The 110,638-nt window shown below is 71.0% G+C and carries 105 protein-coding genes (2 of these 105 cut by a window edge); 54 read left to right on the top strand and 51 right to left on the bottom strand.

Going from position 1 to position 110,638, the window contains the following annotated elements; genetic code table 11:
* From mrdA to ACT53Q_RS04845, 5 genes are all read right to left on the bottom strand, one after another.
* On the bottom strand, positions 1 to 1,109 hold the 5' portion of the coding sequence (gene mrdA, locus ACT53Q_RS04865) for a penicillin-binding protein 2 (RefSeq protein WP_476185534.1). Its footprint begins 922 nt before the window's first position; the window shows 1,109 of its 2,031 coding nt (coding positions 1-1,109); it begins with the start codon at positions 1,107 to 1,109; the stop codon falls past the left edge of the window.
* Between the two features lie 7 nt (positions 1,110 to 1,116).
* Positions 1,117 to 1,596: a rod shape-determining protein MreD gene (mreD, locus tag ACT53Q_RS04860; RefSeq protein WP_476185533.1), complete on the bottom strand. Its 480-nt coding sequence runs from the start codon at positions 1,594 to 1,596 to the stop codon at positions 1,117 to 1,119.
* Positions 1,593 to 2,696, bottom strand: a complete 1,104-nt coding sequence (gene mreC / locus ACT53Q_RS04855; protein ID WP_476185532.1) for a rod shape-determining protein MreC — start codon at positions 2,694 to 2,696, stop codon at positions 1,593 to 1,595. The genes mreD and mreC overlap by 4 nt, the downstream gene beginning before the upstream one ends.
* 48 nt (positions 2,697 to 2,744) lie before the next feature.
* Entirely contained in the window at positions 2,745 to 3,236 is a 492-nt protein-coding gene (locus ACT53Q_RS04850; protein ID WP_476185531.1) for a DUF5360 family protein, read from the bottom strand.
* A 96-nt stretch (positions 3,237 to 3,332) separates the two neighbouring features.
* Positions 3,333 to 4,379, bottom strand: a complete 1,047-nt coding sequence (locus tag ACT53Q_RS04845) for a rod shape-determining protein (RefSeq protein ID WP_476185530.1) — start codon at positions 4,377 to 4,379, stop codon at positions 3,333 to 3,335.
* Positions 4,380 to 4,729: 350 nt separating this feature from the next.
* Here ACT53Q_RS04845 and ACT53Q_RS04840 point away from each other — a divergent pair, with 350 nt between their 5' ends.
* The 11 genes from ACT53Q_RS04840 (at position 4,730) to ACT53Q_RS04790 (ending at position 14,547) form a co-directional block, all read left to right on the top strand.
* Complete coding sequence (locus ACT53Q_RS04840; RefSeq protein WP_476185529.1) at positions 4,730 to 5,662, top strand: carbohydrate kinase family protein; 933 nt, start codon at positions 4,730 to 4,732, stop codon at positions 5,660 to 5,662.
* Between the two features lie 187 nt (positions 5,663 to 5,849).
* Complete coding sequence (locus tag ACT53Q_RS04835) at positions 5,850 to 6,239, top strand: MAPEG family protein (protein WP_476185528.1); 390 nt, start codon at positions 5,850 to 5,852, stop codon at positions 6,237 to 6,239.
* A gap of 488 nt (positions 6,240 to 6,727) precedes the next feature.
* Complete coding sequence (locus ACT53Q_RS04830) at positions 6,728 to 7,135, top strand: helix-turn-helix transcriptional regulator (RefSeq protein WP_476185527.1); 408 nt, start codon at positions 6,728 to 6,730, stop codon at positions 7,133 to 7,135.
* A gap of 118 nt (positions 7,136 to 7,253) precedes the next feature.
* Positions 7,254 to 9,590, top strand: a complete 2,337-nt coding sequence (locus ACT53Q_RS04825) for a protein-disulfide reductase DsbD family protein (RefSeq protein ID WP_476185526.1) — start codon at positions 7,254 to 7,256, stop codon at positions 9,588 to 9,590.
* Positions 9,587 to 9,856, top strand: coding sequence for a hypothetical protein (locus ACT53Q_RS04820; protein WP_476185525.1), 270 nt, complete (start codon positions 9,587 to 9,589; stop codon positions 9,854 to 9,856). The genes ACT53Q_RS04825 and ACT53Q_RS04820 overlap by 4 nt, the downstream gene beginning before the upstream one ends.
* A 25-nt stretch (positions 9,857 to 9,881) precedes the next feature.
* Positions 9,882 to 10,481 (top strand): TlpA family protein disulfide reductase, encoded by a 600-nt coding sequence (locus tag ACT53Q_RS04815; RefSeq protein WP_476185524.1) that lies wholly within the window; start codon positions 9,882 to 9,884, stop codon positions 10,479 to 10,481.
* Between the two features lie 292 nt (positions 10,482 to 10,773).
* Positions 10,774 to 11,226: a roadblock/LC7 domain-containing protein gene (locus tag ACT53Q_RS04810; RefSeq protein ID WP_476185523.1), complete on the top strand. Its 453-nt coding sequence runs from the start codon at positions 10,774 to 10,776 to the stop codon at positions 11,224 to 11,226.
* A gap of 340 nt (positions 11,227 to 11,566) precedes the next feature.
* Entirely contained in the window at positions 11,567 to 12,016 is a 450-nt protein-coding gene (gene aroQ, locus ACT53Q_RS04805) for a type II 3-dehydroquinate dehydratase (protein WP_476185522.1), read from the top strand.
* Positions 12,017 to 12,106: 90 nt separating this feature from the next.
* A complete protein-coding gene (gene accB / locus ACT53Q_RS04800) occupies positions 12,107 to 12,589 on the top strand; it encodes an acetyl-CoA carboxylase biotin carboxyl carrier protein (RefSeq protein ID WP_476185521.1) in 483 nt (160 codons plus the stop codon).
* Between the two features lie 10 nt (positions 12,590 to 12,599).
* Positions 12,600 to 13,967: an acetyl-CoA carboxylase biotin carboxylase subunit gene (gene accC, locus ACT53Q_RS04795; protein ID WP_476185520.1), complete on the top strand. Its 1,368-nt coding sequence runs from the start codon at positions 12,600 to 12,602 to the stop codon at positions 13,965 to 13,967.
* A gap of 112 nt (positions 13,968 to 14,079) precedes the next feature.
* Positions 14,080 to 14,547: a DUF3592 domain-containing protein gene (locus ACT53Q_RS04790; RefSeq protein WP_476185519.1), complete on the top strand. Its 468-nt coding sequence runs from the start codon at positions 14,080 to 14,082 to the stop codon at positions 14,545 to 14,547.
* Positions 14,548 to 14,550: 3 nt separating this feature from the next.
* On the opposite strand, the gene ACT53Q_RS04785 is transcribed toward ACT53Q_RS04790, so the two are convergent.
* Positions 14,551 to 14,994: a hypothetical protein gene (locus ACT53Q_RS04785; protein WP_476185518.1), complete on the bottom strand. Its 444-nt coding sequence runs from the start codon at positions 14,992 to 14,994 to the stop codon at positions 14,551 to 14,553.
* A 264-nt stretch (positions 14,995 to 15,258) separates the two neighbouring features.
* Here ACT53Q_RS04785 and ACT53Q_RS04780 point away from each other — a divergent pair, with 264 nt between their 5' ends.
* Positions 15,259 to 17,499, top strand: coding sequence for an AAA family ATPase (locus tag ACT53Q_RS04780; RefSeq protein ID WP_476185517.1), 2,241 nt, complete (start codon positions 15,259 to 15,261; stop codon positions 17,497 to 17,499).
* Between the two features lie 39 nt (positions 17,500 to 17,538).
* Here the strand turns inward: ACT53Q_RS04780 and ACT53Q_RS04775 are convergent, their stop codons facing one another.
* The gene (locus tag ACT53Q_RS04775) at positions 17,539 to 20,193 is read right to left on the bottom strand and encodes an IPT/TIG domain-containing protein (protein ID WP_476185516.1); all 2,655 of its coding nucleotides are present in this window, start codon (positions 20,191 to 20,193) and stop codon (positions 17,539 to 17,541) included.
* Positions 20,194 to 20,433: 240 nt separating this feature from the next.
* On the opposite strand from ACT53Q_RS04775, the gene ACT53Q_RS04770 reads away from it, so the two are divergent.
* Together ACT53Q_RS04770 and ACT53Q_RS04765 are read left to right on the top strand one after the other, a co-directional pair.
* The gene (locus ACT53Q_RS04770; protein WP_476185515.1) at positions 20,434 to 20,994 is read left to right on the top strand and encodes an outer membrane beta-barrel protein; all 561 of its coding nucleotides are present in this window, start codon (positions 20,434 to 20,436) and stop codon (positions 20,992 to 20,994) included.
* A gap of 430 nt (positions 20,995 to 21,424) precedes the next feature.
* Positions 21,425 to 22,018: an outer membrane beta-barrel protein gene (locus tag ACT53Q_RS04765; RefSeq protein ID WP_476185514.1), complete on the top strand. Its 594-nt coding sequence runs from the start codon at positions 21,425 to 21,427 to the stop codon at positions 22,016 to 22,018.
* Positions 22,019 to 22,134: 116 nt separating this feature from the next.
* Here the strand turns inward: ACT53Q_RS04765 and ACT53Q_RS04760 are convergent, their stop codons facing one another.
* The 5 genes from ACT53Q_RS04760 to ACT53Q_RS04740 all read right to left on the bottom strand — a co-directional run bounded on the left by ACT53Q_RS04760 (position 22,135) and on the right by ACT53Q_RS04740 (position 25,405).
* Entirely contained in the window at positions 22,135 to 23,175 is a 1,041-nt protein-coding gene (locus tag ACT53Q_RS04760) for an NAD(P)H-dependent glycerol-3-phosphate dehydrogenase (protein ID WP_476185513.1), read from the bottom strand.
* Positions 23,176 to 23,233: 58 nt separating this feature from the next.
* Complete coding sequence (gene secB, locus ACT53Q_RS04755) at positions 23,234 to 23,737, bottom strand: protein-export chaperone SecB (protein WP_476185512.1); 504 nt, start codon at positions 23,735 to 23,737, stop codon at positions 23,234 to 23,236.
* A 172-nt stretch (positions 23,738 to 23,909) separates the two neighbouring features.
* On the bottom strand, positions 23,910 to 24,347 hold the full coding sequence (locus ACT53Q_RS04750) for a rhodanese-like domain-containing protein (RefSeq protein WP_476185511.1): 438 nt from the start codon (positions 24,345 to 24,347) through the stop codon (positions 23,910 to 23,912).
* A gap of 97 nt (positions 24,348 to 24,444) precedes the next feature.
* On the bottom strand, positions 24,445 to 24,897 hold the full coding sequence (locus ACT53Q_RS04745) for a hypothetical protein (protein WP_476185510.1): 453 nt from the start codon (positions 24,895 to 24,897) through the stop codon (positions 24,445 to 24,447).
* A 37-nt stretch (positions 24,898 to 24,934) separates the two neighbouring features.
* Complete coding sequence (locus ACT53Q_RS04740; RefSeq protein WP_476185509.1) at positions 24,935 to 25,405, bottom strand: YiiD C-terminal domain-containing protein; 471 nt, start codon at positions 25,403 to 25,405, stop codon at positions 24,935 to 24,937.
* An 85-nt stretch (positions 25,406 to 25,490) separates the two neighbouring features.
* Between ACT53Q_RS04740 and ACT53Q_RS04735 the strand changes: the two genes are divergently transcribed.
* The 9 genes from ACT53Q_RS04735 to ACT53Q_RS04695 all read left to right on the top strand — a co-directional run bounded on the left by ACT53Q_RS04735 (position 25,491) and on the right by ACT53Q_RS04695 (position 32,736).
* Positions 25,491 to 26,321: a uroporphyrinogen-III synthase gene (locus tag ACT53Q_RS04735; RefSeq protein WP_476185508.1), complete on the top strand. Its 831-nt coding sequence runs from the start codon at positions 25,491 to 25,493 to the stop codon at positions 26,319 to 26,321.
* A complete protein-coding gene (locus ACT53Q_RS04730) occupies positions 26,318 to 27,340 on the top strand; it encodes a uroporphyrinogen-III C-methyltransferase (RefSeq protein ID WP_476185507.1) in 1,023 nt (340 codons plus the stop codon). The genes ACT53Q_RS04735 and ACT53Q_RS04730 overlap by 4 nt, the downstream gene beginning before the upstream one ends.
* Positions 27,340 to 27,756: a YbbD-related protein gene (locus tag ACT53Q_RS04725; RefSeq protein ID WP_476185506.1), complete on the top strand. Its 417-nt coding sequence runs from the start codon at positions 27,340 to 27,342 to the stop codon at positions 27,754 to 27,756. The genes ACT53Q_RS04730 and ACT53Q_RS04725 overlap by 1 nt, the downstream gene beginning before the upstream one ends.
* Positions 27,753 to 28,427 carry a heme biosynthesis HemY N-terminal domain-containing protein gene (locus ACT53Q_RS04720; protein ID WP_476185505.1) on the top strand — a complete coding sequence of 225 codons (675 nt, stop codon included), beginning with the start codon at positions 27,753 to 27,755 and terminating at the stop codon, positions 28,425 to 28,427. Before ACT53Q_RS04725 ends, ACT53Q_RS04720 begins: the two co-directional genes overlap by 4 nt.
* A gap of 25 nt (positions 28,428 to 28,452) precedes the next feature.
* Positions 28,453 to 29,571 (top strand): ABC transporter permease, encoded by a 1,119-nt coding sequence (locus tag ACT53Q_RS04715; RefSeq protein WP_476185504.1) that lies wholly within the window; start codon positions 28,453 to 28,455, stop codon positions 29,569 to 29,571.
* Between the two features lie 229 nt (positions 29,572 to 29,800).
* A complete protein-coding gene (locus ACT53Q_RS04710; RefSeq protein ID WP_476185503.1) occupies positions 29,801 to 30,331 on the top strand; it encodes a hypothetical protein in 531 nt (176 codons plus the stop codon).
* Complete coding sequence (locus tag ACT53Q_RS04705) at positions 30,328 to 31,155, top strand: ABC transporter ATP-binding protein (RefSeq protein WP_476185502.1); 828 nt, start codon at positions 30,328 to 30,330, stop codon at positions 31,153 to 31,155. Before ACT53Q_RS04710 ends, ACT53Q_RS04705 begins: the two co-directional genes overlap by 4 nt.
* 1 nt (position 31,156) lies before the next feature.
* A complete protein-coding gene (locus ACT53Q_RS04700) occupies positions 31,157 to 32,080 on the top strand; it encodes an MlaD family protein (RefSeq protein WP_476185501.1) in 924 nt (307 codons plus the stop codon).
* Positions 32,077 to 32,736: an ABC-type transport auxiliary lipoprotein family protein gene (locus ACT53Q_RS04695; protein ID WP_476185500.1), complete on the top strand. Its 660-nt coding sequence runs from the start codon at positions 32,077 to 32,079 to the stop codon at positions 32,734 to 32,736. The genes ACT53Q_RS04700 and ACT53Q_RS04695 overlap by 4 nt, the downstream gene beginning before the upstream one ends.
* A 52-nt stretch (positions 32,737 to 32,788) precedes the next feature.
* On the opposite strand, the gene ACT53Q_RS04690 is transcribed toward ACT53Q_RS04695, so the two are convergent.
* Complete coding sequence (locus ACT53Q_RS04690; RefSeq protein ID WP_476185499.1) at positions 32,789 to 33,901, bottom strand: DUF4349 domain-containing protein; 1,113 nt, start codon at positions 33,899 to 33,901, stop codon at positions 32,789 to 32,791.
* A gap of 163 nt (positions 33,902 to 34,064) precedes the next feature.
* The gene (locus ACT53Q_RS04685; protein ID WP_476185498.1) at positions 34,065 to 35,345 is read right to left on the bottom strand and encodes an acetyl-CoA C-acetyltransferase; all 1,281 of its coding nucleotides are present in this window, start codon (positions 35,343 to 35,345) and stop codon (positions 34,065 to 34,067) included.
* Between the two features lie 161 nt (positions 35,346 to 35,506).
* Here ACT53Q_RS04685 and ACT53Q_RS04680 point away from each other — a divergent pair, with 161 nt between their 5' ends.
* Together ACT53Q_RS04680 and ACT53Q_RS04675 are read left to right on the top strand one after the other, a co-directional pair.
* Positions 35,507 to 36,412, top strand: a complete 906-nt coding sequence (locus ACT53Q_RS04680; RefSeq protein ID WP_476185497.1) for a hypothetical protein — start codon at positions 35,507 to 35,509, stop codon at positions 36,410 to 36,412.
* Complete coding sequence (locus ACT53Q_RS04675; protein WP_476185496.1) at positions 36,409 to 36,804, top strand: hypothetical protein; 396 nt, start codon at positions 36,409 to 36,411, stop codon at positions 36,802 to 36,804. The genes ACT53Q_RS04680 and ACT53Q_RS04675 overlap by 4 nt, the downstream gene beginning before the upstream one ends.
* Here ACT53Q_RS04675 and ACT53Q_RS04670 read toward each other — a convergent pair.
* From ACT53Q_RS04670 to ACT53Q_RS04660, 3 genes are all read right to left on the bottom strand, one after another.
* Positions 36,801 to 37,361, bottom strand: a complete 561-nt coding sequence (locus tag ACT53Q_RS04670) for a superoxide dismutase family protein (protein WP_476185495.1) — start codon at positions 37,359 to 37,361, stop codon at positions 36,801 to 36,803. The genes ACT53Q_RS04675 and ACT53Q_RS04670 overlap by 4 nt on opposite strands.
* Before the next feature lie 113 nt (positions 37,362 to 37,474).
* Positions 37,475 to 38,914, bottom strand: coding sequence for a nitrogen regulation protein NR(I) (ntrC, locus tag ACT53Q_RS04665; protein ID WP_476185779.1), 1,440 nt, complete (start codon positions 38,912 to 38,914; stop codon positions 37,475 to 37,477).
* Positions 38,898 to 39,998 (bottom strand): two-component system sensor histidine kinase NtrB, encoded by a 1,101-nt coding sequence (locus tag ACT53Q_RS04660; protein WP_476185494.1) that lies wholly within the window; start codon positions 39,996 to 39,998, stop codon positions 38,898 to 38,900. Before ACT53Q_RS04660 ends, ntrC begins: the two co-directional genes overlap by 17 nt.
* 641 nt (positions 39,999 to 40,639) lie before the next feature.
* On the opposite strand from ACT53Q_RS04660, the gene ACT53Q_RS04655 reads away from it, so the two are divergent.
* The 6 genes from ACT53Q_RS04655 to ACT53Q_RS04630 all read left to right on the top strand — a co-directional run bounded on the left by ACT53Q_RS04655 (position 40,640) and on the right by ACT53Q_RS04630 (position 48,276).
* Entirely contained in the window at positions 40,640 to 45,235 is a 4,596-nt protein-coding gene (locus tag ACT53Q_RS04655; RefSeq protein WP_476185493.1) for a non-ribosomal peptide synthetase family protein, read from the top strand.
* Positions 45,236 to 45,293: 58 nt separating this feature from the next.
* The gene (locus tag ACT53Q_RS04650; protein ID WP_476185492.1) at positions 45,294 to 46,283 is read left to right on the top strand and encodes a potassium channel beta subunit family protein; all 990 of its coding nucleotides are present in this window, start codon (positions 45,294 to 45,296) and stop codon (positions 46,281 to 46,283) included.
* Positions 46,283 to 46,717: a hypothetical protein gene (locus tag ACT53Q_RS04645; RefSeq protein WP_476185491.1), complete on the top strand. Its 435-nt coding sequence runs from the start codon at positions 46,283 to 46,285 to the stop codon at positions 46,715 to 46,717. Before ACT53Q_RS04650 ends, ACT53Q_RS04645 begins: the two co-directional genes overlap by 1 nt.
* A complete protein-coding gene (locus tag ACT53Q_RS04640; protein ID WP_476185490.1) occupies positions 46,714 to 46,884 on the top strand; it encodes a hypothetical protein in 171 nt (56 codons plus the stop codon). Before ACT53Q_RS04645 ends, ACT53Q_RS04640 begins: the two co-directional genes overlap by 4 nt.
* 33 nt (positions 46,885 to 46,917) lie before the next feature.
* A complete protein-coding gene (locus ACT53Q_RS04635) occupies positions 46,918 to 47,181 on the top strand; it encodes a hypothetical protein (protein ID WP_476185489.1) in 264 nt (87 codons plus the stop codon).
* A gap of 129 nt (positions 47,182 to 47,310) precedes the next feature.
* On the top strand, positions 47,311 to 48,276 hold the full coding sequence (locus tag ACT53Q_RS04630; protein WP_476185488.1) for a bifunctional helix-turn-helix transcriptional regulator/GNAT family N-acetyltransferase: 966 nt from the start codon (positions 47,311 to 47,313) through the stop codon (positions 48,274 to 48,276).
* Positions 48,277 to 48,353: 77 nt separating this feature from the next.
* Here the strand turns inward: ACT53Q_RS04630 and ACT53Q_RS04625 are convergent, their stop codons facing one another.
* From ACT53Q_RS04625 to ACT53Q_RS04610, 4 genes are all read right to left on the bottom strand, one after another.
* Positions 48,354 to 49,109 carry a hypothetical protein gene (locus ACT53Q_RS04625; protein WP_476185487.1) on the bottom strand — a complete coding sequence of 252 codons (756 nt, stop codon included), beginning with the start codon at positions 49,107 to 49,109 and terminating at the stop codon, positions 48,354 to 48,356.
* A gap of 518 nt (positions 49,110 to 49,627) precedes the next feature.
* Positions 49,628 to 50,014: a DUF6691 family protein gene (locus tag ACT53Q_RS04620; RefSeq protein ID WP_476185486.1), complete on the bottom strand. Its 387-nt coding sequence runs from the start codon at positions 50,012 to 50,014 to the stop codon at positions 49,628 to 49,630.
* 62 nt (positions 50,015 to 50,076) lie between these two features.
* Positions 50,077 to 50,505: a YeeE/YedE family protein gene (locus ACT53Q_RS04615; protein WP_476185485.1), complete on the bottom strand. Its 429-nt coding sequence runs from the start codon at positions 50,503 to 50,505 to the stop codon at positions 50,077 to 50,079.
* A gap of 4 nt (positions 50,506 to 50,509) precedes the next feature.
* Positions 50,510 to 51,748: an OmpP1/FadL family transporter gene (locus tag ACT53Q_RS04610; protein ID WP_476185484.1), complete on the bottom strand. Its 1,239-nt coding sequence runs from the start codon at positions 51,746 to 51,748 to the stop codon at positions 50,510 to 50,512.
* Positions 51,749 to 51,962: 214 nt separating this feature from the next.
* On the opposite strand from ACT53Q_RS04610, the gene ACT53Q_RS04605 reads away from it, so the two are divergent.
* Positions 51,963 to 52,274, top strand: a complete 312-nt coding sequence (locus ACT53Q_RS04605; RefSeq protein ID WP_476185483.1) for a hypothetical protein — start codon at positions 51,963 to 51,965, stop codon at positions 52,272 to 52,274.
* A gap of 10 nt (positions 52,275 to 52,284) precedes the next feature.
* On the opposite strand, the gene apyS is transcribed toward ACT53Q_RS04605, so the two are convergent.
* The 7 genes from apyS to ACT53Q_RS04570 all read right to left on the bottom strand — a co-directional run bounded on the left by apyS (position 52,285) and on the right by ACT53Q_RS04570 (position 58,936).
* Positions 52,285 to 53,280 carry a RiPP biosynthesis methyltransferase ApyS gene (apyS, locus tag ACT53Q_RS04600; protein ID WP_476185482.1) on the bottom strand — a complete coding sequence of 332 codons (996 nt, stop codon included), beginning with the start codon at positions 53,278 to 53,280 and terminating at the stop codon, positions 52,285 to 52,287.
* Between the two features lie 17 nt (positions 53,281 to 53,297).
* Entirely contained in the window at positions 53,298 to 55,268 is a 1,971-nt protein-coding gene (gene apyD, locus ACT53Q_RS04595) for a RiPP biosynthesis radical SAM protein ApyD (RefSeq protein WP_476185481.1), read from the bottom strand.
* Complete coding sequence (gene apyI / locus ACT53Q_RS04590; RefSeq protein WP_476185480.1) at positions 55,259 to 56,071, bottom strand: RiPP maturation protein ApyI; 813 nt, start codon at positions 56,069 to 56,071, stop codon at positions 55,259 to 55,261. The genes apyD and apyI overlap by 10 nt, the downstream gene beginning before the upstream one ends.
* Positions 56,068 to 56,979: a multinuclear non-heme iron-dependent oxidative enzyme ApyH gene (apyH, locus tag ACT53Q_RS04585; protein ID WP_476185479.1), complete on the bottom strand. Its 912-nt coding sequence runs from the start codon at positions 56,977 to 56,979 to the stop codon at positions 56,068 to 56,070. Before apyH ends, apyI begins: the two co-directional genes overlap by 4 nt.
* A gap of 98 nt (positions 56,980 to 57,077) precedes the next feature.
* A complete protein-coding gene (gene apyA, locus ACT53Q_RS04580; RefSeq protein ID WP_476185478.1) occupies positions 57,078 to 57,347 on the bottom strand; it encodes an aminopyruvatide family RiPP in 270 nt (89 codons plus the stop codon).
* 18 nt (positions 57,348 to 57,365) lie between these two features.
* Complete coding sequence (locus ACT53Q_RS04575) at positions 57,366 to 57,500, bottom strand: hypothetical protein (protein ID WP_476185477.1); 135 nt, start codon at positions 57,498 to 57,500, stop codon at positions 57,366 to 57,368.
* A 53-nt stretch (positions 57,501 to 57,553) separates the two neighbouring features.
* A complete protein-coding gene (locus ACT53Q_RS04570) occupies positions 57,554 to 58,936 on the bottom strand; it encodes a cytochrome P450 (protein ID WP_476185476.1) in 1,383 nt (460 codons plus the stop codon).
* 152 nt (positions 58,937 to 59,088) lie between these two features.
* Between ACT53Q_RS04570 and ACT53Q_RS04565 the strand changes: the two genes are divergently transcribed.
* Together ACT53Q_RS04565 and ACT53Q_RS04560 are read left to right on the top strand one after the other, a co-directional pair.
* Positions 59,089 to 60,819, top strand: a complete 1,731-nt coding sequence (locus ACT53Q_RS04565) for an alpha-amylase family glycosyl hydrolase (protein WP_476185475.1) — start codon at positions 59,089 to 59,091, stop codon at positions 60,817 to 60,819.
* A 56-nt stretch (positions 60,820 to 60,875) separates the two neighbouring features.
* Complete coding sequence (locus ACT53Q_RS04560) at positions 60,876 to 61,979, top strand: DUF1176 domain-containing protein (RefSeq protein ID WP_476185474.1); 1,104 nt, start codon at positions 60,876 to 60,878, stop codon at positions 61,977 to 61,979.
* Between the two features lie 19 nt (positions 61,980 to 61,998).
* On the opposite strand, the gene lnt is transcribed toward ACT53Q_RS04560, so the two are convergent.
* From lnt to ACT53Q_RS04545, 3 genes are read right to left on the bottom strand one after another with little or no spacing between them, the layout of a single operon-like run.
* The gene (gene lnt / locus ACT53Q_RS04555) at positions 61,999 to 64,479 is read right to left on the bottom strand and encodes an apolipoprotein N-acyltransferase (protein ID WP_476185473.1); all 2,481 of its coding nucleotides are present in this window, start codon (positions 64,477 to 64,479) and stop codon (positions 61,999 to 62,001) included.
* Positions 64,480 to 64,482: 3 nt separating this feature from the next.
* Complete coding sequence (locus ACT53Q_RS04550; protein WP_476185472.1) at positions 64,483 to 65,163, bottom strand: hypothetical protein; 681 nt, start codon at positions 65,161 to 65,163, stop codon at positions 64,483 to 64,485.
* A 34-nt stretch (positions 65,164 to 65,197) separates the two neighbouring features.
* Positions 65,198 to 66,277: a hypothetical protein gene (locus ACT53Q_RS04545; protein ID WP_476185471.1), complete on the bottom strand. Its 1,080-nt coding sequence runs from the start codon at positions 66,275 to 66,277 to the stop codon at positions 65,198 to 65,200.
* 351 nt (positions 66,278 to 66,628) lie between these two features.
* Here ACT53Q_RS04545 and ACT53Q_RS04540 point away from each other — a divergent pair, with 351 nt between their 5' ends.
* The 10 genes from ACT53Q_RS04540 to ACT53Q_RS04495 all read left to right on the top strand — a co-directional run bounded on the left by ACT53Q_RS04540 (position 66,629) and on the right by ACT53Q_RS04495 (position 78,817).
* Positions 66,629 to 68,803: a S46 family peptidase gene (locus ACT53Q_RS04540; protein ID WP_476185470.1), complete on the top strand. Its 2,175-nt coding sequence runs from the start codon at positions 66,629 to 66,631 to the stop codon at positions 68,801 to 68,803.
* An 87-nt stretch (positions 68,804 to 68,890) separates the two neighbouring features.
* Positions 68,891 to 69,484, top strand: coding sequence for an ECF-type sigma factor (locus tag ACT53Q_RS04535; RefSeq protein WP_476185469.1), 594 nt, complete (start codon positions 68,891 to 68,893; stop codon positions 69,482 to 69,484).
* The gene (locus ACT53Q_RS04530) at positions 69,477 to 72,095 is read left to right on the top strand and encodes a serine/threonine-protein kinase (protein WP_476185468.1); all 2,619 of its coding nucleotides are present in this window, start codon (positions 69,477 to 69,479) and stop codon (positions 72,093 to 72,095) included. Before ACT53Q_RS04535 ends, ACT53Q_RS04530 begins: the two co-directional genes overlap by 8 nt.
* Before the next feature lie 133 nt (positions 72,096 to 72,228).
* Positions 72,229 to 73,203: a hypothetical protein gene (locus ACT53Q_RS04525; protein WP_476185467.1), complete on the top strand. Its 975-nt coding sequence runs from the start codon at positions 72,229 to 72,231 to the stop codon at positions 73,201 to 73,203.
* 154 nt (positions 73,204 to 73,357) lie between these two features.
* Positions 73,358 to 74,137 (top strand): hypothetical protein, encoded by a 780-nt coding sequence (locus ACT53Q_RS04520; RefSeq protein ID WP_476185466.1) that lies wholly within the window; start codon positions 73,358 to 73,360, stop codon positions 74,135 to 74,137.
* 114 nt (positions 74,138 to 74,251) lie between these two features.
* Positions 74,252 to 74,935, top strand: coding sequence for a response regulator transcription factor (locus ACT53Q_RS04515; RefSeq protein ID WP_476185465.1), 684 nt, complete (start codon positions 74,252 to 74,254; stop codon positions 74,933 to 74,935).
* Positions 74,932 to 76,353, top strand: a complete 1,422-nt coding sequence (locus ACT53Q_RS04510; RefSeq protein WP_476185464.1) for a HAMP domain-containing sensor histidine kinase — start codon at positions 74,932 to 74,934, stop codon at positions 76,351 to 76,353. Before ACT53Q_RS04515 ends, ACT53Q_RS04510 begins: the two co-directional genes overlap by 4 nt.
* A 122-nt stretch (positions 76,354 to 76,475) precedes the next feature.
* Entirely contained in the window at positions 76,476 to 76,706 is a 231-nt protein-coding gene (locus ACT53Q_RS04505) for a hypothetical protein (protein ID WP_476185463.1), read from the top strand.
* A 318-nt stretch (positions 76,707 to 77,024) separates the two neighbouring features.
* Positions 77,025 to 77,222 carry a hypothetical protein gene (locus tag ACT53Q_RS04500; RefSeq protein ID WP_476185462.1) on the top strand — a complete coding sequence of 66 codons (198 nt, stop codon included), beginning with the start codon at positions 77,025 to 77,027 and terminating at the stop codon, positions 77,220 to 77,222.
* Between the two features lie 353 nt (positions 77,223 to 77,575).
* Complete coding sequence (locus ACT53Q_RS04495) at positions 77,576 to 78,817, top strand: hypothetical protein (protein WP_476185461.1); 1,242 nt, start codon at positions 77,576 to 77,578, stop codon at positions 78,815 to 78,817.
* A 74-nt stretch (positions 78,818 to 78,891) separates the two neighbouring features.
* Here ACT53Q_RS04495 and ACT53Q_RS04490 read toward each other — a convergent pair whose 3' ends face one another.
* The 4 genes from ACT53Q_RS04490 to glnA all read right to left on the bottom strand — a co-directional run bounded on the left by ACT53Q_RS04490 (position 78,892) and on the right by glnA (position 83,201).
* Positions 78,892 to 80,544 (bottom strand): ammonium transporter, encoded by a 1,653-nt coding sequence (locus ACT53Q_RS04490; protein ID WP_476185460.1) that lies wholly within the window; start codon positions 80,542 to 80,544, stop codon positions 78,892 to 78,894.
* Positions 80,534 to 80,872 (bottom strand): P-II family nitrogen regulator, encoded by a 339-nt coding sequence (locus tag ACT53Q_RS04485; protein ID WP_476185459.1) that lies wholly within the window; start codon positions 80,870 to 80,872, stop codon positions 80,534 to 80,536. Before ACT53Q_RS04485 ends, ACT53Q_RS04490 begins: the two co-directional genes overlap by 11 nt.
* Before the next feature lie 291 nt (positions 80,873 to 81,163).
* Positions 81,164 to 81,634, bottom strand: coding sequence for a GNAT family N-acetyltransferase (locus ACT53Q_RS04480; protein WP_476185458.1), 471 nt, complete (start codon positions 81,632 to 81,634; stop codon positions 81,164 to 81,166).
* Positions 81,635 to 81,791: 157 nt separating this feature from the next.
* Positions 81,792 to 83,201, bottom strand: a complete 1,410-nt coding sequence (gene glnA, locus ACT53Q_RS04475; RefSeq protein ID WP_476185457.1) for a type I glutamate--ammonia ligase — start codon at positions 83,199 to 83,201, stop codon at positions 81,792 to 81,794.
* A gap of 165 nt (positions 83,202 to 83,366) precedes the next feature.
* Between glnA and ACT53Q_RS04470 the strand changes: the two genes are divergently transcribed.
* The 6 genes from ACT53Q_RS04470 to ACT53Q_RS04445 all read left to right on the top strand — a co-directional run bounded on the left by ACT53Q_RS04470 (position 83,367) and on the right by ACT53Q_RS04445 (position 90,790).
* Entirely contained in the window at positions 83,367 to 85,631 is a 2,265-nt protein-coding gene (locus ACT53Q_RS04470; protein ID WP_476185456.1) for a patatin-like phospholipase family protein, read from the top strand.
* A 347-nt stretch (positions 85,632 to 85,978) separates the two neighbouring features.
* Positions 85,979 to 87,220: a S1 family peptidase gene (locus ACT53Q_RS04465; protein ID WP_476185455.1), complete on the top strand. Its 1,242-nt coding sequence runs from the start codon at positions 85,979 to 85,981 to the stop codon at positions 87,218 to 87,220.
* Positions 87,221 to 87,378: 158 nt separating this feature from the next.
* On the top strand, positions 87,379 to 88,185 hold the full coding sequence (locus ACT53Q_RS04460; protein ID WP_476185454.1) for an undecaprenyl-diphosphate phosphatase: 807 nt from the start codon (positions 87,379 to 87,381) through the stop codon (positions 88,183 to 88,185).
* Positions 88,182 to 89,381, top strand: coding sequence for a benzoate/H(+) symporter BenE family transporter (locus tag ACT53Q_RS04455; protein ID WP_476185453.1), 1,200 nt, complete (start codon positions 88,182 to 88,184; stop codon positions 89,379 to 89,381). The genes ACT53Q_RS04460 and ACT53Q_RS04455 overlap by 4 nt, the downstream gene beginning before the upstream one ends.
* Before the next feature lie 100 nt (positions 89,382 to 89,481).
* A complete protein-coding gene (locus ACT53Q_RS04450) occupies positions 89,482 to 90,291 on the top strand; it encodes an META domain-containing protein (protein ID WP_476185452.1) in 810 nt (269 codons plus the stop codon).
* A 43-nt stretch (positions 90,292 to 90,334) separates the two neighbouring features.
* On the top strand, positions 90,335 to 90,790 hold the full coding sequence (locus ACT53Q_RS04445) for an META domain-containing protein (protein ID WP_476185451.1): 456 nt from the start codon (positions 90,335 to 90,337) through the stop codon (positions 90,788 to 90,790).
* Between the two features lie 75 nt (positions 90,791 to 90,865).
* Here ACT53Q_RS04445 and ACT53Q_RS04440 read toward each other — a convergent pair whose 3' ends face one another.
* The 12 genes from ACT53Q_RS04440 to ACT53Q_RS04385 all read right to left on the bottom strand — a co-directional run bounded on the left by ACT53Q_RS04440 (position 90,866) and on the right by ACT53Q_RS04385 (position 102,722).
* Positions 90,866 to 91,480, bottom strand: coding sequence for a YbhB/YbcL family Raf kinase inhibitor-like protein (locus ACT53Q_RS04440; protein ID WP_476185450.1), 615 nt, complete (start codon positions 91,478 to 91,480; stop codon positions 90,866 to 90,868).
* 61 nt (positions 91,481 to 91,541) lie between these two features.
* A complete protein-coding gene (locus ACT53Q_RS04435) occupies positions 91,542 to 93,620 on the bottom strand; it encodes a tetratricopeptide repeat protein (protein ID WP_476185449.1) in 2,079 nt (692 codons plus the stop codon).
* A 108-nt stretch (positions 93,621 to 93,728) separates the two neighbouring features.
* Positions 93,729 to 94,730 (bottom strand): YheT family hydrolase, encoded by a 1,002-nt coding sequence (locus tag ACT53Q_RS04430; RefSeq protein WP_476185778.1) that lies wholly within the window; start codon positions 94,728 to 94,730, stop codon positions 93,729 to 93,731.
* Between the two features lie 167 nt (positions 94,731 to 94,897).
* Positions 94,898 to 95,791, bottom strand: coding sequence for a BRCT domain-containing protein (locus ACT53Q_RS04425; RefSeq protein ID WP_476185448.1), 894 nt, complete (start codon positions 95,789 to 95,791; stop codon positions 94,898 to 94,900).
* A 135-nt stretch (positions 95,792 to 95,926) separates the two neighbouring features.
* Complete coding sequence (locus ACT53Q_RS04420; protein WP_476185447.1) at positions 95,927 to 96,718, bottom strand: lysophospholipid acyltransferase family protein; 792 nt, start codon at positions 96,716 to 96,718, stop codon at positions 95,927 to 95,929.
* Positions 96,719 to 96,741: 23 nt separating this feature from the next.
* Positions 96,742 to 97,209: a hotdog fold thioesterase gene (locus tag ACT53Q_RS04415; RefSeq protein WP_476185446.1), complete on the bottom strand. Its 468-nt coding sequence runs from the start codon at positions 97,207 to 97,209 to the stop codon at positions 96,742 to 96,744.
* A gap of 94 nt (positions 97,210 to 97,303) precedes the next feature.
* Complete coding sequence (locus ACT53Q_RS04410; protein ID WP_476185445.1) at positions 97,304 to 97,480, bottom strand: hypothetical protein; 177 nt, start codon at positions 97,478 to 97,480, stop codon at positions 97,304 to 97,306.
* Positions 97,481 to 97,548: 68 nt separating this feature from the next.
* Entirely contained in the window at positions 97,549 to 97,734 is a 186-nt protein-coding gene (locus ACT53Q_RS04405) for a hypothetical protein (protein WP_476172853.1), read from the bottom strand.
* A 232-nt stretch (positions 97,735 to 97,966) separates the two neighbouring features.
* The gene (locus ACT53Q_RS04400) at positions 97,967 to 100,036 is read right to left on the bottom strand and encodes a phospholipase D family protein (RefSeq protein ID WP_476185444.1); all 2,070 of its coding nucleotides are present in this window, start codon (positions 100,034 to 100,036) and stop codon (positions 97,967 to 97,969) included.
* Complete coding sequence (locus ACT53Q_RS04395; protein ID WP_476185443.1) at positions 100,033 to 100,608, bottom strand: YceI family protein; 576 nt, start codon at positions 100,606 to 100,608, stop codon at positions 100,033 to 100,035. The genes ACT53Q_RS04400 and ACT53Q_RS04395 overlap by 4 nt, the downstream gene beginning before the upstream one ends.
* Positions 100,599 to 101,075 (bottom strand): SixA phosphatase family protein, encoded by a 477-nt coding sequence (locus tag ACT53Q_RS04390; protein ID WP_476185442.1) that lies wholly within the window; start codon positions 101,073 to 101,075, stop codon positions 100,599 to 100,601. Before ACT53Q_RS04390 ends, ACT53Q_RS04395 begins: the two co-directional genes overlap by 10 nt.
* A gap of 81 nt (positions 101,076 to 101,156) precedes the next feature.
* The gene (locus tag ACT53Q_RS04385) at positions 101,157 to 102,722 is read right to left on the bottom strand and encodes a hypothetical protein (RefSeq protein WP_476185441.1); all 1,566 of its coding nucleotides are present in this window, start codon (positions 102,720 to 102,722) and stop codon (positions 101,157 to 101,159) included.
* A 134-nt stretch (positions 102,723 to 102,856) separates the two neighbouring features.
* Between ACT53Q_RS04385 and ACT53Q_RS04380 the strand changes: the two genes are divergently transcribed.
* The gene (locus ACT53Q_RS04380; RefSeq protein WP_476185440.1) at positions 102,857 to 103,693 is read left to right on the top strand and encodes a penicillin-binding transpeptidase domain-containing protein; all 837 of its coding nucleotides are present in this window, start codon (positions 102,857 to 102,859) and stop codon (positions 103,691 to 103,693) included.
* 188 nt (positions 103,694 to 103,881) lie between these two features.
* Here ACT53Q_RS04380 and ACT53Q_RS04375 read toward each other — a convergent pair whose 3' ends face one another.
* Together ACT53Q_RS04375 and ACT53Q_RS04370 are read right to left on the bottom strand one after the other, a co-directional pair.
* Positions 103,882 to 104,214, bottom strand: coding sequence for a hypothetical protein (locus tag ACT53Q_RS04375; protein ID WP_476185439.1), 333 nt, complete (start codon positions 104,212 to 104,214; stop codon positions 103,882 to 103,884).
* An 11-nt stretch (positions 104,215 to 104,225) separates the two neighbouring features.
* Positions 104,226 to 104,855 carry a nucleotide-binding protein gene (locus ACT53Q_RS04370; protein WP_476185438.1) on the bottom strand — a complete coding sequence of 210 codons (630 nt, stop codon included), beginning with the start codon at positions 104,853 to 104,855 and terminating at the stop codon, positions 104,226 to 104,228.
* Between the two features lie 178 nt (positions 104,856 to 105,033).
* On the opposite strand from ACT53Q_RS04370, the gene ACT53Q_RS04365 reads away from it, so the two are divergent.
* Both ACT53Q_RS04365 and ACT53Q_RS04360 read left to right on the top strand, forming a co-directional pair.
* Positions 105,034 to 106,518: an AAA family ATPase gene (locus ACT53Q_RS04365; RefSeq protein WP_476185437.1), complete on the top strand. Its 1,485-nt coding sequence runs from the start codon at positions 105,034 to 105,036 to the stop codon at positions 106,516 to 106,518.
* 12 nt (positions 106,519 to 106,530) lie between these two features.
* The gene (locus ACT53Q_RS04360; protein ID WP_476185436.1) at positions 106,531 to 107,208 is read left to right on the top strand and encodes a DUF2314 domain-containing protein; all 678 of its coding nucleotides are present in this window, start codon (positions 106,531 to 106,533) and stop codon (positions 107,206 to 107,208) included.
* A 316-nt stretch (positions 107,209 to 107,524) separates the two neighbouring features.
* Here ACT53Q_RS04360 and ACT53Q_RS04355 read toward each other — a convergent pair whose 3' ends face one another.
* Entirely contained in the window at positions 107,525 to 108,628 is a 1,104-nt protein-coding gene (locus ACT53Q_RS04355; protein ID WP_476185435.1) for a hypothetical protein, read from the bottom strand.
* A 156-nt stretch (positions 108,629 to 108,784) separates the two neighbouring features.
* Between ACT53Q_RS04355 and ACT53Q_RS04350 the strand changes: the two genes are divergently transcribed.
* On the top strand, positions 108,785 to 110,143 hold the full coding sequence (locus ACT53Q_RS04350; protein ID WP_476185434.1) for a DUF389 domain-containing protein: 1,359 nt from the start codon (positions 108,785 to 108,787) through the stop codon (positions 110,141 to 110,143).
* A 19-nt stretch (positions 110,144 to 110,162) separates the two neighbouring features.
* On the opposite strand, the gene ACT53Q_RS04345 is transcribed toward ACT53Q_RS04350, so the two are convergent.
* Positions 110,163 to 110,638, bottom strand: partial view of a 2OG-Fe(II) oxygenase gene (locus ACT53Q_RS04345; RefSeq protein ID WP_476185433.1) — the 3' portion only. 223 nt of this gene lie beyond the right edge of the window; the window shows 476 of its 699 coding nt (coding positions 224-699); the start codon falls outside the window, past its right edge — the gene reads right to left on this strand; the stop codon is at positions 110,163 to 110,165.

Below are 110,638 nucleotides of genomic sequence, written 5' to 3'. Positions count from 1 at the left end.
CCCTCGCCGCGCGCGGCGTCGCGGTAGCCGCGCTTCTGGCCGGGGATGTGGAACTCGCCGGACGCGAAGATGCGGTCCTCCGGCGTGCGCTTGCCGCTGTCCAGCGCGGACAGCGCGAACAGCGGCTTGAGCGTCGAACCCGGCGCGACGCCGCCCAGCACGTTGCGGTTGAACAGCGGCTTCGCCGGATCGTCCATCAGCAGGCGGTAGTCGGCATGCGAGATGCCGTTGACGAACAGGTTGGGGTCGTAGCTCGGCACGCTGACCATCGCCAGCACTTCGCCGGTGCGCGGATCCACCGCCACCGCCGAGCCGGTGAGATCGCCGAAGGCCACCGTCGCCGCGTGCTGCAGGTCGGCGTCGATGCTCAGGCGCAGGTCGATGCCCGGCCGCGCCGGGATGCGGCCGACGCGGTCGATGATGCGGCCGTCGACGTTCGTCTCGATCTGCTCGTAGCCGATGCCGCCGCGCAGCTGCGCATCGTAGTAGCGCTCCAGCCCCGCCTTGCCGGTGTGGGTGAAGGCCGCGGTGTCGTCGCCCAGCTTCTCGAGGTCGTTCTTGTCGACCCGGCCGACGTAGCCGAGGACGTGCGCGAACAGCGCGCCGTAGGGATAACGCCGGGTGAGGTACGGCACCAGCTCCACGCCCGGATACTTCCAGCGGTCGACGGCGAAGCGCGCGGCTTCCTCGTCGGTGATCTTCAGCCGCAGCGTCACCGGCAGGAAGCTGCGGGTGACGTGGCGGGTGTCGTTGAAGCGCTGGATGTCGTCCGGCGTGAGCACGATGATCTTCGCCAGCGACGCGACGGTGGCGTCGACGTCGCCGGCCTCGGCCGGCACCACGTCGAGGCGGTACGCCGGCACGTTGTCGGCCAGCACGCGGCCCTTGCGGTCGTAGATCAGGCCGCGGGCCGGCACCTCGGGGCGCTGCTTGATGCGGTTGGCCTGCGATTTCTTCGCGTAGTCGTTGTGCTGCAGCACCTGCAGCCGGAAATACCACGCCGACAGGCCGCCGATCGCCAGCACCACGCACACGAAGCCGAGCGCGGCGCGCGCGCGGAACCGCGCGGCGTCCTGTGCGGAATTGCGGATGTAGCCGCGCGGCGCCATCGCCGCCTCAGCGCCTGCGGCCCATGCGCAGGCCGTCGAGCAGCACGAACAGCGGCGGCCACACCACCGCGCCGAGCACCGGCGCGAGCCAGTGCATCCAGTGTTCCTGGCGCTGGCCGAGCACGAAGTGCGTGGCGGCGACCACGACCTGGTCGTTCAGCAGCAGGCCGCCGATCGCCAGCGCCTGCTGCGCGGTCGGGAAGAACCGCAGCTGCGGGCGGAACCGCTGCAGGATGAAGGTGATCACCGACAGCCGCAGCGCCTGCTCGCCGAGCACACTGCCGAAGGCGATGTCGGCGATCAGGCCGATGACGAACGCCCGGCCCAGGCCGACGCGATCGGGGTCTTCCAGCAGCCAGTACGCGAGCACCAGCGCCAGCCAGTACGGGCGCAGCGGCTGGAGCGACGCGGGCAGCGGCAGCAGCCCGAGCAGCAGCGCCGCGAACACGCTTACCGGCAACAGCCAGGGGCGACGGACGCGGCTCATCGCACGGGCTCCGGAGCGGGCGAAACCGGCGCGGCGGCGGGCGGCCCGGCCGCCGGGACGGACGGCGTCGCCTGCGCGTTGCGCGGCGCCGGGGACGTCGTCGCGGACGGTTTCGTGGCCCCTGCGCCCGCCGGCAGCTTCGCGGCCTGCACGGTCGCGCCGGTGGCCGGCTTCGCCGTGCCCGCGGCGGCGGTACCGGCGGGCAGCGCGGACGTGGGCGACGCAGGCGTGGTCGATGCAGGTGCCGCCGACACGGGCACCGTCGGTGCCGGCGCGCGACGCAGCAGCAGCACGTCGCGGCCGCGATCGAGCTGCGCGGCGGGGCGCAGGTCGCCGACGAGGAAGATGCGGCTCTCGTCGCGGCGCAGACGCACCAGCGTGCCGACCGGGAAGCCCGGCGGGAAGCGGCCACCCAGCCCGGAGGTGACGACCTGGTCGCCGACCTTCACGTCGCTGGAGGTCGGGATGTTCGCCAGTTCGATGCGGTCGCCGCGGCCGTAGGCGACGAGGCGGATGCCGTTGCGCGCGATCGTCACCGGCACCGCGTGGTCGGGATCGGTCAGCAGCAGCACGGTCGCGGTGCTCGGCCGCACCTCGATGACCTGCCCGAGCAGGCCGCCGGCGTCGATCACCGGCTGGCCCATGCGCACGCCCTGGTCGCGGCCGACGTCCAGCACCAGCCGCTGGCGGGTGGGATCGAGCGCGATGTCGAGGATCGGCGCCAGCTGCACGTCCAGGCCGCCGCGTTCGACCGTGCCCAGCAGGCCGCGCAGGCGCGCGTTCTCGTCGGCCGCGGCCTGCAGCCGCGCGATGCGCGCGCCGCTGATCAGCAGCGCGTTGCGCAGGGTCTCGTTCTCGCGCATCAGCCGCGTGCGCGTCGCCGCGTCATCGCGCACGGTGTCGCCGAGCTTGGCCGGCAGCCCCGCCAATCGCCACAGCGGCTGCGCCACCGTCTCCAGCTGCGAGCGGATCGAGGCCAGCCAGCCGCCGCGGTGGTCGGCGACCATCAGCGCGACCGCCAGCGCCAGCGCGACGAGCAGGCGCAGGGTCCCGGCGATGTCCTCGGAGCGCGATGCGGAAGGGCCGGCGTAGGGAGGCACGTCAGGAGGCGGTACGGCAGGATGGGTTCGGGGACGACGGCGGGCGGATCAGGTCCGCTCGCAGAAACAGGCGTACAGCGACGACAGCGGGCCGGGCCGCGACCGGCCCGTTGCGCCGGCCTGCGGATGCGCATCGCCGGCGGCGTCCTGCCCGCGCAGCAGCGCCGGCAGGTAGCACAGCGGCCACAGCAGCAGGTAGAGGTTCGGCAGCCACCACGTCGCGTCGAAATCGCGGCGCAGCGTCCAGAACGCGATCGCCATCAATCCGGCGCAGGCGGTCAGCACCAGCGACACCAGCGCGAACCGCGGCCACGCCCGCGCTCCGCGGCCCGCCAATGCCACCGCGGCCAGGCCGAAGACGCTCGCCAGCAGGTCCAGCGGCGCGAACGACACGTTCCAGGCGACCATCAGCGGGTCGTGGTAGTCCTTGAACAGCAGCGACGACGGCAACCACGCGCAGGCGGTCGCCAGCCAGTAGGCCAGGAAGCCCAGGTCGGTCAGCAGGAGATGGAGACGCAACCCGCGGGACAACGTCGTCATGCGCGCAAGACCGTGCGTGGAGACCGTGAACGGAAAGGACCGGCGCAGCGCAGCGATCGCGCCTCCCCGCGCCGGCGCGGGGGGCGACGGGCCGGATCACTCCGGCGAGAAGTATTCGTTGCCGTGCATGTCGACCAGCTCCAGCGCGCGGCCGCCGCCGCGGGCGACGCAGGTCAGCGGATCGTCGGCGACCTGCACGTGCAGGCCGGTCTCGTCGCTGATCAGCCGGTCGAGGTCGCGCAGCAGCGCGCCACCGCCGGTCAGCACGATGCCCCGTTCGGCGACGTCGGCGCACAGCTCCGGCGGGGTCTGCTCCAGCGCCAGCTTCACCGCGCTGGTGATGCCGCCCAGCGGCTCGCGCAGGGCGTCCAGCACTTCGTTGGAGTTGAGCTTGATCACGCGCGGCACGCCTTCGGCGAGGTTGCGGCCGGAGACTTCCATCTCCAGCACCGTCGCCTGCGGGTAGGCGCAGCCGATCTCCAGCTTGATGCGCTCGGCGGTGGCTTCGCCGATCAGCGTGCCGTGCGCGCGGCGCACGTAGTTGATGATCGCCTCGTCGAAGCGGTCGCCACCGATGCGCACCGACTGCGCGTAGACGATGCCGTTGAGCGCGATCACCGCGATCTCGGTGGTGCCGCCGCCGATGTCGATGACCATCGAGCCGCGGGCCTCGGTCACCGGCAGGCCGGCGCCGATCGCGGCGGCCATCGGTTCCTCGATCAGGAAGACTTCGCGCGCGCCGGCCTCCTGGGCCGATTCCTTGATCGCGCGCTTTTCGACGTTGGTCGAGCCGCAGGGCACGCAGATCAGCACCCGCGGGCTGGGCTTCAGGAAGCGCGACCTGTGCACCTTCTTGATGAAGTGCTTGAGCATTTCCTCGGTGTAGGTGAAGTCGGCGATCACGCCGTCCTTCATCGGACGCACCGTGGTGATGTGTCCCGGCGTACGGCCGAGCATCTGCTTGGCCTCGGCGCCGACCGCGGCGACCGAACGGTTGCCGCCGCCGACACGGTCGTGGCGCACCGCGACCACGGACGGCTCGTTGAGCACGATGCCTTGGCCGCGGACGAAGATGAGGGTGTTGGCCGTGCCCAGGTCGATGGACAGGTCATTGGAAAACATGCCGCGGAACTTTTTGAACATCGGGATGGCGTGCCGGGGTGGGAGCGGACGGAGGCGGCGAAGGAGGTGCCGGGGGACGATCTGGCCGCGGAACGCCCGAGCGGCGCGCCCGCGAAAAATTCAGGCGCGTCCGGGCGATTCTGGGACGCAATAGCGTAGCAAAAATCGCGCTTCGCCGCGGACTTCCGGCACATTCCGGAAGCCCCGGCACAAGTCCGGGACGGCGCCGCGGCCAGCTCGCGACAGGCCTGCGGGCAGGCCGCCGCGGGTCGGCGGAGCCCCCCGGCCGCTGGCCTCGCGGGCGGGCCAGCCTTACCCTATGCGGCCGGCCAAGCCGGCCACCCCACCCACTTACGGATGAAGACGACGCGATGGCAGCCCTGATCTGCGGATCCCTGGCCTACGACACCATCATGGTGTTCCCCGACCAGTTCAAGAACCACATCCTCCCGGACAAGGTCCACATCCTGAACGTCTCGTTCCTGGTGCCGCGGATGCGTCGCGAGTTCGGCGGCTGCGCCGGCAACATCGCCTACAACCTGAAGCTGCTGGGCGGCGACCCGATCCCGATGGCCACCGTCGGCGCCGATTTCGGCCCGTACCGCGAGTGGTTCACGGAAATGGGCATCAACCTGGACCGCATCAAGGAAATCCCGGAGCTGTTCACGCCCCAGGCCTTCATCACGACCGACCACGACAACAACCAGATCACCGCCTTCCACCCCGGCGCGATGATGCGGTCGTACGAGAACCACGTGAAGGACGTGGCGGGCGTCACCTTCGGCATCGTCAGCCCCGACGGCCGCGAGGGCATGCTGCAGAACTCGAAGGAGTTCGCCGAGTGCGGCATTCCCTTCATCTTCGACCCGGGCCAGGCGATGCCGCTGTTCAACGGCGAGGAACTGCGCGCGTTCATCGAGCAGGCCGACTACGTCACCGTGAACGACTACGAGTCGAACCTGCTGCAGGAGCGCACCGGCTGGGACGAGAAGACCATCGCCGGCAAGGTGAAGGCCTACATCGCCACCCAGGGCCCGCGCGGCGCCCGGATCTTCGCCGACGGCGCGGTCCACGACATCCCGCCGGCCCACGAGCGCCGGGTCACCGACCCGACCGGCTGCGGCGACGCGTTCCGCGCCGGCCTGATCTTCGGCATCGAGAAGGGCTACGACTGGCCGACCATCGGCCGGATCGGCAACCTGATGGGCGCGCTGAAGGTCGAACACCCCGGCACCCAGAACCAGCGCTTCGACTACGCCGAGTTCGACGAGCAGTTCCGCCAGCAGTTCGGCTACTCGCTCTGAGCCGGCAGTCCGTCGCCACCCCGCGTGGCGACGGGCCTCGCGCCCCGGGCGCCGTGCCCCGAGCCGGATGCCGGCGGGCCACGGGTCCGAGTCGCGGGTTGCGGTAACGCAACGTTCCGGCGCCGACGTGCCTCCTTGAGCGGGCGCCCATGCGCGCCCGTCCCGCCATCCCTCACGGAGCTCCCGCATGTCCATCGCCTACTGGTGCATTCTCGTCGCAGCCGTGCTGCCCTACCTCTGGGCCGGGGTCAGCCGCTTCGGCCTCCGCGGCTACGACAACCGCGATCCCCGCGGCTGGAGCGCCGCGCAGACCCTTCCGCGCGCCAAACGCGGCTATGCGGCGCACCTGAACGCCTTCGAGGCCTTCGCGCCGTTCGCCGCGGGCGTGCTGGCGGCACAGGCCGCGGGCGTCGATCCGGGCCGGATCGCGACGCTGTCGATCGTCTTCATCGTCTGCCGCATCCTGCACGGCGTGTTCTACCTGGCCGACCTGCACGCGTTCCGCTCGCTGAGCTGGGCGGGCGGCCTGGGCTGCGTGCTGGCGCTGCTGGCGCAGGCGGCGCTGAAGGCGGCCTGAGATCCCGCGCATTCCCGGAAAGGCCCGTCGGCCTCGCGGCCGGCGGGCCTTTCGCGTTTCCGGTGCCGGCGTTTCCGCGGGATTCTCCTGCGGCCGCACGTTTCGCGGGCACAAAAAAAGAGCGCGCACATGTAGTGCGCGCTCCCGGAGAAGACCATCCTGACGTCACCCGTGCAGGTGCGTTCCCCCCCTTGCAACCTCCGTATTGCAGCCAGCGTCCCTACCGGCTGGAGTGAGAATACCGATGCAAATTGCACAGGGAAGACCGGGGGGTCGTGCAGAACGGCCAATTCCGGTGAGCGCACTTCAGTAGATGCGGCTATCTCACTGATTTTAATGCTATCTATGGTGGCATGCCACCAAAAGCAGACAGTGTAATGACAGTATCAGTAACCCCGTGAACGAAACTGGCAATTCGCATATCTTCGACAAAAGTGTTTCGATAGAACCAAACACGGCACGTTCAGTGAACTGAATCACAAAAAAACATGCATTCACAGGATCGAATCCGCCTCGCACGGCGGCACGCCGGATTGTCCCAGGCCCGCCTCGCCGAAGCGATCGGCGTCCAGCGCAGTGCGGTCAGCCACTGGGAGTCGCCCCAGGGCAAGAATCCCAGCGTCGACCACCTCCGCGCGGTGGCGATGGTGGCCAAGGTGGCGTTCGAATGGCTGGCGACCGGGCGCGGCAAGATGCAGTTGTCCGAGGAGGCCGTGCTGGACTCGGTCTCCGCCGCCGACGCGCTGCTGGTCGAGGATCCGCTGGAGCTGCGGCTGGTGCAGGCGTTCCGCGAAGCCTCGCCGCGCACCCGCGTGGCGCTGGTGGAGATCGTCGAGGAACTGTCGGCCAAGCGCCTCGGCCGCACCCGGCCCAAGCGCCCGGGCGGCGGCGAATAGACCATACTTCCGCAGCCTCGCCGCCCGCGCTGCCGACGCCGGAACCGAACGCATCCGCGCAGGTCCGATGCCCGACCACGGATGCCCGCCGTGACTGCCTGACGCCCGGATCGACCCGATGACCGCCCCGTTCCTCCGACGCCTGTGCGTCACCCTGCTCCTGCCGCTGTTGCCGCTGCTGGTCGCCGCACCGGCCCGGGCGATCGACGAATCCGACCTGCTGCCGGTCGACCAGGCCTACGTGCTCTCGACCGAGGCCGCCGGCCCGGACAGCGTGCGGGTGCACTGGAAGATCGCCGACGGCTACTACCTCTACCGGCACCGCACCAGCGTGGCCGCGATCTCGCCCGGCGCCACCGCCGGCGCGCTGCGGCTGCCGAAGGGCGAGCCGCACGAGGACGAATTCTTCGGCAAGACCGAAACCTACCGCGGCGATCTGGTCGCGACCCTGCCCGACATCGCCGGCGTCACGGGATCGGTGACGATCAAGGTGAAGTACCAGGGCTGCGCCGATGCCGGCCTGTGCTATCCGCCGCAGACCCGGATGCTGACGGTCGTGCTGCCCGGCGGCGCCACGGCGGCCGACGACGGCGGCCCGTCCGACTTCAATCCGCTGGCCCGCGGTGCCGGGCCGGGGGGCAGCCTGCTCGGCGGCGGCAAGGCCGCGCCGCTGCCCGAGGAACAAGCGTTCGGTTTCGACGCCATCGTCGGCGACGGCAACACCCTGCTGCTGCGCTTCTCGCCCGCGCCGGGCTATTACCTGTATCGCGACAAGACCCGCGTGCGGCTGCAGGCCGACGGCATCGCCGCCGGCAAGCTGCGCTGGCCACCGGGCCAGACACACCGCGACGAACACTTCGGCGACGTCATCGTCTATTTCCAGCCGGTCGACGTGCCGCTGCCGGTGGTGCGCACGACGCCGGACGCGCGCCAGGTGACGGTGACGGCTTCGTTCCAGGGCTGCCAGAACGACGGCATCTGCTATCCGCCGATGACGCGCTCGGTGCGCGTCGCGCTCCCGCGCGGCCAGGTGCAGACCGCGGCCGAGGCCGCAACGACGATGACGACGACGGCGACCGCGCCGGCCGGCACGACGCCGGACGACACCGCGACCACGCCGCCGCAGACGGCAGCACCGGGCGACACCGGCGCGATGCCCGCCGCCGGCGTCGCGCCGCAGGACGTCACGCCCGCCACCGGCACCGATCCCGGCCCGACCCTGTTCGGCATGCAGCCGAACCTCGCGCTGGCGCTGCTCGCCGCGCTGCTGGGCGGACTGATCCTCAACCTGATGCCCTGCGTGTTGCCGGTGCTGTCGATCAAGGTGCTGGGCCTGGTCGAAAGCGGCGAGAGCGCGCAGCGGCGGCGCGCGCATGCGCTGTGGTACACGGCCGGCGTGCTGGTCAGCTTCGGCGCGCTGGGCGCGCTGGCGATGGCGCTGCGGCAGGCGGGCATGGCGCTGGGCTGGGGCTTCCAGTTGCAGCAGCCGCTGGTGGTCGCGGTGCTGGGCCTGCTGATGTTCGTCTTCGGCCTGAGCCTGTCGGGCGTGTGGCAGGTCGGCGGGCGCTGGATCGGCGCCGGCCACGGCCTCGCCAGCCGCAGCGGCGCGGCCGGCGACTTCTTCACCGGCGTGCTGGCGGTGGTGGTCGCGGCGCCGTGCACCGCGCCGCTGATGGGCCCGGCGCTGGGCTGGGCGTTCGCCGCCAGCACCGGCCTCGCCCTGCTGGTGTTCCTCGCGCTGGGACTGGGACTGGCGCTGCCGTTCCTGCTGGTCGGCTTCGTGCCGGCGCTGGCGCGCTGGCTGCCGCGGCCGGGCGCGTGGATGGACACGTTCAAGCGCGTGCTCGCGTTCCCGCTGTACCTCACCGCGCTGTGGCTGGTGTGGGTGCTGGCGAAACAGCGCGGCGCCGACGCCGTGGGCTGGTGGGGCCTCGCCGCGCTCGCGCTGGCGTTCGCGGCGTGGGCGTGGACGCATGCGGCGATGCACGGCACGCGCACGGGACGGATCGCCGCGGTGCTGGCGATCGCCGGCGCGCTGTGGCCGCTGCAGGCGATCCGCACGCTGCCCGCGCCGGTGCGCGCGGGTGCGACGACGACGCAGGAAGACGGTCGCGTCGCGTATTCCGCGCAGCGCCTCGCCGACCTGCGCCAGGCCGGCCGCGTGGTGTTCGTGAACATGACCGCCGACTGGTGCGTCACCTGCAAGGCCAACGAGAAGGCCGTGTTCTCGCGCGACGGCTTCCGCGACGCGCTGGCGAAGTCCGACGCGGTCTACATGGTCGGCGACTGGACCGACGTCGATCCCGAGATCACCGCGTTCCTGCAGCGCTACAAGGCCGTGGGCGTGCCGCTGTACGTGGTGTTCCCGCGCGGCGGCGGCGAAGGCACCGTGCTGCCGACGGTGCTGACGCCCGGCATGGCGGAGGACGCGCTGGCGAAGGCGGCGGGGCGATGATCGATCCGCGGCGCGATCCGCTCGCCTGGTCGATGCTGATGTACGAACTGGAAGATGCGCACGAGCATCTCGGCAATCTCATCCGCGACATGAAAGCGGACGAAGTGGCGTTCCGCATCGATCTCGGCCACGTCTACGCGCACCTCAACCGCGCCTGGAACCTGCGCGACAAGACGGACGCATGGCACGACTCATCGAATCCGGACTGGAATACGGAATACGAAGCCGCGCGCGCCTTCCCGACCGACCTCGAACCGATCGCATGACACCCCCGGCATCGCACGCCACCGCATGAAGACCCGCACCGTCCTGCTCGTCGCCTTCCTTGCCGCAATGCTCGGCGGCATCGCCGGCGTGGCGGTGTACGGCCCCGGCGCGCTGCTGCACACGCGCCTCGGGCAGGCGATGGCGCTGTGGCTGGCCGACAGCAAGGCGCCGCCGGTGCCCGCCGGCGTGACCGTGGCCCGCGAGGGCGACGTGGTGCCGCCGCTGCAATTGCCGGATCTCGACGGCCGCGCGACGGCGCTGCCGGGCGCGTGGCCGGGCCGGCCGCTGCTGGTCAACGTCTGGGCCACGTGGTGCGCGCCCTGCCTGCACGAAATGCCGGAACTGCAGCGGTTTGCGCGGACGCAGGGCGCGGGCGGGACGCAGGTGGTCGGCATCGCGCTGGACGATCCGGCGCAGGTCCGCGATTTCCTGACCCGGCTGCCCGTGACCTATCCGATCCTGATCGACACCCCCGGCCGCGCCGACGCCGGCGTGGTGCTGGGCAACCCGAAGGGCGTGCTGCCGTACTCGGTGCTGATCGGCGCCGACGGCCGCGTGCTGCACCGCCGGATCGGCCCGTTCGAGCCGGGCGAACTGGACGGTTTCGCCGCCGACGCGCGCTGACGCGGCACGGCAGGACGCCGTCATCGGGCAATTGCGACCTGCTGCGGCAGTCCTTTGCCGCCCCGCGGCAGGTCTCTCCAGTCGACGTCACTCGGATCGAATCCATCGATCACGCCGCAAATCATTGATTTTCCGTTGACTTCGCGGAATCGGCCCATGCCCGGGCCGCGAGCGCCTGCCGGACGGACACTTGGCACGAAGAATGCTTCCCTGAACACGGGAACGCGACACGTTCGCCGTTCCCGCCGACGAAGCGCTCCGCGCCCGCCCACTTTCACCCGATCCCGCCACCATGTCCGCGAACACCGTCCCGTTCCCGTCGCAGAGTCGCCTGTTCGGCAAGTACTTCGAGTACCGCCGCTACAACGACGTCGTGCGCACGATGCACGGCATGCTCGCCGGCATCCCCGATGGCCACGCCTGCGTGCTCTCGAATCTCGAGGGCCATCACCTCGCCCACGCCGCCGCGCCGATGCTCGACGCGCCGCGCCTGGCGGCGGTGGCCAGCGCGCTGTCGAACATGGCCGAGACGCTGACCCGCGATCTGGGCCAGCACGGCTTCACCGACATGACGGTGCAGACCGACGGCGGCATCGCGGTGATCCAGCGGGTGCCGCGCCCCGGCCAGCAGATGGTGATGCTCACCGCCGCCGGCCACGAAACCAACCCTGGTCTGGTGGCGAGCCTCGCCCGCCACTGCGCGACCACCATCTCGACGCTGTGTTCGGCGTCGATGGATCGCTGACCGGAGGCCTTCCCTCTCCCGCGGCACGGACGCCAGAGCTTCCGGACCGCAGTCGCCGCCGCAATGGCGCGACGTCCGAACAACCCGTGCAGGGCGAACGGCCCCAGGCGGAAACGCCGGGGCCGTAACTTTTTGTGCCCCCATCGTCGGCGAACATGCCGGCTTCCCCCGATTCTTCCCGCATGCCTCCCTGCGCGTTGCGGGCGGCCGTGCCGTGTCCGGAAGGCTCCGGAAGGCGGCTGCGCTTCAAGCACGCGCTTGAAAAGTCGTGAACATCGCCGATCTGGACACTTCTCCGGGTTTCGCGCAGACTGCCTTTCCATCCGGATGGATCGAATCGATGTCCCGCATCCTCGTTCTCAACGGCCCCAATCTGAATCTGCTCGGCACCCGTGAGCCGGAGATCTACGGGCGGACGACGCTGGCGGACATCGAGGCCGGGCTGGTGCAGCAGGCGGCCGCGCAAGGACATGCGCTGGAAAGCTTCCAGTCGAACGCCGAACACGCGCTGGTCGACCGCATCCAGGCCGCGCGCGGCACCATCGATTTCATCCTGATCAACCCCGCCGCCTTCACCCACACGTCGGTGGCGATCCGCGATGCCCTCGCCGCGGTCGGAATTCCGTTCATCGAGGTGCATCTGTCCAATCCCCACGCCCGCGAACCGTTCCGGCACACCAGCTACGTCACCGATCTCGCGGTCGGCGTCGTGGCCGGCTTCGGCCCGCTCGGCTACGGCCTGGCGCTGACGGCCGCGATGCAGCGGCTTGCGACGCCCGCTTCGCCCTGACCGCTTTCACCCAACGCTTCGACCCGACTGCCTCAACCCGCATTTCCCACGAACGACGCCCGCAGCCGCGGGCAAGCACGAGAACCCACAATGGACCTGCGCAAAATCAAGAAACTCATCGATCTGCTCGAGGAATCGAACCTCGCGGAGATCGAGATCAAGGAAGGTGAGGAATCCGTTCGTCTGGCGCGCATCCCGAAGGGTGGCGTGGCGATGAGCCTGCCGCCGCCGCCACTGCACCTCGAACACGCGCCCCGTCCCGCCGCGGCGATGCCGATGGCCTCGCCGGTGGACGCCGCGACCGGCGGCAGCCCGCGTCCGCAGTCGGACCTGCCCGACGGCCACGTCGTGCGCTCGCCGATGGTCGGCACGTTCTACGCGTCGCCGTCGCCGGACAAGCCGCCGTTCGTGAAGGTCGGCCAGGCGGTGAAGCAGGGCGAGACGCTCGGCATCGTCGAGGCGATGAAGATGTTCAACCCGATCGAGGCCGAGGTCTCCGGCACCGTGCTCGCGATCCAGTGCGAGACCGGCCAGCCGGTGGAGTTCGATCAGCCGCTCTTCGTCATCGGCTGAGGACCTTCCCATGCTGGACAAGGTCGTCATCGCCAATCGCGGCGAGATCGCGCTGCGGATCCTGCGCGCCTGCCACGCGCTGGGCATCAAGACGGTCGCGGTGCATTCCACCGTCGATCGCAACCTCAAACACGTGGCCATGGCCGACGAGTCGGTGTGCATCGGTCCCGCCGCCTCGAAGGACAGCTACCTCAACATGCCGGCGATCATCGCCGCGGCCGAAGTCACCGACGCCCAGGCGATCCACCCGGGCTACGGCTTCCTCAGCGAGAACGCGGACTTCGCCGAACGCGTGGAGAAGTCGGGCTTCATCTTCATCGGCCCGCGCGCCGAGACCATCCGCATGATGGGCGACAAGGTGGAGGCGATCCGCGCGATGAAGTCCGCGGGCGTGCCCTGCGTGCCCGGCAGCGGCGGCCCGCTGGGCGACGACGCGAAGGAAAACGCGCGCATCGCACGCGAGATCGGCTACCCGGTGATCATCAAGGCCGCCGGCGGCGGCGGTGGTCGCGGCATGCGCGTGGTCCACACCGAAGCCGCGCTGCATTCGGCCATCCAGACCACGCAGAGCGAAGCCAAGGCCGCGTTCGGCAACGAACAGGTCTACATGGAGAAGTTCCTGGAGAATCCGCGCCACGTGGAGATCCAGGTGCTCGCCGACGGCCAGGGCGGCGCGATCCACCTCGGCGAACGCGACTGCTCGATGCAGCGCCGCCACCAGAAGGTGGTCGAGGAAGCGCCGGCGCCGGGCATCACGCCGGAGCAGCGCGCCGAGATCGGCAAGGTCTGCACCGAGGCCTGCGTCCGCATCGGCTACCGCGGCGCGGGCACGTTCGAGTTCCTGTACGAGGACGGCCGCTTCTACTTCATCGAGATGAACACCCGCATCCAGGTGGAACATCCGGTGACGGAGCTGATCACCGGCATCGACCTGGTGAAGGAACAACTGCTGATCGCCTCCGGCGAGAAGCTGTCGATCCGGCAGGAAGACATCGTGCTGCGCGGCCACGCCATCGAGTGCCGCATCAACGCCGAGGACCCGGATTCCTTCCTGCCCTCGCCCGGCCTGATCAAGCATTTCCATGCCGCCGGCGGCCCCGGCGTGCGCGTGGATTCGCACATCTACGAAGGCTATCGCGTGCCGGCGAACTACGACTCGATGATCGGCAAGCTGATCGTGCACGGCCCGGACCGCGCCACCGCGATCGCGCGGATGCGGGTGGCGCTGAGCGAGATGGTGGTCGACGGCATCAAGACCAACATCCCGCTGCAGCAGCGGATCATGTCCGACGTCGGCTTCCAGGCCGGCGGCCAGAACATCCACTACCTCGAGAAGCGGCTGGCCGAGCGCAAGGAAAAGACGCTGTCGATCCTGTAGACCGGACGATGGCGGATCGCGATCCGGTCGCGGGCGACGCCGTCGCTCGCGATCGGCGTCGCGGCGATGATGGTGACCCCGCGAACCGGCAGACCCGCCGAAGGAGCATGCGATGAACCTCCCCATGCTGACGCGGGCCATCGGCGGCGCCGTGCTGGCGCTCGCGCTGGTGCTGGGCATCCGGGCCGCGATCTTCGTATCGAAGGCGACGCATGCCGACGGCACGGTCGAGCAGGTCACGGCCCGCAACGACCGCTGCTCACGGTCGAGTGGCGGCAAGCACCACACCACCACGCGCTACGACTGCACGCGGTTCTCGGCGACGGTGCGGTTCGCGTACGGCGGCAGCGACCACCGCGTGATCCTCGACGCCGGCAAGCGCAAGGGCCACGACGCCTCGCCTGCGAACGCCAACCTGCACGCGGGCGAGCAGGTGCCGATGACCTTCGATCCCGGCCACCCCGACGACGCCTTCCGCGGCGGCAACTCCTCGATGCACGTGTGGGGCCTGCCGCTGCTGGCGCTGCTGTTCGGCGGCGTGATGCTGTTCGTGTCGTTCGTGCGCACGAAGGCGCGCTGAGCCTCAGCCGCCGCGGACCTCGCCGGTGATCGCGTCGACGATCACGTCCGCCACGCCCGGCGCGCCGATGAACACGAACTCCGCGCCACCGCCCGCGCGGCCGCGCAGGGTCACGGCCACGTAGGGATCGATCCAGGCCGCCTCTTCCTTGCGGTTGTCGGCCTCGGACAGTTCCATCATCACCGGCCAGTCCAGGCCCGGCCCTTCCAGGCGCACGGTGTCCAGCCGCCGCAGCGGGCCGAAGTCGCCATAGCCGGTCTCCTCGGCCAGCAGCACGGTGCCGTCAGCCTCGCGGAACAGCACGCGCAGGCGGTCGAGCGCCATCGGCGTGGTGGTGGGGCCGGTGGACGCGGTGGCTTCGGCGCGGTGCGGCACCGCCTGCGGATGGCGGGCGCGGACCGCATCGATCGCGATCCCCACGCGGGTGTTGAAACTGGGCATGGCCATGGCGACGGCTTCCTCCGCCGGTGCTTGGGCACGCGGCGTCCGGCCGCGTCGGTGTCGCGGCGCAGGAGGCAACGGTCGATGCCGGCGGACGACGTCCACCGGTCCGGCGACCACGTCCCCCCTGGCCGTGGCGGCCCGGCGATGCCGGGCGTTTGCTCACCTTGTCAGACGCGATCGGGGGCGGCGGCCGGCCACCCGTTCGTCCGGGCACCGCGGATCGCGGGCTATGATGCCGACCGGATACCGGCGGGGGACGGAACGCGCGTGAATGTCGAGCACAACGCCAGGGGAACGGCGGACGCCGCGGACCCCGATCTGCGCGCACTCGAACAATCGCTGCAGCGGTTCTCGCGCCGCATCGACGGCGTCCTGCGCGGGCACTTCGCGACCCACGGCCTCCACCGGCTGCTGCGGCGCATCCGCGACCCCCGCGAATACGGCCGCCGCGTCGCGCTGTCGGCACCGTCGATGTGGCTGGTCGTGGCCGGCGTGCTGCTGGTCGCGGTCACCGTCGCACCGATGCTGGAACCACGGCTGGCGCGCCGGCTGCCGCACATTGCGCCGTGGCTGGCGGCCGCCTGGCTGGCGCTGCTGGTGGTGATCGAACAATGGGTGCAGCCGCGCCTGCTGCTGTTGCGCTACCGCTTCCGGTTGATGCGGCTGGAACGCAGGGACGGCGCCGGCGTCTTCAGCGACATCTACATCGTCTCCCGCATCGACGACAGCGCGACCGGATTCGGCATGCAGGAATGGAAGCCGCTGTCGGGCATGGCGCCGGGCGACCTGGTGGTGTCGGTCAGCGACGCCCACGACCGCGGCGTGGCGCTGATCCCGCTGCGCACCGAGGGCCGCCTGCCCGCCGTGGTCTGGGAACGCGACCTGAGCCAGCCCAACGCCTTCGCGCCGCTCACCGCACGGCTGCGCAACCTCGCGCACCAGTTCGACCAGGCCTGCGACCAGAGCGTGCGCCACGCCGGCCGGCTCGAACGCAACCGCACCCTGCGCTCGGGCAACGTGCTGCCGCAGACGCCGGTCGACGCGCAGCGGGTCTGGGCGGGCGTGGCGCTGGCGCCGGCGGTGAAGCAGCGGCTGATCGCGCTGGCCGGGCATTTCGCCGCCGGCAGCGCCTCGGCCACGCGCGGCCTGCTGCTGTACGGGCCGCCGGGCACCGGCAAGACCACCATCGCCCGCGCGTTCGCCGAGAGCATGCAGTGCGCGTTCTTCCCGCTGTCGCTGACCGACCTGAAGTCCGGTTACATCGGCCAGAGCGGCGAGAACGTGAAGGCGCTGTGGCAGAAGGCGCGCGGCGAGGCGCGGGCGGTGATCTTCGTCGACGAATGCGAGGGCGTGTTCGGGCGCCGCGGCGGCGTCGGCACCGACAGCTTCGTCGAGGAGATCGTCACCGCCTTCCTCGCGCAGTGGGACGGCTTCCAGAAGCAGAGCAACGTGTGGGTGGTCGGCGCGACCAACCGCCGCGACCTGATCGATCCCGCGCTGCTGTCGCGCTTCGAGGACCAGATCGAGATCGGCCTGCCCGACGACGCGATGCGCCTGCAGCTGCTGGCCGACGCCTTCGCCCGGCTGGGCATCCCGCCACCGCTGCCGCCGCGCACGACGGCGCTGACCGCAGGCATGTCGGGCCGCGACCTCGATGCGCTGGCCAAGCGCGTCGCGCGCGAGCACGGCACCCGCCAGCCGCTGGCGGACGAAACGCTGGAGGCGATGACCACCGCGATGCGCCGGCAGGGCTCCACCGCCACCGACGCCGGCGCGCGCTGGGACACGCTGGTGCTGTCCGAGCCCGTACTGTGCGAGCTGAAGACCACCGCCGGCCTGCTGCAGCACGCCGAGACCTTCCGCAAGCGCGGCATCGGCGTGCCGCGCGGCCTGCTGCTGTACGGCCCGCCCGGCACCGGCAAGACCCAGATCGCGCGCACGCTCGCCAACGAGACCGGGCTGCGCTTCATCGCCGCGTCCACCGCGGACATCAAGCAGGGCTTCCTCGGCCAGAGCGGCCAGAAGGTGCGGGAACTGTTCGAGCGCGCGCGCGAATCCGCGCCGTCGCTGCTGTTCATCGACGAGATCGACATCGTCGCCGCCGCGCGCGGCGGCCAGAACGACGCGATGCTCACCGAGATCGTCGGCCAGTTGCTGCAGGAAATGGACGGCGTGTTCGCGCAGCCGCAGGCGGTGTTCGTGCTGGCCGCGACCAACCGCCTCGACCAGATCGACGCCGCGGTGCTGTCGCGCCTGCCCAAGCAGATCGAGATCCCGCTCCCCGACCGCGACGGCGTGCGCCGCCTGCTCGAAGTGATGCTGCGCGGCAAGCCGCTGGCGTTCGCGGCGGAAGACGGCGCGCGCACGCTGGCTGCGCGCGCCGACGGCCGCAGCGGCCGCGACCTGCGCAGTTGGGTGGAATCGGCCGAACATCGCGCCGTCGCCCGCGCGATCGAGGCCGGCGATCCCGACGCCGTGTCGATCCGGCTCGACGACTTCGACGCCTGAGCCGCGGTTGCGGCGCAGGCGTCGGCCGGATCGCCGCCGTCAGCCCGACGGCGGCGTGATCGTCACCGTGTACGCACCCGCCGACAACGTGATCTTCACGTAGGTCGTGTCGCCCGGCGTGAAGAACATGTCCGGGTCGCTCGGTCCCTGCAGGCGATCGGTGAAGGCCATGTTGTAGCCGTTGGTCAGCGCCTGGAAATCGCTGGCGTAGGTGTTGTACGCGTCCGGGCTGCTGCGCAGCGAGGCGCCGAACCACTGCGCCAGCGCCTGCGTCGTCGGTTGCAGCGACAGCAGGTAGAACAGCTGCCCGGTGGTCAGCGCGCCGATCGCGGTCTGCGCGAGCGGGCCATCCGGCGGATCGAACACGCTGCCGGCGAGATTCGGCTGCCCGCCGGCCTGGGTGATCGTGGCCGCCTGCGTCGCCACCGTCGTCGTGCAGCCGGCCCAGCCGAAGTTGAAGCCCGCCAGCAGATCGCCGACGACGCGCCCGCCGAGATCGTTCTCGATCTGCGCCTGCGGATACGGGGTCGGCCCCGCGGGCGCGTCCTGCCAGTCGACCACGTACGGCGGATTGGCGCCGTAGATGCCGGTCTGCGCTTCCAGGTCGCTGCGCTGCAGGTAGACCGAGAACGTACCGACCACCGCGCCCGAGCCGGTGATCACGATGCCCGGCACGCCCGCCAGCGTGGGGATGCGCGGATTGACGCCGCCGGGGTTGAGGTCGGCGACCACGGTCGCCGCGAGCGTGTAGTCCTGCTTGTCCGTCCACACGGCCGCGATCGTCGAGGACTGGCTACCGGCGAAACCGAACAACGTGCCCTTGGGCAAGGCGACGCCCGTGTCGACGGTGGTGTAGCTCGCCACCGGCAGCGACGTACCCGCCTTCTGCAGCGCATCCAGCAGCGCACTCCAGTCGTGGTACGGCACGGCGTTGGTGATCATGCCGGCGTCGTACATCGACGGCGACAGGATGCGCGCGGTGCCACCGATCGCCAGCGTGCCGCCATCCGGGGTGGGCACCGACGTGGTCGCGGTCACGACCGCACCCGCCGGCACCTGTGTGCCCGCCGTCGTGCCCGAGGTCAGCGCATCGAACAGCGCGGTGCCTGCCGGCGAGGACAGCGGATTGTTCGCCGGCGGATTCACGAGCGCGCCGGTGCTGCGATCGAGCACCGCGATGTCCACCGGGATGGCGACGAAGTCGACGTACGAGGCATCGATGTTGGTCTGGCCGGCCACGGTCGACGTGAAGATCGACGGCTCGACGTAGGCGTACACCGTGCCGAAATCGGGATCGGACGGATTCTGCGCGGCCGGGATGGTCGTGGACTGCAACGGCACGCCGAGGCTGAAGTAGATGCGCCCGCCGGCATAGTCGTTGAGCCGGAACGCGGGCATCGGCGTGGCCAGGCTGGGCACGTCGGCCAGCGCCGTGGTCATCTGCGCCAGGCTGTAGGAACGGTCGGCGGTGTCCGTTCCGATGTCCAGCGGCTGGTTGTCGCCGTAGGTCTGCGTCAACGTGCTGTCGCCGATCGGCGCGCCGAGGAATTTCACGAAGACCTGGTCGTCGGGCACGCCGGTCTGGTTGTCGATGACGAACAACGCGTTCACCGGCGCCGGCGTGTAGTAGCTGAACTGGTCGACGGTCGTCTTCGCGGTCAGCCCGGTCGGCAGGCTGACCTGCACGTCGACCGTCTCGACCTTCGGCCCCGCGGGCGACACGGTCGTGATCGTGCTGCCGTCGGCGCTCACCGTGAACGACGCCGCGGGAATGCCGCCGAACTGCACCTGCAGCGCGCCGGCCAGGCCGGCGCCGAAGATCGTCAGCGGCGTACCGCCGGTCAGCGGACCGCTGGTGACCGACAGGCCCGTGATCACCGGTTCGAGGTAGATGAACTTGTCGGCCTGCACCACCGGCGTCAGCCCGGAGGGCAGGCTCACGCGTACGTCCACCGCGGCGGCCTTTGCGCCGCCGGGCGACGTGGTCGTGATCGACGTGCCGTCGGCGCTCACCGTGAACGGCTTGGCCGGCACGCCGCCGAACTGCACCTGCTCCGCACCGGTGAAGCCGTTGCCGGTGATCGTCACCGGCGTGCCGCCGGCCAGCGGCCCCTGCACCGGCGACACGCCCGTCACGGCCGGTGCGGTGTACTGGTAGGTGAACAGGTCGGCCGGCACTTTCGCCGTGAGCCCGGACGCCAGGCTCACCTGCACGTCCACCGGGCCCGCGGCGCCGCCGCCGGGCGACGTGGTCGTGATCGAATTGCCGTCGGCGCTCACCGTGAACGGCTTGGCGAGCACGCCACCGAACATCACCTCGGTGGCGCCGGCGAAGCCGTTGCCGGTGATCGTCACCGGCGTGCCGCCCGCCAACGGGCCCTCCGAGGGCGACACGCCGGTCACGGCCGGCGCGATGTAGTCGAACATGCCGACCTTCACGGGGACCGTGGACGTGGTGACCGTCACCTCAGCGGGCCCGGCGGCCGCGCCCGCGGGCGTCACCGCGGTCAACGTCGTCCCGCCCGCCTCCACCTTGACATCCGTCGCCGGCACGCCGGCGAAGAAAAGCTGCGGCACGCCCGAAAAGCTGCCGTTGGTGATCGTCACCGGCGTGCCGCCGGCCTGCGGCCCGCTGTCGGGCGTCATCGTCATCGACGCCGGCGTCGTGCCGGCGGTGGTGTCCTGTTGCGACATCGTGTCTTCCCCCTGTTCCGTGGTGATGTATCCGTGCCGCCCGCATCGTGCGGATGGTCGCTCGCGATCATGCAGAGCGCGGCCACGGCGAACAACATGAACGCTTCGCAAAAGTTCCCGAACCAATCGGTTCAGTATTAAGGAATCGTTACACGGCGATATCGAGAATGCGTTTCACCGGAGCGGCTCCCCTCTCTCTCCACCGCTCCGGGTCCAATAACAACCATGAGGTTTTCCTCCATGAAGCGCACCCTCCTCGCCCTGACCCTCCTTGCCGCCGCTCCGTTTGCCGCCTCTGCGGCCGAAGGCCTGTCCTACAACTACGTGCAGGGCGGTTACGTCGCCACCAACAACAACGACGGCGTGCCGGACGCCGACGGCTGGGGCCTCAACGGCTCGGTTGCGGTGGGCCAGAGCTTCAATGTCTTCGGCGGCTACAACACCCAGGAAATCGACAACACCAACTTCAACGTCGACGAGTGGAAGCTGGGTGTCGGCTACCACTACGGCCTGACCGACAAGGCCGACCTCGTCACCAACGTCGCCTACCAGAAGCTCAACCCCGACCTCGGCAGCAACCTCAACGGCTACAGCGCCGAAGTGGGCGTCCGCGGCGCGATCGCGCCGAAGTTCGAGGGCTACGCGATGGCCGGCTACGAGGACTACAAGAAGGTCGACGGCAACTTCTACGGCCGCCTCGGCGCCAACGTGAAGTTCAACGACACCTGGGGCCTGAACGGCGACGTGAAGTTCGCCGATGGCGATGCCCAGTGGTTCATCGGCCCGCGCGTCAGCTGGTAAGCCGCGGCCGCACGGCTCCCCGTGCAGGGCAGGCGTAGCCCCGTTCCCGATACGCCTTTCCGTCGATCGACTCCCCCGATCACGGCCTGGAAGCCCGGCGCAAGCCGGGCTTTCTCGTGTCCGGCCGCAGGATTCCCGCAGCGCGCCGAGTCGTCATCGAAAGCATGGCGCCGGCCACGCCGGACGACCGCCGGGTCGACGCCTGCCGTTGCAGCTTCCGCTCCAGCACGTCGGCGCGAAGCGGATGAACTGCCGGCCCGCACGCCGCCCGGCTCCGGCCGGGGGGCGCGTTTCCGGGCGCCGGAACCGGGCCCGGCTGCGCATTCGCGCCCGGCTTGGGTACACTGGCAGGCCGCGCCAGGCTGGGGCCTGGGCATACACCGCAACCGCCGGGATCCGTCCGGCGACACCATCGGCAATGGGGAGATTCATGAAGAAGCATCTTGCGGCCGCGCTCGTGCTGGCCAGCCTGCCGTTCGCGGCGTCCGCCCGTGACAGCCTGGGCGGCTACAACTACATCCAGGGCGATGTCGAACGCATCGTGGTCGACACCCCCAACCTGGGGACCGACAGCTTCGATTTCGACGGCGCCGGCGTGCGCGGTTCGATCGAGCTGACCGACGATCTCTACGTCTACGGCGGCTACGCCTGGGCCCGCAACAGCGACCTGCCCAGCAACATCAACGCCCGCCAGTCGCACCTCGGCCTGGGCTACCGCCATACGATGTTCGACAACGCGGACTTCACCGCCGAAGTCGGCTTCCAGCACGTCGAGCTGGATTCCTCGGTCTACCGCGACAACTTCGACGGCGCCAAGGCGTCGGTCGGCCTGCGCGGTGCCTTCGGCAACAACATCGAAGGCTGGATCAAGGCCAACTACGTCAACGGCAGCGACTACGACAGCGAGTTCAGTGGCACGGTCGGCGGCCAGTTCGTCATCAACGAGACCTGGGGCATCGTGGCCGAAGGCGAATTCGGCGACCTGACCTCGCAGTACACGGTCGGCGTCCGCGCCAGCTTCTGATCCCGCCTCGATTCCGCGCCACGCCCGCGCGCGGCGCGTCCACGAAAAAGCCCGGCCATGCCGGGCTTTTTCGTTGGCGGCTATGGCCGGGGTTCGATGCCCGGGTGCAGCGCGACTCAATCGTCGCCGAACAGGCCGTGCGGGTATTCCGGCTTGCGCTCGCGGGCCATCAGGCGCTTGAGGCCGTCGGCCGGGGTGATCTCGCCCTTCAGCACGTCGCGGACGGTGCTGGAGATCGGCAGCTCGATGCCGTGGCGGTCGGCCTGGCGCATCACTTCCTCGGCGGTCTGGATCGACTCCACGACCTGGCCGATCTCGCGCACGGCGTCGGCGATCGACTGGCCGCGGCCCAGCGCCAGGCCCAGCCGGCGGTTGCGCGACAGGTCGCCGGTGCAGGTCAGCACGAGGTCGCCCAGGCCGGCGAGGCCCATCAGGGTCTCGGCCTTGCCGCCGATGGCGAGGTTCAGGCGCAGCATCTCGTTGAGGCCGCGGGTGATCAGGCCGGCGCGGGCATTCAGCCCCAGCGCCATGCCGTCGGCGACGCCCGTGGCGACCGCCAGCACGTTCTTCATCGCCCCACCCAGCTCGGCGCCCAGCATGTCCTCGCCGGTGTAAGCGCGGAACGACGGGCCGTGCAGGGTGCCGGCGACCTGGCGGGCGAACGCGTCGTCCTCGGAATGGACGGTCAGCGCGGTCGGCAGGCCCTGCGCGACTTCCTTGGCGAAGGACGGGCCGGTGACGACCGCCAACGGCACGCCGTCGGGCAGCTGGTCGGCGGCGACCTCGTGCAGGAAACGGCCGGAGCCGGGCTCGAAGCCCTTGGTCGCCCACGCCACGCCCGCATGCGCGGGGCGCAGCAGCGCCAGCGCGTGCAGGGTCTCGGCGAAGGCATGGGACGGCACGACCACCAGCACCAGATCGCAGCCGTCGAGGGCGACGGCCAGGTCGGTGGTGGCGCGCAGGGTGTCGGGCAGCGGGATCCCCGGCAGGTAGCGGGGATTCTCGTGCCGGGCGTCGATGGCGGCGACCGTGGCGGCGTCACGCCCCCACAGCACCGTGCGGTGGCCGTGGCGGGCGATCAGCGCCGCCAGGGCCGTGCCCCAGGAGCCGGCGCCGAGGACGGCGACGGCCGGGAGCGCATCGGGGCGGGCGATCATGCCGGCACCCGGATCGCGGAGATCGGCGGAGACCAATCGGGGAGATCGATCGTGCGGATCAGGCGTTGCCGATGGTCTCGGCACCGGCCAGGCCACCCTGCTGGGCGGCGCGCTGGCGCAGGCCTTCGGCGTACAGGCCTTCGAAGTTGATCGGCTGCAGCAGGAACGGCGGGAAGCCGCCGGCGGTGATCAGGTCGCTGATGCTCTGGCGGGCGTAGGGATACAGCACGGTCGGGCAATGGATGCCCAGCATGGCGTCGAGGTTCTGGTCGTCGAAGCCCGAGAGACCGAACAGGCCGGCCTGGCGCACTTCGGCCAGGTACACGGTCTTGTCGATCAGCTTGCAGGTCAGGGTCACGCCCAGTTCGACCTCGAACAGGTTGTCGGCCAGGCGCTGGACGCGCTGGTTGAGGTTCATCTCGAGCGCCGGCTGGCCCTGCTCGTTGAACACCTGCGGGGCGCCCGGGGCCTCGAACGAGACGTCCTTGACGTAGATCTTCTCGACGCTGAAGGTCGGGCCGTTGGCTTCGGCGGCGGCGCCGTTGGCGACGGGTTCGGACATGACGGGAGCTCCTGAAGGGAAAGCGGAAAAGAGGTCGATTATGGCACGCGGGCCCCGGGCGGGGCCTTGGCGCGGCCGCCGGGCCGGCGACAGGCTGGGGGGATGTGGGCGCGCGTGGCCCGGATTGCAATGGCCGGCCGCGACCGGCACCGGCGGCAGTCTGCCCGGGGGCTCAGCCCTTGCCCTTGACCAGCGGCAAATCCGCCTGGCGCCAGGCGGTGATGCCGCCGTCGAGGATGTGCACGCGCTCGAAGCCCGCCTTCTTCAGCCGCTTGGCGGCGCCGTTGACGGTGATGCCGTTCTGGCAGACCAGCACGATGGGCAGCGCGCGCGCCGGCGCCAGCTGCTTGTTCTCGGGGTCGAACTGGCTCATCTGCACGTTCCGGGAGCCGGCGATGTGGCCTTCCTGGAAGTCGTTCGGCACGCGCAGGTCGACGACCAGCGCGTTCTCCTGGTTGATCAGCGCGGTCACCTGGGACGGCGCCAGCGCCTTGTAGCCGCGGAACAGGCGCAGCACTTCGTTGGCGACGATGGCGACGGTCAGGGCGACGAAGGCGACGCTGTAGACCGGGTTGCGGGCGGCGAAAGCCCACAGTTCTTGGGAATTCACGGGCAAGGCTTCCGGAGGCGCGGACGGCCGCGCGGGTGGCGGCATTGTCGCCCGCGGCGGGCCGGCTGGCAAAACCGCAGGCCGGGACCCGGCGGCCTCAGAACCCCTTCCAGAAATCCGGCAGCCCGGCCACCCACCAGTTCTTGGTCACCGGGTCGAAGCGCCAGATCTCGGTGTAGCGCAGGGTGCGCGTGCTGAGGGTGTTGCGGTTGACCACCTCGATCTGGATCTCGCGCAACTGGCTGTCGTCCGGGCCGGACATGGTGGCGAGGTCGCGGTAGGCGGTCACCTGGATCTGCTCGTAGCGCGAGAAGTCGACGTCGGTCATCGGCTTCTCCTTGCGCGCCTTGGGATCGACCATGTTCCAGGCGCCCTCGAAATCGCCCCAGCGGATCGCGGCGGAATAGGCGTACTGGTTGCGGTCGAGCAGGTCGCGCTTCTTGCCGGCGAAGGCGGCGCCGGCCAGCGACAGCAGCAGCACGACCAGCAGGGCGCGGACGGACAGCGCACGCAAGAACGGGGACGGCGAAGCGGTGGCGGGACGAGGCATCGGCATCCGGACGGTGGCGGCGGGGGCTGCGGGCATCCTACGCCTTGCGCACGGCGACGTAGCGCGACCGGGCCTCCGCGGCCACGCCGCCTTCAGGAAGCGCGACCTGCGCCACCACCACGAACCGGGCCTTGCCGGTCGTGCGCAGCGCGTGCAGGAACGCGTCCCACGTCTCGCCCTCGGCCGGCGTCGCCACCGCCTCCAGGTCCGCGTACAGCGGCGCGCGGTAGCGGACCTCGCTGGTGCCGACGTAGACCTCGGCGTCGAGCCCGGCCGCGGCCAGCACCCGCACGATCAGGCCCCAGCCCGCGAGCGTCATCAGCGAAGTCAGGCTGCCGCCGAACGCGCAGCCCTTGTCGTTGATGTTCGCGGCCAGCGGCGCGTGCAGGCGCAGGCGGTCGTCGCCCTCGTCGGCGCCGACACGCAGCGCCAGCGCCGCGACCGGCGGCATCGCCAGCAGTTGGGTTTCCAGCGCACGCAGCGCGGCGGCGCGGTCGGAGTCGGTCATGGCGATCGCGTGGACGGGAGGAAGGGAGCGGCTGCGCGATGTCGCGCGGCTTGCGGGCGCCGGAGGCTGCGGCCAAGCTGGTCGCATGCCGCCCCGTCGCCGCCCGCGAGGATACGCCACGCCGCCGTCGCCCGACCCGATCGTGGTGTCGCTGCGCCCGGTGGGCGATCACGCGGCGATGCGCCGCGCCGCCGCCGTCCACGGCCTGCGCGTGGTCGCACTCTCGCCGTGGCGCATCGCGGTGCGCGACGACGCCGACACCCGCCGTGCGCTGCGCGCGGCGCTGGCGGCGGACGTGGTGATCGCCACCAGTCCCGCTGCCGTGCGCGCCGCCGCCGTCCTCGCGCCGCTGCGCACGCGCCGCGGCCAGGCCTGGTGCGCGGTCGGGAGCGCCACCGCCACCGCGCTGCACCGCGCCGGCGTGGACGCGCCGCTGTCGCCCGAACGCATGGACAGCGAAGGCCTGCTCGCCCTGCCCGCGCTGGCCGAGGTGCGCGATCACGACATCGGCCTGCTCACCGCCCCGGGCGGACGCGATCGCATCGCGCCGGTGCTCGCGTCGCGCGGCGCCCGCGTGCTGCGCGCCGACGTGTACGCCCGCGAGGACGTCGCCCCGGCGCCCGCCGCGCTGGCCCGCCTGCGCGCGAGCACCGGTCCGCTGTGGTTGCCGGTGAGCAGCGGCGAGGCGTTGCTGAACGCGCTCGCCGCCGTGCCCGACGACCTCGCCACGCGCTTGCGCGGTGCGCGCGTGCTCGCCGCGAGCGCACGCCTGGCCGTGATCGCGCACGACGCCGGCTGCACCGACGTGCGGATCGCCGCGGGGCCGCGACCGGCGCAGTTGCTGGCCGCGATCGACATGCAATCCGGCTACCATGCCGCCAGCGCCGCCGAGGATGCGGCCGGCCCTCCTCCATGACCGACAGCGTTCCCCCGCCTCCCGCTTCCGGCCCCGCCGCCGACCCCGTCGTCGCCGCACCGCCCGCGCCCGCCGCGCCGTCGCCGTCCGGCCGCGGCTGGGGCTGGGTGATCGCGCTGGCGCTGGTCGGCACCGGCGCGTGGCTGTGGTACGCCGACCATCGGCGCAGCGAGGACGCCCGCGTGGCGGAGATCGAGGCCGCGCAGCAGCTGCGCGCACTGGAATCGCGCGTCGACGGCGTGCGCCGCGACGTGCGCGGCCATGCCCAGCGGCTGCAGCAGGCCGACGCCACCAACCGCGTGCTGCGCGACGAACTGCTGGGCGTCGGCCAACGCGCGGCGCTGCTCGAACAGCAGGTCGCGCAGCTCGCCGACGCCAACCGCCACGGCGCCGAGGCCCTGCGCCTGGACGAAACCGAATTGCTGCTGACCCTCGGCGAACAGCGGCTGCGGCTGTCGGGCGACCTCGACGGCGCGCGCCGCGCCTACGCGCTCGCCGCCGAGGTGCTCGATCGCGTCGACGGCAGCAACGCACTGAACGCGAAGCAGGCGCTGGCGCAGGAACGCGCCGCGCTCGACGCGCTCAAGGCCGATCCCGCGCGCAGCGCGCTGGCGCAGCTCGATGCCTTCGCGCAGGCGCTACCGCGCGACGACGACACCGGCAGCCTGCCGCCGGCGGACGCGCATGCGCCGTGGTGGGAGCGCGTGCTCGCGAAACTCGTGCAGGTGCGCCACGGCGACGGCGACGTCGCGCTGTCCGCGCAGGAACGCAGCGGCGCACGCACCGCGCTGGAACTCGAACTCGCGCTGGCGCGCACCGCGATCGAACGTCGCGACGACGCCGGCTATCGCGCTGCGCTCGCCCGCGCCGACGCCTGGCTGCCGCGGCTGTGGCCGGCCTCGCCCGCGCTCGACGCCCGCCACGCACGACTGAAGCAATTGCAGGCGCTGCCGCTGTCGCCCGACTTGCCCACGCTCGGCAGCACCCGCCAGGTGCTGCGGACGCAGCGGGGCGGGTGATGCGGACCGTCGTCGCTGCCGTCGTGATGGTCACCGGCGCGCTCGCAGTGTGCGGATGCGACCTCAACACCGTCGAAACGCATGCAGATACGCTCGCCGATTACGACGACCGCGGCTGGCTGCCGACCAAGCTGTTGCCGCCCTCCACGCGCGACATCGACCTCGAAAACAATCTCGATCTGAATTACTCCGTCGGCAGCTTCCGTTTCCCGCCTGCGGAGGCCGGACGATTCGTGCAAGGTGTCCACAGCGGCGTGCAGTCGCGCTCGCCCTTCGAGTACTGGAGCAAGATCGTCGACGAGGCCCGCGAGGACGGGCTCAGCCTCTGGCAATACGCCGAAGAAGACAGCGAATGGGCGTTCTTCTGCGATCTCTCGGAAGCGCGCTGCGACTATTGGATGTGGTCGATCCGATGAACCTCTTCCGCACCCTCCTGTTCTGGCTGCTGCTGGCGCTCGCCGGCGCGGTGCTCGCGCAATTCCTGCTGCGCGATCCGGGCTTCGTGCAGGTGCGCTACCTCGACACCACGATCGAGGCGACGCTGGTCGGCGCGGCGCTGATCGCGCTGGCCGCGGCATTCGCGGCGTGGCTGCTGTGGAAGGTGCTGGGCTGGCCGCTGCGGCTGTGGCGCCAGCGTCGAGAACGCGCCGCGCGCGCGCGCCTGGCCGAAGGCCTGGACGCGCTGCATCACGGTCGCTGGGCGCAGGCCGAGGCACTGCTGCTGCAGGCCGCGCAGGATCCGGTGTTCGCGACGTCGGCGCGGATCGCCGCGGCGCGGGCCGCCGCCGCGCGCGGCGACGCCGCGGCGGCGCATGCGCACCTCGACGCGCTCGCCGCGGACCAGCCGATGGCGCGGGCGATCGCGCTGGCCGAGATCGCACTCGCCGATGGTCGCGCCGACGATGCGCTCGCCGCGCTCGAAGTCGTGTCCGACCAGCCGCCGGCCCCGCGGGCGCAGGCGCTGCGCGTCGACGCGCTCGCCGCGCAGCGCAAGGCCGTCGCCGACACGCCGGACGCACCACTCGTGCCCGCGCCGCCAGCTGCGTCACCGGTCGCGCCACCGGTCACACCGAACCCGGCGGCCTGAACATGGGCCTCGCACCGAGCCGCCGATGACGCCGCCCGTCGCCGCCACGCCGCGCATCGAACGCGACCCGCAGGACGGCGCCATCGCGCGCCTGTCCGGCGACTGGACGCTGCATCACGCGCTGGCCGTGGGCGATGCGCTGCGCGACGTGCCCGAGGACGTGCGCATCATCGACGCCGACGGCGTGACCCGGCTGGATTCGCTGGGCGTGCTGCAACTGCTGCGCTTCGCCTCGCGGCGCGGGCTCGACGACGACGCGCTGCGCTTCCGCGACGACCATCGCGCGCTGGTGCAGGCGATCGAGGACGTGCGAGACGGCCGCCCGAAGGCGACGAAGACCTACGGCGTCGCCGCTGCGCTGGAACGCCTCGGCCGCGCCGTGCAGCACAACGCCCGGGAAATCGTCGCGCTGGTCAGTTTCCTCGGCGAGACGCTGGTCAAGCTCGGCCGCATCCTCGTGCAGCCGCGCCGCCTGCGCGTGACTGCCACCGTCTTCCATATGGAACAGGTGGGCCTGGATGCGGTGCCGCTGGTGGCGCTGCTGTCGTTCCTCGTCGGCGCGGTCATCGCGTTCCTCGGCGCGAACATCCTCGCCGACTTCGGCGCGTCGATCTACGTCGTGGAACTGGTGAGCATCGCCTTCCTGCGCGAGTTCGCGGTGCTGCTGACCTCGATCATCCTCGCCGGCCGCACCGCCAGCGCGTTCACCGCGCAGATCGGCGCGATGGTCAGCCGCGAGGAAGTCGACGCGATCCGCACGCTGGGCCTGGACCCGGTCGACCTGCTGGTGATCCCGCGCGTGCTGGCACTGATGACGATGCTGCCGCTGCTGACGTTCATCGCGATGCTCGCCGGCCTGCTCGGCGGCATGTTCGTGAGTTCGACCAGCCTCGACATCCCGCCGCAGGCGTTCTACAACCGCCTGCACGAGACGATGCAGCTGCGGCATTTCCTGGTCGGGCTGTCGAAGGCGCCGATCTTCGCGCTGGTCATCGGGCTGATCGGCTGCCTCGAAGGGCTGCAGGTCAGCGGCAGCGCGCAGTCGGTGGGCGAGCGCACCACGTCCAGCGTGGTGCAGACCATTTCGCTGGTGATCGTGCTGGATGCGCTCGCGGCGATCTGGTTCATGCACATGGGGTGGTGAGATGAACCGCTTGCCCTCCACCGATGTGTTTGGCGCTTCCGGTACGGCCCGGAATCTTTTTCGCGCTTGGGCGCGAGCCACTTTCTTTGGCGCAAAGAAAGTGGCCAAAGAAAACATTTCAGGTCCAATTCAAATCTGCCATCCGAAGCGCGCCCGGAATTTTTCGATGAGACATCCATGTCTCATCGAAAAACGACGCGCGTCCTGCGCGTCGCCCTCCGGGTCTCCCATGAAAGAACAGTACGCCGACCATGAATTCATTTCGGGACGAATCGCACCCAAGGGAAGCATGACGCCTCCGCGGGATGGCGGTCATTCGCAACTCAACCTGCCGATCTTGATCCCTCGATCCACCAAAAGCCGGCCGCAGGAAACATCGTTCGACAGGCCAACCTCCGTTCTTTCCGCCGATCGTCCCGACGATGATTCCAACGCCACGCCCGGTGCCGGAATCGGAAACCCGGGGGGCGGCGCACAGGACGTGCGCCGTTTTTCGATGAGGCAGGACGCCTCATCGAAAAATTCCGGTTGCGGCACCGACGGCAGGTTCGAATTGGACCTGAGTGTTTTCTTTGGTCACTTTCTTTTCGAAAAGAAAGTGACCCGCGCGCCAGCGCGGAAAAGATTCCGGGCTTTCATCACCTCGCATGGAACGCAGACGGCGGGAGCATCACGACGCACCCGCGCACATCGAACGGACATCGTGCCGCAGCGCGAATGCGCGCATCCACTCCTCACGGCGAAAAAGGCATCGCCATGACAACGTCCGCCGACACCCCCGTCATCCAGGTACGCGGCCTGCGCAACCAGTTCGGTGCGCAAATCGTGCACGAGAACCTCGACCTCGACGTGCGCCGCGGCGAGATCCTCGGCGTGGTCGGCGGCTCCGGCAGCGGCAAGTCGGTGCTGATGCGGTCGATCCTCGGCCTGCGCGAACCCGATGCCGGCACGGTCGAGGTGCTCGGCGTGGACGGTCGGTCGCGCGCCGAGGCCGATCGCCTGCACATCGAGCGCAACACCGGCGTGCTGTTCCAGGATGGCGCGCTGTTCTCGTCGCTGACCGTCGGCGAGAACGTGCAGGTGCCGCTGAAGGAACATCATCCCGAGCTGCCGGAATCGCTGCTGTACGAACTGGCGCTGCTGAAGGTGAAGCTGTCCGGCCTGCCGCCGGATGCGCTGGACAAACTGCCGTCGCAGCTGTCGGGCGGCATGCGCAAGCGCGCGGGGCTGGCGCGGGCGCTCGCGCTCGATCCGCCGCTGCTGTTCCTCGACGAACCCACCGCCGGCCTCGACCCCATCGGCGCCGCGGCGTTCGACCGGCTCACGCGCACGCTGCAGCAGGCGCTGGGGCTGACCGTGTTCCTGATCACCCACGATCTGGATACCCTGTACGCCATCTGCGACCGCGTCGCGGTGCTGGCCGAGAAGCGCGTGATCGCGGTCGGGCCGCTGCACGAGATCGAACGGCTCGATCATCCGTGGGTGCAGGAGTATTTCAACGGCCCGCGCGGACGCGCGGCACGCGACGCCCGCGAGCGCGACCCCGCGACGCAGGGCCGTGATCCGATGACCGAGAGAGCCTGACATGGAAACCCGCGCCAACTACGTGCTGATCGGCGCCTTCACGCTGGCGACGGCCGCGTTCCTGCTGCTGTTCGGGCTGTGGGCCGCGAAGTATTCGTCGGACAAGGACTGGCGTTACTACGACGTCATCTTCGACGAGGCCGTCACCGGCCTGACCGAAGGCGGCAGCGTGCAGTACAACGGCATCAGCGTGGGCACCGTGGCCGACCTCAGCCTCGCGCCGGACGACCCGCGCAAGGTCGTCGCCCACGTGAAGCTGCGCGCGAACACGCCGGTGAAGATCGACACCCGCGCCAAGCTGTCGTTCACCGGCCTGACCGGCACCGCGTTCATCCAGCTCACCGGCGGCACGCCGGCCGCGCCGGCGCTGGTCGCGCACGGCGACGAGGTGCCGGTGATCCGCACCGAAGCCTCGGCACTGCAGAACATCGCCGAGACCGCGAACCGCCTCGTCGCGCGCCTCGACGAAGTGCTCAGTGACGAGAACATCGCCAACATCCACAAGACGCTGGCGCACATCGAGAAGACCTCGCGCGCGCTGGGCGACAGCAGCGGCGACATCGGTGCGCTGATCGCCAACGCGCGCACCTCCAGCGAGAAGCTCTCGGCGACACTGGACACCACCAACAACGCCATCAACGACGTCGACCGCGAACTGGTGCAGAAGCTGCCCGGGCTGATCGCCAAGCTCGACAGCACGCTCTCGCGGCTCGACGCCACCGCCGGCAACGCCAACGCGATCATCGCGGAGAACCGCGGCGCGATCCGCGGCTTCACCCGCGATGGCCTGGGCGAAGTCGGACCGACGCTGGACGAGCTGCGCGCCCTGGTGCGCGACCTGCGCCGGATCAGCGCGCGGCTCGACGAGAACCCCGCCGGTTACGTGCTGGGCCGCCAGAACCCGAAGGAGTTCGAGCCGAAATGATCCCCGCCACGACACCGGCGCGCACCGCGCATCGCCGCGCGCTGCGCATCCTCGCCCTCGCCGTGCTGCTCGCGCCGCTGGCCGGCTGCGGCCTCCTGCCCAAGCAGGCGCCGCTGGCGCTGTATCGCCCCGAGGCGACGATCGCCGCCGATGCGGCGTGGCCGCAGGTCGCGTGGCAGCTGCGCATCGCGCGCCCGTACGCGGACGACGCGCACGACAGCGCGCGCATCCTCGTGCGCCCGCAGCCGGGCGAACTGCAGGTCTACAAGGGCGCGGCGTGGACGCAGCCGGCGCCGGACCTCGTGCTGGACACGCTGGTGCGCGCGTTCGACGACAGCGGCCGTGTCGCCGGCGTCGGCCGTCGCGGCGAAGGCGTCGGCGCGGACTACGAACTGCTGCTCGACCTGCGCCGTTTCGAAGCCGATTACGACGGCGGCGCCACGCCGAACGCGCGCATCGTGCTCGGCGCGCGGCTGGTGCGCAACGACGACGATCGCGTGGTCGCCAGCCATGTCTTCGAGGCCGACGTGCCTGCCGGCGGCACCGCGGTGCCCGAGGTGCAGCGCGCGTTCTCGCAGGGCCTGGGCACGGTGACGACCGACCTCATCGGCTGGACGCTGGCCGAAGGCCGGCGCGACGCGGCGGCGAAGCACTGAAACGACGACGCCCCGCGGAAACCCGCGGGGCGTCGTGTCTGCGTTCCGGGATTCATTCCAGCGGCGGCGGACGCTTGGCAGGACGCGCGGCGCGCCAGCAGCGGATACCGTAGACCACCAGCCCGATCGCCAGCCACAGCGGCCACGCGGCGGTCAGCGCGACGACGAGGTCGAGGATGCCGTACCAGCCGGTGCGCAGCGAATCGAACATGCGCGAGAAGAAGCCCTGCGCGTGCTGGCGGAACACCGCGTCGGTGTCGACCAGCTCGGTCTGGCGCAGCTTCGGCGCCTGGTACAGCGACAGCGTGATGGTGCTGAAGTCGACGCGGTCCTCGTACTGCCGCTGCTGGATCAGCGCCTCGTCGCGCTGCATGCGCGCGTCGCTGCGGGCCGAGATCACGTCGGCCTTGCGGTCGAGGCGATCGCCACCGCGGATGGCGTCGCCGAGTTCGCGCTGGGCGTCTTCCTCGCGCTGCCGCGCCAGTTGCTGGCGCAGCAGGTCGAACTGGGCGTCGGCGGCCTGAAAGCTGCGGCGGTCGAGGAATTCCATTTGCGACGCGATCGCGCGCAGGAACGCCTGGGTGTGGTCGCTGGGCACGCGCACGGTGAGGTTGCCGCGCACCTGGTATTCGGCGAGTTCGAGCAGCTTGCCGTTGCCGGCGGGACGACGCTCGATGCGCGTGGTGTCGGCGGTGATGCCGTTGTCGACGACGAAGCCGCCCTGCTGCGCGGCCACGTCCTCGATCGCCAGCGCCGAGCCGTACACGTCCTTGACCCGGAACTGCGCCTGCGCGGTGCGGATGAACTTGCGCTCGCCGTCCTTGTAGGTGCTGGCACTGGAACTGACCTGCGCGGCGTCGACGCGGGTGGTCGTTTCGACCGGATCCTCGGCTTCGCGGCGCGCCACCTGTTCGGAGACGCTGTCCTTCGCGGCCGCATCGGCCGCACCTTCGAACGAGGCGGATGCGGCGTCCGCGGCGGCCATTTCGGCAGGCGGCGCCGCGGGCGCGGCGGCGGGCATGGCACCGCCGGCCATGGCCTTGTCGGCGCTCGGCGCCGAAGACAGTGACTCGGCGGCACTTTCGCGCTTGCTGCACGCGGCGAGTGAGAACGAAAGGGCTGCGACCAGGCCGCAGACCAGCAGATTCGAGACAGTGCGACGCATGATCAATCCCCGTTGACGATCCGTTGAGGGCGAGCCGGCGGCGCGATGCCGTCGGAGCGTGCCGTCGGAAAACGTATCGGATCGCGGAACGGGGTTGGCGAAAACCGGCCACGGCCGGCCGTCACCGCTGTCACCGGTGACGGCACGCGGCCCAACGCTTCCGTCAGCGTTCGAGGATCGCCACCACGCCCATGCCGCCGGCGGTGCAGATCGAGATCAGGCAACGGCCGCCGCCGCGCTGCTGCAGTTCCTTCGCGGCGGTGGCGACGATGCGCGCGCCGGTGGCAGCGAAGGGATGGCCGGCGGCCAGCGACGAGCCCAGCGGATTGATCTTCGCCGGATCGATGCTGCCCAGCGGCGCGTCCAGGCCGAGGCGGTCGCGGCAGTACTCCGGGCTTTCCCACGCGCGCAGCGTGCACAGCACCTGCGCGGCGAAGGCTTCGTGGATCTCGTAGACGTCGAAGTCCTGCAACGTGAGGTTGTTGCGCTTGAGCATCTCGGCCACGGCCACGGTCGGCGCCATCAGCAGGCCTTCGCCGTGGACGAAGTCGACCGCGGCGACGTGCGCGTCGCGGATGCGGCACAGCACTTCATGCCCGTTCTGCGCGGCCCAGTCCTCGGACGCGATCAGGCAGGCCGACGCGCCGTCGGTGAGCGGCGTGGAGTTGCCGGCGGTGAGCGTGCCGCGGCCGGAGGTGCGGTCGAACGCCGGCTTCAGCGAGGCCAGCTTCTCCAGCGTGGTGTCGCCGCGCAGGATGTTGTCGCGGTTGACGCCGCGGAACGGGACGACGAGGTCGTCGAAGAAGCCGCGCTCGTAGGCGGCGGCCAGCTTCTTGTGCGACGACAGCGCCCATTCGTCCTGCGCCTCGCGGGAGATGTTCCACTCCTTCGCCATGTCCTCGCAGTGCTGGCCCATGGACTTGCCGGTGCGCGGCTCGCCGACGCCCGGGAATTCCGGCTTCAGTTCGCCGAACGAGAAGCCGCGGGTGAGGCGCGCGATGCGGTCCATCGTGGTCTTCGCCGCGGCGGCCGACAGCAGCCGACGGCGCAGCTTCGGGTTCACGGCGATCGGCACGTCGGAGGTGGTGTCCGAACCGCCGCCGATGCCGACCTCGATCTGCCCGGCGGCGATCTTGTTGGCGACGGTGATGATGGTGTCGAGCGAGGTGCCGCAGGCGCGCTGCATCGTGATGCCCGGCGTCAGCGGCGACAGCCCGGAGGACAGCGCGGCTTCGCGGCCGAGGTTCCAGTCGCTGCTGTGCTTGAGCACCGCGCCCATCGCGACTTCGCCGAGCTGCTGGCCCTGCAGGCCGAACTTCTCGACCACCGCGCCGAGCGTGCGCACGCTCATTCCGAGGTTGCCGACGTCGGCGTAGGCCGTGTTCTGGCGGCAGAAGGGAATGCGGGCGCCGCCGAGGACGGCGACGGGACGACCATGCAGCATCGGGCACCTCGAGGGGACGGGCCGCGGCGGCGCGCGGCGGAGCTTCGATTGGACCCGCAAACGCTGGAGCTTCGTCTCTAAAACGCCGCGAAGGCCGACGCGGGCGGGCGAACGGCGGATAATGCGCCGAGTGTAACCCCCGCCCCGTGACCGACGCGACCATGACCGCTCCGCAGCCCGCCTCCGCCTCCTCGCCGCGCATGATCGTCCGCGGTGCCCTCGCCCTGGAACTGGTCCCGGGCACGCAGCCGGGACGCGCCGCGCTGCGCCAGGCCGAAGCCGGCGCGCTGGCCGAACTGGTGAGCCGCGACCTGGCCGGCTTCAGCCCCGGCGCGGCGTCGCTGGACCTGGTCCTCGCCGGCGCGCACCACGATCCCGCGGAAATGCTGCGCCCGGGCTGGCCGCTGCACCGGCGGCTGGAAGAGCTGCACGCCCGCGCCCCGGGCGCCGACGGCGGCCCGCGCGTCATCGCCTTCGGCGCCGATGCCGACGGCGTGGTGCCGCTGCCGCTGCGCGCGGAGCTGGAACTGCACGGCGGCCCGCTGCGCGTGGTGCCGTTCCTGCTGGTCGGTCCCGCGGCCGCGGTCACGGCCGTCGCTGCCGATTTCGAGCAGGCGCTGCTGGAGCGCGGCATGGCCGGCGCCGAGACCGCACTGGTCGCGCAGGACGCGTTCGAGGCGCGGATCGAGCACGCCCGCTTTCTCACCGCCTACGACCTCGCCGCGATGATGGCGCTGCAGTACCGCCACGTCGGCCTGGGCGCGCTGTGGTCGCTGGTCGAGACCGCGCTGCTGGCGCCCGCCGAGACCGCGTGGCTGGACGCGCCGCCGGAACCGCTGCTGCGCTACGTCGATGGCCACGTGCGCGTCGCCGACTTCGACCGCGAGGGCTGGCGCCGTCGCTACGCCGACGACGAACGCGACGAAGCCCGCCTCGACCGCCGCTACGACGTCTTCCGCGCACGCCAGCGCCAGCTCGCCGCGATCCTGAAGGTGCACGGCCTCGACGTGTTCACCGTGCCCTGCACGGGCGCGCAGGACGCGCGCGGCTTGCTGGGCGCGGCATGAACGCCCGTCGCGGGCACGCACGCGCGCCCGCGATCCTGCACGTCGGCACCTGCCGACGCTGCGGCAGCGAACTCGCGTTCGACGTGTGGGCGCTGGTGCCCCGCTCCAACCTGCGCTGCGGCACGTGCGGCCTTCCGGCCTCTCCGCCGCTGCTCACCTACCTGGCATTCCCCGCCGGGCTGGTGCTCGCGATCGCGCCGATCCGTGGTCTGTTCACTGCCGCAGAGGATCTGTTCGGCAGGCCGATGCCCGCGCTGGCCTACGCGGGCTGTTTCGTGATCGGCCTCGCGCTGTCCATGCTGATCCCGGGCCTCGTCATTGCGAGCGTCTGGTGGCTACGCGCCGCCCTCCTTCGGCGCAGCACGATCGCGCGCGGTCGCCCGCGTCGCTAGAGCGCGACGTCGATCACCCCGCAGCCGACGCGGCTGCCGGCGTTGCCCGCGGGCTGCGAGCCGTAATCGTCGGGGTTGGCGTGGACGACGATCGCGCGGCCGAGGATGTCGTTCGCCGCGCCGCTGCCGAGCGTGACGCCGAGCAGGCGGATGTCGACGTGGGCCACGCCTTCCTGGTTGGCGTGCAGGTTGTCCATGTCGCCGAGGTGGTGCGGGCCGTCGCCGGCGCGGCCGTGCGGCATGCCGCCGGGGTTGAAGTGGCCGCCGGCGCTGGACGCATCCGCGGCCGAGCAGTCGCCGCGTTCGTGGACGTGGATCGCGTGCGTGCCGCCATGGCCGAGGCCGCCGAGCTCGCCCTCGATGCGCACGCCGCCGTCGATCGCGGTGATCGCCAGATGGCCGCTGACGAGGCTGGCCGAGGCCGGGCCGATGTTGGCCTGCGCACGCTGGAAGCGGTGCTGCGGCACGGGCGGCGCCGGCTTCGGCGGCGGCGTGCTGGCGCAGGACGCGAGCGTGCCGGCGAGCGCGGCGACGGCGAGAAAGCGGACCGTGGTCATGGCGGATCTCCATGCAGGGGGAAGCGAAAGTATGGACCGCGACGATACGGCGCGGTTCCGCGATGCGCGTCCTGCACGAAGCATGCAGGGCGCACGATGCATGCGCCGCGCGCTCAGCCGCGCGGCGGGCGGCGTCCGGGGCCGAGCTTGCGGGTCAGCGTGTTGCGGCCGAGCCCGAGTTTGATCGCGGCATCCGTGCGATGGCCACCGGTATGCGCCAGCGCGGCGTCGAACAGCGCGCGGTCGAAGCGTTCGAGCGCTTCGGCATGCAGGTCGGTGCTGCCGGCGTCGAGCCGCGCGCGCGCCCAGGCCGTGAGGGCGGCGTCCCAGTCGCCGGCGGTCGTCGCGTCATGCGCGGGCGCCGCGACGACGCTCAGCGACGCCGCGTCCAGATCGGCGACGCCGATGACGTCGCCCGGCGCCAGCGCGGCCAGCCGCCAGCACAGGTTTTCCAGTTCGCGCACATTGCCCGGCCACGCATGCGCCTGCATCCGCTGCAGCGCTTCGGGCGCGAGCCGCTTCGCCGGCGCATCGAATTTCTCCGCCGCCGCGCGCAGGAAGCGTTCGGCCAGTTTCGGGATGTCGTCGCGACGCTCGCGCAGCGGCGGCAGTTGCAGGCGCACCACGTCGAGCCGGTGCAGCAGGTCGGCGCGGAAGCGGCCTTCGGCGACCAGCGCGTCGAGGTCCTGGTGGGTCGCGGCGATCACGCGCACGTCGACGCGGATGAGTTCGCGCCCGCCGACGCGGAAGAATTCGTTGCCGGCGAGCACGCGCAGCAGCCGCGTCTGCAGCGGCAGCGGCATGTCGCCGATCTCGTCGAGGAACAGCGTGCCGCCGTCGGCCTGCTCGAAGCGCCCGGTGTGGCGCTTCGCCGCGCCGGTGAACGCGCCGGCCTCGTGGCCGAACAGCTCGCTTTCCAGCAGTTCCGACGGGATCGCCGCGGTGTTGAGCGCGACGAATGGCCGCCGCGCGCGCGGCGATTCGTGGTGCAGCGCGCGCGCCACCAGCTCCTTGCCGGTGCCGGTCTCGCCGATGATCAGCACGCCCAGCGGCGCCTGCGCGAGCCGGCCGATCGCGCGGAACAGCGCCTGCATCGCCGGGGTGTCGCCGATCAGCGCGTCGGTGGCGTCGGCGGCGTCCTCGCGCACCGGCGGCGCGGGTGCGCCGCGCGTCGGCGCCAGCGCCTGCGCGGCGAGCGCGACCGCGGCGTCGAGGTCGAACGGCTTCGACAGGAATTCGTGTGCGCCGCCGCGGAACGCACCGGCGGTGCTGGCGACGTCGGTATACGCGCTCATCACGATCACCGGCAACGCGGGGAAGCGCGCCTTCACCGCCTCCAGCAGCGCCAGGCCGTCCTCGCCGGGCATGCGCACGTCGGTGAACAGCAGGTCGGGCGCCTCGCGCGAATCCAGCGCCGCGCGCACGGCCGCGGCGTCCTCGAACGCGGTCACCCCGTAGCCGGCCTCGCGCAGCGCGGTCGCCAGCACGAAGCGCACCGAACGATCGTCGTCGACCACCCACACCTGCGGCGGGGACTCAGGCGTGGTCGGCATGCGGATCGTCCAGGCGGTCATCGGGGGTGCGGTCCTTCGTCGTGTCTTCGGGGTCCGGGGCCGGCGCGGGGGCCGGATAAGGCAGCAGCAGGGCGAACACGGTGTGGCCGGGGCGCGAGCGGTAGCTCAGCGAGCCGCGATGCTCGCGCGCGACCTGCTGCGCCAGCGCAAGGCCGAGGCCGGTGCCTTCGGCGCGACCGCTGACCAACGGCAGGAACAACTGCTCCGCCAGCGCCTCGGGCACACCGCGGCCGTCGTCGGCGATCTCCAGCCGCAGCACGCGGGCATGGATCTCCTCGCCGATGCGCACGCTGCGCTCCACGCGGGTGCGCAGGCTGACGTTCGCGGCGCCGGCCTGCAGCGCATTGCGCACGAGGTTCCACACCGCCTGCGTCAACCGGTCGGCGTCGCCCGGCACCTCGGGCAGCGACGGGTCGTAGTCGCGGATCAGCTTCACCGCCCAGCCGGCGTCGCTCTCGGCCAGGCGCAGCACGCGTTCGAGCACGCCGTGGATGTTCAGCGGCTCGTGCGGGCGCGCCGGCGCGGGCGAGAGCAGCCGGTCGATGAGATCGGTCAGCCGCGCGACCTCGGATTCGATCAGCCCGGTCAGCTCGCGCGCTTCGTCGTCGGTCGCGCGCCGCGCCAGCAGCTGCGCCGCGCCCTTCAGCCCGGCCAGCGGATTGCGCAGTTCATGCGCGAGGCCCTTCAACGCCGCGGACAGCGCCGACGGCAACACCGTGGCGGGATCGTCGCCGGGGAATTCGTCGACCGGATGCGCTTCCAGCCACCAGCCGCCGTCCTCGCGCCGGGTCAGCAGGGTGTCGGCGTACTGCACGGTCTCTCTGCCGGGGAAGGCGAACGGCAGGCGCCGCAGCCGCAGTCGGTCGTCCGGCGGCGCGGCCAGCACGCGCGCCAGCGTGCGCCCCTCGACCTCGAACGCCGCCAGCGGCAGCCCCGGCAGGCGCCGCGGCCCGACGCCCAGCCAGCGCGCCAGCGCGAGGTTCCCGCCCTCCACCCGGCCGCTCGCATCGCACCACGCCACGGGCGTGGACAGGGCGTCGAAGGCAGCGGTGTCGGGGGGCATCGCACCAATTTAGTGCAAATCGAAGCGCCGCGGAGGGGCGCCGCGCGCGACCGCCGGAGGCCGGACCGCGCGCCGGCACGGATCGCGTGGCGCGGACACGCTCACCGTGCGGGCCATCCTGTCGGCGGATCCATTCGGGCGCGAAGGCCGGCGAGAGGCTGCAATCGATGGCAGCCTTGATCACCGCATGCCCGCCTGCATTGCGCGCTGCCAGACCGCCTGTGCACGGGCACAGGCCGACGTTCTCGCGAACGACACCGCGCACCGGGCCGTGTGTCGCAGGCACGCGTCGTCGTCGAGCGAAGCAAGGGGGAAAACGGTTGCGCATCGCACATGCCGTGCATGCAGAACATGCACGACACCGTCTCGACGCACGCGACGGATGCGCAGCGAACGCACCGGACATCGAAGATACGGATTCGCGCACCGCGCGCGGCCAACGGGCTGCGCCGGGGTTCGCTTGGCGCGTCGAGGGGATGCGATGTTTATACTTGAACGCACCGGGAGCCTCGTCGGCATGCACGACACCGGCTCCCGTTTCCCGCACGCAGTCGAACGTCGCTCCCGCATGCGGGGGACCTTGCCGGTCGCGCCGGTCTGCGGGTGGTTTGCCGGTCGATCGAAGAAGGACCCAGAAGGACATGTCCACTCCTACCCGTGAACAGCTGCTCCGCGCCGCGCTCGCCAAGCGCCTGCAGGAGCAGGCCAGACAGCGTTCGGCGACGTTGGACGACAGCCCGATCCCCGTCGCCGATCGCGGCCAGGCGCTGCCGCTGTCCTTCGCCCAGCAGCGGCTGTGGTTCCTGTCGCGGATGGAAGGCTTCAGCGAGGCCTACCACATGGCGCTGGCGTTGCGCCTGCACGGCGCACTGGAGGTCCGCGCCCTCCGCCGCGCGCTGGACCGCATCGTGTTCCGCCATGAGGCGCTGCGCACGACGTTCCATCGCGACGGCGACGAGCCGGTCCAGCGCATCGCGCCGCCCGACAGCGGCTTTTCGCTGGAGGAACACGACCTCCGCCGCCAGTCCCGCGCGGACGAGGCGCTGGCGCACCGCATCGGCGAGGAAGCCCACCAGCCCTTCGACATGGAACGCGGCCCGCTGTTCCGCGGCCAGCTCGTGCGCATGGCCGACGACGAGCACGTGCTGCTGCTGACGATGCACCACGTCATCTCGGACGCGTGGTCGCTCGGGCTGCTGTCGACCGAACTGGCCGCGCTGTATCGCAGTTATCTCGAAGGCGGCGACGATCCGCTGCCGCCGCTGCCCGTCCAGTACGCCGACTACGCGCTGTGGCAGCGGCAGTGGCTGCAGGGCGAGGTGCTCGAGAAGCAGACCGGTTACTGGCGCCGCACGCTGGCCGGCGCGCCGACGCTGCTCGAACTGCCGACCGACCGGCCGCGCCCGGCGCAGCAGGCGTTCGCCGGCGACCGCGTGCCGATCGCACTGGATGCAGCGCTCACGGACGCGCTGAAGGCGCTGAGCAGGCGCCACGGCATGACCTTGTTCATGACCGTGCTGGCGGCGTGGGCGACCGTGCTGTCGCGATTGTCGGCGCAGGCGGAGGTGGTGGTCGGCACGCCGGTCGCGAACCGCCGGCGCCCGGAGGTCGCGAACCTCGTCGGCTTCTTCGTCAACACCCTGGCGCTGCGCGTGGACGTCTCCGGCAGCGTGTCCGAGCTGCTCGATCGCGTGAAGAGCGCGACGCTGGATGCGCAGGACCACCAGGAACTGCCGTTCGAACAGGTGGTGGAGATCGTCAAGCCGCCACGCAGCCTGGGCCACTCGCCGATCTTCCAGGCGATGCTGGCGTGGCAGGACATGAACGAAGGCGCGCTCGAGTTCGGCGGCGTGACCATGTCGCCGCTGGACACGCTCTACGACACGGCCAAGTTCGACCTGACGCTCAATCTCGGCGAGAACGGCGACCGGATCGTCGGCGGCCTGGATTACGCCACCGCGCTGTTCGACCGGGCCACGATGGAACGGCACGCCGGCTATCTGCAGCGCGTGCTCGCGGCGATGGCGGCCGACGAGCAACAGCCGGTGGACCGCATCGAACTGCCCGACGACGAGGAACGTCGCGCGCTGCTGGCGCTGGGCGACGGCGGACCAGGCATCGCCTGCGCAGGCACCGGCCTGTACGACCTCGTCGCCACGCAGGCGGCCCGCAGCCCCGACGCGGTCGCGGTGATCGGGCCCGATGCGGAACTCACCTACCGCGGATTGACGCAACGCGCGAACGGCCTCGCCGAACAACTGCGCGGGCTCGGGGCGGGTCCGGAATCCCGCATCGCGATCCTCGTCGACCGCTCGGCCGAGTCGATCATCGGCGTGCTCGCGATCCTCGCGGCGGGCGCGGCCTACGTGCCGCTGGACCCGGCCTATCCCGACGACCGGCTGGGCTACATGCTCGACGATGCCGCGGTGCTGGCGCTGATCGCGCCGTCGGCGCTGGCCGACCGGGCCGCCGCCTGCGCGTCGCTGCGGCCCGAGCTGGCCGGCCGGATCCTCGACATCGGACAGGCGCCGACCCGGGACGCGCCGCCGGCCGTCGCGGTGCAGCCCGACCATGCCGCGTACGTCATCTACACCTCCGGTTCGACGGGCGTGCCCAAGGGCGTGGTCCTCGAACATCGCGGCGTGATGAACCTGGTGCAGGGCTTCATCGCGCGCCACGACTTCGCGGGCCAGCGCGTGCTGATGATCCCGCCGCTGATCTTCGATGCGTCGGTGGGCGACGTGTTCCCGGTCCTCGCCACCGGCGCCGCGCTGGTGCTGCATCCGGATCCGTCCGCACTCGGGCCGGAGACCCTGTCGCGCTTCTGCCGCCAGCACCGGATCACGGCGATCGATGCGCCGGCGGCGCTGTGGCGGCAATGGACCGACGGCTTCATCGCCCTGCAGGCCGAGAGCGGCGAACCGGTGCTTCCCGACCTGACGCTGATGATGTTCGGCGGCGAGGGCGTGTCGCTGGACCAGGTCCGGCGCTTCGCGAAGCTGACCGGCGATCGCGTCGCCCTGAGCAATCACTACGGCCCGACCGAGGCCTCGGTGTGCGCCACGATGCTGACGACCCGCGACGGCTCGGAGCTTGCCTGCGCAACGCGCGACGGCGCCGAACTGCCGATCGGCCAGGCGCTGCCGGGCGTGCGCGTCTACGTGCTCGACCGCCACCTGCAGCTCGCGCCCACGGGCATCGAAGGGGAGTTGTGCATCGGCGGCGTGCAGGTCGCGCGCGAATACCTCAATCGGCCGGACCTGACCGCCGATCGTTTCGTCCGCGATCCTTTCGCACCCGATGACGCGTCCGACGCGGATGCGCGCCTGTATCGCACCGGCGACCTGGCGCGCTGGAACGCCGATGGCACGCTGCAGTTCATCGGCCGGCGCGACCACCAGGTGAAGATCCGCGGATTCCGCATCGAGTTGAGCGAAATAGAAGTGTGCCTGGCGCAATACCCGGGCGTCCGCGACGTGGCAGTGCTGGCGCGCGAGGACGTGCCGGGCGACAAGCGCCTGGTGGCGTACCTGGTCGCGGGCGAGGCGATCGAGGCCGAAGCGCTGCGGGCGCACCTCGGCGGGCGGCTGCCGGAGTACATGGTGCCCGCGGCGTACGTGCGGCTGGACGCGCTGCCGCTCACGACGAACGGCAAGCTGGACCGCAAGGCCCTGCCCGCGCCGGACGCGAGTGCGTACGTCGCCCGGCACTACGAAGCGCCGGTCGGCGAAGCCGAGACGTTGCTGGCGACGATCTGGGCCGGCGTGCTCAAGCTCGATCGCGTCGGCAGGCACGACAACTTCTTCGACCTGGGCGGTCATTCGCTGAGCGCCATCGGTCTGGTCGCCACGCTGCAGAAGCACTTCGACGCGCAGATCAGCGACATCTTCCGCTGGCCCACCGTCTTCGAGCAGGCGCAGCATTTCAAGCCCTCCCGCGACGCGCTGAAGCAGCGCATCGACCGCGTCAAGCAATCGCTGGCGGCCGCCGCGGCGCGCGAGCGCCGGGCCGGCGAAGATCCGGCGCTGCAGGCCGCCATCGATGCCTACCGGACGCGCACGGACCAGGAGATGGCGCGGCTGGGCGTGCAGCGCACGCTGCCTTACGGATGCGTGCTGCTGACCGGCGCCACCGGATACCTCGGCGCCTACCTGCTGCACGCGCTGGTCACGACCCGCGAATGCCGCATCGTGGCGCCGGTGCGCGGCGCCGACCAGCACGACGCCGAACGCCGCCTGCGCGAGGTGCTGGATCACTACTTCGGCCCGGCGTTCCATGCCCTGTGCGCAGGGCGCGTGGAGGTGGTGGTCGCGGACCTCGCGCAACCGGGCCTGGGCATGGCGCCGGAGATTTACCGCCAGCTCGCCGCGGAAGTGGACACGATCCTCCACAGCGCGGCCAACGTCAGCCATTACGGTCCCTACGAGGACTTCCACCGCGCGAACGTCGTCTCCACCGAACAGCTGCTCGCGCTGGCGGTCGAAGGCGCGCCCAAGCGCTTCCACTTCGTTTCCACCGTCTCGATCTCGGACGGCGTGCCCGACGCGCCATGGGCGGTCTTCACCGAGGACGACATCGACATCGGCCAGCAGCCCGGCAACGTCTACATCCGTTCCAAGCTGGAGGCAGAACGCACCGTGGCCGCGTTCCGTGCGAGCGGCGGGGTCGCCAGCATCCTGCGCGTCGGCAACATCACCTACCACTCCGAGACCGGGGTGCTGCAGAAGAACATCGTCGAGAACGCGTTCTACCAGCGCACCAAGGCGTGCATCGCGCTGGGCATGGTCCCGGAGTACCTGGATGCCGCGGAGCTGACGTTCGTCGACCAACTGGCGCGGGCGATCGTCCTGCTGTGCGAGCAGGACGCGCTGGGGAACGAGACCTTCCACCTGCACAATCCGCACCATGTGCGGCTGTCCGCCTTCCTCGCCGAATCGACCGAAGGCCTGCGCATCCGCGGCGTGCCGTCCGACGCCTTCCTCGACAGCCTGCTGGCGCTGCGCGACACGCACGAGCACGCGGATGCCGTGATGAACCTGCTGCTGCACACCGGCCTGCTGGACGAAGAGGCCGCGAACGACAGGCCACCGCTGTTCGTGCTCTCCGAGCGGACCGAACAGTTGTTGTCAGGGCTCGGCTTCGACTGGCCGCAACCGGATCCCGCGGCGATCCGCCGGCTGGTGCGGCTGGCGACCGACGGCGCCGATCCGGGCGCGCATTCCCCCTCGCGATCCTGACCCGCACGCGACGTCCCCTCCACCGCCCAACGGGCCACCACCTCTCTGGAATCCCACGATGGAATATCGACGCCTCGGCAAATCCGGCCTCAAGCTCAGCGAGCTCTCGTTCGGCTCCTGGGTGACCTTCGGCAACCAGGTCCAAGGGAGCGACGCGATCGAGCTCATGGCCATGGCCTACGACGCGGGCATCAACTTCTTCGACAACGCCGAGATCTACGAATCCGGCCGCTCCGAAGTGGTGATGGGCGAAGCCCTGCGCAAACTCGGCTGGAGCCGCGACACCTACCTGGTGTCCTCGAAGGTGTTCCGCGGCGGCGAGAAGCCGACGCAGAACGGGCTGTCGCGCAAGCACGTGTTCGACGCCTGCCATGCCGCGCTCAGGCGCCTGCAGGTGGACTACCTCGACCTGTACTACTGCCATCGCCCCGACGTCGACACCCCGATCGAGGAAACCGTGCGCGCGATGCACGACCTCGTCGCGCAGGGCAAGGTGATGTACTGGGGCACGTCGGAATGGAGCGCGCAGCAGTTGACCGAAGCGTGGGCCGTGGCGAAGGACCTGAAGATCACCCCGCCGCAGATGGAACAGCCGCAGTACAACCTCTTCGAGCGGCAGAAGGTCGAGGCCGACTACGCGCCGCTGTACGACCTCATGGGTCTGGGCACGACCGTCTGGTCGCCGTTGAAGGGCGGCGTGCTGACCGGCAAGTACAACGCCGGCATCCCGGCGGACAGCCGCATGACCCTGCCCGGGTACGAATGGCTCAAGGCCCAGTGGGACAGCGAGGAAGGCAAGCGGCAGATCGACAAGGTGCGGGCGCTGTCGGCGCTCGCCGACGAGGTCGGGATGCCGGTCCACCACCTGGCGATCCTCTGGTGCCTGTCGAACCCGCGCGTGTCGAGCGTCATCCTCGGCGCCTCCCGGCCCGCGCAGCTGGCCGACAACCTCAAGGCGCTCGAGTCGAAGGACAAACTGACACCCGAGGTGATCGCCCGGATCGAGGCGATCATGGACAACACCCCGGCGCCCCCGCCGCGGTACTGATGTCGGCGCCCGCGGGCGGCCTGCCGTTCCGCGTGACACCATCCGCGGAACGCCAGCCTTCCTGCCCCGCCATGATTGCGATCCTGCTGACTGCCGCCCTCGCAACGCCCGTTGCCGCCGCCGACACCGCCGGCACCGGTCTGTCGTGCGATCTCGGTCCTGCCGCGGAACGGATCGGCGGCAACGACTGGCTCGTCTACGGCTGCGGGGACGGCGCTTCGGTGGTGGTGGTCGCCGGGCCGCCGAATCCGGCCTCGCCGTTCTACTTCTTCGTCACGCCGAAGAACGGCGGCATCGACGTGTACGGCGAAGGCACCGGACCCCGCACCGAAACCGATCCCGCCTACGCACAGCTCCGGGCGATGACTGCGGACGATGTGGGGCGTCTTCATCGGAAAGCCGTTGCCGCGGGCGCGCCACAGGCTGCGCCATGACCGCGACAGGCAACGGGTCGTTCGTCCGCATCGTCCTGCTCGCGGTCTTCCTGTGCCCGCATCCGGGCCGCGCCACCAGCATCAGCTTCCTCGGAATGGAATACATGCCGGGCCGTCCGTTGCCGGCGGATACGCTGGACGCCGCCATCGCGATGGACGCGACCTGACTGAAGCACGCCCTTGATCAGGATCTGGAGCTGATGCGGCGCTTGCGGTCGGTGAAATTCCAGGTGGTCGGCCATACCGATGGGCGCGAATGCGAGGCCGAAGCCTGCGAGGCGCTGGCGCGTCGGCGCGCGGCGTTGTTCCAGGTGGCCCTCGTGCAAGGCGGCGCGCACACGACCCGATTCTGTGCGCCGAAAGCCGTGATCACGCCCTGGCCTTCGCGCTACGCCCCCACAGAAAGCGATCGCACCGTCGCGAGAACCGCCTATCTCGACCCGATCTTCGGCGAATGCCCCTGAGGGGCGCGGTCGGCCTGCACCCGGTTCCCGCTCACGCCCGGCGGACGGGCCACGGCAACCCCGGTCCGACCACTGGACAACGCATTATGTAATTCGTTACATAATTGCCGTCCCACCAGGAATCGCCCGATGGAATACATCTCCCGGCTCGGGCTCGTGGCCCTCGGCAGCCGCTTCCGCGCGGTCAGCGACCGCCTCTACGCCACGGCGGACGAGGTCTACCGGCTCAGCGGCCTGCAACTGCAGGGCCGCTGGCTGCCGCTGCTGCGGGTGCTGCACGACCGCGGACCGCTGACCGTCGGCGAGATCGCCGACGCCGTGGGCCAGACGCACTCGGCGGTGAGCCAGCTGGCCGACCGGCTGGTCGCGCAGGATTGGCTGGCGGTGGTCGTCGATCCGGCCGACAAGCGCCGCCGCCGGCTGCGCCTGACCGAAGCGGCCGCGGCGCAGATCCGCGCGGCGAAGCCGTACTGGCGCGCGATCGAGGACCTGTTCGCGCAGCACTGCCGCGAACACGGCATCGACCTGCTGCCGACGCTGTCGACCTTCGAGCGCGTGCTGGCGCCGGACCTCGCCGACGCGATCGTCGCCCGCGCCGCGGCGCACGGGCGCGCGGCGCTGCGCATCGTGCCGTTCGCGCCCGCGCTGCGCGAGCACTTCTACCGGCTCAACGAAGCCTGGCTGCGCAAGTATTTCTACGTCGAGGAGATCGACCACCACGTGCTGTCGCATCCCGAGAGCGAGATCCTGCAGCCGGGCGGCGAGATCTTCTTCGCCGCGCTGGGCGAGGACATCGTCGGCACCTGCGCGCTGATGCCGGCCGGCGACGGCGTGTACGAACTCACCAAGATGGCAGTCGACGAATCGCGGCAGGGGCTGGGCATCGGCCGCGCGCTGATGGAGGCCGCCATCGCCGCGTTCCGCCGTCGCGGTGGGTGCAGGCTGTTCCTGGAAACCAACCGCAAGCTCGTGCCGGCGATCCGGCTGTACGAAACGATGGGCTTCGAGCACCAGCCCGCACGCAAGGCGGATTCGCATTACGTGCGTGCCGACGTCTACATGATCTGGCGCGATCCGTCCGAACCGGCGCATTGATCGCGCGGCGCTCGCCTCCATGGCGATCGCTCCGGCCCGGATGCCGCAGGGCCGGAGCGACGCACGGGCACCGCGACTCAGTAGTAGCGATACGTCCCGGTCTGTTCGTCGAGCGTCATCGTGTGGTACGGCGCCTTCGTCGGGATGCCATTGGGGTAGAACCACGCGATCTGGTTGCGGCCGAGCCCGGCGATGTCCTGGAAATACACCGATCCCCAGCCGGCGTAGGTATACAGCTGGTTCGTCGCCGTCTTCGTGCGGTTGTGGTAGACGTTGCTCGGCGAATAGCCGCCCAGGTTGTTCTCGATCGCGAAGATCTCCTCGCCGGCGAAGCTGTCGAGCTGAGCGAAGAACACGCTGACGTTGCCCTGCTGCAGCCGGTAGGTGTTGTAGTAATCGTTGCCGGCAGCGCTGTCGTGCACGATCTCGTACTGCACGTACTGCCCGCCGTTGCTTTCGATCAGCACCAGCTCCGCGCCGCCGACGGCATCGACACCGTGGTATGACGCCACCGTCCACGGGTTGGTGCCGGAACTGCTGGAGATGAACTTGCTGCGGCTGGTCTTCGTCTTGTCGTGGTAGAACGTCACGCTGCCGCGGTACAGCACCGCGACCTCGTCGCCGGCGACGCCATCGGTGTCGATCGGCGTCATCGTGATCCAGCCGGCGGAAACACCGACCACGGAGTCGGCGACGCCGACGCGGTTGTGCTTGATCGTGAACGACGAACTGGAATAGATGAGCGTGTCCTGGATGCCGTCGGCGTTGAAGTCGTAGGCGAAGGCGGGCGCGGACATCAGTGCCGCGAACAGGAACAGGAAATATTTCTTCATGGCGGTTCCTTGTGTCATGAGTGAGGCGGTCGTGGGAAGAGCTTGTCGCTGCGCAGCGCGAGGCGAGTATCCCGAGCGCCGCGCGACGTGCAAGGGCATGAAACGCATGTCACCGCAGGCCGACGGAAACGCCGCGACGCCGTCCACCGACGTCCGTCGACGATCGCGTCGTCCTTCGCATGCAGTCGCATGACGCCTTGCACCGACGCCCGCATCAGTGCCGACAAGGAGTTACAACACCGCCGGCGACGCAGCGCGCAGCGACCGCAGCACGACGGCGCCCGCGCCGCGGAGACGCGGGCCGATCGGCCCCGGCCGACCGGGAACGGCAAAACATGAAGTTACATGTAACCGTTTTCTTTCGATGATTTTCGCGTTTTGTGACGCCCGTCGTTCCGGAACGGCGCGTCGATGCGGTCCGCACGCCGCATCGGTGCGACGCAACATGGCGGACTGCGCGAAATGCGGCTGCGCATGGCGGGGGCGCGCGCTTCGCGAGCGCCGGCACGCACGGGATCTCAGCCGTCGCCGCTGCCCGCAGCCGCCGCATCGCCTGCGCGCCGCCGCAACACGAGACACGCCACGATGCCCGCGAGCATGCCGCCGAGGAACAGCGGCAGTTCCGGATTCCCGGGTACCGCGAGCAACGCGACGGCCGGGCCCGGGCAATAGCCGGCGATGCCCCAGCCGATGCCGAACAGGATCGAGCCGATCACCAGCGGCGCGTCGATGCGCCGCGCATCGCCGACGTGGAAGCGCGCGTCGAACACCGGGCGCGGGCGCTTCAGCACGAACCGGAACGCGATCGCCGCGGTGACGACCGCGCCGCCGAGCACGCACAGCAGCGCGGGGTCCCAGTCGCCGGCGACATCGAGGAAGGCCAGCACCTTCTGCGGTGAGGTCATACCGGCAAGCGCGAGGCCGACACCGAAGACAAGGCCGGAGAACAAGGCGGCGAACCCGCGCATCACGCGATGCCCCACACGTGGCGCACGACCCAGGTGGTGCCGATCGCGACCGACAGGAACAGCCCGACCGCGACGAACGAACGTCGCGAGAAGCGCGCCATGCCGCAGACGCCGTGGCCGCTGGTGCAGCCGCGCGCCAGCGACGTGCCGACGCCCACCAGCACGCCGGCCGCGACCAGCAGCAGCGGCGGAAAGCCCGCGCGCGCCGCCGGCGCCGAGCCGCTCGCGAGTTCGTACAGCCCCGCGCCCGCGATCAGCCCCAGCAGGAACAGCAGCCGCTGTGTGAAGAGCGCCTTCGGCCCGGCGAACAGGCCGCCGAGGATGCCGCTGACGCCGGCGATGCGGCCGTTGAAGTACAGCAGGCCCGCCGCCGCGACGCCGATGAGCACGCCGCCAGCGAGTGACGGCAACAGGTCGACCAGCGTCATGGCATCAGAACTTCCGTCCGTAGGCGAAGCCGAGAATGTATTCCTCCAGATGGAGATTTGCCTCGCCGCCACCGAACCCGGGCGGGATCGAGCCGCGCCCTTCGACCGTTTCCTTCAGCGCCTGCGTGTACGCGACGCTGAGCTCGCCGCCGTCGGCCAGCGTCCAGGTCGCACCCGCGGACACATGGTCCTGCACCACGCCGGGCGCGAGGATGTTGAACAGCGTCTGGTCGGACGGGATCGGCTGCCCGGAATGGTTGTAGCCCGCGCGCAGCCGCAGGCGGTCGCTCCAGGCGTAGTCGGCGCCGATCTTGAAGGCGGTGATGTCACGCCAGCCGAAGCCCGGGCCGTTCGACGCGCCGAGGCCGTTGGGCAGGTTCGCCAGCGGCAGCCCGATCGAGCGGACGCTGCCGTAGCGGATCCGCTCGGCATCAGCCGCGATCGTCAGCGCCGGCGTGGCCTTGTACGCCAGGCCGACGCCGTAGTTCTCGGGAATGTCGAAACCGCCGTGGCCGGCGAACAGGCCTTCGTAGCGCTCGAACCGGCCGGTGCGGATGCGCGACGACCACGTCGCGCCCAGCGAGAGCTTTGGCGTCACCTGCCCGGTCCAGCCCAGGCGCAGCCCCCAGCCGGTGGCGCTGTCCTTGCCGCGGTTGGTGACGTGGCCCGGACTCGTGGTGAAGGCCGGATCGAAGTTCTGCAGGCCGTTTGCCTCGAAGCGCTGGTAGGCGAAGTTCACCGCCGCGCCGATCGCGTGCCGGTCGTTCACCTGCCACGCGATCGATGGCGAGACGAACAGCTGTTCGAGGTCGACGCCGGCCTTGCCGCTGCCGAACAGCGGGATGCCGCCGTCGTACACGGTGTTCATGCCGCCGTTGCCGTACACGGCGATGCCGACGCCCAGCCGGTCGGACAGCGCGTGGGTGTAGCCGAATTCGGGGAGGAAGAAGTTCGTCTTGCCGTTGCCGTCGTAGTGACCGGCGACGGGGCTGGGCGCGGTGATCTCGGCGCCACGCTTCGGCGCGAACCAGGTCAGGCCCGCGTCCACGCGATCGTCCACGAGCACCGTCCCGGCGGGGTTGGTGGCAGCGGCCAGCGCGTCCTGCGGGAAGGCGATGCCGGCGCCGCCAAGGCCCTGCGCCTTGACTCCGTAGGCGTGCTGGAAATAGCCGTCGGTGGCCAGCGCCACCCCCGGCGAGACGGCGAGCGCCAGCAGCGCAACACGCGGGAAACGAAGGCGCATGATCAATTCCTATCTGATTGGTGTGATTCCATGGACTCTAGGAACGACACCCCGTCGCCGTGAACTGAGCAATCGTCATGTGCTTATTCGTTTCGACGCGGAACGTCGCAGGCCCGGCAGGGCGGTGCCGTGACGGCGGGGACAGGCCTGGCCGTATCGTCGCGCCGCGGAAGCAGCGACCTTGCTAGCGGTTTCCCGCGACACAAGACACGCCATGCAGCCGCTACCGAACACCCCGCCACGCATTCAGGCAAAGGCCGTCGCCCCATCACGCGGATCGATCCCGAGACGTGCGGGCCAGGGTCTCGGCCTCCTGCTCGCCAGCGGCGGCGGCGCACTCACGATCCTCATCCTGCTTGCGCTGGGCGACGCATTGCGACCGCCTGACGACGTGGAACACGCCTTTCGCTGCGGCATGCCCATCGCGGCCACCCTCTTCGGCCTGATGATCACGATCCCGGCCACGATCATGGGCGGCGCGCTCATGGCCTGGTGCCGGCCGACGCGAACGCAACGCGGCCGGTGATCGCGATGCGCTACAGCCCCACCAGATGCAGGAAGCGCGTGGTCGACGTGTCCTCGATGCAGTGCACGAGGCGCGCGCCGGCGGCGCGGTAGACCGCCTGCCAGGCGCGACGGTCCGGCGGCGGGATGCCCTGCCCCGAGATCGCCTGCACGTAGTCGTGCAGCAGCGTTTCGCGCATCGCCGGCGTGGTGTGGCCGGCGTGGCCGAGGCGGCCGTAGTAGTCCGACACCAGCAGCATGCGCCCGGGGAAATCGCGGCGCAGGCGACGCAGCCACGCCGGCGCGGCATCGCGTTTGGCGAACAGTTCGTTCGCGAGATCGCCGGCGACGATCGTGTCCACGCGCGCACGCGCGTCCGCGGGCAGCAGGCGCGCGGACATGCGCCCGTCGCCCGCGAGGATGCGCACCCGTCGCGCGACACCCGCCGCGCGCAGACGCGCGCGTGCGAGGCGGCACATGCCCGGGTTGGCGTCGATGCCCCAGCCGCGCAGCTGCGGATTCGCGACTGCCAGCGCGGCGAGCAGCGCGCCGGGGCCGCAGCCAAGATCGAGCACGCCCCGGCTGCCGAGCTGCGCGAGCAGCGACGCCGGCATCGCCTCGGCGCCGCCCGGTGCATGCAGGAACGCGTTGGCGTGGCGCCGGCGATCCACGCGCGCGCCGGCCCGTGCCGGATGGCGCAGCAGTTCCGGCAACGCGACGGCATTCGCACCGAACGCGCCGGCGTAGAGATCGAGGACGAATTGCGCTTCCGGCGCAGCGCCTTCGCTCGCGACGAAGCGCTTGCCCTGCTTGCGCACGAGCGTGGTGCGCGCGGCCGCGAATTCCAGCGTCGCGGCGAGCAGTGCGGGATCGAGTTTGCACGCCTGCGCCACGTCGTCGACCGTGCGCGGCCGCGACAGGGCGGCGAGCACGCCGAGGTCGTGCAGCGTCGACAGCGCGTGGCCGAGCTGCAGCCCTTCGGCGAGATCCAGCGCGCCCCAGCGCGGCGCGGCGATGGCGTCGGACACGGACGCGGTCTTGCGGCTCAATGCATCGCCCCCGCGGTCGTCTCCGGCGCGGGCACGAGGATGCCGGCACCGACCAGTTCGCGGAAGAAGCGTTCGTCGACGCCGTCATCGCCGGTGGCCTCGCGCAGCATCGCGGCGACCGCGTCGCAGCGATGCGGTTCGGCGAACACGCCGAGGATGGCCTCCAGCCCCTCGTCGATGCGCCAGGCCTCGGGCGCCTTGCGGCCGAGATGCAGCAGGTAGCTGGTGCGCTCCGCGTCGTCATCGGGCAGCAGGGCGTCGTCGCGCCCGGCGTCGCGGATGCGCGCCAGCCAGCGGTCGCAGTCGTGCAGGCCGGAGAGGATGCGCACGCGATCGCTGAGCACGTACGGCCGCGGCGCATCGTAGGCCGGCACGGGCGCTTCGACCGGTGCGGGCCGCGTGTCGTGCAGGGCGAGGCCGTAGCGGAACAGCGAGGTCAGGTGATGATCCGTGCCGTATTCGGCGGCGACGAAACCGGCGAGCAGGTCCGCGTCCGGCATCCAGCCCGGCGGAGGCACCGGCTGCACGCGATCCGCATGCGTGCGGAACGCCGCGACGAACGCCGACAGTCGCCCGCCGTGGCGCCGCAACGCGTACGCGGCGACGTCCGGCCCCACGCGGCGCAGCAGGTCGACCGTCGCCACCGCGAACAGATGATCCTCGCGCGGCAACGCGCCGGGATAGTGGAAATACGTCTGGAAGATCTCCGGCGTCGACACCACGAGTTCGCGGTCGTCGGGGCCGATCAGTTCGCTGTTGTACGGGCTGGCGTAACCGTCGTAGCGCACGTCGTCGCCACGCTCGGCGTACATCGGCGTGCCCGGTTCCGGCTGCAGGATGTGCAGCTGCGTGAGGCAGTTCACGGAGAAGTGGCGGCCGATCATGTCCAGCGTGTCGTCCTGGTCGGCGCGTTCCTCTTCCGGATAGCCGGTGATGAACGACGCCGTGGTCTCGATGCCCAGCGATGCGCACACGCCGAGGATCGGTTCGACGAGATCGAGGTCCAGCCGCTTCTGGCTGATCTTCTGCATCCGCTTCGAGCCGGTCTCGATGCCGAAATACAGGCCGATGCAGCCGGCATCGGCCATGCTTTCCAGCAGCGTCGGATTCACGCAGTCCACGCGCGCCGACACCCGCCAGCGGAAGCCGCGCCCGCGCACCGCCTCGCAGAACGCCTGCACCTTGTGCCGGTTGACGGTGAACATGTCGTGGTCGAGCTTGAACTCGTCGAAACCATAACGCTCGCGCAGGCGCTCCAGTTCGAACACCAGCCGCTCCGGCGATTTCAGCCGAAAGCTGCGCTGGAAGAAACCGGCGGTCGAGCAGAACGTACAGGCGAACGGACAGCCGCGCCCGGCCTCGATGCGCAGCAGGTCGAGGCCGAGTTCGGCGATCGGGTAGTGGTCGTAGTCGAGCAGCGGCAGGCTGTCGAGGTCGTGGACCTTGGGCTTGCCCTCGGTCATGCGGAAGCCGCCGTCGCGATGGTCGCGCCAGCTCAGGCCCGGGATCTTCGCGAACGCGCGGTCCGGCAGCGCGCGCAGCACCGACGGGAACACCTCGTCCGCCTCGTGGCGCACGACGAGGTCGAACTGCGGGAAACGTTCGAGGATCGGCCGGTCCAGCATCGTCGCGTGCGGCCCGCCGAGCAGCAGCGGCAGGTCGGGCTCGGCGCGGCGCAGGCGCGCGGCGACGTTGATCGCGAACAGGAAACTGCAGCCGAGCGTGGTGAAGCCCACCGCCTCCGGCGACTGCGCGAGGATCTGCGCGGCGGCGATGTCGTACAGGTGTTCGTCGTAGCGCAGCGTGCCGTTGCGCAGCAGGCGCTTGGGGTCGTAGATCGACGTCTTCACGCCGTCGCGCGCGGCGGACGCCGCCAGCGCGAGCAGGCCGAGGTGCGGATGCACGTCGAGCAGCGCGAGGTCGCCCTCCTCCGGCATCACCAGGTTGTCGACGAGGGTCAGGCGCATCGCGCCTCGGGCATCGCCGGCAAATGGACGAGACCGAACTCCGCGAGCGTCGACAGCGCGCCGCGCACCACGGCCGTCGCGCCGCGTCCGCCGCCGAGGCTGCGCACCAGCGCAGGCACGCTGCGGCGGCCGTCGAGGCGCGCCAGCAGATGGAAGCCGAGCGCGTCGAGGTCGAGCACGGTCACGTCGTCGGCATCGGGCGCACGCCAGAAGCACAGCGCATGCGATTCGTCGGGCACGGCACCAAGGTCGGGCGCGCTGGCGTGCAGCGCGCCGGCGAGCACGCGCGGATCGCAGCCGAATTCGTGCAGCCGCATGCTGCCGAGCAGTCGCGGGACATCGGGCAGATCGACGACACCCACGCTTTCATCGGCAGCGACATGCCAGGGCCCGAGCCGCGCGATCGCGTCCTCGTAGCGCAGCGCATCCCACAGCCGCGCATGCACCGGATCGGCGGGATCGAGCCAGCCGGCGAGGAAGTCGAGCAGGTCGCGGGCGCGATCGGGCATCGTCGTCGCCCACGGCAGCTGTCGCGTCGAACGGAATTCCGCATACGCCGCGAACATCGCGATCTCCATCGCGGTCGCGCTCATCAGCCGGAACGACAGCGGGTAGTGCGCGCGCAGCGGGTTGTGGCGCACCTTCACGCCCAGCCCGGAGAACTTGGCGAGCACGTCGAGATCGATCTCGGCAGGATCGACGCCCAGCGCACGCAGGCGCTCGGGCTGCGCGCGCCAGCGCACCAGCAGCCGCGGCTGTTCGATGCCCGCGGCCATCACCGCCTGCACGCGCGCCAGGCTCATGCGGCCTCCAGCAGCGCGCGGGTGCGCATCAGCTGCTGCTGCAGGATCGCCTGCGGGAACGCGCCCGACCAGTTGTATTCCAGCGTGAGCGCCTGTGGCCGCACCACGTCGAGCACGCGGCGCAGCAGGTCGAACACTTCCGGCGGCGCGGGCACGGCGTGGTCGTCCCACGCCACGCCCGACTGCGTGCTCATGCCGGAGATGTGCACCTCGACCACGCGCTCCAGCGGCAGCCGCTTCAGTTCGCGCTGCGGATCCGCGCCGGTGTTGACGCAGGTGATCAGGAAATGGGTGAGGTCCAGCAGCAGGCCGGCGTCGCAGTGCGCGAGCACGTCGGCGATGTAGGCCGACATCGGCATGGTGCTGCCGGGCACCTCGTAATACTGCGGCGCGTTCTCCAGCAGCAGCGGCGTCGCGCCGAGCCGCGTACGCGCTGCAGCGTAGTTGTCGATGACCCGCGCCACCGAGGCCTCGCTCAGCTGCGGGCAGACGGTGTAGGTCAGCGAGGACGGCGCGATCGCCTCGCCGTCGTCGTCCAGCCCTTCGGCCGAGACATACGCGAGGTGTTCGCCGATCCATGGCGTGCGCAGCCGCGCGGCGGCGGCGGCGATGGCGTCGAAGGTCTGCACCGACGGCGGCACCGTGCCCGCGACCGACACGCTGGCGCAGTGCAGGATCAGCGGGATGCGCTGCTGCACGTCGCCGGCTTCGGGCGTGTGCCGCAGCTGTTCGAAGGGGATTTCGAGATAGTCGAGTGCGTCGGGCAGCGCGTCCAGGCACGCCAGCGCCGGCGGGCCGTAGGCCAGGCCGATCTGGGTCCGCGACGGGTCCGGCCGGAAATGCTTCACGCGCTGCGCCTCGAAGGGAATGCGTTCGTCACCTGCGCCCGCGAACGCGGCGACAGGCATCGCGACGCTGCACGTCGTGCCGTGCAGGCAGGCGAAGCGTCACCGGAGAACGGTTCCGGCCCGCAGGCCGGAACCGCGCGGACGTTCGACGTCGGAGATCAGTCGTACAGCCAGGGGCCGCTGAGCTTGCCGCCGCTCAGGTCGACCTTGCTCAGCGTCACCGTCAGCGTGCCCTTGTCGATGCAGCGCTTGATGGCCGCGATCTTCTTCGCGTCCAGCGGCATCGACAGGTGCATCTTCGGGATCGCGCCGCTGAGCGCGATGCTCGCCGACTTGGCGGCGCCGCTCTTCTTCGCGACTTTCTTGACCGCCTTCTTGGCCGGGGCCTTCGCGGCTTTCTTCGCCGCCGGTTTGCGCGTTGTTGCCATTTCCCTGCTCCTCCCTGCTCACATGATGACCGCGTTGCGCGGCCGGACGATGCGGTAGCTTTGCGGAATGCCTGGCATGCGGTGCGGTCCCGAGGCGATGCACCAGCGAACGTCCGCGACTCCCGCGGTGCGATCGATGGCGCGAATCGTCATCGCATCTTCGGAACCGACGACTCGGCGACCATGTCACACGCTTCTCGAAATTGTCAACACCCGTCGTCCTGCAACGTCACGATCTCGCGCACGCCGCCGCGCAGCATGCCGCCATGCAGCACGGCCGCATCGCCGCGTGCGTCCAGCCGCATGCGCGGATCGCACGTCGGCAGCAGCATCACGTGCACGCGCCAGTCGATCGCGACGTCTTCGCGCAGCAGCGCATCGCCACGCGTCGACAGCGCCGCGAGCAGCGCGCGCAGCAGCCGCAGCGCCAGCGCGCGACCGACGCACACATGCCCGCCGGCGCCGAACGGGAAATAGACGTACGGCGACGGCCGCAACGCCGACCAGCGTGCGGGCAGGAAACGTTCCGGCTGCGGGAACGTCGACGGCTCGCGATGCGACAGGAACGGGCACAGCAGCACTTCGGTATGCGCCGGCAACCGGTGCGCGCCCAGCCGCACCGCGGTGCGCGTCGTCCGCACCATCAGCGCGTTCGGCGTGAGCACCCGCAGCGACTCGGCGAGCACCGCGTCCGCCAGCGTCTCCTGCGACAACGCCGCCGCGGGATCGGAGCGGCCATCGTCGGCGCGCAGGCGCGTGCGCAGCGTCGGCAACTGGCTGAGCGCGAGCAGCGTCCACGCCATCGCCACCGCGACGGGCTCGTTGGTGGAGACGGCGAGCACGTTGGCGTGGCCGACGAACGCGTCGTCGTCGATGGCGTCGTCCAGCGCCAGCGCCGCGAGCGCGCCGAACATCGCCGTGTCGCGCGGCGCGGCGCGCACGGCGGCACGATAGCGACGCAGGCCACCGTCGAGCGCCAGGCCGCTGTGCACCAGCGATGCACGTGCGTCGTCGTCGAGCGCCGCCCACGGCGCCGCGGCCTCGCGCCGCAGGCGGAAGTAGTCCATGACCGCCGCGGGATCGAACCCGTCGATCGCAGCATCGCCGAACAGCAGCGACGTGGACGCGGCCAGCGTCACCCGGCGCATCGTCTCCAGCAGCGGCCAGTCGTCGGCGTCGTGCGTCGCGAAGCCCGCGTCGACCGCCTGCCGCGCGGCGGCGGCTATGGCGGTCGCATCGGCGCGGGCCAGCGCGCGCGCGAGCTGCGCCTTCGCCTGCGCGTGCGCCTCGCCGCGCATGCCGTGCAGGCTGGCGTTGAGATGCACCAGCGGCGCCGGCAGGCCCAGTCGCACCGCCGCCGACACCGGCAGCACGAAGCGTTCGATGTCGCCCAGCACCGCGCGCTGGTGCGCTTCGCCGAAGACCGCGATCACCTGCGCACAGTCGTCGTCGCGCGAGAGCAGCGGGCCGGCCATGTCGAGCGCGAACAGGTCGCCGTGGCGGGCGCGGGCGTCGGCGAGCCAGGCCATCGGGTCGGCGCCGATCGCGGCGACGTCGCCGGCGCGCGGCAGCGGGCGCGCGGCGCTCATGCGGCGCCCGCCGTCCGTGTCGACATGCCGTTCCGGTTCCTGCGCATCGTGCGTCTCCACGGCTTCCCGTCCTCGGGTGGCGACAGCATCGCACGGCGGGCGCGCGCGGCGGCGGTATGATCGGCCGCTCCCCCCGCCCAGGATCGCCGCCCGTGAACGCACCGCGCCCGACGTCCCTCGCCGCCTCGCTCGGCACCGGCCTGTGCGCGCTCGCGCTGCTGCTCGGCAGCGCCGCGCCGGCCCGCGCGCTGACCACGCCGCTGCGCTTCGAGACCGTGCAGACCGAGGCCGACGTGCCGCATCGCTGGTGGCAGGACGCGGTGATCTACGAGGTCTGGCCTCGCTCGTTCAAGGACAGCGACGGCGACGGCAGCGGCGACTTCCGCGGGCTGACGTCGAAGCTCGACGATCTGCGCCGCCTCGGCGTCGACACGATCTGGCTGACGCCGGTGTTCGAGGCGCCGTCGTACCACGGCTACGACTTCCAGGATTTCTACGCGATCGAACGCGACTACGGCGCGATGGCCGACTTCGACCACTTCGTCGCGCAGGCACACAGGCGCGGCATGAAGGTGGTGCTGGACCTGGTGCTGAACCACGTCTCCGACCAGCATCCGTGGTTCCTGAAATCCGCGAGGCGCGAGCCGGGCTACGAGGACTATTTCCTGTGGCGCGACACGCGCCCCGACGGCTGGGGCCAGCCGTGGTCGACCACGCCGGATCCGTCGCGGGTGTGGCACTGGAACGACACGCGCAAGGCGTACTACTACGGCGCGTTCGGTGATTCGCAGCCCGACCTCAACCTGCGCAACCCCGCGGTGTCGTCCGAACTCGACCGCGTCGCCGCGTTCTGGCTGAAGAAGCACGTCGACGGCTTCCGCCTGGACGCGGTGCGCTACGCGATCGAGGACGGCCCGCTGGCCGGGCAGGCCGACACGCCGGCGACGATCGCGTTCTGGACCGCGTTCGCGCAGAAGGTGAAGGCGATCAATCCGGACGCGCTGCTGATCGCCGAGGCGTGGGCGCCGCTGGACACCGTCGCCCGCTACCGCGACGGCGGCAAGGGACTGGACGCGGCCTTCGATTTCGACTTCGGCGACCGCGTGATCGCGCTGCTCAACCCGTCCAGCGAACGCAAGGCCGACTTCGGCACGCTGGGCACCGCCACGGGCGGGCATCGCGACACGCTGTGGGCCGACCTGAAGGCGCGCGCCGCCGCCGCGCCACTGTCGTACTTCGCGCCGTTCCTGTCGAACCACGACCAGAACCGCCTGCTGCAGCGGCTGGGCGGCGACGAGGCGAAGGCGAAGATCGCCGCCAGCCTGCTGCTGACCTCGCCCGGCACCGCGTGCCTGTATTACGGCGAGGAGATCGGGCTGACCCAGCCGAAGACCGGCGAGGATCGCTACCGCCGCGCGCCGATGCAGTGGGACGACGGCCCGGTCGCCGGCTTCAACGCCAGCGGCAAGGTGTGGACCGACCTCGCCCCGCCGCGCGGCTATCGCGGCGAGCAGGGCGCGTGGTGGGTCGACTTCTGGCGCACGCAGCGCGGCCACGGCCATTCGGTCGCCGCGCAGCGTCGCGATCCCGATTCGCTGTATCGCCACTACCAGCGCCTGCTCGCGCTGCGCAACGCCAGCCCCGCGCTGCGCCGGCCGACGGAGCTGCGCTATTTCCCGGTCGACGCCGCCGACGTCTGGCTGCTGCACATGGCGTCCGCGGAAGGCGAGAACTGGGTGGTCGTGAACCTCGATCCCGCGAAGCCGGTGGAGTTCGCCGTGCCCACCGAACTGATCGGCACGCATCGCGACCGCCTCGCCGGCGCCACCCGCACGCTGGGCGAGCGCTTCACGCTGCGTCCCGGCGAAACGCTGGTGTTCTGAGCGACGCCCTGCGCCTTCCGATTTCCCTGCCCACGCGCCTGTCCACGAGCCTCTCCATGCCGATCCGTCGCCTCGCCCCGCTGTCCATCGCCCCGCTTTCCGTCACTCTGCTCGCGCTGCTGTCCGCGAGCGCCGCCGCGGCCGCCGCCGACAAGGCCGCAGCCGCCGAAGGCATGTCCTTCCAGCACAACGACTGGGAAGTGGCCTGCGACAACACCCGCACCTGCCGCGCCGCAGGCTACCAGTCGGACGACGGCGAGGACGCCTGGCCGGTCAGCGTGCTGCTGACCCGCGCCGCCGGCGCGGGCACGCCGGTGACCGGCCAGGTGCAGCTGAGCGAAGGCTGGGAGGACGACCTGTTCAAGGGCTTTCCCGCGCGCTTCCCGCTGGCGCTGCGCATCGACGGCCGCGATCTCGGCAGCGTGACGCTGGCGAAGGACGGGCTCACCGCCGACCTGACCGCGGCGCAGGTGAAGGCATTGCTGGCCTCGCTGCTGCGCGACAGCCGCATCGAATTCCATGCACGCGACAAGACGTGGACGCTGTCCGGCGCCGGCGCTTCCGCGGTGCTGCTGAAGATGGACGAGGCGCAGGGCCGCGTCGGCACCGTCGGCGCGCTGTATCGCCGCGGCAAGCAGGACGAATCCCGCGTGCTGCCGGCGCTGCCGATGCCGGTGATCGTCTCGCCGCCGCTGGCACCGGCGCAGCCCGCCGACGCCACGTTCGTCGCGAAGCACGGCAATGCCCTCCGCGCGGCGCTGCGCAAGGGCACCGATCCGGACGACTGCGAGGGGCTGACCCAGGCCGACGAAGACCACGCGCTGGAGGTGACGCGGCTGACGAAGACGAAGCTGCTGGTCTCGACGCTGTGCTGGCAGGCGGCCTACAACCAGGGCATCGGCTTCTGGGTGGTGGACGACAAACCGCCCTACGCGGCGGAACTGGTCACCACCGAAGGCACCGACGGCGACGACCACGGCATCCATTCCGGGCAGAAGGGCCGCGGCATCGGCGACTGCTGGAGCAACGACAGCTGGACCTGGGACGGCCGCAGCTACATCCACAGCGAGAGCGGCGGCTCGGGCCAGTGCAAGGGCTTCGCCGGCGGTGCGTGGGACATGCCGACGCGGGTGACAAAGGTGGTCGAAGCGCCGCGCTGAGCGCGGCGAACGCGCGGGTTCAGCCCTGCAGCACGCGCAACAGCAGCAGCGCCGGTGCGCCGAGGTAGTACAGCAGGCGGCCGGCGATCTCGAGCGTGCGGCGCACACCGAGCGCACGTTCGGGCTTCACGAACAGCGCGATCCACGTGCCGACTTCGATCGGCACGCGCAGTGCGGCGGCGTACAGCGTCATGCCCACGGCCCACGACGCCCACCAGATCAGCAGCGCCAGCAGCCATGCCTTCAGGCCGAAGGTGTAGTACTCGCCGAGGAAACCGCCGTACGCGATGATCTGGTGCAGGCGGAACGCCGGCAGCGCCGGCAGCAGCGGGAACAGGCCGAATTTCACCAGCGGGTGATCGAACCAGCGTCGACGCACGGCCGCCGCGCGCACGTGTGCATACGCGGCCGCGCGCGCCTCGTCCGCCTGCGCCAGCGCGGCGGGCGCACCCGCGCGCACCAGCGCCTGCGCGAGCGCCGGCACGTCGACGCCCGCGAGGCCCTGCGCGAAGCGCGCACCCGAGGCCAACCGCAGCCACGCACCCGGCAACGGCAGCGGCAGGCGCCACGGTTCCAGCGCGGCGAGGCCGGCGACGGGAATCTCGACGCGGCGCGCACGCTGGTCGAGCACCAGCACGTCGCCTTCGATGCGGAGCGTGGCAGCGCCGGCGCGCGCGATCGCCCACGCGGCGAGCGCCGGCGCCAGCACCAGCGCCGTGAACATGCGCAGCTGCGCCAGCGTGCCGGTGTCGCTGCCGTCGCCGACCAGCCACGCCAGCCCCATCCACAGCAGGCCGCCGCCGGCGACCATGCGCAACGCGGCGGCAGCGATCCGCATCGGCGGCGACAGCACCGACACGGCCATCGCGAACTGCGCGGAAGACGGCGTCACCCCATCATCGTTCGCCGCACGCGGCCGGCGCGCACGCCACGCGTGCAGCGCGGACCACGCGGCGAACAGCAGCCACAGCAGCGCGGCGGTGTGTCCGACCCAGTCGCCCCAGCGCACCATCAGCGTGGTCGGCGGCGGCATCGGGGCGACGTCGCCGACCAGCAGCGCCTGCACGCCCATCGCGGTGCGCTGGCGGACCTCGCCGGTCGCATCGATCACGGCGCTGACGCCGTTGTTGGTGACGCGCAGCTGCGGCAGGCGGGTCTCGATGCTGCGGAACGCCGCCACCGCCAGGTGCAGGCGCGCACCATCGGGATGCGCGGTGAACCACGAGTCGTTGGACAGCCCGAGCAGCACCTGCGCGCCCTTGCGCGCGCCGTCGACGGCCAGCCCGGGATCGACGTCGTCGAGGCAGATCAGCGGCGCGACCGGCACTTCGCGGCCGTCGCGCAGGCGCAGCGGGAACACCCGCGCGCCGTCGCCGGGCCGCCACGTGCCGGCCCACGGCAGCAGGCGCCGCAGCGTCGGACCGTCGAGCCACGGCGGCACGTATTCGGTGAATAGGAACAGCCGCGTCTTGCGGTAGAAGCCCTGCACGCCGCCGCGCGCGTCGACGAAGGCCGCGGCGTTGTATTCGCCGTCGGCGTCGAGATCGTAGGTGCCGAACACCAGCGGCACGCCGGCGGCGACGGCGAAGCTGCGGATCTCGTCGTCCAGTGCCTCGCCGTCGGCGCTCTTGGGATGCGCGAACGTGGTCGGGAACACCGTCTCCGACCACAGCAGCGCGTCAACGTGGTGGTCGATCACGGCTTCGCGCGACATCACGTAGTGCGTGTCGAGCACTGTGCGCACCACGGCGTACGCGCCCATCTCGCGACGCAGACGCTCGTAGTCGACGATGTTCGACTGCACCATGCCCACGCGCAGCCGCGGCGCGTCGGCACCGGCCTGCGGCAGCGACGCCAGCCGCAGCGCGCCGTAGCCGGCCAGCGCCAACGGCAACGCAAGGGCGAATGCCAGCGGCCGCGCCGATGCGCGCACGCCGTCGCGGCGCCGCGCCCATGCCAGCGCGAAGGCTTCGTTGGCGAGGATCAGCACGAAGGTCAATCCCGCCGCGCCGCCGAGATCCGCGGCCTGGCGCAGCGTCGCCGACGGCAGCAGGCCGTGGCCGAGCGTGTCGCCCAGCAGCTTCGGCACCAGCCATTCGGTCGCGACCCACGCGCAGGCGCCGGCCAGCGCGCGCAACACCACGCCGTGACGGCGGCCGGCGAAGTGGCGCGCGAGTGCGAAAGCGAGGAACTGCGGCTGCAGCAGCGGCGACACCGCGAGCACCACCGCGACGCCGCCCGCGGCGGGCAAGCCGAGATAGCCGGCGATGGCGCTGCCGAACCACCACAGCACGGCGGCGACGAAGGCGACCGCCATCAGCAGGCCGCCGCGAACGGCGGCGAAAGCGGTGGGCGCGGCGTCGAGCGCGTGCAGCCACGGCACCAGCACCACGAAACCCAGCGGCCACGCGAGACCGCCCTTCGCGTAGAGGGCGAACAGCAGCGCGCTGGCGAAGACGCCGGCCGGCATGCGCCAGCCGGGACGGAGCGACGCGATCACGCGCTACGGACCCCGGCCTTCGCGCGCGGGCGGGATCTCGATGCGCCGCACCGGCAGCCCCCGCGGGGCGTACTCGGGCGGCACCACGCGATTCGCCGGGATCGGGATCGGCTTGCCGTTGGCGTCGAGGAATTCGAAATCGGGGGAGAACATCAGGATCGGTTCGATCCGCTGGCCGTCGTCGGTCGCCTGGTAATGGCGGACGTAGCCTTCGGGCAGCGGGAAATCCTCGGGCACGGCCAGGCCGACCAGCGGCGGACTCGTCCCCGGCGGATTGAACGCGCCGAGCCCGGTGTGGACGCCGGCCGCATGCAGGCGGTCGATCACTTCGCCCATCGTCGGCACTTCGCCGGGCGGGACGTAGTCGGCGAGATCGCCGACCGGATCGCTGCCGGTGGCCGCGCGGCGCGGAGTCAGCGCCTGCGTGGTGGACGGCGCGGACGCCGCGGCGCCGGGATCGGACGTGCCGGGATCGTCGGCGGAGGCGGATGCAGGCGGCGGTGCGTCGCCCGGGTCGCGTCCGTCGGCGCCGGAAGCGTGATGCATGCTCAGCAGATAGCCGCCGCAGCCGGCGACCAGCACCGACGCGAGGGCGAGGTACAACAGGCCCCGGCGTGCGCCGGGGCCTGCGTGGCGGACGATGCGCACCCCGTCGCCGGCCGGGCCGGTCGAAGGGGCTTGCACATGGCGCGGATCGTCCATCGTGGCATTACCGCGATCAGGGCGCCGGCGGGCTGAACGTCGACAGGCCCCAGCCCATGCGCTCGTGGCCGTACTGGTTCCAGATCGGGTTCTTGCCGCCGGTGAACGACGTGTAGCGCGCCGCGCCCGTGCCCGACGAACCGCCGAACAGGCCGCCGGTGACCGTGCCGCCCTGGTAGGTCGGGTGGGTGTCGTCCGACTGGATGTAGTCGTAGCTGCTGGACGAGGACACGAAGTGCGTGTTCGCGTCGCGCAGGGTCGGCTTCAGCGTGGAGGTGATGCGGGTGACGTAGCTGGCTTCGCTTTCGCCGGGGATGTACTTCAGCGCGTCGGAATCGATCTGGCCGTCGCCGTTGCTGTCGTAGTCCGCGCCCATGTACTGGGCGAAGTTGTCGTTGCACTTGAAGCCCTTCTGGCGGGCGTATTCGCACGTCCAGTAGTTCATGCTCGCGATCGCCGGCAGGAACTTGTCGCGCAGGTTGACCTTGGCGCCGGTGGTCGGGTCGTTGCAGCCGCTCTGCACGTTGTCGGCGTTGTAGCCGGGGTAGTACAGGTTGGAGACGACCTTCAGCTTCACGCCCGAATAGGCGTTGGCGTTGATGTAGTCCATCGCCGCGGCGACGTAGGTCTTGCAGTTGGCGATCGCGGTGTTGAGGCCGCTGTAGTTGCAGGTGCCGGTCTGGCTCTTGAACGCGCTGCGCGCCTGCAGGCCGTCGTTGCCGCACATTTCGAACGTGACCACGCGGGTCGAGGCGTCCTGCATGTACGAGCGCTCGGAGACGATCTTGTTGTTGTAGACGTCGGAGGCGACGGCACCGGACTTGGCGCGGCGGACGCTCTCGATGTCCGCGTTCCACAGCGCCGCCAGGTATTCGGCGTCGACGGTGGGGGCGGAGTACTTGGCGGCGTCGAAGACCGAACCGTTGTAACCGGCGTAGATCGAATCGCCGTAGGCGACGACGCGGTACTTCGTCGCGGTGCCGGCACGGTCGACCGTCCACGACACGTTCTGGTTGAGGGTGTTGGCCGAGGCCTGCGCGGCGACGAACACCGCGATGGCCGGGACCAGCACATGCAGGGTCTTTCGGATGATCATGAACCTGTTTCCTTGGTGATGAAGATGGACGAGCCGACGAACCCGAGGGCTGTGGATGACGCTCAGGCGTGTTCCGGGATTTCCGTTCCTGGCATCCGGTCGCGTATGGACCACCCCCGCCGGCCGCCAAGCTAACGGTTCCCCCGATACCAATCAATGGGCGGATCGTATGGATGCACCGCAACAATCCGGCGTGACAACGATGGTCATCGCCCGTCGCCGCCACCGCCGATGCGCGGATGCGACCGGACCTTGCCCGGGACTGCGACGGCATCGTCGGGCAGCTCCGCGCGGATGCCGGGACATGGCCGCCACATGACGGCGCGATCGCGTGCCCACTACACTCCGCGGATGTCGACCGTCCCTTTCCTGCGCGCCACCGCCTGCGCGCTGCTCGCCCTCTCCGCCGCCACGCCCGCCCTTGCCCTCGACGGCAAATGGACGCCGGGGCAGGTCCTCGAACTCGACGCCAAGTGGCTGCGCAAGCAGGGCCTGCGCGTCCCGCCCGCGGCGCTGTGGGATGCGAAGCGCGGCACCGGGCTGCTCAGCGGCGCGGTCAACATCGGCGGCTGCTCCGGGGCGTTCGTGTCGGACACCGGGCTGATCGTCACCAACCACCACTGCCTGTTCGGCGTCGTGCAGGAGCACAGCACACCGGCGCGCGACCTGATCACCAACGGCTACCTCGCGCGCACGCCGGCCGACGAGCTGCCGGGCAGCACGCTGCGGGTGGAGATCCCGAAGCGCTTCACCCACGTCACCGCGCAGGTGCTGGCCGCGGTGCCGGCCGGCGCCGATCCGCAGGCGCGGCTGCGCGCGATCGAGGCCGCGCAGAAGGCGCTCGTCGCCGAATGCCGCAAACAGGCCGACACCAAGTGCAAGGTCGCGACCTTCGACGACGGCGTCCAGTACACGCTGATCGAATCGACCGAACTGCGGGACGTGCGCCTGGTGTATTCGCCGGCGCGCGCGATCGGCGAATACGGCGGCGAGATCGACAACTGGTCGTGGCCGCGACACACCGGCGACTTCGCGATCGCCCGCGCCTACGTCGGCGCCGACGGTCGCCCGGCGGATCGCGCCGAAGGCAACAGGCCGTACGCGCCGGAGTTCTTCTTCCCGATCTCCACCGACGGCCTCGACGAAGGCGATTTCATCATGGTGCTGGGCTACCCCGGCATCACGTACCGGTCATTGATTGCCGAGGAAATGCGCGAGCGCCGCGAACGCTACTTCGCGCGCCGCGACGACCTGTTCGGCGAATGGATCCGGCTGCTCGAAAAGACCTCCGAGCAGGACGAGGCCGGCAAGATCCTCGTCGCCGCGAACCTGAAAGGCCTCAACAACCGCTGGAAGAACGCGCAGGGCCAGATCGCGGGACTCGACCGCGGCCGCATCGTGCAGCGCCAGCGCGAACGCGACGACGCCGTGGCCGCGTTCGCCGCCGCGCATCCCGAGCACGCCGACGCGCTGGCCGCGCGCGACACGCTGCGCGCCGTGCTCGCCGAACGCGAACGCACGTGGGAACACGACTTCCTGCTGAATCTTGTTCCGATGGGCACCGACAGCGTGGCCGGCGGCATCCCGCCGCTGCCGAAGGCGCTGTACTTCGCCGCGACACTGGCGCACGACGCGCGCGAACGTGCGAAGCCCGACGGCGAACGCGGCAACGGCTTCGCCGACATCGACCGCGCGCGCCTGCGTGATCGCCTGCGCAGCGAGCAGCACAGTTATTTCGAACCCGCTGACCGCGCGGTGTTCGCCGCGCTGGTGCGGCGCGCGCTGGCGCTGCCGGCGGACCAGCGCATCGCCGCGGTCGACGCGCGCTTCGGCGGCAAGACGCCGGCGCAGATCGACGCCGCGATCGCCGCGCTGTACGCGGGCACGTCGCTGCTCGATGCCGATCGCCGCGACGCGCTGCTCGGCGAATCCGAATCCGCGCTGGTCGCACGCCACGACGCGCTGATCGACCTCGGGCTCGACTGGAACCGCAACGTGCGCGCACTGCGCGAGCGCGAACGCGACTGGAACGCGCGCGCGGCGCAGGCGCGTCCGGCGTGGCGGCGCGCGGTCGCGGCGCAGGCGGGCAAGCCGGTCGCGCCCGACGCCAACGGCACGCTGCGCATCAGCTTCGGCCACGTGCAGGGCTACGCACCGCGCGACGGACTGGTGGCGACGCCGTTCACCACGCTCGCCGGCGTGCTGCAGAAGGACACCGGGCAGGAGCCGTTCGCGCTGCCGGCCGCGGTGCGCGCCGCCGCGACCGCGCCGGGCGCGGCGGACCGCCGGGTGAACTTCCTCGCCGACGGCGACACCAGCGGCGGCAATTCCGGCAGCCCGGTGGTGGACGGTCGTGGCCGGCTGGTCGGCGTGAACTTCGACCGGGTCTGGGAGAACGTCGCCGGCGACTTCGGCTTCGACCCGACGGTGTCGCGGAACATCAGCGTGGACATCCGCTACCTGCTGTGGATGCTGCGCGACGTCGAACACGCCGACGGCCTGCTGCGGGAACTCGGCGCCGATTGACGCGCTATGATCCGGGCGCCCGGACCGCGCCCGGGACCACGGCCCGCATCACGCAGGGACCGCCGTGGATGCCATCGGAGCCCGCCCATGTCCGCGTCGCCCCCCGCCAATTTCACCGATCTGATCAACCGGCGCGGTTCGGTCGACAAGCCCGAACTCGAAGCGCTGGCGGCGGAACTGTGGCCGCGGCTGGAGCGCCTCGCCGCGCGCCAGCTGCAGGGCCGCAGCGGGCTGACGCTGCAGGCCTCGGATCTCGCGCAGGACGCGTACATCGCGCTGATGCACGACTTCCCCGGCCGCTTCAACGACCGCGAGCATTTCTATGCGCTGGCGGCGCGGATCGTGCGCAACATCGTGGTCGACTACCTGCGCCGGCGCAGCGCCGACAAGCGCGGCGGCGGGCTGCCGTTCGAGCTGCTGGACAAGGCCGAGAACGACGTGTCGGCGGCGACCATCGACGACCAGGTCGACTGGATCGCGGTCGACGCCGCGCTGACCATCCTGGCCGAACGCCACGCGGCCGCGGCGCAGGTGGTGGAACTGAAATTCTTCGCCGGCCTGACCAACGAACAGGTGGCGGAGACGCTGGGCATCTCGCGCGCGACGACGGTGCGCCACTACCGCTACGCGCGGGCCTGGCTGATCGACCACTTCGGCGCGGAGCCCGCCACGGATGACTGAGCCGACGCCGCCCGGCGGCGCGGTCGACGCGATCACCGGCGACCCGCTCGACGAGAGTCGCCTGTTCGGCGAGCTGTGCGAACTGGACACGGCCGACTGCGACGCGCGCCTGCGCGCGCTGGCGACCGAGCATCCGGCATTGGCCGCGCGCCTGCGTCGGCTGCTGGCGATCGACGACGCCTACGCCGGCCACACCGCGCGCAACGTGATGGCGCAGCCGCTGCACGATCCGGTCGACGGCCTCGCCGACGTCGGTCCGTTCCGGCTGGTGCGGCTGGTCGGCCGCGGCGGCATGGGCGTGGTCTACGAGGCCGAACGCCGCAGCGGCTTCGCGCAGCGGGTCGCGATCAAGCTGCTGCCGCGCTTCGCCGCCGATCCCGCGGCGCGCGAGCGTTTCGCCCGCGAGCGCGCCATCCTCGCGCGGCTGCGCCATCCCAACATCTGCAGCATCCTCGACGGCGATGCGCTCGACGACGGCACGCCGTGGCTGGCGATGGAATTCGTGCCGGGCGAACCGCTGTGCGCGTGGTGCGCGCGTCGCGGTACCGACCTGCGCGGACGCATCGACCTGTTCCTGCAACTGTGCGACGCGGTGCAGGCCGCGCACCGCAGCCTGGTGATCCATCGCGACCTGAAGGACGGCAACGTGCTGGTCGACGAAACCGGGCACCTGAAGCTGCTCGACTTCGGCATCGCCAAGGCGCTGACGCCGGCGGCGGACGAAGCCGGCACGCTCGCACAGGACCGCTTCTTCTCGCCGATGACCGCCGCGCCGGAACAGCTGCGCGGCGATCCCGCGCTCGTTGCCACCGACGTCTACGCGCTGGGCGCACTGCTGCACCAGTTGCTGTGCGGCGAACTGCCGTTCGAGCGCCCGGCGCTGTCGCCGGCGGAGCGGACGCAGGCGATCCTCGAACGCGTGCCGCCGCGGGCCAGCGACACGCTCCAGCGCGCGATCGGCGAAGGCCGCAGCGGCCCGTCGGCCGCGGGCATCACGCCGGCGATGCTGCGCGGCGAACTGGACGCGATCGTCGCGCACTGCCTGCGCAAGGACGCCGACGAACGCTACGCCGACGTCGGCGACCTCGCGCGCGACCTGCGCGCGTGGCGCTCGGGTCATCCGATCTCGATCGCGCAGGGCGACCGGCTGTACCGCACGCGCAAGTTCCTGCTTCGCCACCGGCTGCCGGCGACCATCGCCGCGCTGGCGCTGGCCGGTGTGCTGGCGGCGCTGGGCGTGGCGCTGTGGCAGGCCGCGGCGCTGCGCGTGGAGCGCGACGCGGCGGACACGCTGCGGCAGCGCGCGAACGTCGACCGCGACCGCGCGCGCGCCGTCGCCGCGTTCATGCGCGACACCTTCGAGCAGGCCGATCCGGGACGCGCGGACGTGAGCGACCTGCCGGCGCGCGAACTGATCGATCGCGGCGCGCGCCGGCTCGACGCGCTCGCCGGCCAGCCCGACCTGCAGGCCGAACTGGCGCTGCTGCTGGCCGAGAGCCACGCCGGCATGGGCCTGATCGACGCGAGCGACGCGCTGCTGCGCGCGCATGCGCCGGCGATCGCGCGGCTGGGCACGGGCGATGCCGACGTGCGCTGGCGCGCGGATGCGCTGCAGCTGTCGAACGCGGTGCAGATCGACCACGACGGCCCGGCACTGGACGCCGCGATCGCCGCGCTGCGCGCGCATGCCGACACGCCGGCGCGCCGGGTGCAGGCGGCCGCGCTGCAGGAACGCCTGCTGGCGCGACGCTCGCGCTTCGGCGACGCGGCGCGCGTGCTGGAAGCGGCCTGGCGTCGCGACGGCGCCGCCTTGTCGCGGGCCGATGCGCTGGCGCTGCGCGTGGACCTGGGCGACGCGCTGCTGAGCGCCGACCGCAACGCCGAGGCACGCACCGTCAGCGACGCGCTGGACGCGGCCGCGCTCGGCACGCTCGACCCGGCGCTGCAGATCCGCGCCCTGCGGTTCGTGGTGCGCGAGCGCCAGGGCCGCGAGGACGACGACGGCACCGCGGCGCTGGCCGCGATCACGCGCTGGCGCCGGACCGCCGAGCACCTCTACGGCGAGGACTCGCTGGAGGCGGCGAAGGCCTACGAATACGTGGTGGGCGTGAGCACGGACCCGGCCGAACAGGAACGGCTGATGGCGAAGGCCTACGCGATCCAGCGCGGCAAGCTGCCGCCGATGTCGATGGCGCGCGCTTACGCCGAATACAACATGGCGGCGTTCGAACGCGAACTGCGGAATCGCCCCGACCGCGCCGAGCCGCACCTCGCGGCGGCGGTGGACATCGGCCGCCGCGTGGCCGGACGCGGGCATGCCGACGTGCGCCGGTTCGAACTGGCCTGGGCGACGACGCTCAACACGCTGGGCCGGCATCGCCCGTGCCTGGAACGGCTCGCCGACCCGCCGGGCGACCCCGAGGACGCCGGCGACGCCCGCCGGCTGGCGCTGCTGCGGCTGGAGCTGGCGCGGGCCGCGCACGCCGTCGGCGACGACGGCCGGGCCCGCGTCGAACTGGCCGCGATCGACACCCTGCTGCAGGCGCCGGGCCGCCAGGCCGACCCCGCCGTGACCGCGGCCGCGGCCGCGCTGCGCGCCCGGCTGCGTTGATCCCCGCGGCCCGGGGCCGGGCGGCGCCGGGAAACGTGGCGGTTGTCACGCCGGGATCGTGATCCTGTCCACTGCGGGTTTCCGCTCGATGCCTGTGTTCCCGTCATTTCCGACGCCCTTCCGGAGCCTCCCGATGTCCCGACGTCCGCTGCTGCCCCTCCTCTGCCTCCTCGCCTGGGCGCCCCTGGCGCAGGCGTTCCCGCCCTGTCCGCAGGCGCCGGTCGATCTCCTCGACGCCAACGAGGACGGCGCCACCTTCTCCCCCGACAGCCCGCCGTGGTCGCGCGGCTGGTACCAGCGCTTTGGCGCGCAGGAGACCGGGCAGGCGCCGCACGGCGAGACGGCCGACGATCCCGACGACATCAGCACCGGCAAGTGCCGCGATCTGGTACCGCTCCCGCAGACGATGACGCCCGGCGGGGATCCGCTGGGCATCGTCGCGCTGCCGGACCTGCGCTTCATAGACGGGAAGTTCACCGCCCACTACACGCTGCGTTTCAACGTCGACACGCAGCCGCTGGCGGCGGTGGACGACCACGTGGAACTGGCACGGCTGGAGTTCGAGACCGCCGAACCGAACGGACTGCAATACCCGCAGTCGCTGACGGCCGTGTATCACGTGCGCAAGCGCCAGACCGCGGACGGAACGCCGGTGCTGGAAGTGCTGGAATCGCTGTGGCCCGTGGAGACGCGGAACGGCACGGTGGTGGCGACCCTGCCGATGCCGGCGAACGCGCTCGTCACGGACATCGGGCTGCGCTGGACGCAGTTCCCCGGCGACCCCGTGGGCGAGGGCGGCGGTCTCTACACGCTGCCGGAGCCGTCGGCACCCTCGGCGCCATCGCCCTCGCCGGGCGAGACGCCGGATGGCATGGTGGGCACCGACACGGCCATCACGCCGCAGCCGCTGTTCGCTCGCAACGTCGACAGCCAGCTCGACGTGCTCGACGGCGCGGGCCAGGTGATCTACCGCGCCTCGCTGCCGGCGCAGTGGGCGTCGACGCTGTCGATGGGCCTGCTGGATCGCCATGTCGCGAACGCATCGCTGTACGCCGAGCCCTACGCCATCTACCTGGGCGGGATGTCGCTGGAAGCCGACGCGGAGTGATCCGCGCCGGCGCCGGTCGCCGCCGCGCCGCCGGGCGGCGACCCGCGATCCCGTTTCGCCCCGCATTGCGCTGAGGTCCATGTCCCCGTCGATCCGGCGGGGACGCGGGGCCGACGGTCCCGCCCATGCCTCGCGAACGACAGGACTCCACACCATGCCGCACCTCTCCCGGGCGATCCTCGCCTCCCTTCTCCTGCTGGCCGGCGACGCACTCGCCGGTGGCGCACCGGCCGCCGACAGCTTCCGCATCGAAAGCGAAACCCAGTTCCTGCGCGACTACGGCCACCAGGTCGAACGCGTCGCGCCGGGCGTCTATCTCGTGGTCCACGGCGCCATGGCCGGCAAGACCGTCGCCATCGGCGAAGCGGGCCTGGCCTACGATCTGGCGGTGCTGCGCGCGCAGACGCCGCGCGGCGTGCGCGAACGCGCGCAGTGGCAGGCGCAGGTGCGCCGGCTCGAGGACACGCGCACCCGCATCACGCAGGCGGCCACCGGCACGGGCGCACGCGCGGGCCTGCTGAAATCCACCAGCGGCGTGCTGCCGTGCCAGTACCTGCCGCTCGGCGGCTTCCCGGTCAACTACTTCGGCAGCGCCACGGTCAGCGCCACCGCGGAGCTGTACCTCGACCGCGGCGACGGCACGCTCAATCCCTACTACGCCCGCGCCGGCGCCAGCGCCAGCGGCCTCGTCATCCCGCCGTACAACGTGCCCACCAACCTGTCGGTGATGGCGTACGCCACCGCGCACGAGAAGCAGCGCGGCACGCGGATCACCCGGTACATCGGCGGCACCCGGGACGCCAGCGTGTCCACCGGCTACGTCTACAGCGGCCCGGCGTTCTTCCACGACCTGTTCGCCTCCGCCAACGTCACAGGGCAGGGCTACTGCTACGGCTACGTGTCGATTTCCGACAGCATGACGCCGGGGTTCTGATCGCCCGGCCATCGCCCGGCACCGGCACGCGGACGGCGAGGTCGTGCGCGTGCCGGAACCTCCCGTGCCGTGTATGGTCACAGCCGCGTCCGACCGGACTCACGAGAGGCGAAGATGCGGATCCTGCTGGTGGAGGACGACGCCCTGATCGCGGGCTTCGTGGAGAAGGGCCTGCGCGAGGCCGGGCACGTCGTCGATCGCGTCGGCGACGGCGCCGAGGGCCTGCACCGCGCGCAGACCGAGCACTACGACGCGCTGGTGCTGGACCGTATGCTGCCCTCGCTGGACGGACTGGCGCTGCTGCGCGAACTGCGCACGCGCGGCGACGCCACGCCGGCGCTGGTGCTGTCCTCGCTGGGCGATGTCGAACACCGCGTCGAAGGCCTGCGCGACGGTGCCGACGACTACCTCGCCAAGCCCTTCTCGTTCGTCGAGCTGCTGGCGCGCCTCGAAGGCCTGCAACGCCGCGCACGCCCCGGCAGTGCCGGCCCGGCCACCGTGCTGGAAGTCGCCGACCTGCGCATGGACCTGCTCAAGCGCACCGTGCAGCGCGCCGGCCAGGCCGTGGACCTGCAGCCGCGCGAGTTCCGCCTGCTGGAATACCTGATGCGCAACGCCGACCGCGTGGTGTCGCGCACGATGCTGCTGGAAGCGGTGTGGGACTACCACTTCGATCCGCAGACCAACGTGATCGACGTGCACGTCTCGCGCCTGCGCCAGAAGATCGACCGCGGCCACGCGCAGCCGCTGCTGCACACCGTGCGCGGCGCCGGCTACCTGCTCGGCACCCGCGCGTGATCGCGCAGCGCGCGACGCGGTTCCTCGCCAGCAGCCTCAACCGGATGGTGCTGGCCTACGGCGTCGCGCTGCTGCTGGCATTCGTGGCGATCGGCGGGCTGGGCCTGCTCGCGTACGACCACCTCGTCGACCGCGACGTGCGCCGCACGGTGCGCGCCGAACACCAGGACCTGCGCGAGATCCACCGCGACGCCGGGCTGATGGCGCTGGCGCGGGCGATCGACACGCGCGTCGACGAAGACACCCGGCGCGAGGCCGTGTACCTGCTCGCCGACGCGCAGGGCCGCGTGCTGGCCGGCCATCTCGCCGACCTGCCGGCCGGCGCGACCCGCGCCCGCGGCTGGCTGCGCTTCCCGTGGAACGACGACGGCGACGAAGTGATCGCCTACGTCGAGATCCTGCCCGGCGGCGCGACGCTGCTCACTGGCCATTCCACCGGCGAACAGCAGCGGCTGCGCGAAGTCGTGCTGCCGCTGGGGCTGAGCATCCTGATGCTGCTCGCGGCGCTGACCCTGCTGCTGGGCTGGCTGCTGCGGCGCAGCCTCGCGCACAGCCTGCAGGCGACGCTGGACACGGTCGACCGTTTCGCCGCGGGCCGGCTGGACGAACGCATCGCGGTGGGCCCGGGCGACGATCCGCTGCAGCGCCTCGCACGCACGCTCAACCGCATGCTCGACCGCATCCGCGAACTGATCGGCGGCATCCAGGCCTCGACCGACCACATCGCGCACGACCTGCGCACGCCGCTGACGCGATTGAAGACGCGGCTGGAACTGACCCGCGAACGGATCGGCACCGACGCACGGGGCGCCGATCGCGCGGCCGTCGTCGATGCCACGCTGGACGACGCCATCGCCGAGATTGACCAGTCGATCGCGACCTTCAACAGCCTGCTGCGGCTGTCGCGGATCGAGGCCGGCGACGGCCGCGACGATGCGGCGGTGGCACTGGACGCGATCGTGCGCGACGCGCTGGAGATGTGGCAGCCGATGGCCGAGGCGCGCGGCGGCGACATCGTCGCGGACATCGCGCCGGCGACGATCGCCGGCGACCGCGACCTGCTGTTCCAGCTGCTGTCGAACCTGCTCGACAACGCGGTGAAATACGGGCCGGACGACGGCCGCATCGATCTGCAGCTGCACGCCGACGGCGACGCCGTGCAGCTGACGCTGCGCGATCGCGGCCCGGGCATCCCGGAAGCCGATCGCGAGCGCGTGTTCGATCGCCTGGTGCGGCTGGAGCGGCATCGCGGCTCGCCCGGCAACGGGCTCGGACTGAGCGTGGCGCGCGCGATCGCGACACGGCATCGCGCCGAAGTGCGGCTGGACGACGCCGCGCCGGGCCTGCGCGTGACCGTGCGCTTCCCGCGCGCGCCGGCAGCGGCGTCGCGCACCCGCGTGCACATGGACGAAGGTTAATCCCGCGGAAAGACGGCCACGAAGGCCGCGGGCGCAGTCTGGCCACACCGACGGACGACACGACACCGCCGGCCCGACACCAGACCCCCGTCGCATCGCGACACGCACCCGAGGACTCCGCCATGAACCTCCGTCTCCCGCTCGCCACGCTCGCCCTCAGCCTGCTCGCCGGCACCGCGTTCGCCGCCGCGCCGACCACGCCCGCGCCGTCCAACGGCGCGATGCCGGCCGCCGCCGCCAAGGCCAAGCCCGCCGCGCATCGCCACCATCGCGTCGCCCGCCATGCGCTGAAGTGCAAGGCGCCGGAAGTCGCGGTGAAGGGCAAGTGCGAAGCCCCGAAGGCCGCCGGCTGATCGATCGCGGCGCATCCCCAAGCCTTCCACGCCACCACCCACGCGCACGCGGTCCGGAAACGGGCCGCGTGCGTCGTTTCGCGTGCGCGCATGCACGATGACGCGCGGCGCGCAGCACCGCATGCGTGATGCGTGATCGCGCACACTCTGCAAGACGCGCATCGCGCCGCATGACGAAAAGTTCATGTCGCCGCAAGTTTTCCGCGAAGCGCGCGGGCGCAGGCTGTTTCCACCGATCGGGCAGCGGCATCGCCGCGGATCGGACCGACCTTCCCGCGACGCCGTCGCGTCCCCCTTCCGCCACACGAGGTATTTCCCATGACCATCCGCGCCACCCTCACCGCGCTCGCCCTCGGCCTGATGGCCGGCACCGCCTTCGCCGCCGCGCCGGCGCCCGCCGCCAAGGCCACGCCGGCGCCCGCCGCGCAGAAGAAGCAGGCCGCCGCGCCCGCCGCCAAGTGCAAGGCCGGCGAAGCGCTCGTCAACGGCAAGTGCCAGGCCGCCAAGGCCAAGTGATGCTCCTGCGCGCCCCCGCGCGCCGGAGCGGTTCCCCGAAGCAGCACGCGTCACGCGTTCCCTGAAGCAGGACCCCGCAGTCCCCGCACCACGCTCCCCGCAAGACAACCTCCGCAACGACGAACGGCCCGGCATCCCCGGGCCGTTCGTGCGTTCATGCGTTCGTGTGTGCATGTGTGTGTGCACGCGGCGAATGCACGGCACGCATCGTCGCCGACATGAACGGAAGGCATACGACGCATCGCCGCGCGGCATGGCGATGATCCCCTCCATCCGCACGGTCCGCTGGACACGGTGGGGCCCCCGCCCCTCGCGACCTCACCGGTTCGCGATCATCGCCACAAGGATTTCCCATGCGCTTCCGGAACCGCCCACGTCCTGCCACCGCGTCCCTGCTCGCCACCGCGCTGGCCATCGCGCCCGTCGCCGCCGCCCCGTTCGCCGCGATGGCGACGGCCTACGTCCCCGTGCCGCCGCTGTCGGCGATGTACGAGACCACCAACGCCAGCATCAACGACAGCCTCTACACCATCAACTATTCCGAGGCCTACGGCAGCACCACGAACTACGGCTATTCCGGCCTGAAGACCGCGTTCTACCTCGAACGCACGCCGCAGACCCAGACCAAGCCGCTGTACCGCTACTACAAGGGTGCGCCGCAGACCGACCACTTCTACTTCACCGACACCTACCCGCAGGACCTGAGCACGGCGAACAGCCTGGGTTACGTCTACGAAGGCATCGCCGGCTATCTCTACACGGTGCAGGTGCCTGGTTCGCTGCCGCTGTACCGGCTGTCGAAGGTCAACGCGACCACCCTGGATCGCGCCCATCGCTTCACCATCTCCGACAGCGAAAAGGCAGCGCTGATCGCCGCCGGCTGGACCTACGACCACGTCGAAGGCTACGTCCCGCAGACCACCAGCTGGTTCAACGGCACCGGGTTCATTCCCGGCTTCCCGTCGCTGCCGGGCGGCCACATCATGACCGCCCGCTGCCAGCAGACGCCGGTGCAGAACAACGTCTGCAGCGACCCGGTCAACTTCCGCAACGGGTACACCGGCTATCGCTTCGTGCAGTCGACCACCAAGCCCGCCGGGAAGACCGCGCAGGTGATGGAGTTCGACCTGAAGACGCCCGATTTCATGGGCAAGAACGAACACATCGCGATCGGCCTGCACGGGCACTGGGACATCGACTACAACAACATCGACAACGTGTCGAACCCGGCGCGCAACCACCACGCGCTGGGCATCATCATCGGCGCGAATTCGTGCGGCGTGAACGTGCGTGTCGAGGCGTTCTGGCCGACCAGCAACAACCTGTCGCCATGCAGCGGCCAGGGCACGCTGCAGAACAACACCAGCTACCACTTCAAGATCACCGTCAACGACGCCGGCTACATCTCGTACGTGGTCACGCCGGTCGGCAGCGGCACGCCGTTCACCACCGGCCTGTACGACGGCAACGGGCTGTTCACCGGCAAGACGTATGGCTTCCCGGCCGCGGACACGGGCTATTTCATCGTGTCCTCGACGTCGGCGAATGCCGACTACACGGTCTACATGAGCAACCTCACGGTCTACTGGCAGTAAGCGCAGCCGTACGCACGAACGAATCGGGCTTCCCTCGCGGGAAGCCCGATCCGCATGCCGCGAGGGCAGGAACGTCAGTGCTCGTACGCCGCTTCGCCGTGCGAGGCGATGTCGAGGCCTTCGCGCTCGGCCTCTTCGCTGACGCGCAGGCCGACGGTGTACTTCACGATGGTGAAGGCGACCAGCGAGACGATGCCCGACAGCAGCACCGTGACCAGCACGCCCTGCGCCTGGATCCACACCTGCGAGGCGATGCTGTATTCCGGAACGGCCGTCTCGGTGACGTAGTCCCACAGGCCCGAGCCGCCCAGCGACGGCGCCGCGAACACGCCGGTCAGCAGCGCGCCGGTGATGCCGCCCACGCCGTGCACGCCGAACACGTCCAGCGAGTCGTCGGCATGCAGCAGCTTCTTCAGGCCGGTGACGCCCCAGAAGCAGACCACGCCGGCGATCAGGCCCAACGCGATCGCGCCCATCAGGCCGACGTAGCCGCAGGCCGGGGTGATCGCGACGAGACCGGCGACCGCGCCCGACGCGCCGCCCAGCATCGACGGCTTGCCGCGCGCGATCCACTCGATCGCGGTCCACGCCAGCACCGCCGCCGCGGTGGCGAGGAAAGTGTTGACGAAGGCGAGCGCAGCGACGCCGTTGGCTTCGAGCGCGGAACCGGCGTTGAAGCCGAACCAGCCCACCCACAGGATCGAGGCGCCGACCATGGTCTGGGTGAGGTTGTGCGGCTTGATCGCCTCGCGCTTGTAGCCCAGGCGCGGGCCGATCAGGTACGCGCCGACCAGACCGGCGATCGCGGCGTTGATGTGCACGACGGTGCCGCCGGCGAAGTCCAGCGCGCCCTTGGCCCACAGGAAGCCCGAGGCGGCGGTGGCGTCCGCCGCGGCCTTGGCGTCGGTGAACGCGTCCGGACCCGGGAAGAACCACACCATGTGCGCCATCGGCGCGTAGGCGAAGGTGAACCAGATCACCGTGAACAGCAGCACGCCGGCGAACTTCACGCGTTCGGCGAACGCACCGACGATCAGCGCGCAGGTGATGCAGGCGAACGCGCCCTGGAACACGAAGAACGCGAGCTCCGGCAGGTACACGCCCTTGGTGAACGTGGCCGCCATCGCGCCGTTGAGGCCGGCACCGAACAGCCGGTCGCCGCCGCCGATGAAGGCATTGCCGCCGGTGAAGGCGAGGCTGTAGCCGTACACGGCCCACAGGATCGCGACCACCGAGAACACGACGAGGCACTGCATCAGGATCGACAGCACGTTCTTGCTGCGCACCAGGCCGCCGTAGAACAGCGCGAGTCCGGGCAGGGTCATGAAGATCACCAGCGCGGCGCAGACCAGCAGCCACGCGGTGTCGCCCTTGTCGGCCTTCTGCACCGGCGCGGGCGCCGGGGCTTCGGCAGGGGCGGCGGATGCCGCAGCAGCGGCGGCATCGGTCGCGGCCGGTGCGGCTTCGCCGGCGGCGGGCGCCGCATCCGTGGCGGCAGGCGCGGCGGCAGGCGCGGTGGTGGAATCACCGGGCGCGGGGGCCGCGTCGGCGGCGGCGGGAGTTTCCGCTTGCGCGGTCGCGCCGGGCTCGGACTGCGCCGTGGCCGCGAACGCGAAACAGGTGGACGCCGCGCCGACCAGCAGCGCGAGCGCGAGGGCACGGGTCCGTGACCCGAAGAAGGTTGCAGGCGTCATGGGACGATCTCCGAGGCGGGGGTTAGAGCGCATCCGGGCCGACTTCGCCCGTGCGGATGCGGATGACCTGTTCCAGCGCGGTGACGAAGATCTTTCCGTCGCCGATCTTGCCGGTGCCTGCGGATTGCTGGATCGCCTCGATCGCGGCGTCGAGCCGGTCGCTCGCGACGGCGACCTCGACCTTGATCTTCGGCAGGAAATCGACGACGTATTCCGCGCCGCGATACAGCTCGGTATGTCCCTTCTGTCGACCGAAGCCTTTCACTTCGGTGACGGTGATGCCGGACACGCCCATCTCGGACAAGGCTTCGCGCACCTCGTCGAGCTTGAACGGCCGGATGATGGCGGTGATCAGTTTCATGCGCTCTCCCCGTGGATGGAAGGACCGGCACCGGAGTGCCGGCGTTCTGTCTGGCGCCGGTGTCCACCGCAGGCTGCCCTGCGGTGGACATCGGCTCCCGGAGACCACAACGCATCCGACGTGGGGGAAGGAGTTGCGTCGTGTTCGTCCGCGACCTCGTGGCCGGACGCGCCAGCGCGTGTGCGCCGCGCCCGGCCGAAACCTGTGGCTGAAACCTCCCGGCCGGCGCCCCGCGCCTGGCCGCAACCGCTCGCCTGTGCCCCGCCAGGGGCCTTGCCGCTTCGCTCCTCGTCAGTCCGGACCCTGCAATTCGAGGGTCATGAACACGCTGTACGGATCCTCGACGTAGTCCGCGAACGGACCGCATTCCGTGAACCCGAACCGCGCGTACAGCTCGCGCGCCGGCGCGAAGGCCTCGGGGGCGCCGGTCTCCAGGCTCAGTCGCCGGTAACCGCGCTCCCGCGCCGTGCGCAGGACGTGCCGCAACAACGTCGCCGCCACGCCCTTCCGCAGATGCGCCGCGGCGGTGCGCATCGACTTGATCTCGCCGTGCGCGTCGTCCAGCTGCTTCAGCGCACCGCACCCCATCAGCCCGCCCCGGTCGTCGCGCAACGTCCAGAACGTGATCTCCGGGCGACGCAGCGCGTCCAGGTCCAGCGCATGCACGCTCTCGGGCGGCGAGTGGCGATGCATGTCGTCGAGATGGGCCTGCAGCAGCGCGACGATGTCGTCGCCGCGCAGGTCATCGATCGCGATGTGCATGGCCTCTTCTCCGCGTGCGTGCCGCATCGATTGCCCCCACCCCGACCCTCCCCCGCATGCGGGGGAGGGAGATGAGACGTCCGGTGCGCCGTGTCGCGACGGTCGCCCTCACCCCAACCATCCCCTTCGCCTGCGGCGAAAGGGAGGGGGAGACACATCAGATCGTGTAGTACATCTGGTATTCGAGCGGGTGGGTCGCCGCGCGGAAACGCGTGACTTCCTGCATCTTCAGCGCGATGTAGCCGTCGATGAAGTCGTCGGAGAACACGCCGCCGGCCTTGAGGAACTCGCGGTCCTTGTCCAGCGCTTCCAGTGCCTGGTCCAGCGAGTGGCACACGGTGGGGATGTTCTTCTCTTCTTCCGGCGGCAGGTCGTACAGGTCCTTGTCGCTCGGCGAACCCGGGTCGATCTGGTTCTTGATGCCGTCCAGGCCGGCCATCATCAGCGCGGCGAAGGTGAGGTAGCCGGTCTGCATCGGATCGGGGAAGCGGATCTCGATGCGGCGCGCCTTCGGGTTGGCCACGTACGGGATGCGGCACGACGCCGAACGGTTGCGGGCCGAGTAGGCCAGCATCACCGGCGCCTCGAAGCCCGGCACCAGGCGCTTGTAGCTGTTGGTGGTCGAGTTGGCGAAGGCGTTGATGGCGCGGGCGTGCTTGAAGATGCCGCCGATGTACCACAGCGCCAGCTGCGACAGGCCGCCGTAGCCGTCGCCGGAGAACAGGTTCACGCCGCCCTTGGCCAGCGACTGGTGCACGTGCATGCCGCTGCCGTTGTCGCCGACCAGCGGCTTGGGCATGAAGGTGACGGTCTTGCCGTTGCGGTAGGCGACGTTCTTGATGACGTACTTCATCGTCAGCAGTTCGTCGGCCTTGGTCACCAGCGAGTTGAACTTGGTGCCGATCTCGCACTGGCCGGCGTTCGCGACTTCGTGGTGGTGCACTTCGACTTCGATGCCCAGCGAGGTGAGCGTCTTGCACATCTCGGCGCGCAGGTCGTGCAGCGAGTCGAGCGGCGCGACCGGGAAGTAGCCGCCCTTCACCATCGGCCGGTAGCCGGTGTTGCCGCCTTCGTACTCGCGGCCCGAGTTCCAGTGCGCCTCTTCCGAGTCGACGTGGAAGAAGGTGTGGCCCATGTCGTTGGCGAAGCGGACGCTGTCGAAGATGAAGAATTCCGGCTCGGGGCCGAAGAACGCCTGGTCGGCGATGCCGCTGGCCTTGAGGTAGGCCTCGGCGCGCTTGGCGACGCCGCGCGGATCGCGGTCATAGGCCTGCATGGTCGCCGGGTCGAGGATGTCGCAGGTCAGCACCAGGGTCGGATCCGCGGTGAACGGATCGAGGAACGCGGTGCCGGCGTCCGGCAGCAGGATCATGTCGGACTCGTTGATGCCCTTCCAGCCGCTGATCGACGAGCCGTCGAACATCTTGCCTTCTTCGAACAGGCCGGGCTCGATGATCGAGGCGGGGAAGGTGACGTGGTGCTGCGTGCCGCGCATGTCGGCGAAACGCAGATCGACGAATTCGACCTTATGATCCTTGACGAGTTTTTCGACGTGCTCGAGGGACATCTTCGGAAGCTCCGAACGGGTGAAGGGATGCGGTCTTCATTGCAAGCCCCGTGCCAGCCCGGAAACGGGCGCAACCCCTTGATCTGAAAGGGCGCGCCTTCCATCACCCGTCATCGTTCGCACCAATTTGGTGCGTCATTCGCTCTCTACGCACCATTCTGGATCATGTCGACACGGACCCCGCCCCTGCCCCGCCGCCTTCCCGTCGCCCTCGCCCTGCTGCTCGCGCTCGCCCCCGCGGCATACGCGCAGGACGACACCGCGGACCTGCCGCGGGCCGAGGCGCGGACCGACGTCCCGCCCCCGGCCGGTGGCTACGACACCTGCCTGGTGCTCAGCGGCGGCGGCGCCCGTGGCATGGCCCACATCGGCGTGATCAAGGTGCTGGAGCGCGAACGCATCCCGGTGGACTGCATCGTCGGCACCAGCATGGGCGCGGTGGTCGGCGGGCTGTACGCCAGCGGCCTGGGCGCGGCGGAGATCGAGGCGCGGCTGCGCGCGCTGGACTGGAAGACGATGTTCTCCGACCGCGTCGACCGCCGCGATTTCCCGGCGCGGCGCAAGGCCGAGGACCGCAGCTTCCTCGCCAAGGGCGGGTTCGGCCTGCGCGACGGCAAGCTCGGCGTGGCGCCGTCGCTGTTCGAGGGCCAGCGCCTCGCGGTGGCGCTGCGCACGGCGATGCTGCCGAGCGCGAACATCGACGACTTCGACGCGCTGCCGATCCCGTACCGCGCCATCGGCACCGACCTGGAAACCGGCGAGACCGTGGCGATGGACCACGGCGATCTCGTCAACGCGATCCGCGCGAGCATGGCGGTGCCCGGCGCGTTCTCGCCGGTGAGCTACGGCGAGCGCTCGCTGATCGACGGCGGCGTGTCGATGAATCTGCCGGTGGAAGTGGCGCAGGCGCTCGGCGCGCGGCACGTGATCGCGGTCGACATCGGCGCGACGCTGAAGAAGCGCGACCAGTTGCTCGACCCCTTCAGCATCACCGACCAGATGGTGACCGCGCTGATGCTGCGCGAGACCCAGCGCCAGCGCGATCGCCTGCGCGCGGACGACGTGCTGATCGTGCCGACGCTGGGCGACCTCAGCTCCACCGACATGACCGCGGGCCTCGACCAGGGCGTGCCGCTGGGCGAAGCCGCGGCCGAGGCCGCGCTGCCGAAGCTGCGCGCACGCCAGCTCTCGCCCGAGGCCTACGCGGCCTGGCGCGAGACGCGCCTCGCGCGGCTGCGCCCGATCGGCCCGATCGAGAAGGTGGAGCTGGTCAACACCTCCGCCGTCGACGACACCGTGATCCGCGCGGCGATGACGGCGAAACCGGGCGACACGATCGTGCCGGAGAAGATCGAGCGCGATCTGTCGCACCTCTACGGCAGCGGCGAATTCTCCCGCGCCTACTACACGGTGACCGACGGCGCGAAAGGCGGCAGCGTGCTGACCTACGTCACCCGCAGCCGGCGCTGGGAAGAAGACGGCACGCTGAAGTTCGGCCTGTTCCTGCAGGACGATTTCGAAGGCCATGCGGACTACCAGCTGGGCGCGCGCTTCGGCAAGCGCGAACTCAACCGCTTCGGCGGCGACCTGCTGCTCGAAGCGCGGCTGGGCGATCGCAACCGCGCGTTCGCCGAATGGAACCAGCCGCTGGATCCGCGCCGGCACACCTTCTTCCGCTCGTCGCTGGAATGGCTGGGCCGCAACGAAACGCTGCTCGACGACGACGCGCTGGTCGGCAGTTACCGCATCGAACACTGGCAGTTCCGCGCCGGCCTCGGCCTCGACCTCGGCGACTGGGGCGAAGCCTCGGTGACGCCGTTCACGCGCCGCAACCATTTCCGCGTGCGTTCCGGACCGCTGCCGATCGGATTGCCGAACGGCAGCACCAGCGCCGGCGCCGAATTCGCGTTGATCCTCGACACCCAGGACGACGCCGAATTCCCCGCGCACGGCTGGTACCTGCATGCGCGCCACGCGCGCTACCTGCAGGCGTTCGGCAGCGACACCCGCGGCTTCACCACGCGCCTGGAGACGTCGTACGCGTTCAGCGCGCTGGGCGGACGCTGGCTGGCGAGCGCGAATGCGCAGGACCGCCGCGGCGACGCCTACGAGGACATCGCCCACCTCGGCGGCCTGTTCCGGCTGTCGGGCTACGGCATCGACACCCTGCACGGCACCGGCGCGGCGGTGGCGACGCTGCAATACCGCCGGCCGCTGGCGCAGGTGCTGGAATACCCGCTGTTCCTCGGCGGCTCGCTGGAAGCCGGACAGGTGTGGCAGCGCGGCGAATCGCCGTCGGCGGAGCGCACGCTGTTCGGTGGCAGCCTCTACAGCGCGCTCGACACGCCGCTGGGCCCGATCTACTTCGGCGTCGGCATCGCCGAACATGGCGAGGAAGCGGTGTTCCTGCGGCTGGGTCAACCAGACTGAAGCAGCTGGACTGAAGCAGCCGGGCTGAAGCAACACGGTTGAACCGGGCGGCGACGCACGACGCGACGCGCGCCCTACCGAGACCAATGTCGAACGCGCGCGATGCGCGTTTCCGCGACGCGCGTCACCCGGGATCGCCCGGTGTGAGAACGACGCGGCATAAAGTGCGGGTGTCACGCATGGATCGCGGACACGACACGCAATCACGTCGGTTCCGACCCCACCGAAGGAACCGATCGTCGCTTCGCGGGATGAAGCCGCGATGCCGGCATCGTCGATGCGCACCATGCGGACCGGCGGCCTCCCCCACCGTGCCGCCGCATTCCCCCGATGAGAAGGAGCTTCACATGCGCAACACTCCGATGTCCGGACGCCTCCGCGCGTCCATCCTGTCGTTCGCGATCTGCGCGACCGTCGCCGCCCCCGCGACGATGGCCGCCACCGGCGACGATGCCACGCAGGTGCCCGCCAATCTCCGCTTCGCGATGCAACGCGACCTCGGCATCATGCCGGGCCAGATCCCGCAGTACCTCGCCGCGCAACGTCGCGCGCCCGACGTCGAACGCCAGGCCCGCGCGACGCTCGGCGACGGTTTCGCGGGCACGTGGCTGGAGCGCAACGCGCGCGGCGAATTCGAGCCGGTGGTCGCGGTCGCCGGTGCGCGTGCCGCGGCGAAGGCGGGCGCGCTCGGCGCACAGGTCCGCGTGGTCGCGCACAGCCTGTCCACGCTGCAGGCGACGCAGGCGCGGCTGGACGCCACCGCGCGCGCAGCGCGCAGCGTGGCGAAGGCCGGCCGGCTCGATCCGGGCATCCAGTCCTGGTACGTCGACCCGCGCAGCAACCGCGTGGTGGTGACCACGGACGTCGGCGCGACCCGCGCCGCGATCGACTTCGTCGCCGCGAGCGGCGCCGACGCCGCCACCATCCGCTTCGAGACGTCGACCGCACGGCCGATGCCGGCGCAGCAGGCGACGTTCGACATCCGCGGCGGCGACCAGTACCTCATCGGCACCGGCGGCTGGTGCTCGATCGGATTCTCCGTCACCCTCGGCGCCGCGAACGGTTTCGTCACCGCCGGCCACTGCGGCACGCTCAACACGACGGTGACCCATCCCTCCGGGCAGTCGATCGGCTATTTCGCCGCCTCCGTGTTCCCGGGCAACGACTATGCCGTGGTCCACAACACCAACCCGCAGGGCATCCCGCGGCCGTGGGTGAACGCCTACAGCTACGGCGGCAACCTGCCGATCCGCGGCGACATCCCGGCCACGCTGAACGCGACGATCTGCCGCTCCGGCGCACGCACGGGCGCACGCTGCGGCACGCTGGTGGCGACGGGCGTGACCGTCAACTACGGCGCTTCGGGCATCGTCAACAACCTGTCCCGCTCCAGCGCCTGCGTGGGTACCGGCGATTCCGGCGGTTCGTTCGTGACCCCGGACGGGCAGGCCCAGGGTGTGACCTCGGGCGGTTCGTTCAACGCGGGCACGACCGAGAACTGCACCGTGGGCACGCCGATCACCTTCTTCCAGCCGTTGCGGCCGATCCTCGCCGCCTTCCCCGGCCTGACCCTGGTGGTCTCGCCCTGACCGACCCGCCCTGATCGACCCGCCATGGGCATGCGCGGCGACACGGCATGCACGACGGCACGACGCTCCCCCCGGACTCGGGGGGAGCGTCGCGATGACGGGCCGGACGCGCTGCATCGCGACCGCTACACTTCGCCTTTGCCTTCGCGACCCATCGCATGTCCGACCTGCTCGCCGCTCTCCTCCTCGGCATCATCGAGGGCATCACCGAATTCCTGCCGATCTCCAGCACCGGCCACCTGATCGTCGCCGAGCGCTGGCTGGGCCATCGCAGCGACCTGTTCAACATCGCGATCCAGGCCGGCGCGATCCTCGCGGTGGTGGCGATCTACCGGCAGCGACTGTGGCAGCTGCTGGTCGGCTTCCGCCAGCGCGAGAACCTCGACTACGCGCTGAAGCTCGGCGTCGCCTTCGGCGTCACCGCGGTCGGCGGCCTGTTGGTGAAGAAGCTCGGCTGGACGCTGCCCGACGCGGTGCGGCCGATCGCATGGGCGCTGATCATCGGCGGTGCATGGATGCTGCTGGCGGAACGCCTCGCGGCGCAGCGCGCGGCGACGCTGGGCGAACGCCACGACATCGCGTGGACGACGGCGATCCTCGTCGGCCTCGCGCAGATCGTCGCCGGCGTGTTCCCCGGCACCTCGCGCTCGGCCGCCACCATTTTCGTCGCGCTGCTCGCCGGCACGACGTCACGCGTGGCCGCCACCGAGTTCGCGTTCCTGGTCGGCATCCCGACGATGTTCGCCGCCACCGGCTACGAGCTTCTGGGCGTGCTCAAGGACGGCGGCGCCGCGGGCGAGGACTGGACTGTGCTGGGCGTGGCCTTCGTCGCGTCGGCGATCACCGCCTTCGTCGCGGTGAAGTGGCTGTTGCGCTACATCCAGAGCCACCGCTTCACCGCATTCGCGATCTATCGTTTCGTGCTGGGCGCCGCGCTGCTGGCGCTGGTGCCGGCGGGCGGATGAGCGACGCCGCGCCCGCCGCCGCGTCGCCACGCGCGCCGTGGTGGCGCGACCTCGCCGCGTCGTCGGTCGTCGCCGGCTTCGTCACCGTGCTGGTGGGCTTCACCAGTTCCGCGGTGATCGTGTTCGAGGCCGCGCGTTCGCTGGGTGCGTCCAAAGCGGAGATCGCCTCGTGGCTGTGGGCGCTCGGCATCGGCATGGCCGTGACCTGCATCGGCCTGTCGCTGCGCTGGCGCATCCCGGTGGTGACGGCGTGGTCCACGCCGGGCGCGGCGATGCTGGTCGCCAGCCACGCCGGCGTGCCGCTGTCGGACGCCATCGGCGCGTTCGTGCTGGTCGCGCTGCTCACCGCCGCGGCGGGCTTCTCCGGGCTGTTCGCCTGGGGCATGCGCAAACTGCCGCTGTCGCTGGCGTCGGGGCTGCTGGCCGGCGTGCTGCTGCGCTTCGGGCTGGACGTGTTCGTGTCGATGAAGACGCAGCCGGCAATGGCGGTGGCGATGTTCGTGCTGTACCTGTGCGGGCGGCGCTGGTTCCCGCGCTACGCCGTGGTCGCGACGCTGCTGCTGGGCATGGCCTTCGCCGCCGGCGGCGGACTGTTGCGGCTGGACCACGTGGCGCTGCGCGTCGCGACGCCGGTGTTCACGATGCCCACGCTGTCGACCGCGGCGGTGTTCGGCATCGCGCTGCCGCTGTTCGTGGTGACGATGGCCTCGCAGAACATCCCCGGGGTCGCGGTGCTGCGCGCCTCCGGCTACGCGCCGCCGGTGTCGCCGGCGGTCGGCTGGATCGGCGCGGTGAACGTGCTGCTGGCGCCATTCGGCGCGTATTCCCTGTGCCTGGCGGCGATCACCGCCGCGATCTGCAGCGGCCGCGAGGCGCATCCCGATCCGGCGAAGCGCTACGTCGCGGCGATGGCCGCCGGCGCGTTCTATCTCCTGACCGGCGTGTTCGGCGCGACGGTGGCGGCGCTGTTCGCCGCGTTCCCGCGCGAACTGGTGATGGCGATCGCCGGGCTGGCGCTGTTCGGCACCATCGGCAACAGCCTGACCGCCGCGCTGCGCGAGGATCGCGACCGCGAGGCGGCGCTGATCACCTTCCTCGTCACCGCCTCGGGCTTCGCCGCCGCGGGGATCGGTTCCGCGTTCTGGGGACTGGTCGCCGGCGTGGTCGCGCTGGCGCTGCGCCCGCGCGCCGCCTGAACGACGGACGCGGTGTAAGGTGGGTCGCGCGCCTCGCGTCGCGACCCCGTCGCGGCCGGTCGCGCGTTTCCCCGACGCCCCCGCCCGAATGGAGTTCGCGATGACCCGCCTGACGCTGCTGTGCTGCTGCCTCGGCCTGAGCCTCGCCGCCTGCGCGCGACCGCCCGCGCCTGCCACGCCCGCTGCCGGCGTCGCGCCTGCCGCGGCCGCATCGCCGACCGCCGCGCTCGCCGGCTACCACTGGCGACTGGACCGCGCGCAGGACGCCCGCGGCCAGCGCATCGACGCCCTGCTGGTCCGCCCGCAGCAGCCGCTGCAGCTCGATTTCGCCGACGGCCGCGTGGTCGTGACGAACGCCTGCAACCGCATCTCCGGCGCCGTGCGCAGCGACGGCGACAAGTTGCGCGTCGGTCCGCTGATCTCGACCAAGATGGCCTGCGCCGATCCCGCGGTGATGGCGCTGGACGCCGCCATCACGAAGCGGCTGGAAGGCACGCCGACGTTCGCACTCCAGGAAAGCATGCCGCCGCAACTGGTGTGGCGCACCGCCGACGGCGACGTGCTGCATTTCGTCGGCGATCCCACGCCGGAAACGAAGTACGGCAGCCCGGGCGAGATCGCGTTCCTCGAAGTCGATGCCGGCACCACGCCGTGCCAGGCCTCGCTGGCGCCGCAGACCATCGACTGCCTGCGCGTGCGCGACGTGCATTACGACGACACCGGCCTGCGCACCGGCACGCCCGGCGAATGGCGCACGCTGCCGCCGATGATCGAGGGCTACACCCACGAGCCGGGCTTCCGCGACGTGCTGCGGGTGAAGCGCTACACGATCGCGAATCCGCCCGCCGACGCGCCGTCGGTCGCGTACGTGCTCGACCAGGTCGTCGAGTCCGCCGCGATCGATCGCTGATCTTCGCCAGCGATCGTCATCACCACTGCCCACGGAGTCCGCCATGACCCTGCGCCTTGCTTCTTCCGCCACGCTGCTGCTTGCCGCCCTGCTCGTCGCGCCCGCCGACGCGCGCGAACGCACGCTGCACGTCGACCGCGACGAACTCGTCAACACCGGCGGCTGGACGCTGACCGCGACCACCGCCCCCGGCGGCGCGCCGGTCGCGGCCGCCGTGCCGTTCCGGCTGGTGTTCGACCGCAAGACCGTCACCGTGAAAGGCGGCTGCCCGACCTTGCAGGGCGACTACACGCTCGTCGGCAAGCGCATGGGCTTCACGCTGGCGGCCACCGTCGGAGAAGACTGCACCGGCGATGCGGCGCAGGCGAGCGGCGCGTTCCTCGCGGCGATCAACCGCATGTTCGAGGGCGCACTGGTCGAACCGCTGCCCTACCGCCTGCGGCTGACCGCCGAGGACGGCACGGTGCTGGAATTCCAGTCGCAGCCGATGGGGTTCTGAGCGGGATCGCGAAGCAGGCTCGGCGGCGCCAACGCACCACGCGCACCCATCGCGATGCGCTGTGCGGTCGGGCGATCAGCCCGCGACCGCCGGATTCAGCGAATACGTCCCGTACGTCGCGGCTTCGCCCAGCACGTGGCCGCGCATGGCGCGGAACACGTCGGCGGCGGTGAAGCGCTCGGGCAGGTCCAGCGCCGGCACGTCGAGCGCGAACACGCGGAAGAAATAGCGGTGCAGGCGCAGGTCGTGGCCGGGCGGATACGGGCCGTCGTAGCCGCGGTAATCGCCGCCCATCTCCGCGTCGCCGGCGAACCAGCCGGTGTAGTCGTTCAGGCCGTGGCGCGCGCCGGCCGGGCCACCGGGCACGGGCTTGCCGCGCACGCTCACGCCGTCGCTGGCGGCGCCGGCCGCGATCCCGCGCACGTCGGCGGGGATGTCGGCCAGCGCCCAGTGCACGAAGTCGCCGCGCGGATGCTCGACCGGGATCGGCGTGTCCGCGTCGGCCACCAGCGCGCCGTCGGTCGGCGCGTCCGGATCGATGCACAGCAGCGCGAACGACTGCGTGCCCGCGGGCACATCGTCCCAGCGCAGGTGCGGATTGCGGTTGCCGCCGAATCCCTCCGGCGTGCCCATCGCGAATTCGGCGGGGATGCGGCCGCCGTGTTCGAAGCTGTCGCTGGTGATCTTCATGATGCGGTCTGCTCCGTGTGGGAATGACGTTGCCAGGTCGTCCGTGCGCGGTGCGGCGGGGTCACTCCGCCGGATAGCCCAGCGCCATCGCGACTTCCTGCAGCAGCGCGAAGGGTTCGGCCAGCGGCTTCGCGTACTGGCGCCAGTGGCCGTAGGCGAAGCGCGGGGCGCCCAGCGCGGCGGCCGGCGGGATGCGGATCTGCTCCAGGCCCAGGCCACCGCCGACTTCCGCGGCGAAGGCCTCGACGTCGTCCAGCGCGTGGTCGGTGCGGATCAGCTTGTGCGTCTGCAGGTTGCCGTTGTGCAGCGACAGCGCGTGCTGCAGCTGGCGCGCGATCCACAGCGCGGCGTCGTTCGCGGAGGCGATGCCGAACGGCATCGTACTGCCGAAGGCGATCCACTCCAGCAGCGCGTCACGCGGGTCGCGCACGGCGATCAGCACGATCGCTTCCGGCTGCAACGGGCGCAGCGCCTTCAGCAGCGCGTTGTCCCAGAACGGCAGCCAGTCGATGACGATGCCGTCGTTCACGCCGCGCGCGGGCAGCGCCGCACGCCACGCGGCGAGCAGGCGCTCGGGCGCGAGCGTGCCGGCGTTGAGCGCGGCGATGGTGTCGGGGTTCTGCAGCAGGTCCTGCGGCGCGTTCGGGCCGAAGCGGTCGGCGCGCAGCGGATAGCCGGCATGCGCGATCACGGTCGCGATCTTCTCCACGCCCGAACCCGGCACGCCCCACAGGTACGCCACCGGCGGCGCGCCGGGGACCGGGGTCGCGGCCTCGGGCCAGGTGCCGCCGGCGGGGCCGGGCGACGTCAGCGGCCAGCGCATCGGCGCGGTCGCGACGTTCGCGGCGTTCCAGCTGAGCGCGGCCTCGGCATGGCGGCCGGCGCCGTTCTGGGCGTAGCCCAGCCACGGCAGCAGTGACTGGCGCGCGGCTTCGTCCGGCGCCCGGGCGATCAGCCCCTGCACGTAGGCCACGGCCTCCTCGGGCGCTTCGCGCAGCTTGTGGTCGATCACGCGCATCACCGCGCCGGTGTGGCCGGGCGTGGTGTCGGCGAGGCGCTGGGCCAGCGCCGCGGTGGCGGCGGCGTCATCGCGCGATTCGGCGACATGCATCGCCGCATCGAGCATCGCCGGATGATCGGGCATCGCCGTCTGCCAGCGGTCGATCACGGCCTGCGCGCCGTCCGAACCGGTGGGCTCGAAGCCCAGCCGCATCTGCCACAGCGGCACCGCGTTCGGCAGTTTTTCCAGCGCGGCGTCGAGCGTGGCGCGGGCGTCGTCGACGTCGCCGGTGCGACGCCAGATCTCGCGCGCCAGGCCCCACGCGCGCGGGTCGCGCGGCTCCGCGGCCAGCGACGCATGCAGCAGCGCGAGCGCGCGCTCGTGGCGGCCCAGCGCCAGTTCCAGCTCGGCGGTCATGCGCTTGAGCGCGGGCGTGGCCGCATCGGGGTCGTCCAGCAGCGGCTGCAGCACCTCCAGCGCTTCCTCCGGCCGCTGCTGCTGCAGCAGCAGGTCGGCGAGCAGGCCGCGCAGGCCGCGCATCTGCGGCGACACTTCCACCAGCCGGCGGAACGCCTGCTCGGCGAAGGCGAAGTTCTGCCGGGCGAGGTGGGCGAAGCCCAGCGCCTGCAGCACCTGCGGGTCGTCGGGCATCTGCTCGGACGCACGCACCAGCAGCGCCTGCGCGCGTTCGGCGTCGCCGCGACGCAGCGCGACCATGCCCTCGACCGTCTTCACCCAGGCGTGGTCGGGCTGCAGCCGCGCGGCGGAACGCTGCAGGCGCTCGGCTTCGTCCACGTCGCCGCGACCGATCGCCATCTGCGCGCGGACGATGTAGGCCTCGAACTGGTTGGGGTCGAGGTCGATCGTGCGCTTGAGCGCGGCGTCGGCCTCGTCGACCTTCGATTCGCCCAGCAGGAAACCGACGCGCTGGAAGTGGATGCCGGCGTCGTCCGGCGCCAGCAGCACCGCGCGGTTGATCGCATGCATGGCGGCGGCGGAATCGCCGGCCGCGCGCTCGGCGTGGGCCAGCAGCGCGTAGGCGCGGGCGTCGTGCGGGTCCTCGGCGACGGCCACGCGGGCCAGCGACAGGGCTTCGGCATGCGCGCCGCGACGGAGGGCGGCGAAGATCTTCTCGTGCATCGACAGGGTCTGGAGCGGGGCCGGCGGCCCGGAGCCGGCTAGTGTACCCCCCGGGCCCGGCCGGCTTTCCTGCGCCCGGTCAAAGCCCGGCGGCCCACGGGACGACGGTCAGCCCGCCGGCAGCGCCTGCGCCAGCCGCGCCGTCACCCAGCGCTCGCCGTAGCCGTCCAGGCGCAGGCCGTCGAGGAACCCGCAGTGCCCGCCGTGGGTCGCGATCTCGATCGCCGCCGTCGCCGGCAGGCCCAGCGCGTGGAATTCGGCGACCGGGATCACCGGGTCGTCGGCGGCGGTCAGCAGGTCGGCCGGCATCGCCAGCGTCGACAGCCGGTCGCCGGCGATGGCGTAGCCGTCGAAGTAGTCGTCCAGGGTGTCGAAATCGGTGTGCCGCTCCACCAGCCAGCGGGTCAGCTCGCGCATGCGCAGCCGCAGCACGCGGTCGTCGAAGTCGTAGTACTCGGGGAAGGTGTCGCGCTTGCGCCGCAGCGACTCCCGCCAGCTGTGCTCGAAATAGCGCATGTAGAACGGCATGCCTTCTTCCATGCGGGTCATCGTCACCGCCGGGTCCAGCAGCGGGCACACCGCCGCCACCCGCGCCAGCGGCAGCCCGGCGGCCGGCGCGCGCAACGCCAGCCGCAGCGCGAAGTTGCCGCCCAGCGAATAGCCGGCGACCACCATCGGCCGCGGCGCGGCGGAGAGGAAGCGGTCGGCGATGTCGACCGCCGCATGCACCACTTCGTCGATGCGGTTGGAGTGGAACAGCGCCTGGTTGAGGTGGTGGGTGTCGCCGTGGTCGCGGAAGTTCAGCCGGAACACCTCGAACCCGGCGTGCAGCAGGTGCGCGGCGGTCATGCGCATGTAGCTGGATTCGACGCTGCCTTCCCAGCCGTGCAGCAGCAGCGCCAGCCCGCGCGGCGCCGGCCCCGGCATGCGGCTGTGCACGCCCTCCAGGCGCACGCCGTCACCGCCGTCGACGATGTACGGCGTGTGCACCGCCCCGCAGCGCCTGAGCAGCACCGCCCCGCGCGCGCGCCGCAGCGGACTGGTCGCCACCGCCGACTGCACGTGCGGATTGCGCAGCCAGAGCGGGGCACGGTAGGGGGACGGGGTGATCGCGGGGGGCATGGGGGGAGGATACGCGGCGCGCGCTCAAAAGGATTCGATGCGCCGCGCCCGCGCCCTGGCTCTTGTAGGAGCGACGTGAGTCGCGACCCGGAAGTCTCGGAAGGTCGCGCCTCACGTCGCTCCTACAAAAGACCTCTGTCAGTGAGAGTAGGCCGTCAGGCCATATCGCGAAGCGCGTCGTGGAAATCGAGCTCATGGATGATCATCAGCTTGGCCCCCTCTCGGCGCAGCGATACTGCGCGCTCGACCTTGCGGCCGTAGCAGGCATACATCCAGCACGGATTCCCGTCGGCACCTATGACGAGATAGTCAACTTTTCCGGAAACCGCTGAAACCGTCTCGCCCCCGAATTTTCTTACGGTGGCCTCGAATTCCTTGCGACTGCAACGAGAGGACGCTCCCGTGAAACAGAAAACTTTTCCTTCGAATTCGATTCCAGGACAGACAGCACACACACCTACCACGGCATTTGCCGCATGCATGACAGGCTTGGTGATCGTGACATCGTCGAGGACGGAAACGAACTCCGTAAAAATCTGGACGAGAAATTCGTTTTCTTTGGCATCGACCTTTCCGTCAGCGAGAACGGACGTCACGATGCTTGAGACCTCATCGTATGGCCAGCATTTACGCAAATGCTCGTGCGCGTCCAACCATTCCGAAAGACCACGCAATTCCTGCTCGCCGACCGAAGCATCAGCAGCGATACCTCCCATGACCGCATGCAGGACCTGCAGATCTGTCGCGATCGCGTCCTGAAACTCTGATGATTTCAGCCGTTCACATAGCCACAGGATCCCTTCTCTCTCCTCCTCGCTCAGGAGACGATCCGCGAGCGCCTCTTCAACCAATGGAATCAATTCAGAATAAGGATGTCTTTCTCGCAAACCCTGATGGCTCTCAAGCCATGTCTCAAGAAAGCCTATCTCCATCTGGTTGATAGCACCGTCGATTGAAATGCCCTCGATGATCCCGAGAAGCGAATTGATAGATTTCTCGACCACATTGCGACGGCGATACAAAGCGTACGTCCCGGATTTCTCGTCCATACCCCCTCCATGATCCATGGACGAAATATTACTTCTTCGCAGGAGCGACGTGAGTCGCGACCCGGAAGCCCCGGGGTCGCGACTCACGTCGCTCCTACGAAAAGCGGAGGTTGCGTGAACAGCGGACCGACGGCGTCAGTCGTCCACCTGCCCCATCGCCGCGATGATCCGGCCGCGCGCGGTCTCGGCGAGGCGGCGGCGGCCTTCGGCGTCGGCGGGCAGGATCGGTTCGAGGAAGATCACGTCGGCGACGCGCGCCGGTTCGCCCAGCAGGCGGAGGAAGTTCGCCGCGAAGCTCTCGGTCGGGCCGAAGGCGACGATCGTCTGGGCGTCGCCGCCCTCGCCGTAGCGCAGCGCCACCGGCTGCACCGGCACGTTGGCTTCCACCGCGGCCAGGAAGATGCGGGCGTGGAACGGGCCGACGGCGTCGCCGCCGCGGGTGCGGCCTTCGGGGAACACGCCGACCGCGCGGCCGTCGCGCAGGCGCGCGAGCATTTCGTGCAGCACGCCGCCCAGCGATTCCTGGCTGCCGCGCTGGTGGTAGATGGTTTCGCCCATCGTCGCCAGCCAGCCGACCAGCGGCCACGAGGCGATCTCGCGCTTGGCGACGAAGCCCATCATGCGATAGGCGTGCAGCGCGACGATGTCGATCCAGCTCACGTGGTTGGCGACGAACATCACCGCGCCCGGCAGCGGCGTGCCGATGCGGCGCATGCGGAAGCCGAACACCCACATCAGCCCGCGCTGCCAACCGCGCACCACGCGGTGCTTCAGCGGGTCGCCGGCGATGACGATGCCGCCGAACGGCGGCGACATCAGGATCAGGATGATCGGCAGGTGCACCAGCACGTGCCACGTCAGCATCGGCCAACGGATCAGGTAGCGCGCCAGCCTCGCGGCTTGCGAATCGGGACGTGCACGGGTCATGCGGGCCACCATACCCGGGCGATCTAGAGCTTTTCACCCTGTGCCGGCGCGCCCGGATCGGGCACCACGGCGAGGGTCAGCCGCGAGATGCAGACCAGCCGGCCGCTGGCGGCGTCCTCGATCCGGATCTCCCACACCTGCGAGCTGTGGCCGAGGTGCAGCGGCCGCGCGGTGCCGACGACGTGGCCGTCACGGATGCCGCCGACGTGGTTGGCATTGATCTCCATGCCCACGCAGCGCTTGCCCGGCGGCGCACAGAGGTTGCCGGCGGAACTGCCGAGGGTTTCGGCCAGCAGCACCGAGGCGCCGCCGTGCAGCAGGCCGTAGGGCTGGTGGGTGCGGGCGTCGACCGGCATCGTGCCGCGCACGTAGTCGGGGCCGATCTCGGTGAAGACGATGCCCAGCGAGGCCATCGCGGTGTCGCCGCTGAGCGCGTTGAGCTGGTCGGGGGTGGCGGTGCGCCGGAAGACGGCAGGGGCGGGGGTATTCATCCGGTCAAGGATACCCGAGGCCCCTGCCGGGCCCGCCCGCGGCGCGCGGAGGGAGAGGACGCGCGCCGCGGGCGGGTGGGGGAAACGGGGTGCTTCAGCGGCAGCGGAAGGGCGCGGCGGCCCAGTCGCTGGTGTAGCGGCGATCCATCGCGTAACCGCTGCTCGTGCCGTAGCCGATGCCGAAGTCGCGTTCGCGATAGCGGATCACCGGGGCGGCCGACAGGCCGGCGCGCAGGCGGGGGGACGGGGCGGGAAGACGGAGGGCGTTCATGGCGGGAATCCGGTAGGCAGTGGACGTGACGTCCGGGCGTTGCAGGGGGAGGGAGTCGGATGGAAGCTTCAGGCGCAGCGGAAGCGCGTCGCGCCCCAGTCGCTGGTGTAGCGGCGATCCATCGCGTAACCGCTGCTCCTGCCGTAGCCCACGCCGAAATCGCGTTCGCGGCGGGCTGCGGTGAAGGGGACGACCCGGGCGCCGGCGACCGCGGCGGGGGTCGAGGAACGGACGGGGGTGTCGAGGCGGTTCATGGCGGGCTCCGGGAAAGGACTGTGTGACTTGGTGTGTTGGTAAAGTACAACACCTATCCAGCAATGCACCTGTGCCGGAAGTCACCCAGCCGATGGGGTGCCTTCAACCCATTGATTCACATGGAAACAGGCCGGATTTCGACCGACGAACGGTCGATCCGCGCCCGCGCCGAAGCCGCCCCGGCAAGACCAGGACGGGTCGGAATGCGTGGAATCGTGGCCCGGAGGCCGGTTAGAGAATCGGCGCCAGCCCCGCGCCGAACGCGGTGAAGATGCGCGTGAGCGGGCGGATCACCGGCGCCACTTCCGGGAAATCGCCGACCGGGCGATAGCAGCGGCGGAATTCCGGATCGCGCGGCGACAGCGGCGTGGGGCATTCGGGCCCGGGCACGAATTCGTAGCTGGTGGCGTAGCGCATCGGCCAGAAATCGAACAGCGGCAGGTGCTCGGAGAACTTCGCCAGCGAATACTCCAGCCCCGAGAACACCGGCGGCTTGTCGCGGCGCGCGATGGTCCACGCGTTCTCCGGGCGCATGTCGCGCTCGATGCTCGCCGCCAGCGCCCGCGCGAACGCGGGATCCTCGACCACCACCACGCCTTCGGTGTTGTAGTCGTCGCCGCGCGGGTCGAAGTTGTGGCTGCCGATGATGCCGATGCGGTCGTCGATCACCACCGATTTCGCGTGCAGGCCGAAGCGGGTGCCGCCGCGCAGCAGCGGCACGCGCTCGTTGCTGCCGCGCTTGGAATAGCGCAGCGCCGAATACTCGCGCGCCAGCGGCGTCGGGCGATCGGGCGAGCGGCTACCGCTGCCGGCGGCCGCCGACGGGTGTGCATGCGCCTTCGGGTCGCGCAGCACCATCGGCGTGCCGTCCTCGTCCCACGCCACCTCGACGGTGCCGGTCGCTTCCACGTCGATCGGCGCGTCCTGCGGGAACGGCTTGAACTCGTGGATCTCGAACTTGTAGTCGCGCAGGTAGCGGCGCTTGTACTTGTACGACAGCGCGTAGGGAATGAAGGCGTCGGTGGCGGCCAGGCTGTTGGTCGACACCACCACGCGCGGTCGCTGCTCGCGCTGCTGCAGCTCGCGGAACAGCGCCTGCGCCGGCTTCGACAGCACCAGGTACGGCGTCTGCAGCAGCACGCGGTGCTGCGCGGAGCCGATCAGTTCGCGCAGCAGGTGCGACGACGCCGCGGGGCCGCCCGGCACGTCGTCGTGCTTCTCGGGACGATCGCCGATGTAGCGCAGGTCGCGCACCGGCATGGCCATGTCGACCAGGCGGTTGCGCACCAGCGCGGCGTCGTCGGCATCGCGGCCGATGGTCTCCACCCGCTTCGGCAGCTCCGGCGCCGGATGCTGCACCGCCGGCACGCCCTCGCGCAGCACCAGCTGGCCGACGTCGCGCAGCCGCCACAGCGGCGTGCTCAGCGGCGCGTTCCAGAAGGTCTCGAAATGCGCGGCCATGTCCGCCACGGCGGGGCCGGCGACCAGCACGTCGCGGTCGCGGAAGTTGTAGCGCGCGTCCCAGTCGTAATAGTCGTTCTGGTAGTTGCGCCCGCCGGTGATGCCGACCAGGTCGTCGACCACGATCAGCTTGTTGTGCATGCGCTGGTTGAGCCGGCGGAAGCAGCAGATCGTGGCCCAGGCGTACATCGGATAGCCGAAGTGCGCGCGGCCCAGCACCGGGTTGTAGACCCGCATCTCGAAGTTGGCGTGGGCGCCGGCCAGCGCCGCCAGCGTGTCGACGCGCTTGAGCGCCGCGAGCTGGTCGACCAGCAGCCGCACCTTCACGCCGCGCCGCGCCGCGGTCAGCAGTTCGTCGAGGATGAGATGCCCGGCATCGTCCTCGTCGAAGATGTAGGTCTGCACGTCGATGCTGCGCTGCGCGCCGCGGATCAGGTCCAGCCGCGCCAGCAGCGCGTCCTGGCCGTAGTCGAGGATCAGCGCGTAGTGCTGCGGCGCCGTGGCGGGCGCCGTGGCGGACGCAGGCGCGGGTACGGGCGCGGCCGCGGCGGGCGCGATGTCTGCGGCGGCGGACTCGGAGGGTGCCGGCGGAACCGCGGCGGACGCCTCGCGCGCGACGGCAGGCGCGGGCGCCTCCGCCTGCACGCCGCCGGCCGCGCGCACGCCCAGCGCGCGCAGCGGCGACGGGCGCGCGCAGGCGTCGTCGCGGGTGCATTCGACCTCGGTGCTGCGCGCCGCTTCGATCACCGCCCCCACCCGCGCCTGGTCGGCGGTGGACAGCGTCGAACAGGCGCCCAGCGCGAGCGCGCAGACGGCGATGCACAGCGCGCGCAGGCTCATTCGCCGTCCTCGCGCACGCGCAGTCGCAGGGTGAAGCGCACCGTGTCGGACACCGCGAACACCCAGCGGTCGACGCCGTAGTCGGTGCGGCGGACGCTGCCGCTGGCGACCACGTCGCAGTCGTGCCCGGGTTGCGCGCAGGCGCCGGGCGCGATCGCGAAGGTCTCGCGTCGCTGCACGTCGCGGATGGTCAGCTGGCCGGCGAGCTTGCCGCCGGTGTCCAGCAGCGCGGGGGCGTAGGGTTCGGACACGAAATCCACTTCGGGGAAGCGGTCGGCCTGGAAGAAGCCGTCGCCGCGGGTCATGCCGGTGTAGCTGGGGTGGCCGACGATCTCGATGTCGCGCGCCGAGAGGCGCAGGCGCACGCGGCTTCGGCCGTCCTCGAGCGCTTCGATCTCGCCGCTGTACTTCGGGAAGCGCCCCTGCAGCACCTGGCCCCAGCGCGTCTTCAGGGTGAACCCGATGCGGGTGGTCGTCGGGTCGATCTCCGCCGCGTCGGCGGCCTGCGCTGCCGCCAGCAGCGCGCAGACCGCGAGGCAGGCGGTGGGCGTCGCCGTCGGCCTCACGGCCACCAGAAGGCGGACAGCGTCGCCGAACCCGGCTCCACCGCGCCGTCGCCGGCGAATTCCAGCACCGCGATGCTGCCCGGCGGCATGCCGCGGTAGTCGCCGGACTGGCCGCTGTGCAGCAGCGCCGCGAGGCGCTCCAGCCCGGGGTTGTGGCCGACCAGCATCAGCCGGTCCATCTCGCGGTGTTCGTCGACCAGTTCGGCCAGCGTGCCCGGGGTGGCTTCGTAGATGGCGTCGGCCAGCCGCTGTTCGACGAAGCCGATGCCGCGCAGCACGGCCTCCAGGGTTTCGCGCGTGCGCCGCGCCGGCGAGCACAGCACGCGGTCGGGGACCAGCGCCTGCCCGGCCAGCCAGCGACCCGCGGCCTCGGCTTCGGCCAGCCCCTCCGCGGACAGCGCGCGGTCGGCATCGGCCTGGCCGGCGGCGGCCGGTTCGGCGTGGGCGTGGCGGAGCAGGATGAGGGTTCGCATGCGCGCATCGACTTCGGCAGAACGGGTCCGCAGCTTAGCGCGAACCGGCCGGCACCCGCATGCCCGCGCCGCGGGCGTGGTTCAGGCGATTGTCTCCGGCAGCCGCCGCAGCGCGTCGCGGAAGAACAACCGGTCGGCCGGCGTCAGCTCGCGCAGGCGCCGGCGCAGGCGCGCCACCGCGTCGGCGGCGCGCGCGGGATCGCCGTCGTAGGCCTCGTACCACGCGACTTCCAGCAGCACGTTCGCGCGCTGCAGCGCGTCGACCTGCACCCGGCCGGCGTCGACGTCGGCCTGCATGGTCGCGGCCAGTTCGCGCCACGACGGCCATTCCACGTGCAGCGTCATCGGCGCGATCAGCGCGCGGAAGGCCTCCGGCGACAGCACCGGCCAGCGGCGGAAGGCGTCCAGCCGCGGATGCGGGGTCTCCGGGCCGCCGCGCCGCGCCATGCGCAGCAGGTAGATCGTGTTCCAGCCGCCGCCGCCTACGCCGTGGCGACCGCTGAGCCACGCCGCCAGCCCGATCCAGCGCAACGGTTCGCCGTCCTCGCCCGGCACGTCCAGGCCGCAGCGCTGGAACAGCCACAGCGACCAGCCGAGGTTGCTGGCGGTGGAGGCCGCGGCATCGAACAGTTCGGCCTCGTTGGCCAGCGCGATCGCGGCGCGGTAGTACTGCACCGCGGTGCGCGCGGCGGCGCTGCGTTCGGCGATGTCGATGGCGTCGTCCAGCGCCAGCGCGCGGTGGATCAGCGCCTGCAGGTTGGCGTGCTCGCTGCGCACCCGCGGGTGGTACTGGAACAGGCCGGTCCAGCGCGGGTCCTCGGTGGCCTGGCGCAGGATCTGCTTCGCCGCCTGCGCATCGCGGCCGGCGTAGGCGCACCACGCACGCACGATCGCGGCCATCGCGCCCAGCCACGCGTGCTCGGGCGCCTGTTCGTCGTGCCAGTGGCGGTCGAGTTCGGCCAGCACCGCGCGCGCGGCATCGGCGTTGCCCGCGCGCCGCCAGACCATCGCCTGCTGCAGCAGCGCCAGCGCCTGCAGCCACGGGTCGTCGGTGAGGTGCTGGGCGCGGCGGTAGCCGGCCAGCGCGCCGTGTTCGCGATCGAGGATCAGCCGCCCGTCCAGCATGTCGCGGCGCGCGCCGGCCCAGGCGTGCCAGTACGCCGGCGAGGCGCGGCTGGCGGCGTCGGGCGCGGCCGCGGCCTGCGCCGCCGCGGTGGCGCCCAGCCAGGCGCTGACCGCCTGCGCATCGGCGGGCTCGCCATGCAGGCGCAGCTGCAGCCGCGCGGCCTCGCCGTCGGCCAGCCAGTACGGGCCGCGGTTGCGGCCGGCCAGCGGCAGCAGGTCGGGCGCGCGTTCGCGATCGGTGCCCCAGCCCACGCGCAGGCCCCAGCGCGCGAAGTCGGTGTAGGCGCGGCTGACGATCATCCGCAGGTTGCGCGCATTGGGAAACCGCTCGCGCACCTGCGCCTCGCGCACCCAGCCTTCGCCCGACTGCGCCGCCAGCCACAGCCGCAGCAGCAGCCACAGCGACTGGTGCCGCGCGGGCTGTCCCTGCACGCGCGCGGGCGTGCCCAGTTCGATCTCGATCTCGTGCGCGGCCGGCGCCTTCGCCGGTGCGCGTCGCCGTGGCGTCGCGGAGGTGGTCATCGCCACAGTCTGGCATGCGCGCCGGGTCGCGGTGACACGGGTGACGCCCGTGACGGGGGCGACGTCGGCGCCTCTTGGGCGCGCGCATCGGTCGCGTCCAGACTGCGTCGCACACCCGCCGCAGGAGCTTCCCGATGCCGCATCCGTCCCGTTCACTCGCCCTCGCCGCCGCGCTGGCCGCGGGCCTCGCCCTGCCGCTGTCGGCGAAGACCCCGCCCGCGCCGCCGTCCGCTGCCGCGCGTGCCCCCGACGCCGCGGCGCGCTTCGCCGCCTACGGTCACGCCGGCACCTTCCTGCTGCAGCGCGACGGCCGCCCGGCGCAGGTGATCCACGGCGCCGCGCTCGCCGACGTGCCGCTGCGGCCGGCGTCGACGTTCAAGGTGATGCTGGGCCTGATCGCGCTGGAGACCGGCGCGCTGAAAAGCGCCGACGAGATCGTGCGCTGGGACGGCACGCGCTATGCCGAGCATCCCGAATGGCAGCGCGACATGGCGCTGCGCGAAGCGATGCAGACCTCCAGCGAAGCGTTCTTCCGCACCGTCGCCGCGCGCATCGGCCGCGAACGGCTGGCGACGTGGGTGGCGAAGGTCGGCTACGGCAACGGCCGCATCGGCAACGACGCGAAGGGCGCCTGGCACGACGGCGTGCTCACCGTCACCGCGCGCCAGCAGTTGGCCTTCGTCGATCGCCTGCGCCGCGGCGACCTGCCCTTCTCGGCGAAGACGATCGCCGCGGTGAAGGCGGCGATGCGCGACGATGCCGTCGGCGGCATGACCCTGTACACCAAGACCGGCACCCACCAGGACGAAGACGGCAGCGGCAACGTGTGGTGGATCGGCTGGGTCGAAGGCCCGCGCGGTGCCGCCAGCTTCGCCCTCGGCGCCACGCCGAAAAAGCCCGACGACCGCGCGAAGCGCATCGCGCTGGGGAAGGCGCTGCTGGCGGATGCGGGATTGTTGCCGGCGAAGTGAAGCCACCCAGCGCCCGGTAGAGCGGCCTGACCAGCCTGTCGGCTGTTGAAGACCAGGCCGCTGCTTTTTTGCTTTGAACTGCAGGAAGGACAGCGGTCTGGTGTTCAACAGCCGGATGGCTGGTCAGGCCGCTCTACCAGGCACACGACATCGGTGCGTCGATGATTCCTTCCGACGGCGGTCATTCCTCATGCGTCGAACGGCTCGTCCAGATCGACCTTGCAGTACGGGCAGAACGCGATGGGCTTCGCCCACAGCCAGTGGCCGGAGAGCGCATCGATTCCCAGATGGCCGATGTTGCCGTTGCAGCGCGGACATCGGATCCGGGCGAACGAGACATACGACGCGATCACGCCCATCGCCAGCGATGCGCAGCCCGCGTACATCCACATCGGGCGCGTCACGGTTTCGCCCAGCACGATCAGCACCGCGCCGCCCCACAGCCCCAGATAGTCCGTGAGCCAGAACAGGCGCTTGCGGCGCCGCAGCCGGCGGCGGATCGTGATCGTGGTCGTCGCCATCGCGTCGTGCTTTACCCCTTCTTCACCCACTTCAGCAGCGGCGCCCAGTCGTCCTGGTGGTCGCGGACGTTCTGCGAGTGGTAGTCGAACAGGCTGCGGCCGAGGCCGACCAGCACCACGTAGGCCTGGCTGTCGCGCAGTTGCGCCACGACCGGGTAGGGCCACTGTTCGAGCAGGGCGACCGCCTGCTGCGAGGCGTTGGTCCACGGGCGCAGGCGGTTGCCGACGAGGCCCACGCGGATCTGGCCGCGGCGCACGCGCGGGTGTTTGGCGATGCCGTTGAGGAAGCCGACGGTGGCGTCGATGTCGAGCGTGGACGGCAGCACCGGTACGACGAGGCCGTCGGCGGTCTCCAGGAAGTCTTCCAGGCTGTCGGCGGTGGCGCCGGCCGGGGCATCAACGATGATGCGCTGGGCGTCGTCGGGCACGTGCTTGGCCCAGTTGCGGCGGGTGCCGTCGACCGGCAGCACCGCGCTGTCCAGGTCGGCCCGGCGCTCGGCCCAGCGGGTGGAGGAGTGCTGCGGATCGGCGTCCACCAGCACCGTGCGCTGGCCGTCCAGGGCGGCGTGCGCGGCCAGATGGGTGGCGATGGTGGTCTTGCCCACCCCGCCCTTCGAACTGGCGACCAGAACCGTTTTCATCGGCACCTCCGCAGTGAAGTGCCGGCAGCTTAGCACCGGAACTCCCCCGTCCGGGCAAGCCCGGGCACCCCAGCCCCAGCCGGATCAGGCACTTGGACGCGCACCGCCCGCGGAAGCCGCCGCTTTGCTATCGTTTCGCGGCTTCGGAGGGGCCTTTCCCTCCATCGTCCAGGACCCCATGAGCGGCTTGCAGGACCTCGTGGCGCTGATTCGCGCCGACACCCCCCTCATCGTCATCGAGACCCCGGACGAACCGCGGGTGGTGGAACTGTTCCGGCAGTCGCTGATGCACGTCTGGCGCGCGCTGTTCCGCTGGTCGATCACCGAAGGCCTGCGCCGCATCGACATGGACCGCGAGGACGAGTCGCAGAGCGCGCCCGACGCCGGCGCCACGCTGCAGGCGATCTATCGCGCCGAGCAGCGCGGCGTCTACCTGCTGCTCGATTTCGCCCCCTACCTGCGCTATGCCGGCACCCTGCGCCAGGTCCGCGACATCCTGCAGCGGCGCAACTGCCTGCCGCACGTGGTGGTGCTGGTCGGCCAGAAGATCGAGCTGCCCGAGGACCTCGAGGCCTACGCCGTGCGCTACCGCCCGCACCTGCCGACCAGCGACGCGCTGCTGCGGATGGTGAAGGAGGAGGCCGTCGCCTACGCCCGCGAGCACGGCGGCAAGCGGGTGGAGGTCGATGCCGAGGCGGTGAAGCAGATCGTGCGCAACCTGCGCGGACTGTCCGAGACCGACGCGCGCCGCATCGCCCGCCACCTGATCTTCCGCGACGGCGTACTCAACGCCGACGACCTGCCGGAACTGGCGAAGCTGAAGTTCGAGCTGGTCAATCGCAGCGGCCACCTGCACTACGCCTTCGACCCGGTGAAGCTGGACCAGGTGATCGGCGCGCGCCGCCTCAAGCGCTGGATCGAACTGCGCCGCGCCGCATTCGTCGACGGCAACGTGCCGCCCGGGCTGGACCCGCCGCGCGGCGTGCTGCTGCTGGGCGTGCAGGGCTGCGGCAAGTCGATGCTGGCCAAGGCCATTGCTGCAGGTTTTGCGGTGCCGCTGCTGCGGCTGGATTTCGGCGCGCTGTACAACAAGTACCACGGCGAGACCGAGAAGAACCTGCGCGACGCGCTGGCCTCGGCCGAACAATTGGCGCCGTGCGTGCTGTGGATCGACGAGATCGAGAAGGGCCTCGCCAGCTCCGGCGGCGAGGACGGCGGCGTCTCCCGCCGCGTGCTGGGCACCTTCCTGACGTGGATGTCGGAACGCCGGCAGCAGGTGTTCCTGGTCGCCACCGCCAACCAGGTGCAGGACCTGCCCGCCGAACTGCTGCGCAAGGGCCGCTTCGACGAGATCTTCTTCGTCGACCTGCCCACGCCCGAGGCCCGCGGCGAGCTGTTCGCCGTGCACCTGCGCCGCCGCGGCGCCGATCCCGACAAGTTCGACCTGCCTGCACTGGCCGCCGCCTCCGACGGCTTTTCCGGCGCCGAGATCGAGCAGGCCGTCGTCGCCGCGCTGTACACCGCGCATGCCGCGAACCACCCGCTCAACGACTTCCACCTGCGCGCCGAACTCAAGAACACCCGCCCGCTGTCGGTGCTGATGGCCGAACAGGTCACCGCCCTGCGCGAATGGGCCGCGGCGCGGACGGTGTCGGCGGATTGAGGGAGGCACGAAATGCAGGACGATGCGCTCGTACCACTGTTCATGCCTGCACTGTGCACGTTGCTGATCCACGCAGAGGATCGGAAAGGCAGGCCGCTCGACGAAGCGGAAGCACTCGCGATCCGCGATCAGGCGGCGGTGATCATGGTGTCGCCGGATGCCATCGCTGCCATGGCGGAGAAGCGCGGGTATGCGGACATCGACCCGGAAAACTGCTGGTACGACTGGCAGATGCTGCGGCGCGAACTGGGCAGGAAGCCGGATCTCGATCCCGGCGCCCGCTTCACGTTCGTCGGCGATGACGACCGCGCGTTCCGGGAAACGATCGAACAGGCGCAACGGACGCTGGATACCTTCCGGACGCTGCTGTCGCAACCCGGCACGGCCCACGCCACGCCGCTGGTGAAGACGCTGGTGCAAGACGCGGGTTACCGCGCCTACCTGTGGCTGATCGTGATCGCACACGACGACGACGGCTTCATCGGCGAACTCTTCGAATTGCCCGGCGATTTCAGCGAATACGCGCTCCATGACCGGGTGAGCGTGGCGAATGCCGACGTCATGGACTGGATGGTCAACGACGACGGCACACTGCATGGCGGTTTCTCGCTGCGACTCGCCCGTTCACGTCTCCCGCATGCCGAGCAACCCGGTTTCGATCGCCATATCGGCGTGCGGATCTACGCCTGACCCAGGTCCGGATCGACCCGTCTCTCCGCTGCAGCACGACTTCGCCCGCCGAGTTGGAGCAGAGGCCCGCAATCAGTGCCGGCCGGCATCGGATTCGATCGCACCCCCGTCATCCTCGCGCAAGCGAGGACCCAGGCATCAGCGGCGATCGGGCATGGGTCCTCGCTTGCGCGAGGATGACGGCAAGAAAGCCAGGATTCCGGAGCTTTCGCGGAAGACCAGCAGGTCCCTCACCTGCGGTTCGGGATGACACCCGAACGTCGTTGCCCGGTGCAGGCCGCGGCGCGGCAAGCCCGCGCGGCGGCCGCGACGCGCCTCACGGCACCGCGGTTTCCCAGTCCGCCGGCGGCACGGGGTCGGCGCCGACGACGCGCAGGGCGCGGTCGATCAGGGTGACTTCGTCGGCCGCGGGATCGGCGCGCAGCGCGTCGCGATACGCGGATTCATAGCGGGCGTCGCCGTGGGCGCCAAGCTGGCGCTGGCGCCAGAACAGCGGCCGCCAGCCGGCGTGGGCGGCGGCGCGGCCGGCGTCGTCGGTGGCGTTCAGGCGCAGCAGCAGGTTGCCGATCATGCGGGCGATGAGCACGTCGGAAGCGTCCTGCATCACGGTGGCGAGTGCGCGGCACGGACCGCGGCGATCCGCGCCATCGTGCGGTGTGCAGGCTTCGAGCAGGCCGCGGTACGACGGCAATTCGACCGCGGTGCCCAGTTCCTGGCCGTAGGCCTCCAGCGGCTTGTCGCGCAGCGCGGGGATGGCGTCGCGCCATTCGGGTTTTGGCGGATGCCGGCGCACGGCATCCATGGCCAGCGCCTGCACCGCGTTCCAGTACACGCGGTTGTGCGCACGCTTCGGCAGCGCCGCGAACACCGCGTCGATGCCCTCGCCCTCGCGCAGCGCCAGCAGCAGCGGCGCGAGGTTGTCGGGGTCGGCCTTCGCCCAGGCGACCTGGGCGTCGCGGTCCGCCGGTTTCGGCATCGCCATCTGGCCCCAGGCGGAGGCCAGCAGCGACCACGTCACGCCGTCGCGGCCGGCCTTCGCATACGCCTTGCGGTACCAGCGTTCGAGCACCGGGTCGGGCGGCACGGCCTTGCCGTCGGCGACCCCCGCCAGCACGTCGGGCGTGAGCAGCGCGCCGCGGCGGACGAACAGCGCCAGCGCGAGGTCGCGGGCGTCGCCGTCCGCGGCCAACTGGTCGGCCAGCCACAGTGCATAGGCGCGCTGGGCGGCATCGGCGCGGCGTTCCGCGTCCAGGCAGGCCTGGCGCAGCATCGGCGGGGCATCGGCGCAGGGCACGGTCGGGCCCGGCATGGCCTGCGGCGCGACCGGGTCCTCGGCGCGCGCCTGCGGCACGCCCGCGGCCGACAGCCACGCGCCCGCCAGCAGGCAGGCGACCACGCCGCTTTTCCGACTCCACCGCATGCCGTCATCCTCGTGCCCGGGTTCCGGCGCGCAGCCTACCGCACCGGGGTGGCGGATTCGCGGCCCGGGTGATGGCGGCCGGCGCACGCCCCTCGTCGTCGATGGCGATTGCCTGCACCATGGCGGCCTGCCGCCACGCGCCGCCCGGAGTTCCCGATGACGCAGCCCACGCCCGACGCACCGCCCCGGTCCTTCACCCAGCGCTTCAGCCTGCTGGCCGACAAGGCGGGCGACGACGTGATCGAACGCCGCATCCGCGATGGCGTGGATCTGCACGGCGCGACGCCGTGGATCCTGATGGCGGCGATCTTCATCGCCTCGATCGGCCTGAACGTGAATTCCACCGCGGTCATCATCGGGGCGATGCTGATCTCGCCGCTGATGGGGCCGATCATGGGCGTGGGCCTGGGCGCGGCGGTGTACGACTTCGCGCTGATCCGCAAATCGCTCTGGAACCTCGCCATCGCCTCGGCGATCAGCCTCGCCGTGTCGACGCTGTACTTCGCGCTCACGCCGCTGGCCGAAGCGCAGTCCGAACTGCTGGCGCGGACCTCGCCGACGCTGTGGGACGTGCTGATCGCGCTGTTCGGCGGTTTCGCCGGTGTCATCGGCATCACCCGCGAGGAAAAATCCAACGTCATCCCCGGCGTCGCCATCGCCACCGCACTGATGCCGCCGCTGTGCACCGCCGGCTACGGCATCGCCACCGCGCAGTGGGCCTACTTCGGCGGCGCGCTGTACCTGTATTCGATCAACTGCGTGTTCATCGCGCTGTCGACACTGCTGGGGCTGCGCCTGGTGCGGGTGCCGCCGCATGCGTTCGTGGACGCACGCACCGAGCACCGCATCCGCGCGTCGGTGCTGGTGCTGGCGCTGGCGACGTCGCTGCCGAGCGCCTGGCTGGCATACCGGCTGGTGGAGCAGGAAGTGTTCAAGTCGCGGGCGATGGCCTTCGTGCGCGGCGAGTTCCGCTTCGACGACGCGCACGTCGCCGACACGCGGGTGGATCCGAAGACCGGGGTGATCGAAGTGTCACTGATCGGCCTGCCGCTGGAGGCACCGCTGCTGCAGGCGATCCAGGGCCGGCTGGCAGCGGGCGGCCTGGGCGATGCGCGCCTGGTGGTGCATCAGGCCGGCCGCAACGAACACATCGACGTGGGCGCGCTCAAGACCAGCCTGCTGGGCGACCTCTACCGCGACAGCCAGGAGGCCCTGCGGAAGAAGGACGCCGAACTGGCGGAACTGCGCCAGAGCATCGCCGCACACGACGCCTTGCGGGACCAGTCCGCCGACATCGCCGCGGAACTGCGCGCGCAGTTGCCCGATGCCATGTCCGTGACCCTGAGCCAGGGAATCCGGCTTGCCGAAGGCCGGGACGGCACGCCCGTGGTGCAGCTGACCGTCCGCATGGCCCGTGACGTGGACGACGCCGAGCGCGGGCGCATCATCGACTGGTTCCGGGCGCGGACGAAATCCCCGACGGCGGAAGTGGCGTTCGAGACCCCGGCACGCTGAGCGGCGCGCCGGCGCGCGCTCAGCTCGCCAGCCACCAGCCAGTGATCGCGTGCCGCGGCGCGGCCGCCCACGGCGTCACGAACGTGACCTGGTGGCGCTGCGGCACGCGGAACAGGCTCAGCGAGTTCCAGCGCGGCAGGTAGGTGTGCAGCACATTGCCTTCGCGATCGAGGAACTGCAGCTGGCCGCCCCAGTCGGGCCGCCAGTCGGGGCTGAGGTTGACGACGAACGCGTAGCGGCGCTGCTCGGAGGCCTCTTCGTCGTCGTGCGGCATCAGGTACTGGCCCGGTCGGTAGCGCGTGGCCTGCGCGACGACGTGGCGGATCGCGGGATCGCCGCCGAGGTGGCGCGCGAAGTCGAGGAAGTCGGGCGTGTTGAGGAAGCGCAGCACGCCGTGGACCAGCAGTTCCGGATCCCAGCCCTCGCGCGCGGCCTTCAGCAGCATGTAGCTGTCGTAGGCGAACTGGTAGCTGGTCGCCGCCGCCGCGTAGCCGG

The sequence above is a fragment of the Lysobacter sp. DMC97 genome (assembly GCF_056313745.1).
The sequence above is the reverse complement of the archived record's forward strand: the minus strand, read 5'-3'. Positions and strand labels throughout refer to the sequence as shown.

What these genes read in the sequence shown, in the direction of transcription:
- mreD (WP_476185533.1), bottom strand. Translation starts at nt 1,596, where the DNA reads ATGAGCCGCGTCCGTCGCCCCTGGCTGTTGCCGGTAAGCGTGTTCGCG.
- ACT53Q_RS04850 (WP_476185531.1), bottom strand. Translation starts at nt 3,236, where the DNA reads ATGACGACGTTGTCCCGCGGGTTGCGTCTCCATCTCCTGCTGACCGAC.
- ACT53Q_RS04845 (WP_476185530.1), bottom strand. Translation starts at nt 4,379, where the DNA reads ATGTTCAAAAAGTTCCGCGGCATGTTTTCCAATGACCTGTCCATCGAC.
- ACT53Q_RS04840 (WP_476185529.1), top strand. Translation starts at nt 4,730, where the DNA reads ATGGCAGCCCTGATCTGCGGATCCCTGGCCTACGACACCATCATGGTG.
- ACT53Q_RS04835 (WP_476185528.1), top strand. Translation starts at nt 5,850, where the DNA reads ATGTCCATCGCCTACTGGTGCATTCTCGTCGCAGCCGTGCTGCCCTAC.
- ACT53Q_RS04830 (WP_476185527.1), top strand. Translation starts at nt 6,728, where the DNA reads ATGCATTCACAGGATCGAATCCGCCTCGCACGGCGGCACGCCGGATTG.
- ACT53Q_RS04825 (WP_476185526.1), top strand. Translation starts at nt 7,254, where the DNA reads ATGACCGCCCCGTTCCTCCGACGCCTGTGCGTCACCCTGCTCCTGCCG.
- ACT53Q_RS04820 (WP_476185525.1), top strand. Translation starts at nt 9,587, where the DNA reads ATGATCGATCCGCGGCGCGATCCGCTCGCCTGGTCGATGCTGATGTAC.
- ACT53Q_RS04815 (WP_476185524.1), top strand. Translation starts at nt 9,882, where the DNA reads ATGAAGACCCGCACCGTCCTGCTCGTCGCCTTCCTTGCCGCAATGCTC.
- ACT53Q_RS04810 (WP_476185523.1), top strand. Translation starts at nt 10,774, where the DNA reads ATGTCCGCGAACACCGTCCCGTTCCCGTCGCAGAGTCGCCTGTTCGGC.
- aroQ (WP_476185522.1), top strand. Translation starts at nt 11,567, where the DNA reads ATGTCCCGCATCCTCGTTCTCAACGGCCCCAATCTGAATCTGCTCGGC.
- accB (WP_476185521.1), top strand. Translation starts at nt 12,107, where the DNA reads ATGGACCTGCGCAAAATCAAGAAACTCATCGATCTGCTCGAGGAATCG.
- accC (WP_476185520.1), top strand. Translation starts at nt 12,600, where the DNA reads ATGCTGGACAAGGTCGTCATCGCCAATCGCGGCGAGATCGCGCTGCGG.
- ACT53Q_RS04790 (WP_476185519.1), top strand. Translation starts at nt 14,080, where the DNA reads ATGAACCTCCCCATGCTGACGCGGGCCATCGGCGGCGCCGTGCTGGCG.
- ACT53Q_RS04785 (WP_476185518.1), bottom strand. Translation starts at nt 14,994, where the DNA reads ATGGCCATGCCCAGTTTCAACACCCGCGTGGGGATCGCGATCGATGCG.
- ACT53Q_RS04775 (WP_476185516.1), bottom strand. Translation starts at nt 20,193, where the DNA reads ATGTCGCAACAGGACACCACCGCCGGCACGACGCCGGCGTCGATGACG.
- ACT53Q_RS04770 (WP_476185515.1), top strand. Translation starts at nt 20,434, where the DNA reads ATGAAGCGCACCCTCCTCGCCCTGACCCTCCTTGCCGCCGCTCCGTTT.
- ACT53Q_RS04765 (WP_476185514.1), top strand. Translation starts at nt 21,425, where the DNA reads ATGAAGAAGCATCTTGCGGCCGCGCTCGTGCTGGCCAGCCTGCCGTTC.
- ACT53Q_RS04760 (WP_476185513.1), bottom strand. Translation starts at nt 23,175, where the DNA reads ATGATCGCCCGCCCCGATGCGCTCCCGGCCGTCGCCGTCCTCGGCGCC.
- secB (WP_476185512.1), bottom strand. Translation starts at nt 23,737, where the DNA reads ATGTCCGAACCCGTCGCCAACGGCGCCGCCGCCGAAGCCAACGGCCCG.
- ACT53Q_RS04745 (WP_476185510.1), bottom strand. Translation starts at nt 24,897, where the DNA reads ATGCCTCGTCCCGCCACCGCTTCGCCGTCCCCGTTCTTGCGTGCGCTG.
- ACT53Q_RS04740 (WP_476185509.1), bottom strand. Translation starts at nt 25,405, where the DNA reads ATGACCGACTCCGACCGCGCCGCCGCGCTGCGTGCGCTGGAAACCCAA.
- ACT53Q_RS04735 (WP_476185508.1), top strand. Translation starts at nt 25,491, where the DNA reads ATGCCGCCCCGTCGCCGCCCGCGAGGATACGCCACGCCGCCGTCGCCC.
- ACT53Q_RS04730 (WP_476185507.1), top strand. Translation starts at nt 26,318, where the DNA reads ATGACCGACAGCGTTCCCCCGCCTCCCGCTTCCGGCCCCGCCGCCGAC.
- ACT53Q_RS04725 (WP_476185506.1), top strand. Translation starts at nt 27,340, where the DNA reads ATGCGGACCGTCGTCGCTGCCGTCGTGATGGTCACCGGCGCGCTCGCA.
- ACT53Q_RS04720 (WP_476185505.1), top strand. Translation starts at nt 27,753, where the DNA reads ATGAACCTCTTCCGCACCCTCCTGTTCTGGCTGCTGCTGGCGCTCGCC.
- ACT53Q_RS04715 (WP_476185504.1), top strand. Translation starts at nt 28,453, where the DNA reads ATGACGCCGCCCGTCGCCGCCACGCCGCGCATCGAACGCGACCCGCAG.
- ACT53Q_RS04710 (WP_476185503.1), top strand. Translation starts at nt 29,801, where the DNA reads ATGAAAGAACAGTACGCCGACCATGAATTCATTTCGGGACGAATCGCA.
- ACT53Q_RS04705 (WP_476185502.1), top strand. Translation starts at nt 30,328, where the DNA reads ATGACAACGTCCGCCGACACCCCCGTCATCCAGGTACGCGGCCTGCGC.
- ACT53Q_RS04700 (WP_476185501.1), top strand. Translation starts at nt 31,157, where the DNA reads ATGGAAACCCGCGCCAACTACGTGCTGATCGGCGCCTTCACGCTGGCG.
- ACT53Q_RS04695 (WP_476185500.1), top strand. Translation starts at nt 32,077, where the DNA reads ATGATCCCCGCCACGACACCGGCGCGCACCGCGCATCGCCGCGCGCTG.
- ACT53Q_RS04690 (WP_476185499.1), bottom strand. Translation starts at nt 33,901, where the DNA reads ATGCGTCGCACTGTCTCGAATCTGCTGGTCTGCGGCCTGGTCGCAGCC.
- ACT53Q_RS04685 (WP_476185498.1), bottom strand. Translation starts at nt 35,345, where the DNA reads ATGCTGCATGGTCGTCCCGTCGCCGTCCTCGGCGGCGCCCGCATTCCC.
- ACT53Q_RS04680 (WP_476185497.1), top strand. Translation starts at nt 35,507, where the DNA reads ATGACCGCTCCGCAGCCCGCCTCCGCCTCCTCGCCGCGCATGATCGTC.
- ACT53Q_RS04675 (WP_476185496.1), top strand. Translation starts at nt 36,409, where the DNA reads ATGAACGCCCGTCGCGGGCACGCACGCGCGCCCGCGATCCTGCACGTC.
- ACT53Q_RS04670 (WP_476185495.1), bottom strand. Translation starts at nt 37,361, where the DNA reads ATGACCACGGTCCGCTTTCTCGCCGTCGCCGCGCTCGCCGGCACGCTC.
- ntrC (WP_476185779.1), bottom strand. Translation starts at nt 38,914, where the DNA reads ATGCCGACCACGCCTGAGTCCCCGCCGCAGGTGTGGGTGGTCGACGAC.
- ACT53Q_RS04660 (WP_476185494.1), bottom strand. Translation starts at nt 39,998, where the DNA reads ATGCCCCCCGACACCGCTGCCTTCGACGCCCTGTCCACGCCCGTGGCG.
- ACT53Q_RS04655 (WP_476185493.1), top strand. Translation starts at nt 40,640, where the DNA reads ATGTCCACTCCTACCCGTGAACAGCTGCTCCGCGCCGCGCTCGCCAAG.
- ACT53Q_RS04650 (WP_476185492.1), top strand. Translation starts at nt 45,294, where the DNA reads ATGGAATATCGACGCCTCGGCAAATCCGGCCTCAAGCTCAGCGAGCTC.
- ACT53Q_RS04645 (WP_476185491.1), top strand. Translation starts at nt 46,283, where the DNA reads ATGTCGGCGCCCGCGGGCGGCCTGCCGTTCCGCGTGACACCATCCGCG.
- ACT53Q_RS04640 (WP_476185490.1), top strand. Translation starts at nt 46,714, where the DNA reads ATGACCGCGACAGGCAACGGGTCGTTCGTCCGCATCGTCCTGCTCGCG.
- ACT53Q_RS04635 (WP_476185489.1), top strand. Translation starts at nt 46,918, where the DNA reads ATGCGGCGCTTGCGGTCGGTGAAATTCCAGGTGGTCGGCCATACCGAT.
- ACT53Q_RS04630 (WP_476185488.1), top strand. Translation starts at nt 47,311, where the DNA reads ATGGAATACATCTCCCGGCTCGGGCTCGTGGCCCTCGGCAGCCGCTTC.
- ACT53Q_RS04625 (WP_476185487.1), bottom strand. Translation starts at nt 49,109, where the DNA reads ATGAAGAAATATTTCCTGTTCCTGTTCGCGGCACTGATGTCCGCGCCC.
- ACT53Q_RS04620 (WP_476185486.1), bottom strand. Translation starts at nt 50,014, where the DNA reads ATGACCTCACCGCAGAAGGTGCTGGCCTTCCTCGATGTCGCCGGCGAC.
- ACT53Q_RS04615 (WP_476185485.1), bottom strand. Translation starts at nt 50,505, where the DNA reads ATGACGCTGGTCGACCTGTTGCCGTCACTCGCTGGCGGCGTGCTCATC.
- ACT53Q_RS04610 (WP_476185484.1), bottom strand. Translation starts at nt 51,748, where the DNA reads ATGCGCCTTCGTTTCCCGCGTGTTGCGCTGCTGGCGCTCGCCGTCTCG.
- ACT53Q_RS04605 (WP_476185483.1), top strand. Translation starts at nt 51,963, where the DNA reads ATGCAGCCGCTACCGAACACCCCGCCACGCATTCAGGCAAAGGCCGTC.
- apyD (WP_476185481.1), bottom strand. Translation starts at nt 55,268, where the DNA reads ATGCGCCTGACCCTCGTCGACAACCTGGTGATGCCGGAGGAGGGCGAC.
- apyI (WP_476185480.1), bottom strand. Translation starts at nt 56,071, where the DNA reads ATGAGCCTGGCGCGCGTGCAGGCGGTGATGGCCGCGGGCATCGAACAG.
- apyH (WP_476185479.1), bottom strand. Translation starts at nt 56,979, where the DNA reads ATGCCTGTCGCCGCGTTCGCGGGCGCAGGTGACGAACGCATTCCCTTC.
- apyA (WP_476185478.1), bottom strand. Translation starts at nt 57,347, where the DNA reads ATGGCAACAACGCGCAAACCGGCGGCGAAGAAAGCCGCGAAGGCCCCG.
- ACT53Q_RS04575 (WP_476185477.1), bottom strand. Translation starts at nt 57,500, where the DNA reads ATGACGATTCGCGCCATCGATCGCACCGCGGGAGTCGCGGACGTTCGC.
- ACT53Q_RS04570 (WP_476185476.1), bottom strand. Translation starts at nt 58,936, where the DNA reads ATGAGCGCCGCGCGCCCGCTGCCGCGCGCCGGCGACGTCGCCGCGATC.
- ACT53Q_RS04560 (WP_476185474.1), top strand. Translation starts at nt 60,876, where the DNA reads ATGCCGATCCGTCGCCTCGCCCCGCTGTCCATCGCCCCGCTTTCCGTC.
- ACT53Q_RS04545 (WP_476185471.1), bottom strand. Translation starts at nt 66,277, where the DNA reads ATGATCATCCGAAAGACCCTGCATGTGCTGGTCCCGGCCATCGCGGTG.
- ACT53Q_RS04540 (WP_476185470.1), top strand. Translation starts at nt 66,629, where the DNA reads ATGTCGACCGTCCCTTTCCTGCGCGCCACCGCCTGCGCGCTGCTCGCC.
- ACT53Q_RS04535 (WP_476185469.1), top strand. Translation starts at nt 68,891, where the DNA reads ATGTCCGCGTCGCCCCCCGCCAATTTCACCGATCTGATCAACCGGCGC.
- ACT53Q_RS04530 (WP_476185468.1), top strand. Translation starts at nt 69,477, where the DNA reads ATGACTGAGCCGACGCCGCCCGGCGGCGCGGTCGACGCGATCACCGGC.
- ACT53Q_RS04525 (WP_476185467.1), top strand. Translation starts at nt 72,229, where the DNA reads ATGTCCCGACGTCCGCTGCTGCCCCTCCTCTGCCTCCTCGCCTGGGCG.
- ACT53Q_RS04520 (WP_476185466.1), top strand. Translation starts at nt 73,358, where the DNA reads ATGCCGCACCTCTCCCGGGCGATCCTCGCCTCCCTTCTCCTGCTGGCC.
- ACT53Q_RS04515 (WP_476185465.1), top strand. Translation starts at nt 74,252, where the DNA reads ATGCGGATCCTGCTGGTGGAGGACGACGCCCTGATCGCGGGCTTCGTG.
- ACT53Q_RS04505 (WP_476185463.1), top strand. Translation starts at nt 76,476, where the DNA reads ATGAACCTCCGTCTCCCGCTCGCCACGCTCGCCCTCAGCCTGCTCGCC.
- ACT53Q_RS04500 (WP_476185462.1), top strand. Translation starts at nt 77,025, where the DNA reads ATGACCATCCGCGCCACCCTCACCGCGCTCGCCCTCGGCCTGATGGCC.
- ACT53Q_RS04495 (WP_476185461.1), top strand. Translation starts at nt 77,576, where the DNA reads ATGCGCTTCCGGAACCGCCCACGTCCTGCCACCGCGTCCCTGCTCGCC.
- ACT53Q_RS04490 (WP_476185460.1), bottom strand. Translation starts at nt 80,544, where the DNA reads ATGCGCTCTAACCCCCGCCTCGGAGATCGTCCCATGACGCCTGCAACC.
- ACT53Q_RS04485 (WP_476185459.1), bottom strand. Translation starts at nt 80,872, where the DNA reads ATGAAACTGATCACCGCCATCATCCGGCCGTTCAAGCTCGACGAGGTG.
- ACT53Q_RS04480 (WP_476185458.1), bottom strand. Translation starts at nt 81,634, where the DNA reads ATGCACATCGCGATCGATGACCTGCGCGGCGACGACATCGTCGCGCTG.
- glnA (WP_476185457.1), bottom strand. Translation starts at nt 83,201, where the DNA reads ATGTCCCTCGAGCACGTCGAAAAACTCGTCAAGGATCATAAGGTCGAA.
- ACT53Q_RS04470 (WP_476185456.1), top strand. Translation starts at nt 83,367, where the DNA reads ATGTCGACACGGACCCCGCCCCTGCCCCGCCGCCTTCCCGTCGCCCTC.
- ACT53Q_RS04465 (WP_476185455.1), top strand. Translation starts at nt 85,979, where the DNA reads ATGCGCAACACTCCGATGTCCGGACGCCTCCGCGCGTCCATCCTGTCG.
- ACT53Q_RS04460 (WP_476185454.1), top strand. Translation starts at nt 87,379, where the DNA reads ATGTCCGACCTGCTCGCCGCTCTCCTCCTCGGCATCATCGAGGGCATC.
- ACT53Q_RS04455 (WP_476185453.1), top strand. Translation starts at nt 88,182, where the DNA reads ATGAGCGACGCCGCGCCCGCCGCCGCGTCGCCACGCGCGCCGTGGTGG.
- ACT53Q_RS04450 (WP_476185452.1), top strand. Translation starts at nt 89,482, where the DNA reads ATGACCCGCCTGACGCTGCTGTGCTGCTGCCTCGGCCTGAGCCTCGCC.
- ACT53Q_RS04445 (WP_476185451.1), top strand. Translation starts at nt 90,335, where the DNA reads ATGACCCTGCGCCTTGCTTCTTCCGCCACGCTGCTGCTTGCCGCCCTG.
- ACT53Q_RS04440 (WP_476185450.1), bottom strand. Translation starts at nt 91,480, where the DNA reads ATGAAGATCACCAGCGACAGCTTCGAACACGGCGGCCGCATCCCCGCC.
- ACT53Q_RS04435 (WP_476185449.1), bottom strand. Translation starts at nt 93,620, where the DNA reads ATGCACGAGAAGATCTTCGCCGCCCTCCGTCGCGGCGCGCATGCCGAA.
- ACT53Q_RS04425 (WP_476185448.1), bottom strand. Translation starts at nt 95,791, where the DNA reads ATGGACGAGAAATCCGGGACGTACGCTTTGTATCGCCGTCGCAATGTG.
- ACT53Q_RS04420 (WP_476185447.1), bottom strand. Translation starts at nt 96,718, where the DNA reads ATGACCCGTGCACGTCCCGATTCGCAAGCCGCGAGGCTGGCGCGCTAC.
- ACT53Q_RS04415 (WP_476185446.1), bottom strand. Translation starts at nt 97,209, where the DNA reads ATGAATACCCCCGCCCCTGCCGTCTTCCGGCGCACCGCCACCCCCGAC.
- ACT53Q_RS04410 (WP_476185445.1), bottom strand. Translation starts at nt 97,480, where the DNA reads ATGAACGCCCTCCGTCTTCCCGCCCCGTCCCCCCGCCTGCGCGCCGGC.
- ACT53Q_RS04405 (WP_476172853.1), bottom strand. Translation starts at nt 97,734, where the DNA reads ATGAACCGCCTCGACACCCCCGTCCGTTCCTCGACCCCCGCCGCGGTC.
- ACT53Q_RS04400 (WP_476185444.1), bottom strand. Translation starts at nt 100,036, where the DNA reads ATGAGCCTGCGCGCGCTGTGCATCGCCGTCTGCGCGCTCGCGCTGGGC.
- ACT53Q_RS04390 (WP_476185442.1), bottom strand. Translation starts at nt 101,075, where the DNA reads ATGCGAACCCTCATCCTGCTCCGCCACGCCCACGCCGAACCGGCCGCC.
- ACT53Q_RS04385 (WP_476185441.1), bottom strand. Translation starts at nt 102,722, where the DNA reads ATGACCACCTCCGCGACGCCACGGCGACGCGCACCGGCGAAGGCGCCG.
- ACT53Q_RS04380 (WP_476185440.1), top strand. Translation starts at nt 102,857, where the DNA reads ATGCCGCATCCGTCCCGTTCACTCGCCCTCGCCGCCGCGCTGGCCGCG.
- ACT53Q_RS04375 (WP_476185439.1), bottom strand. Translation starts at nt 104,214, where the DNA reads ATGGCGACGACCACGATCACGATCCGCCGCCGGCTGCGGCGCCGCAAG.
- ACT53Q_RS04370 (WP_476185438.1), bottom strand. Translation starts at nt 104,855, where the DNA reads ATGAAAACGGTTCTGGTCGCCAGTTCGAAGGGCGGGGTGGGCAAGACC.
- ACT53Q_RS04365 (WP_476185437.1), top strand. Translation starts at nt 105,034, where the DNA reads ATGAGCGGCTTGCAGGACCTCGTGGCGCTGATTCGCGCCGACACCCCC.
- ACT53Q_RS04360 (WP_476185436.1), top strand. Translation starts at nt 106,531, where the DNA reads ATGCAGGACGATGCGCTCGTACCACTGTTCATGCCTGCACTGTGCACG.
- ACT53Q_RS04355 (WP_476185435.1), bottom strand. Translation starts at nt 108,628, where the DNA reads ATGCGGTGGAGTCGGAAAAGCGGCGTGGTCGCCTGCCTGCTGGCGGGC.
- ACT53Q_RS04350 (WP_476185434.1), top strand. Translation starts at nt 108,785, where the DNA reads ATGACGCAGCCCACGCCCGACGCACCGCCCCGGTCCTTCACCCAGCGC.